Below are 112351 nucleotides of genomic sequence, written 5' to 3'. Positions count from 1 at the left end.
GTCGCTGAACTCGACGTCGACCTTTTGTCGCTGTCGGCCCACAAGTTCGGCGGACCGCAGGGAGTCGGTGCCCTGTATGTACGGCGTGGGTCCCCACTTCCGCACCGGCCGCTCCTCGTGGGCGGCGGACAGGAGCGGGGCTGGCGCGCGGGCACGCTGAACGTGGCAGGGATCATCGGCATGGGAGCAGCGGCCGAGGCTGCGGCGCGCGGCCTCGGCGCGGAGGCCGAGCGGGTCGCAGCCCTGCGTGACCGTCTCGAACGCCTGGTCGCCGGCTACCTTCCCGACTGCCGTATCAACGGCCGACGCGATCAGCGCCTGCCCGGCGTGACGAGCATTACTTTTCCTGGGGTGCCTGCGGACGCGGTCCTGGCGGCCATGCCCGACGTCGCTGCCTCGGAGGGCAGCGCGTGCGCATCAGGCGCTCCGACGCCGAGCCACGTGCTCCTGGCGATGGGGCTGTCCCGGGCGGATGCCGACAGCACGATCCGCTTCTCGCTGGGTTACGCCACCACGGATGCCGAGATCGAGCACGCCGCGCAGGCCGTCAAACGCGCCGTGACGCAGGTTCGGGCCGCGCTGGCCGAAGCCGACGGTGCCCGCTGACCGTTACCCCGATTACCAACCTCGTTAGAGCAATCGCATTGGACACAGAGAGGCCCCGGATGTCAGACAGCCGGCTTGGGGAAGCCGCCCTTTTTTCCTTCGCGCGACACGAAACGTTCGCGCCCCGCTTCGGCTGGCTGCACAAGGCGTACATGCAGGTCAAACGCGATCAGGGTGCGTTCCTCGCGGTCGACGCGCCGGTGCGGTTCGGTGTGGGCAAGAACATGGTCTACTCCATGCGTTATTGGTCGCGGGCGTTCAAGCTGACCCGTGAGCACTCGCCCACGAAGGGCACACAGGCCAAGTTCTCCTATCCCACCTGGGAGGCCCGCTGGCTCCTCGATGAGGACGGCGGTGCGGATCCGTATCTGGAGGAGAACGGCAGCCTGTGGCTGCTGCACTGGTGGCTGGTCTCGTCCCGGCCCGGGGCCAAGAGCTGGGCGCCGGCCTGGTACACGGCCTTCCATCTCGCGCCGTTCTCCCGGTTCACGGTCGCGGACATGACGCAGGTGGTCACCCGGCATGTGAACTTCTCCTATGACAAGAGCCCGGAGGAGGCGTCGATCGTCAAGGACATCGAGTGCCTCACCAAGATGTATGCGCGCAGCGCTCCGGAGAAGGCGGGTTCGCCGGGTAGTTACGAGGACCTGCTCGCCTGCCCCTTCCGTGACCTTGACCTGCTCACCTTTGTCGGGACGCGTGGAAATGCCGAGTGGCAGTTCACCAGCGGGCACCGCACCTCGCTGCCCGCCCGGGTCCTGGCCTACGCCTGCCTCGACTACGCCGCCAAGTTCTCCCGCCAGGCCAACTCGATCTCCGTGGCCCGGCTCGCCAACGAGCCGGGTTCCCCGGGGCGCGCCTTCCGCGTCCGGGAGAACGAGATCGTTATGGCGCTGCAGAAGGTCGCCGCGGACCACCCGCAGCTCGACCTGACCGAGGCCGTGGGACAGCGCAGCCTCGCTTTCACGGCCGACCCCTTCGATCTGGCCTGGGAAGTGCTCGACGAGCAGTACGACTTCGTCACCCGCCGTCCCGGCTTTCCCAGCCGCGAGGAGTGGGCCGCCAAGTTCCCCAAGCTCGCCGAGGCCGAGCAGAAGGAACTCGCGACGAAGGCCACGGACGCCACAGACACGGCCGACACCACCGAGACGCTCTTTGCTGAGGAGACCGCGTGACCACCGCAACCCCCACGCGGACCCCGGGTAGCCCGACGAGCTCCGCCCCGCAGTTCCCCGCCGGCATCGAACTCGTCGGCTCCCAGATGCGCTCGACCAACCTCGAGCGAGACGTCGAGGACGCGCTGCACGACCCCTACGTGGGCGCCCGGGCCGTCGACGTCCTGGAACGCATCGCGAGTGCTCTGGCCGACCAACGCCGCACCCGCGCCTGGTCGTTCACCGGCCCCTACGGCTCCGGCAAGTCCACCCTCTCCAACATCATCGACGCTCTGCTGGGGCGGGATGCCAAGCGGCGCGGCGAGGCCGAGCGCATCCTCGAAGAGGCCAGCCCCGCCCTCGCTCAGCGCCTTGCCGCAGCCCGCGATGCCATCGCCCCCGAGGGGTTCCTCGGTGGCGTGGCCACCGCGCGCCGCGAATCCGTAGTTGCCACCCTCTCCCGCGCTCTGCATACGGCGGCGGCGCGACGCTGGGGCAAGCGCGTCCCGAAGGCCATCGCCGCCGCCCTGGAGGCGTGCGCCGACCCGGACCGGGCCGGGGCCAAAGAGATTCTCGGCGCCGTCACCGCTTTGACGGCGGACGGGCGGCAGCCTCTGCTCCTCGTCATCGACGAGTTCGGCAAGACGCTGGAACATCTGGCCGGCCACAACGAGTTCGCCGACGCCCAGCATGATCTGTTCCTGCTGCAGGAACTCGCCGAGAAGGCGGCTGGCCCTAACGGGTTGCCCGTCTACCTGATGACCTTGCAGCACCTGTCGTTCATGGACTACGCCTCACGGTCCAGCGAACTCAAGACCCGCGAATGGGCCAAGATCCAGGGGCGCTTCGAAGACATCACCTTCGTCCCCCACCACGGCGACTCCCTGCACCTGCTGCGCCGCCGCCTCGACCGCTCGGCCGTCAACTCTGCGGGGCAGGCCCTGATCAACGCCTGCGCCGAGGCATCCGCGGACATCTGGACCCAACACGGTCTCGGCGTTCTCGCCGAACTCGGCCCCGACCACTTCGCCGACCTCTACCCGCTGCACCCCATCACGGCCCTGGCCGCGCCGATCCTTGCCGCCCAGATCGGCCAGCACGACCGCAGCCTGTCGGGCTTCCTCAACAGCGGGGAGCCCAACACCGTCCGCCACTCGCTGGCCCAGCACAGCAACGCGAAGGCGGAGCACGCCAGCACGGTGCGGCTGCCGCAGCTGTGGGACTACTTCCTTAACTCCGGTCGCACCACCCTGCTCGCCTCCGCCAACGCGAGCAAGTGGATCGAGGTCGACTCACGCATCCGGGACGCCAATGGCCTCCCCGATGCCGACCAGGACGTACTGAAGACCATCGGCGTCCTCAATCTGATCGACTCCGACGGGGCCCTCAGCGCCACCGCGCCGATGATCCACTTCGCTCTCCACGACCCCACAGACGTCGCCGACTCCGACGCCTTCACAGCACTCGAAGAGCGGCTCGCCGACCTCGTGCGCCGGGGGTTCGTGGTCCACCGTGAGTTCAGCGGGGAATACCGGGTCTGGCAGGGCACGGACGTCGACATCGACGGCCGACTCAAGGAAACCATCAGCCACCTGAATGACGCTGCGGTCATCAACCGGCTCGGCAGCCTCGTACCGCAGGCATTCGTGGCCAGCCGCCACAGCCAGGTCACCGGCATGATGCGCGTGTTCTATACCGCGGTCAGCGGCCCGGAGACCAAGACCGTCGCCGCCCCGGACGAGCTGAGGGAGCCCGCCGACGGCCTCGTCGTCTTCCACTTCGGCACTGACGCAGACCGGCCCAACGTCCACTCACCTCTGCCGGTACTCGTGGGCACCACCCCCGACCCCGACGTGGTGCTGGCCACGGCCACCTACCTCGTCGCGCTGAAGGAACTCAGCGTCCAGCAGGACATCGACCATGTCGCCCGGCGGGAAGTCATGGAGCGGCTCGTGCAGGCCGAGGCCGAGCTGCTGGAACTGCTGCAGGACGCCTTCTATCCGCCGTCCTCTGACGCGTCCTGGAGCCTGTGGCACACCGGGATCGCCCCTGGCGAAGAACCTGCCGCTTCCGGCCTGACGGCCCGCAGCCTGAGCGGCCTGGTCTCCCTCGCCTGTAAATCGGTGTACCCGGACACCCCGCACATCCGCAACGAGATGCTCGGTCGGCACGTCTTGACCAGCCAGGCTGCCCAGGCCCGCGGCATACTGCTGACGGCCATGCTCTCCGCCTCAGGCGAGGAGAACCTCGGCCTCACCGGGTACAAGGCCGAACGGGCCATCTATCACGGTGTCCTGGCGTACCTCGGTCTGCACCGCGAGAACGGGGTGGTCCAGGCCGAGAGCCAACAGGAGAGCCTGCTCCCATACGGTTTCTCCCCGCCTGGCGAGGGCCACGAGCACGCTCAGCCCGCCTGGAACGCCCTCAACGAGGTACTGACCGGAGCCACCGAGCGGGTCAGCATGGAAGAGGTCATCCGGACCCTTATGAGCCCGCCGTTCGGGCTCAAGGCCGGCGTGGTGCCGGTCTTCCTGATTCCGGCCCTGCTCATCCGTCGCCACGACGTCGCCCTGTTCGAGGAAGGCACCTACCTGCCTCGGCTGACCATCGACGTCGTTGAGCGACTCGTCAAGGGCCCGGGACGCTTCTCAGCGAAGTACACGCCGGCCGGAGACGGCCAGCGTGGCAGCATCATCAAGAAGCTGATGGTCTCGCTCGGCGTGGAGGCACCACGCTCCAAGGCCCTGCGTAACCCCGACCTCCTTTCCGTGGCCAGCGCCTTGATCATGCGCGTGGCCGACCTGCACAAGTACGCCCGCACCACCAAGAACATCTCTGCCGACGCCCGCACTGTGCGGACCACGATCGCCCGGTCCCTGGACCCCGACGACTTGATCTTCCACGCGCTGCCGAAGGCCCTCGGGCTGCCGGAGATCCCGGCCCGCACGCGCGCCAATGCGGAAGCGGCGAACACCTACGTCGAACGGCTCACCGCGGCGGCGGACGAACTCGTTGCCATCGACAGCAAGCTGCGTGCCCAGGTCGTGCGCGTTCTCGCCAAGGAGTTCCGCCTGCCGCCCGAACTGCCGGAGCTGCGCGCACAGCTCGCGGCCCGGCTGCGCGGCTTCGCTGATGCGGTGCTGACCCCGGAACTGCGCGGCTTCGTCGACTTCGTTCTCAGCGACGACCTTGAGGACGACGACTGGCTGGAACCCATCGTCGTACGGCTGACTAACTCCGCCCTCGGCGACTGGGACGACCACGAGGCCAAGGTCTTCCCGCAGAAGGCCCGGTCGATGGCCTCCGCTCTCGACCGCGTCGGGCACCTGCATCACGCCGGGAACGAGGACCGTGGCCGGGAAGAGAAACTCGATGCCCAGTTGTTGACCTTGACAGACAGCGCCGGCGTGGAGCAACGCACCCTGATCTACGTGCCGGAACAGGCCCGCACCGAGGCCAACAGCCTCGCCGCCGACGTCCTGAAGCAGGCCGAAAAGGCACTCGGGCCGGACGGAGCGAGGATCCTGCTCGCGGCCCTCGCCCAGCGTGTGACCGATGCCGCGGCAGCAGCGAGTGAAAGGAAGGCACAGGGATGACCGACGGAGCCGACACCCAGAAGGTCCGGCACGTGCTCGGTATCTCCGGCGGAAAGGACTCCTCGGCGCTCGCCGTCTACATGCGCAACCGAGTCCCGGAGATGGAGTACTTCTTCTGCGATACGGGCGCCGAACTGCCCGAGACCTACGAGTACCTCAACCGCTTGGAGGCCGCCCTCGGCAAGTCCATCGTGCGGCTCAACGCCGACCGGGACTTCGACCACTGGATGGAGGTCTACCAGGGCACCCTGCCCAGTCCGCAGATGCGCTGGTGCACCAAGAACCTCAAGATCAAGCCCCTGGAAGACTGGGTCGGCGATGACAAGGTCATCTCCTACGTTGCCATCCGGGCCGACGAGAACCGCATCGGCTACGTCAGCACCAAGCCGAACATCGATGCCGTCTTTCCCTTCCGTGAAGACGGCATCGACAAGGACGGCGTCATGCGCATCCTCGACGAGGCTGGCATCGGCCTGCCCGACTACTACGAGTGGCGCACACGCTCCGGCTGCTACTTCTGCTTCTTCCAGCGCAAGCACGAATGGGTTGGCCTCAAGGAACGCCACCCCGACCTCTTCGACCGCGCCGTCCAGTACGAAGAGAAGGTCCGCTACCGGCACACCGCCATGAAGGGCCGCAACTACACCTGGTCACAGGGCGAGTCGCTGCCGGAGCTGATAGAGCGAAAGGACGAGATCGAGGCCAAGCATGAGGCGGCCCTTGAGCGCGCAGCCAAGCGCATCAAGCCCAACCGCCCCTTGCTAGAGGTTCTTTCCGACGCACTCGACTCAGACGACGACGAGGCTGGCTGCTCCGTCTGCCACCTCTGACGCGGGACCGGTACGGGGAGGAACTACACGCAGCGGCCCCAGCAACCTGAGGGGCTGCTGGGGCGTTTCCGAGTTTTCCAAGCAAGCTTGTCCGACTTGCGGTTGTGATCGCGCCCAGACTGTGTCTCGACGCATGCAGCTGGAGCTGCCAGCGGGCAGCGCCCGATGCTTATCGACGCGAACGGCTGGCGGGTCGGCCGGCCGTGACCGCCGGAGCGGCCGGCGCACTGGCCGCGAGGCGGGTCCTGTGCTCGAGGCTCAGCTGGGTCTGGCGCGTGCTGGTCTCATGGGCGAGGGACTCAGAGAGACCCGCCAGCAGTGAACTCGGGGTGTTCGGGGACGCGGTGATGGCCCAGGTGGGCCGGTCCGGACCAGGGCCGGCCCAGATGGTCCAGGTGGCCAGGTTCTGACTCGCGTGTTGTGCGGCGAAGGCGTCGAACTGGATGCCCGCGTCCCCGCCGGGGGACGTCCAGCGGATCCATCGCCCGTCCACGGTGTGCTTCCATCCGGCGTCGGAGAGCGGCTGAGTGGCCGAGGTGACCATCTTCTCGTCTACCGGGGCGCCGATGACCGTGTCCCAGCCGTCGCCGTCGGCGAGGTAGCTCAGCAGATCCTGCAGCACCGGGGCGGGGGTGGTGCCGGTTGCAGTGAGGACCCACATGCGGTCGGAGACGGGTGTCTCGTAGGCGGCCACGGTCCAGGCGGTCTCGCGGGGGTGGGTTTCGTGGACGCGCTCGATGCGCAGGGTCTGGGACTCGTGGATCGCGTGGGTCGTCTCGTCCGACCAGGTCCGCCACTTCTCGAACTCGCCGTGCGTGTCGAGGAAGGTGTCGAGGAGCGCGTCGTGGTCGCCGGCATCGGCCAGGTAGACGGGGACAGTCTCCAGCTGGGGGCGGGGCGGTTCGGGCTTGGCTGTGGTGACGTCGAAGACGGAACGCGCTGCAATGGCGGCGCGTTCCGTGTCGGTCAAGGGCGCCGGGCCGGGGCGCATCTCGGCCGCGTGGACCTTCTCGAAGGCCACCAGTGCCTCCGCCGGTGAGTCGAACGTATCGGCGATCTGACGCAGATGATCCTCACCGTGCAGGTAGACGGACTTGCCGCCTGGGTGGAGGTATGTGCCGACTGCGACGGTGGTGTGGACGTCGCGGGCGTGTGCGTGGATCAGGAGGTGGCCGTTGCGGATGTCGTCGTGGATCTTCTGCGCCTGGTTGGAGATCTCGCGGATTTCGCTGCGGGTGCACCAGGGCATCGGGTAGTTCGGCCAGGTCCATTCCTCGTCGATGGCCTCCTGGAGGCGTGGGGTGATCTCGAGGGTGATGCCTTCGGCGGTCAGGTGCTGGGCGGCGTCGGCGGCCCAGTAGGGCTCCTCGTGATCGATGCGGGCCAGGACCAGGACGCCTGTGGCGGCGACGCTCCAGCCGGCAGCCTCCATGGCCGTGAGAGCGACGGTGGCCTGGCCACCGGTGACGTGAGCCTGCACGGCGCTCGGGTGAGTGGGGTGGGTGTCGAGGCGGACATGGGCGTCGATGGCGGGAGTCACGTGGGGGTCTCATCTGTTCTGCCGGTGTCCGGGGTATTCGGGTCCGGCCACCGGCGTACTCGGGAGTTATCGGGTTGCTCGTGTCGATCGGGCGGCGTGTGCGGCCGTGGTGGTCGGCGGGCCGGCGCGGATGGCAGGCGCCGGTCGCCGCTGCTGTGGCGGGGTGGTTCCGGTGGCGTTCTGCCAGCGGGTGCGGACGGCGGCGATGTCAGCGAGGGCGCGGCGAGCGCCGACGACGAGCTGGAAGGGGGTGTTCGCCGGGTCGCCGGCGTACGCCTCGATGTGCCGTCCGGTGTGCTCGGCCGTGGCCAGGAGGGAGCGCTGCAGGGCGCGTTCGCCCCAATGCCCGACGGATCCGGCCGGTTCGGCCAGCATGCGCAGGACCTCGCCTGGTTCACTGCCGCCGTCCAGCAGGCCGCGCTGCTGGGCTTCCCACAGGACGGTGACGGGGTCGACGGGCTCGTTGCGGCGGGCGAGGGTGGTCAGGCACTGCCACAGGCCGACGTGCAGCGGCAGGGTGAGGTCGTCGGGGACCAGCCACCGCACGGCGTCGATCTCGTCAGGGCGGGCGATGGCGGTGGCGAGCAGCAGTTGCTCCTCCTCGACCGCCGCGGTGTGGTCAGGGGCTGCGGGGGGCGGTGCCAGGGTGCGGGGGAGGACGCCAGAGCGCGGGGGAAAGCGGTTCGCGATGTCGTCCACGACCGCGGCGAGTGAGTCGGCCTCGGTGAGCACCGTCTGGACGGGGTGGGGGAGAGAGACGTCGTGGACGGTGTGGATGAGGCGTTCGGCGGCCGTCAGCAGGCGGCGGCGGGCGTGCTCGGCCTCGACCATGCGGGCGTAGGCGGGGGCGTGGTTGGGCCAGGGGCAGACCTGGACGAGGGTGTGCAGGTAGGTGGCGGTCAGACCGCGCGCCTGCTCCCGGCCCGCGGTGAGCACGCGGTCGAGCCACTTGGTGTTCTTCGCGTGCTCGGCGGGGTCGGGCCGCGGCAGGGTGCTGATCGCGGCGTACAGGGCGGCGTGCGCGGCGGTGGAGAAGGAGTCGGCGGTGATGCCGCTCACGTCGTCCAGGCGGTGCGGGTCGAGGAGGAGGGCCCCCAGGAGGGCCTGCTCGACGTGGAACACTGGCTGGGGCGGTGCGATGGCGGCGAGGTCGTCTTCGTCGGGGTTGGGGGTGTGGGGCATCAGGCGGCGAGGGTGAAGTCGTCGGGGTCGAGGGGGAGGCCGAGGTGCGGGGCGAGGAGGTGGCCGGCGAGCAGCGGGGGTACGGCGTTGCCGATCTGGGAGAACTGTTGGCCCTTGTTGCCGGCCCAGGGGTAGTCGGCGGGGAAGGTCTGTAGGAGGCCCGCCTCGCGGGCGGTGATCCGGATCGGCTCGGGAACGGCCGGCGCAGCGGCTTCTTCGGCTGGCGGTGTGGCGGGTTCGGCGACCCAGGTGCACTCGTTGGCGCGGTGCCCGAAGAACAGCGTGCCAGCCGGCTCCTGGATGGACCGGACGGTGGCGTTGGCCTGGTTGTTGCTGCGCAGGGACCAAGACCAGCGGTGGGCCTCGGCGGTGAACGTGGGCGCCGGAGCGTCGGCCGCACGGTTGTCTCGGGTGCCGTGCCGGGCCGCCCACCCCGTGCCTTCGCGGCGGGACTGCAGAACCACCCCGTCCGGCCGGGGCATCCAAGTGCCGCGCTCCCGGGCATCGGACAGCGTCTTGCGGGAGCCCGACGGGAACGGTTCGGGTCCGCCTCCGGGCCCACCTCCTGCGCAGACGGTGGGGACGGGCCGGTCAGTCGCGCCCCATCCCAGAGCTTCGGCCATGCTGACCCAGCGGGCACGGCCCGGACCGAACAGCGATTCCGGCTCGGCGAGCTGGGCGTGCGTGGGCGTGGGCGGCTGCGCCGTACGGACGCGGGAGGCCAGGAGGATCGCTCGCTTCCTGGTCTGTGGGACGCCGAAGTCGGCGGCGTTGAGGATCCCGCACCAGACGGAGAACCCCCACCCCCGCAGGATGGCCGCGTACTGCTTCCACAAGGGCAGCACGTCCGGTACTTCCTCCATGACGACCCAGTCGGGCTCGCCGACCGTATTCAGCGCGTACAAGTAGCGCATCGGCTCGGCGGCGAGCAGGGAGCGCTCGTCACGGCACGCGGCGAGGAGGCGCTCGCGGGTGTCCCGCCCGGCCGCTAGGTCCTCGACTGCTGCGTGCACCAGCGGCTGGTCGAGCAGGCCGAGGCGCTTGCCGGCCATGCTCCACGCCTGACATGGCGGCGAAGCGATCACGCCGCGGGTGTGGCCGATGAACGGCCAGGTCGGATACCTCGCCACGTCGCACCGGATGGTCAACTGGTCCGCCGCAGCGCGGGTCTTGCACGCCCACTGGTCCCATTCCAGGCCGACCTCGCGCGCGCCCAGGACGTGCAGCGCTCTGCTCCAGCCGCCCGGCCCCGCGAAGAGGTCGAGTATCACGTGGCCAGCCCGAAGTCGTCCTGCGTCAGCGCGTCGGCGTCGCCGCGGCACGCCCAGGGCGAGCAGCCGTCCTCGACACCGTTCTCCAGGGCGTCGGCGTCGTCCGCGCTAATCCGCAGGGCGGCCCGCTCAGCAGCCGTGACGTGATCGATGGGGGCTTCGCTGAGCGGGACGCGGGAGCGGTGCAGGAAAGCCGCGCCGACCAGTCGGCTGCCCGACGCATTGGCGCGGGCGTTGCCCTGCCGGATGGCCGCGTCGAATTCGACGACGTCCGCCCACTCGGACGGAGAAGTGTCCCTGATATGCCGCCACTGCGCATTCCCGTGGAACGGGCGCCCCAGGCAACTCGACTTCGGGGTATCGGCGAGACCGAGCGAGGTCAGGTAGCGCACGCAGTCGGCCCTGCTCCAGGACATGTCCAGAAGGGGATGCCGGTTACGCATGTACTTGACGTCCGCGTCCTTCGCGCGGTGGAATTCATCCCTGGATATTCCTACCCACTGCTCGACGAAAACGCCCTTCGGGATGCGGGCCGGGTAGGGGTAGCCGAGTAGTTCGCGAACCTTCTGCTTGATCGGCTTAACCATATATTCCCCGGTGCACTGTCGTCGGGTCATTCCAGGTCGCCCGTCCTGATTGAGGATGTGGAGCGGCATAGAGGCGAAACGGTGTTCCGGGCTCAGTGCGTCGTCGCGGATATTTCCGGCCGACACGCGGAGTACGGGTATCCCGGCGGGCGCGGCTATCTCTTCTTCCAGGCGGTCAAGGTGTGCGTAAACCGCTTCGGGTTCCCATCCGGTGTCGGCGAAAATTGCGTAGTCGAGCCTGGGGAGAATGCCCTCGGCTGACAGGGCGAGAAGCGTGCTGGACTGAACTCCCGCACCGAGGGAGAGGGCGCGGAATCGGGGCTGATCTGAAATGGTCTGTCCTGGGTGTAGGGAAAAGGGAGGGCGCGCTCGCATCGCGGCTGTCGCGTCAGCGGCAGGGGGATTCCGGTCGGTCGCGGGATGCGGCGTCGCAGAGGGCGGAGATGCGGTCGAGGAGGTCGGCGGCCGACTCGATGAACTGCTGCGGTGTTGGCCCGATCAGGACGACCCGCCGTGATGTGGCGGCGGCCTGGCGGCGCTGGTTCTCCACGGCGCGGGCAAGAGCAGCCGTCAGTTCGGCGGCGGCGTCCTGGACGGCCTTGGCGATCTGCGCGACGCGGTGAAGGAGCAGCAGGTCCGTAGGGGAGGGCCGCGACGCCTGGCGGCTGAGGGTGAGAAACAGCCGCAAAGCCGTGCCGGCGAGGTCCTGGGCCGTCAGTGAGGTGCGCGGCCAGTGTGGATGCGCCCCGTTCGGCGGGCAGGGCACGCAGGGCCTGGTGCAGACAGGAAGCGTCGGACGAGACGCGGGCCAGGACCGGGGCCGGGTTGGTGGGGTCAGGCGCGGGTCTCCGTGGTGGCGTACGGGTTCAGGGCTTGGGCGAACGCGGCGGTGAGTGCCGGGGCCTGCTCGGGGGCGGTCATCAGGGCGCGGACGACGGGGGTGCCGATGACGACGGCGTCCACCAGTGGCGCGACGCGTTCCGCGAGGGCTGGGGTGGAGATGCCTACGCCCGATACGACGGGCAGGGGGCTCGTGGTACGCAGGCGTGTTGTGAAGTCGGCGAGCGCGGGGACGTCGAGTGGGCCGCGGTAGCCGGTGGGGGCGGTGCTGGCGGGTGCGTAGAGCCATCCCGACGCGCCGGCGGCAACGGTGGCGAGGCCGGTGTCGGCGAGGTGGCGCGGGACGAGGCGTGGGGCGGAGAGGTTCGCGGCCTTCGCTGCGGCCTGCCAGCGCTCTGCCTGGTCGTCGGGCAGGTCGACGACCATGGCGCCGACGGCACCCGCGTCAGCGAGCAGCCGGGCCAGGCGTTCGGGGCCGTGCCGGCTGACGGGATCCCAGTAGGTCATGACGACGGTCGGCCGAAGGCCAGCGGCGTGCTCGACCGCGCGCAGGGCGCGGGCGAGGACGTTTCCGCGGCTCAGGGCGCGGCGGTAGGCGGCTTGGATGACGGGCCCATCGAGGCTGGCGTCATGGTGGGCGAGGCCGATCTCGAACAGGTCGGCGCCGGCTCGTGCGATCTGGGCGAGCTGGTGGCGCTCGGCGCGGGCCGGATGCAGTCCGGCGGGGACGAACACGCCGAGCGCGCAGCGGGGTTGAGCGAGGAGGGCCTGGAGGGAGTCGGTGGTGGTGGCCAGGAGATGCCTTTCTCGGAGGGCGGGCTGTCGCGGCAGGTCAGCGGTGGTGTGGGGCTCGGCGACATCGGTGGGGAGTCGGTCCCACTGGGCCCGGCACTGGTAGCGCTGGATGATCTCGGCGGCGTTGCGCAGTTGCTCGGCGACCTGCCGCAGGACGGCGGTCTTCTGTTCCGGGGCGGTCGCGGTGTGTGTGGCTTGCAGAAGCGCGTCCAGGGCGGTGGGCAGTGACTCGTCGTGCGTGGGAAGGCCGTAGAGGGCGGCGTGCAGTGCCTGGGCGTAGACCGTTACGGGGCCGCCCCGACCGCGGCTGCGGTACTCGACGGGGGCTTGCCGGCGGGCGCCGAAACAGACGGTCACGTCCCGGGGAGCGGTCCCGGGGTGGAGCTGGTCGGCGAGGGCACGGGCGAGATCATGCACGGTGGGGGTGTCGGAGGACGTGGAAGCTCCTCGGATGGCGGTGCCGGATGCGGCGGGGTGGTCAGCGGGCGCGGCGAGGAGCCGACGGTGTGGTTCGCGGACCGGTCGCGGGAGCTGAACGGCGGCGGGTACTGGCGGGGATGTCGGAGGGTGTGGGGATGCCCAGGTGGACACGTGCACTGAGACCGTGGGTGTACGCGTGTGCCTCGGCAGCGGTGACGGCGCCGAGCAATCCGCGCTCGTCAAGCCCGTCCCGCGGGCGGTAGGACTCGCAGTCTGCTGTGGAGACAAAGCCGTGTTGCTCCAGAAGCAACCGGGCGGCGGCGGTCGAGGCGGTCACGGCAACCGTGCCGTCACCGAACTGGAAGCGCAGGTCCGGTCTACCGGCCGGCTGGTCGGGACTCCAGCGGGTGGTCCAGGAAAGGTCGACGAGCTCGTGGGTGTGGGCCAAGAGCCCGTACATCGCGACGCCAGCGCGCTCGTGGACGTCCTGCACGGTACCCGGAGGCAGCAGGTAGAGCCTGCGGCCGTGGTGTTCACGTGGGTGGAAGCCGGCTTCGGTGAGCAGCCGGTCGGCGTCGCTGATGCGGCGGTTGAGGATGACGAAGGTGTGCCCGTCGTCGGTGGACCCGATGAAGACGTCGGGGATGTCCAGAAGTGACACGGTGGTGGTCCAGGGAATTCGGCGGCCCTTCGCCTGACGGGAGCGGACCGGCACCAGGTGCAGCGGTGTGTCGCTCACGCGGCCTTCCCGAAGTCGGACTGTGTCGGCGCGTGTTTCGCGATGGCGCGAGCCGTGATCGCCTTCGACGCGCGGGCGGAGGCTGCGGACAACTCCTCTGCTCCTGGCTCCTGGTACCACGGTCGAAGGTCGAGCATGGCGGCGCGCATGCCGGTGGCGAAGCAGAGCGCGGTTCCCTTGGGCAGGGCGCGGATCGCGTCGGCGGGCAAGATCCGCTCCTGCCGCATTGACACCGACGTGCTCTTTCCGGACTCTGAGTGCGAGGTGGACGTGGTCTCCACGTCGTGGTCGCCAATCAAGCGGCTGAGCTTGTCCGCGAAGTCGGGGTCGTCGATGCCGGAGCCGATGACCTTGACGGTCGAGGCGGACCACATGGCGTCCATGCCCGCGTCTCCCCAGACCTTCTGGCCCTGGCGGTAAGACTGCAGGATGGTGATCGGGATGATTCCGCGGCTGCCGAGGTGGGAGTACAGGTCCGGCAGGTCGCTGATCTTGCACACGTTGGCGGCCTCGTCGAGGATCGCCAGCATGGGCGGGTCCAGGCGTCCCCCGGCGCGTTCGGCCTGGGCGGTGGCCGCGCGCATGACGGAGTCCGCGCACGCGGCGATCAGTGCCGAGGCCCCGCCTCCGCCGTCCTTGCTCAGCAGGAACAGTGTGTCGGTGGAGGTGACGAACTCCGACGGGCGGAACTCGGGAACGTCCTTTTGCGGGGTGACCCAGGCGGCGATCTCGTTGTTCAGCAGTGCGGCGGCGTACTGGCGGGCGGTCTCGTAGATGCCGTCGCGCGTCTCCGGGGGGCCCTCGACGGTGCCCTTGAGCTGTGCTGCGACGGCGGCGAAGTCGTGGTCGCGGAGGATGTCGAGCGGGGTGCGGTCGGCGGGGAAGGCGAGCCACTGCATGATGTCGGTGATGGGCCGCTCGTCGAGCGCTGCGGCCAGCAGCAGTTGGGACAGGATGTTGCTGCCGGCCTTGGACCAGAAGTCGCCCTGCTGGGAGGCGTCCACCGAGGCGGCGAGGAAGTGTCCGGCGAGCCGGTTCGCCCCGTCCAGGGTTTTCGCGCTGGCGAGGGGGTTCCACCACATTTCGCGTGCGGCGTGCGCGATCTGCTGTGGGTCCATGGTCCACACCTGCCCGACGCGGGAGCGGGCCTCGTATGTGGCGGTGAATGCGTCGCCTGCGGCCTTGTTCGAGGTCAGCAGGACGGGGCCAGGCGCGGCGAGCATCGAGGGGATGGCGAGCGAGGTGGTCTTGCCCGAGCGGGGCGCCATGATGGCGACGGCCACATCTTCGTAGCCCATGCGCACCTCGTGCCGGGTGTTCTGCAGGTTGCCCAGGAGGATGCCGGTGTCGCGGGCTTCGATGTGCTTGGCGTCTTTCAGGCTCGGACGCAGCGAGCGGGCCTTGTCGGTGATCGCCTTGGCCATCAAGGGCTCGATGTCCCTGGCCTTGGCCATGCCGGTGATCTTCTTCCGGCCGCCGCCGCGGTTCTTGTGCCGGAGCCACAGGGCGACCGCCGTCACCCCGAGAGCCAGGAGGAGCAGAACGGGAATCATGCGTGCCCCGATGAGCAGGGCGTTCTCCCCGGCCTCGGGCCAGACCTGCTCGGGGTGGAGCAAGGCGTTGGTCGGCTGGTAGCGGGCCCAGCTGCCTCCGGTGAGGTAGGCGGTGAGGTTGCCGCACAGCCAGGCCAGGTGGGACAGGGGGACGACGACGGCGAGCACGCCGAGCAGGAGGCGCAGGACGAGGTCGTATCCGTCGGTGTTGCTGCTGGAGGAGGAGGGGGGCAAGGGCTAGGTGCTTCCAGGCGGGGACGGAGGGATCAGCGCAGGCGGTGGCGCTCGGCCTGCGGCCGTTGCGGAGGATGCGTACTCGTCGCCGGCGGGCCGGATCGGCGTGCGGCGAGGGAGCGGATGCGTTCTTCCAGGGCGCCGGCGACCTGCGTGGCCGGTACTTCCCGGTGCGAGAGGGTGATGAGGTCCGGGTTGCGAGTCGGGAGGCTGGAGGGTCCTGCGCTGCGCGGCACCGGTCGGGGGTCGGTGAGCGCGGCGGTGAACGCGGTGATCAGGTGGGGTGGGGTGTGCTCGCTGAAATGGGCTTGCCACAGGAGAGTCCGGAAGTCGCGGAGGGCGGTGTCGACCCACCAGGCCCGGGTTGTCTCGTCGGCCTCGACGCGGACGGTGCCGTCGGGTGAGACGAGCCGGTGGTGGCTGTAGGCCGGAGACCAACCCGCTGTCAGAAGCGGCTCCTGCGGATCCCAGTTGTCTGCTCGATCGGCAGTGGGATCGGTCAGTGCATCGGTGAACGCAGCGATCATTTCGACGGGGGTGAGGGCATCGAAGCTGGCGAACCAGGCGGGCCGGTCCGGCGCGGGGGCGTGCTGCAGAGTCCACCACCGTCCGTCGGGGTCGGGCTCCAGCCGCAGGAGGGCCTTCTGGTCGGGGCTGGAAAGCAGGACGCGGGGCATCAGGGGGTCGTGACCGTAACTCCAGCCGCAGGCACGGTGGAGGGGGACGGTGATCCAGGCTGGATCGCCGCCGCCGGCCAGGTGGCGTGGGGCGATGTAGTCGATGTCGACGTTGGCGGGGGCGTCGGGCATGGTCACCGTCCCCTCGCGCCGTGTCCGCTGCGCCGGGACGTCAGGGCGGGGAGCTGCGGGCGCTTCGGCCGGGACGGTGCTCGGCGTGTGGCGGCCTGGATGTCGAGGATGGCGCGGCCGTGGCAGGCCCAGTCGTCCAGATAGCTCCAGGATTCCGCGTGGTGCGCGTCCAGCGCGTCGACGTACGCTTCGCTGCCCGGTCCGGCGTCTTCGGGAAGCTGGGCCCGGGTCTGGTGCCACTGTGCGTCCAGGGTGTCGAGGTGGCTCAGTGCTTCCTCCAGGATGGTCAGTTGCCCGGGCCAGCTGTCCCGCGTGAAGTGTGCGGGCAGGTGCTGGAGCTGGAGCCGGGCGGTGGCCAGCAATTGGCGGGCGCCAGGACGGATGCTGGCGAACGCTGCGGCGGTGTCTGCGTCGCGGACGGCGGCCCGTCGGCCGTAGGCGTCCTGGTCGAAGGGCCAGCCCTCCAGGTCCGTGTTGAACTCGGTGAAGGCGTCCCAGGAGGCCAGGATCCGTTCGCTGTGGCGCAGGTAGCGGTTGAGGCGCCGCAGTGAGGCGCGGCGGTGAGAGTGGGAGATAGGAAGTTCCTGTCGGTTCAGCGGCGGGCGACCGGCTGGGCAGTGCGGGCGTTCGCCGGGGACGGTGCGGGCTTCGTCTGACGTCGGCGGGCTGCGCGGGCGCGTGCCGTGATGGCCTTGAGCCGGTTGGTGTGGGCGTCGACTACCTGCTGAGGGGAGAGTGGACTCGGCTCCTGAACGGCCCTGTAGTGGGCGGCCGGCTCGTACATGCCGCGTTGGAGTGGATCGGTGTCGGTCAGCGCGGTGACAAAGGCGTTGACCAAGTGGGCGGAGACGTTCTGGTGGAAGTGCGCGTGCCAGATGCGTCGGCCGCCAAGCTCGTGAAGGCTGGTCTCGTGGGTTTCGATGTGCCAGTCCGGCGTGTCGTGGAGTTCGCTGACCGGGCGGTGCTCGATGGTGCACATGCCGTCGGTGGAGCGAGCCGCGCCGCTGTCGTCGCGAGCCCAGCCTGCTGCGTCGAGCGTCCGCCATGGGTCTGGCTGTGCGGCCGGTGGCGGGGCGATCAGGGCGTCGGTTACGGCGGCGAGGACTTCGGCGGGGACGAGTTCACCGAAGGCGGCGTACCAGTAGGGCTCGGCACCGAAGGGTTCGCTCGCCAGGTGCCACCACGCGGACACGTACCCGGACTCCGGGGTGAAGTGCAGGTTGTAGCGGTGGTCGGGGCTGGTCATGACCATGCGCGGGCTCAACGGATCGGAGGTGCGAGTCCATCCGGCGGCGGCGAGACCGTGTGTGACGTGCCGGGCGTCACCGGGGCCGGCGAGGTGGCGAGGGCTGGTGTCGAAGGGGATCTGCCAAGCGTGTTTGTCGGCGAACTCCGAAAGCTGCCGTTCGCTCACCGGCACCGGCTGCACCCCTGCTCGCTCTCGGCGTCATCGTGGAGCGCGCGCAGCTCGTCGAGGACGTAGTGGAGGGTGTGCTGGTCGGTCTGCTCCCAGGCGGCGCTGCGCAGCTCGGCGATCAGGAGGTCGAGGTGCGCGGAGCGCGGGATGGCGTGGTGTTCCTGCACGGTGCGGGCGAGGGCGCGCAGGGTGTCGGCGAGCTGGACGGGCAGGCCCGTGTACTCGTCGAGGAGCGGCTCGACGAGGGCGAGGGCTTCGGCGGGGTCGGGGCCCTCGCGCAGGTACTCGGTGACGTCCGACAGCGTTTCGGTCAGGGCGCGCAGGGTTTCCGGGGTGGGGGCAGGCATCGGGCTCCTTGAAGTGAGGGTGGAAGTCAGCGGCGGGTCCGGGCACCGCCGGCCGGGGTGAAGGGACGGGCGGCGGTGCGTGGCCGGGCGCTTCGGGCGCTGTTGCGGGCCCAGGTGGCGGCGCGGGCGGCTGTGATCCGAGCCTGTTGCCACGCGCTGAGCTGGGAGGGCTTGACGGAGACCGACCAGGTCCGGATCTGGGCGCTGTGCGGGACGCGTCCGCGGGGGCGCATCACGGGGTCCGGGCCGGCAAGTTCGGTTGAGAAGGCTTGGACCAGGTGCATCGGCGTGTTCGGCGTGAATTGGGCCGTCCAGCCGTTGCCCTGCTTGTCCTGCGCTCCGGTCCACCATATCGCCGCGCCGTCGGCGCCCTGGCGGTACTGCATCCACGCAGTACCATCAGGGCTCGTGGCCGTGTAACCCTGGCTCTCGAAACGCGTGTGCCAGTTCTGCTCCTGCAGCGGTGCCCAGACGTTGGGGGCGTGGGCGGCGCGGGAACGGGTGAGGGCGTCGGTCAGACCGGCGACGATCTCCACCGGAGTCTGCCGGCCCAGGTGCGCCGACCACTCGCCGTTCGCGCCGCCTGTCCGGCCGTGGATGGTCCACCCGCCCGGCAGGATGTAGGGATCGTAGGCGACGCGGACGGTGCGGTCCGGGCTCTCCATGAGCAGCGGGCCGTCCTTCTTGGACTTCTCCCGCCAGCCCGAGGCGCGCAGGAACTCCGAGACGTGCCGGACGTCACCGCCGCCGGCCAGGGCACGGGGCTGGACGAGGTAGTGCTGCTCTGCTTGCTCGCCCGGCCCCCAGCCCTGCCACTGCTTCTTCTTCACCGGCGCCGCCGTACGACGAGCGGGGCGGGAGCCGGAGGCTTCGCCGCGGTGGTGGCCGGTCGAGTGCCGAGGTGCTGGAGGAGGTCCTGGTGCTCGTCCAGGTCCAGGCTGATGTCGTGCAGTTCGTTGGCGGCACGGCCCAAGGCGAGCCATACCTCCGCTGGCAGGGCGCCTCGTTCCGCCTCGCTCTTGGCGAAGTGGCTGCCGGTGATGACGAGGTGAGTGACGCCGCCGAGGACTCCGTTGTCTGGGTCGAGGACACGGGCGATGACCTGCGCTGCCTGGGGCGGGGGAAGCTGAGAGAGGTGGTCGGAGAGCCGGCCGAGCTGGCGAGTGATCTCGTCGGCCAGTCTCACCGGGTAGGGCGCGGGGTGGGACATGCTCCTCCGGGGCGTGGACGGTCAGTGGTGGTGGCGCTGCCCGACGGGTTGCGCTTCGGTGGGGACGGCTTCCGGGCGGGCGCCGGCCATTGGGGAGGCTCGGTCGGGGCCGGCCGTGATGCAGGCGCGTAGATAGCGGCGGAACAGGGCGGTTGCGAGCCGGGGTTTGAGCCGATGGCTGATCGGTGCGGGTGTGCGTTGTGCTACGGGTTTCTCCGTGGAGTTGGGCGGCGGGGAGGTGGGCGGCCCCAGCGTGGTGCCGGGGCCGCCCGGGCTTACGGGGTGCGGCGGGCCGGTGCGGGGCGCGAGGGGGAACTGGCGGGCGCCGGTTGCTGCGGGTCGGGTCGGGCCGCGCGCGGCTGGAGGCGGTGCACGGCCTGCTGGTAGAGGGCCTCGTCGAAGACCTCGGGGTCGCAGTTGACCGTGTATCCGGCCAGGAGCAGGGCGGGGATGGCGCGGTTCGCCAGGTGTTTCTGCTCCTCGGCACCGAGGTGGTCGGGCACGGTGTGCCAGATGTAGAGCGGCTCGCCTGTGGGGTATTCGTGGCGTTCGAGGCCGAGCTGTTCCAGCAGGTCGTGGAGGCCGGCGGGGGCGCCGGTGGGGGTGTCGGCGTGGATGGTGGTCGTCAGGGCCTTGATGTAGATCTCTACGTCTGTGCCGTACTCGTCGGCCAGATTGGCCATACGTTTCTTCTCCGGGGTCAGCGGCGGCGGGAAACCGGGGACTGTGCACGGCCCGCTGCCGGTGTCGGGGCCGGTGCGGTCGCTGGCGGCTGCGTCGGGCGGGCGGCGTGGTTGCGGGCGCGCAGGATGACGCGGGCGGCCTCGCTCAGGGAGTTGGCGGTGCTACCGAGCCGTGCGATGGGCTCAGGTTCCTCGCCGGGCGCGGCGCCGTGGAGATCACTGGCGGCGATCCAGGCGCGGACGATCACTTCTCTGGTCAGGGGCAGCAGCCCGTGCACGGGGGCCGCGACCTCGGTCAGGACTTCGGCCACCTCGCTGCTGGTCTCGGCGGCCGAGGCCCGCTCGGCGAGTTGGGTGAGGTAGCGCAGGGCGGCGTCACGGTCGCCGTCGGGGGCGGCCAGCATGTTCAGGGCGGGGTCGAGGTGGACGCTGTGGCCGTCGGCGAGCAGGGCGTGCGAGGCGCCGGTCGCCTTCAGGCGCTGCTGCTCGATGGGCAGGCCGTGCGGAAGACGGTGGTAGTCACCGCGGGGTCCGGGAGAGGTGAGGAAGCCGCCGGTCCGCTGGAGGATGTCCGCTGCCTGCTCGGTGCCGCCGATGGCCACGACCAGGCCGGTACGGGGGTCCTTGGTGATGGTGACGTACTCCAGGACCCAGAAGTCGGGCTCCGTCTGGTTCATCGCGTCCTGGCGGTGGGTGTGCGGGCGCCGGCGGGGGCCGGCGGAATGGAGGCCGGGGCGGAGGTGGGCGCGTGACGTCCGGCGGGGTGCTGGAGGGCGGTGCCGATGCCGAGCGCGTCGAGCTGCGGGCCGATCTCGCGCAGCGCGCGGGCCTGGGCCTGGGTGTCGTCGCCACTCAGGCGGTAGATGCCGCTGTGCGGGTCCTGGATGAAGCCGTGGGCGGCGAGGATGGTGCCGGCCCGGTCGTCGGCGGGGGCGGTGGCGACGCTGCCGTCCGGCTGCCAAGTCAGGACGACCCGGTCCGGCTGGGAGGGCTGGATGCCGTCCAGGGCGTTGTGCCTCACCTGGGCGAGCGCACGGTCGTAGCGGACGAGGAGATCGCCGGAGACCTGCTCGGCGCCGAGGAACGGGTCGTCGGTCAGGGCGATGCCGTTGGGCTCGGGGACGCCGCGGTACGCCTCGTCCGGCAGGGCGTGCGGGGCGACGGCGGCGAGGAGGAAGCCGTCGCGTTCGTCGTGCCGGTCGATCAGGACGAGCTGGGCGCCGTCGGGGCGGCTGAGGACGGCTGCCTGCTGCGGGGGCTGTTCGGCGAGGGAGGCGGCGACCAGGTCCAGGTCCCAGATGCGGTCGGTGAGGTCGGCGAGGTCGCCCTTGGCGTCGCCCGTCAGGTGGGTGCTGGTCCAGGTGTCGGGGAGTTCGCCGGCGAGGACGTCGGCGTAGGAGGCGAGGCGCTCGGAGGCGCTGTGGTCGTGCATGGTGTCCTTGGGCAGTTGCAGGGGCGTTAGCGGCGCAGGCGGGTGGCACCGACGGGTGGCGGTGCCGGGGCTGGCAGGGCACGCGGCGGGGGCGGGCAGGCGCACACCGCGGAGCGTTCGGGCTCATGGTCGGGAACCTGCTCTGTGCAGGCGCGGCGGCCGGGGTGAGGGGCGTGCCGGTCGGCCAGCCGTCCGCGGGTGTGCGCGAGGTCGGAGCGGATGACGCGGACGTATGCGTCGGCGAGGTAGCGCAGGCGCCCGGCGGTGTACGGATCGCTTGCGTCGCCGAGGCCGTCGAAGAACTCCGCCAGGGCGCCGAGGGTTTCCTCGAACCCGGCGAGGATGCCGTCGTGGGGCGCGGTGAGTTCGGTGAGGATGTCGGCTGCCTCGGCGGTGTCGGTGGCCTCGCGGAGACGTTCTGCGAGGTGGGAGACCGAGGCGCCGAGCGTGGGATAGGCCGCGGGGCGGGCTTCGGTGTCGAAGCGCTCGTCGCAGTCGGCGTGGTACCCGACGGCCCGCAGGCGCCCTACGGCATCGATGGCGAGACGGGACTCCTCGTCCTCAGTCAGGCCGACGGGGGCGCGGTGGTAGCTCTCGTGGAGGCGGACGACCGCGACGAATCCCGCGCGCTGGAGAAGGCTGTGCGCCTCAGCGTCGCCCCCGCGGGCGAGGAGTTCGCCGGAGTGCGGGTCACGGCGGATGTCCAGGAAGCGGCCGGTGGTGCGGGGCAAAGAGACGTTTCTCCTACGGAGATCGGTGGGTGGTGCGCCGGGCCGCGGCCGGTGCGGCGGCGGTCCGGGGCTGGGCCAGATGGGCCGCAGTGGCGTCCAGGTCCTGCTGAATCGCGTGGAGGCGGCGGGCGATCAGCTCCAGACGGTGCGCCGTGTCCGTGCCGGCAGCCCCCGGTTGGCGGGCGATCCGGTAAGCGGTGTGCTCGACCAGTCCGCGGACCGTGGCCAGCGGGCCGGCCTGTTCGTCGGCGAGCTGCGTGAGGACGCCAGCGAGCTGCGCCGATGCGGTCGGGACCGTACGGGCAGCGGACCACTGCGTGGTGCCGGTGCGGACGGGGATCAGGTGCAGGTCCTGCTCGATGCGGCGCGCTTCGTCCGCAAGCCGTCGCAGGATGTCGGCGGGAGGGGTGCGCCAGGTGCCGTCGAGGTGGATCAGGTTGGCGATCAGATCCAGACGTCCGGGCTGGCCCTGGACAGCGATCCACCGCCAGCCGTGCTCTGCGGCGCCGGGTACCTCGATACCAGCGGCCCGCGCGAACCGGTGGGCGGTTTCGGACCACTCGGGACCTGTCAGCTCCCGGTCGTCCGGATGGAGCCGGACGTCGAGATGGAGGATCGCGTGCCGGTCGTCGTCCGGGCTGGCAGCGAACGGATGCTCCAGGTACGGATCTTCGAGGTGCTCGGCCCACTCAACGGACGTCCAGGTCCTCTGCTCGTCGTCCGGGGTGTAGTAGTCCAGGCCCGGCCAGTGGGCGACCACGGTGTACTCCGTCAGGCCCTCGTTCGGGGAAAGGGGCCGCCCGAGCGCCTCGGCCAGCGGCTCGCGCGGCGAGTGGGCCCTTGCATGCAGGCGGGGGATCACGACGGCACCCCGCTCGACACGCGGGTGGGTGACCGGTGCTGATGAAGGTCGCGGGCTGCACAGAGCAGCGAGCGCTCGCGCACCAGGTCGGCGTGGACCGAGATGTCTCCTGGCGGAAGGCAGTCGATCGCCCTGTCGATGGCGCTCAGCCCCTCGTCGTACCGGCCCAGCCGGCGCAGGGCACCCGCCACGCGGAAGAGGACGATCGGGTCGGTGCCGGTGGCGAGGGCGGGCCGGGAGCTGAGGGCCAGGAGACGCTCCGCACCCTGGTTCAGGTCCTGGCCGAGCCACAGTCCGTGCAGCAGGACGTGCAGTGTCTTGGGGTGCTCCTCGGCCTCGGTGAGGACTTCGTCCAGGACCGTCAGGCCCTCGGGGCGGGACTGGCCAAGCAGCGCGAAGGCGTACAGGGCGCGGGTGTAGCAGTCCAGCGGCTGACGTGCGGTCTGCGCGAGCTGTTCGACGAGGCGCTGGAGGGTGGGGCAGCGGAAGTCGAACCGCAGGGCGCTCAGGTACAGATGCGCCAAGGTGCGGGTGGTGATCGGATCACGGTGCGTCGCGAGGACATCCTCCGGGGACAGCAGGCCCAGGACGCTGCGGCCGGCTGACCGTGCTGCCCAGGCGGCGTCCGCGCACACCTCGGCTGAGGTTTTCCAGTCGGCCCGGATGCCGTGGAGGTCTTCGGCCAGGTGCAGCGGCCAGGAAGGATCGTCCGCAGTTGCGGTGGCTCGGGCCCTGGCCTTGTGGAGCGCAGCGGCACGGTCGGGGCGGTTCGTGGGGGGAGTCACCGGCCGCCCCTGGTGTCTGCGGTGTGCACGAGCTGGCCCAGGGCGGTGGTGGTGTACCAGCCGCAGTCGATCAGCTCGTCGCGACCGGCGAACCGCGTAAGGAGGGCGTCTTCCATGGCCCGCAGGTAGATCAGGCAGTCCGGGCAGCGGCGCGAGAGGTGCACGAGGTAGCGGGGGTGAGCGGTGACGTAGGACTGGGCACCCCCGGTGGGGTCACGCAGGCGCCATCCGTCCTCGTCGGTGGGGGTGTGCCAGGAGGGGGCGACGATGCGCATGGAGTCTCCCCACAGTTCTCCGCCGGCCACCCCCTTGAGGACGACGACGGTGTCTCCGGCCTGAAAGTGGGCGTGAGTGATATCTCGGGTGGGAGTGAGCGGGTCGGGGGTGCGGGCGGTGACGGGGGTGGGCTGATGGTCCCAGGACGGAGGGAGCACGCGGTTCCTTCCACGCGATGGCTGTCGGGGTGGGAGCATCAATAGTCCGGAGGAACGCCGGTTTGGCTAACCGGCGTTTCCCGGCTATGTTGCCCCGCCGTCAGCGGAACGGATTCTCCGTCCCGCGGTCCGCCTCGGTGGCTGCGTCGAGGAGTTCGAGCAGGTCAGTGCCTTCGGCGTCACGCTGGTCGATCCACCAACCGGCACGAGTTATGGAGCGGGCCTTCTCCTCCAGCTCCGCCCAGTCCGTCTCGTCCCAACTGCCCTCGACGACCAGGGCGGTGTGCGCGGCCATCATCAGCTGATGGCGGGAGCGCTCACCCCAGTCCAGGGCCTTGGCCGGGCCCTCCAGCTGCGGCATGTCGAACTGCTTGGCCCAGGTGGCGGCTGCCTCCTGCTCCTCGGCGCGCTTCTCCGCGAGCCACTTCTCCTTGGACGCGGAGTCGGCGTCGCGCGCCGCCTTCCAGCAGTCGGTGCAGTCCTTCGACGCGAGCCAACGGGCGAAGCCGGCCCGCTTGTCGGCGGGGCGGTTGGACAGGTCGTGATCTACCCGGTGGGAGCAGGCGTGCTCCACGGTCCAGTGCGTACTTACCCCCGGGGAATTCCGTTTGATGGGCGTTACGTTCGAGGTCGGGCTGCTGCTCTGGGGCTTCAAATCGAGTGCCTTTCGTTGACGGTTGGGGTTGCACGAGTCATGCGACGGACGGGGGCGGTCTGGAGTGCTTGGCGGTGGTCCTGGGGACGCTTCCGCCTTCTGCGTCGTCTCAGCGGGTCCTGCGGATGGCGTCTGTGGCCGCCTTGGCGATGGCGGCGGGAGCGCTGGAGGGCTGGGGCAGGTGCAGCAAGGTGGTCCCCGGCAAGTGGCGGGATTCCGCGGTGAGGGTGAGCTGGAGTACGGCGCAGCCGGCGGTCGTGAGCTGCTTGACGCGGGTGACGGCTTGAGCGGTTTCGTCGCTGCCGTAGTGGGCGTCGGTGACGATCACGAGGAGGCGGCCGGCGCCGGGGCGGCTGAGTTCGAGGCCGTGGTCGAGTGCGTCGATGGCGTTGGCGAGGTTGTGGTGGCCGCCGGTGGCATCGAACGTCGTCACGCGCTCGGGTGCTCGGTGGGTGGGCCGGGTCAGTGCGGTCAGGTGCCTGTCGTAGGCGATGGTGGCGGTACGGGAGTCGGGGTCGGTCAGGGCTGCTGCGCGTGCCACGATCCAGGCAGCGGAGGCGACGGGCTTGCAGGCGGCGCGCATGGAGCCGGAGACGTCGACGGCGATCCCCACACGCAGTGGTGGGGTGGGGGAGTTCCGGCGGCGGGTGTGGGTGAACGGTTCCGCTGTGGGGACCGACCCGGTCGCGCGCTGAGCGTCGCGGGCGAGGGCCGCGCGCATGTTGAGGCGGCCGGGCGGGGTGGGGCTGGTGGTCCGTTCCTCGGTCCGCTCGCGGTAGGCGGCGGCACGCAGGGCGCGGCTCAGGCGCGCGGCGGCACTCTGCTCGGCGGCGGTGGGCCTGCGGGTGCCGGTGACCGGGTTGCCGGAGGGTGCCGGTGTGCCGTCGGGGTGGACGGTGGTGCTACGGGCGTTGAATACCGACTTGGCGGTGGCGGCGGCTTTGCGTCGCTGGCGGGCTCGCTGGGCGCGGTCCTGAGCCTGCGCCTTGGAGCGCGACGCCATGGCGTTGGCCGCTGCGGCCTGTGCCGCGAGGTCGGCCGCGTCGGTGGCTGCCGCGTGGTCCATGACGACCCCCACGGCGCCGGTCAGCAGATCGGAGAGGCCCTCCGGCACGGGCAGGGCGGGGGCCGCGGCGTCCAGAGCGTCGCACCATTCTTGACCGTGCGCGAGCATGGTCGTGGCGTCGTGGTCGGCGCACTGGTGAGCTGCGGTCCAGATGCGGGTGAGGGTGGTCAGCAGGTTGGCGCCCAGCACCTTTTCGCACAGATCGGCGACGGCCCGGGTCTCGCCGGCGTCCAGGATGCCGACGTCCCGGCGGCCGAGGATCAGGGCTGCCGCGGCGGCGGCCTGCTCGATGCCCTGGAGGGTGGGGTGGGCGATGTCGGGCATGACCAGGGTTCGGGCGCTGGTGCGCAGGTACGTGCGGTCCGTGGGCCGCGTGATCAGGTGCGCGCCTTCGACGCGGCTCTCCTCCAGCAGGAGCGCGGCCTCGACGACGCGGGGGTTGGCCTCGGCAGGCTGTGTCCAGACGGAGTGGGCCGCGTGCGCGGCCTCGTGGACGAACACTCCCCAGGCGGCGGGATACCGCTCCTCGTCGCCCACGATCCGCGGATGGATCTCGTGGGGCTGGAGGGGTGCGAACAGGCGGGCGTCGAACTCGACCTCGCCCAGCGTGGGGAAGAACGCGGCCGGGGCGCCGCTGCGCGTGCCGGGGCTGCAGGTGACGAGGAGGTCCTGGCGGCCGGAGAGGGCGACCAGCCGGTCGCCGAGTTCGGCTCCAACCCGCAGCCACGCGGCCGGGGAGGAGCGGGGTTGCGCGGGCGGGGCGCCGTCGTCGTCCCAGCGCGCGAGGTCGGCGTCGTCTTCCGGCGTGGACTGGATGTGGTGGTGGGCGCTCATCGCGGGCGGCCCCGGTGTGCGGAGCCGGTGCTGCCCGGAGGCTGCCGGGCGGCTGAGGCGGGGAGCTGCTTGCCGAGGGTGAGAGGTGCGATCTTCTTGATGCCGACAGCCTTCGTGACGGCGTCGGCGACGGCGTCGCGATCCTCCACAGGAGCGATGCCGACGAGGTTCGCGAGCGCGGCTTTGGTGCCGAGGACGGCCTCGGTCTTCTGGTAGCTGAGCAGTTCCCGCAGTTGGGGGGCCCAGCCCAGCTCGCCGAGTTCGACCTGCTGGGCGAGGTGTCGGGCGACCCGGACCACCCGGGCATCGATCCTCAAGGCCAGGGCGAGGTCGTAGTCCGTGCCGATCTGGATCTGCACGCTGAACCGGCTCGCGAGCGCCTCCGTCAACACCGCCCCGTGGACGCCGGGATTGTGGCCCGCCACCACGTAGAAGCCCGGCTCGGCCTTGATGGTCTCGCCCTTGTGGGCCTTGACCTGGATCTGCCGGCGTCCGTCCATCGCGGGATACAGCGCCGCCAGGACCTTCGGTGAGATCAAGGTGGCATCGTCGATCAGCAGGGCGCGGCCCTCGGTCATCGCGGTGACCAGCGGACCGTACTGGAAGACGTAGGCTCCCGCGTCGTCCTGTGTGTACTCGCCGATCAAGTCGCCGACCGTGGTGTCGCCGTCACCGGCGACGGTGAGCAGGTCCGGGAACGCCGCCTCGACCAGACTCGTCTTGCCGGTGCCCGGAGGGCCGTAGAGCAGCACGGGCACGTCGGCGTCGCGCAAGCGGTTCAACGCCTCGACGTCGGGCAGATCGGCCAGCTCCCGGGGGTGGTAGAGCTGGCCCCCCGCGCGGCGGATCGGGCCGGTCTGCTTGGGCGCGGCTGCTGCGGTGTAGGTCGTACGGGTCGTGGCCGCCTGGGCGCGGGGAGAGTGGGTGCCCGGTGGGCTGATCACAGCCCTCTGCGCGGCTGCGGCGGTTTTCGCGTTCGCGCGGAACTGCGGTTGTCCGGTCCCGCTTTGGTCGGCCTCGCCGCGTCGCACCAGGGTGAGGGCGGCGTTGCGGACGGCGCCGTGGGAGTGGCCCAGCTGCCTGGCCATGTCCCCTATGGTGAGCTTGTCCGCCGGCCGGTCGGCCAGCAGTCGGGCCACCTTGGCCCGTAGTTCGCCGCCCTTGGTGCGCGCTGGTCTGGTAGGCCCGGGTGTGGTCAAAACGAGAACCCTTCAACAGGTGTGGGTGGGGGCGGGGTGGGCGATGCGCTGGAGAGGCCGGCCGCTCTCGGAGGGGATCACGGGCTGTGCCGACATCGGCGACCGGGCCAATCGGGGCGTACCGTCGGCGCTCACCGGCCGGCCGAGGGCTCGGTCCAGGGGCACGGGACGGCCGGCGACGAGCAGCTGGCTGGTTGCCGGGCAGCCCCGTGCGCCTGCTCCGTACCGGGTTCCGTCGCTCGGCAGGCGCAGCCGGGCGTTTCTTCGAAGCCGTCCTGGAGCAGGATCCGCCGGGCGGCGGCGTTGTAGCCGGTGGTGGTGATTTCGCCGGTGATGGTGTGCCGGATCGGCATGAACGGCTCTGCTGGTGCTTCGGGCAAAGCGGATCTCCTATCGGTGGCGGGCCGTCGTGCTGGCGCGGGGCGGCGGCGCGGGCGGTGTGGTGTCCACGGCCGGGCGCGGGCGGGTGCGCAGCACGGGGGTGCGGTGCGGGGGCAGGACGGCGACGGTCGCACCGAGGTCCTCGGCTGCCTCTTCGACTTCGCGGGTGAGGAACTCGATTTGCCGGCCCAGCGCTGAGAGGCGGGCGGCGATCTGGCGGCCCTGCACGGTCTCCAGGGCGCTGGCGAACTGGCTGGTCGTCTCCAGAAGTTCTTGCAGGCGGACCATCGGGCCGGCGGCGTAGCCGCGCTGGACAGCTCCCAGGAGAGCGTTCGAGGCGTCACCGGCACTGTGGCCTTCGACGACGTCGCGGATGAGGTCCTGCAGGGACAGCTCCGGGGCCGGAGCCGGACGGTTGAACCGGGAGATGTCCGAGCACAGCACGCCGGGCGGAACCGGAGCGGGCAGGGCCTTGCCCGCCTCGTACTCGTGGGCGAAGTGCCCGATCACCTGCCAGCCCGGTACGCCCGGGTCGCCGCGCAGCGCGACCACTGTGGAGTCGTCGTCCTCGACCAGGTAAGCGAGGGTGATCGGCTGTCCGTCGGCGGCGTACCACGACTCGGTCAGCTCCAGCGCACCACGTATCTGTGCGGCCTGGGCCCTGTCGGTCCACAGCTGCTGTTCCTCGTCGGTCAGCGGAGCCTGGTGGTGCCGGCCGTCGCGCTGGTCGGCGAGGTTGCTGGCGATCGGGCTGTGGTCCGCCCAGGCAGTGAGGTGCGGCCACAGAGCCGCGTGCTGAGCACGTTCGGCTGGAGAGCCGGGCGCGGCCGGCCGGGCGAGGGCCCGGCGGATCTCGGCGGCGGACGATGCCAGGCCGTCCAGGACGGCCCGCCACCCGGTCAGGTGCCGGGCGGGCGGCAAATCGTCGAGCGCGAGTCGGGCGGCATCGAGGAGAGCCTCGGCGTGCGGGGCGAGGTGGGTGACGTACGCCTCCACCGCCGCCTTGTCACGGTGGGCTCGTGCGGCTGCGGCGGCGTCTGCGTGGACGGTGCGGCCGTGGCGGTCCCGTGTCCTGTCGAGGGCGGCATCGGTCTCGCAGTCGATGACGGCCATCCGCAGCCGGAAGTCGCGTGCCTTGCTGGCCAGTTCGGACGCCGTCGGCAAAGGACTGTCGGGGGCTGGGCTGTTCGTGGGTGTCATCGGGACCGCCCGCCGGCTGCGGCCGTCAGGTGGACGGTGGGAGCGTAGGTGGGCTTCGGCGGGATCGGCCGGGCCGACGGAGGGTAGGTGGTGGGCGGGCTGGAGCGCTGCGTCGTTCGGCCGGCGGCGGCCTGGGCGAGCCTGCTGCGGCGCTCCTGGAGCCCGTGGGGCCGGACAGGGCGCGGCGGACCGGCGGAGAGGGCCGGATTGAGGCGGATGTCGGCCTGCACGGTGTAACCGTGGCGGCGCAGGTCATGGACAGCCTGGCGGGTGCGGCGGACTCCGTCGCGCTCGGGCTCGCTGAGGCGATACAGCCCGGGTTCACCGGGAACGGGCTCGAACTGCTCGCGCTCCAGGAACCAGTGGGCGAGGTGCTGGGGAATCGAGGAAGTGAAGGAGGCGACGAAGCCGTGTTCCTTGTGGTCGCCGAAGGAGAAGTGGGTGCCGGGTTGCAAAGGGGCGGGAATCTCCAGACTTGTCGTGGGGAACGGTCAGTGGCTGCGGTACGCCGGCCGGGCCGCAGCGAGGGGGCGGGCTGGGGCTGTGACGGGGAGGGCCGGGCGGCGGTGGGGTGCGCTCAGGCGGGCCTGGCGCAAGAACGCGTCGCCGTCGGTGAGCCACGTCTCGATCGCCGGCCACGCGCGTGCTCGGCGCTCATGCTCCGGTACGGCATCACCGTGGACGATCTCGTCGAGCAGGGCTTCGGCATCGCTCACGGCGTCGGCCAGACGGGAGAGGGCTGAGGCGTCGTCGGGCCACGGGCTGTTCGCGGGCCGGCACCGGTCGAGCAGCGTCGGGGCGTGGTCGACGACGGTCAGGAAACGGCGCCAGGCGTGGTCGAGGAACAGCTCCGTCGAGGCGCCGAGGGCAGCGGCGCTCAGCGGGGTGGCGTCGCTGTAGCTGCCGGAGGCGTTCATGGCCTGCCAGGCGTCGTGCTCGGAGCGGATGTCTGCGAGCACGCCGGCGATGGCCGCCGTCTGGCGGGCATGGACGGCCTGCTCGTAGGCGGGAAGGTACCGGTCGGTGAGGGCCTGGGCAGCCCGCCCGGGAAACGGCGGCAGGACGATGCTGGGCGGAGCGTGGGGATCGCCATAGCCTCCTTCGAGCCCTTCCGGCGAGAAGGCGCCCACCAGGTAGCCGAGATGATGGCCGGGCCGCTCGACGAACAACAGAGTGGTGCCCTGCGCCGCGTCGGTGAGGACCGCGGCGTAAGGGATCCGCTCGCTCTGGACGGCGCGGCCGAGGTCGCCGCTGTCCCAGATCCACGGGACCAGGTCCTCCTGCCAGGCCGGGTGCGCATAGATCTCGACCGAGGCGTGCCACTGGCCGGGCAGCAGGCGCGCGAGGTCACGGGCGGCGTCGCCGATGTACCGCCGGCTGCTCATGTGCACGCTGGCGCGGTGCCGCTTCGCGCGCGTGACCAGATCGACCACGGTGGTCTGGGTGCCGTCCGCGGGCAGGTGCCAGACGCCGTCGTCGGCTCGCTGGAAGCCGCTCTCGGTGAGGGCGGTGTGCGCCCACGGATACTGCTCGCCCGAGGCGATGGCGACGATCCCCGACTCCCGGCTGTGCGACAGGATGATCTGCGCCTCAGCCACGGACCAGGTCCTCGCCACCGCGCAGGACGGCGCGCAGGCTGCGGCCGTACGCCCAGGCGTGCTCCCGGGCCGCCGCCTCCAGCTGGTCATATCCGACCTGGGCCGTCATCTGCCCGGGGTGCTTGCGGTAGCGGTACACGGGCACCGGAAGCAGGATTCCGGGCGCGAGCGTGGTGACGCCGAGGGCCGCGCAGTAGTCCTCGCCCTGGACGAGGCCGCCCATCGGCGCTGCGCGCACGAGATCGGTGCGGGCGAGGATCGTGGTCGGCCCGATGGGGATCGTGTCCGTCGGCGTCTTCCAATAGGTCCACACGTCGCCGGCCTCGTGCCGGCCGGGCGGGGTCGGGCAGCGCCACAGACGGGTCGAGCCATCGGGGTGCTGGTCCTCGCTCCAGCCCGCGCACCAGCCGACTCCGGTGGATTCCAGGATGTCCAGCCGTACGGACATGGCGTCATCGGTGAACTGGTCGTCATCATCGGCCCAGTTGACGTAGGGGGTGCGCACGTGAGTGAGGGCCAGATTCCTGGCGCAGGCGGCGCCGACCGGCCGGGGCAGCTTCAGTGTGCGGATGCGAGAGTCCTGCGCGAGCGCGGTCGGCAGGCGCTCGGGTGTGGTGCCGTCGAGCGCGATCACGGCCTCCCACGGCACGGACTGCCGGGTGAGGCTGGCGTGCATGGCGGTCAGGTAGTCGAGGCGGTCGTCGCGCAGGCGGGTGGCGATGACGACCGTAATCAGGGGAGCGGGCAGGGAAGTCTCCGGCAATGAGGGGCGGTGCGGGTCAGCGGCGGGCAGCCGTGCGAGGCCCGGTCGGCGCTGCACCGGCAGCGGGCCGCGGTGGGCGCGCGGTGCGCGAGGTGGTGGGCGTCCGGCGTGTGGTGATGGCGGGCCAGTGCGCCGGGTGGTCGCTGAAGGGGGTGCTGGGGTCGCTGTCCCAGGCCACGAGGGGGCCCGTGCCTGTGTGAGCCATGCTGATCACTTCGATGCCCTGCGGATGCAGGATGTAGCCCCACGGCATGCCCAGGTCGCTGGCGGTGGTGTCGGTGACCGTCATGCGCACCGGGGGCGAGCCGTCCGGAGTGATCAGGCGATCGAGGGTCCGGCTGGGCCAGTGTTCGCCGCCGGTCAGCGTGGCCACGAGCGTGGGCGGGGCGTCGTCGAGGAGATCGGTGCCGAGTTCGTCCCAGCCGACGGCGATGTCGTCGATGAAGTGCTGGGCCATGGCCTCGACGTCGCGTCCGAACTTGTACTGGTAGGCGGCCAGGAGGAGCGGGAGGTGGTTGCTGGGCACGCCGTCGAGCTGGACGTGGATGCCGCTGTACCCCGTGCCGGCGGTGGGGCGGGCGATGAAGGAGTGTGTGGACAGGGAGTTCTCCGGAGCGAGCAGGGGGCGGGGGATGTCCTCGGTGGCCGTCGAAGTGGCGGGCGGGTGCGGCTACGCGCGGTGTGACCAGGAGGGGACCGGGGGGCCGGAGGCGTCGGTGCGGGCGCAGGTGTAGCCGATCAGGCGGGAGGGCTCGGCCTTCGCGGGGACGGTGGCGGCGTCGTTGCACACGAACGTGTACTGGATGGACATGCGGGGCACGTCGTGGAGCCAGGCCCGGTCTTCCTTGCCGGGGTTGATCTGCAGGCCGGAGTGCGCGACGGCGTCGGTCTGGGTGTGCGTGTGGGAGAAGAGGACCAGCGCGCCGCCGTCTTCCGTCTTGAGGGCGTAGGCGTCCGTGAAGCGGTTGTCGGCTTCGTCGAAGACGCTGGTTCCCTTGTCGCCGAAGCGTGTTGCGGCATCGCTGTGGACCTTGACCTGCCGCTTGCTGGCCTTGGTCGGCGCGAACACCTTGCTTCCGGTGTTCGTGCCTCCGGTGGTGAAGTTGTCCAGCACGGCAGTACGCAGCAGGTCGGCGACGTCGGGCAGCTTCTGGCTGTCGAGGTCGACGACGGACACCATCTCCCAGCGGTTGTGCTGGGGCTGTTCGGCGAACACGGCCAGGCGGGAGGGGGCCTTGCCCTTCTCGCTGGAGAGGGCGGCAGCGAACCAGCGGTCCTGTCCGTCGGCCAGGCGGGGGATGTACAGCTTGGCGCTGGCGAGGTCGTAGGACCAGCGCTCGTACGGCTCGCGGTCCTTGGCGGGGAGTCCTTCGGTCTCGGTGTAGTCCGAGACGGACATCGCGTACAGGGGCCCGTCCTCGACGGTGTCGAGGAGGCGCCGGTCGCGGTCCGCATTGGCCTCGTTGTTGATCTTGGAATAGCGGGTGATGACGTCGCGGGCCTGGGCGGTGCTGAGAGCGGGCGCGGGCTTCGGGGCGGTGCTGGCGCTGGGCGTCTGCCGGGCCTGGGCTGGGCCGTCTTCGTCGGAGCAGCCAGTGAGGGCCAGGGTGAGGCAGGCGGCGCCGATGATCAGCGGCAGAGTACGGCGGGCGGTGCGGATGGAGGCTCCAAGGGTTCGCAAGGGGAAGAAGTCAGGGCGTGCGTCTGGCCGGTGGGGCGGCTTTCGGCGATGCCGGCGGGAGGACACCTGGCGGGAGGGGTGACGGCTGGGCTGGGGGAACGTGTGAGTTTTCGTGGGGCAACACGGGGTGCGGTAGCAGCCCCAGCTGGGCGAGGCGGTGGTCGATCGCCTCGATCAGAGGTTGGGCGCTGCCGCCGTGGCGGGCTTCGGGCCGTTGGGGAGCACTGGGGTCGTTGGAGGGTGCCGAGTCGTAGATGACCTCGAACAGCGTCTGGTCGTCGGGGTGCTCGCGAGTGGCGATCCAGCCCTCCGGCTCTCCGGGCGGTCGCTCGGAGGGCGGGTCGTGCGGCGGACTGATGACCAGGTAGCTGTCGTCGGGGAGCGAGACGCGCACGTTGTAGGTGCTGAGGCCGAACTCGATGTCGCACTGCAGCCCGCGTGCCCGAAGCGGCGTGATGACGTGTGCGTGGCGACGCCACAGCTCCTGCCACCACGGCGTATGCACGTTGCGGTGGTCGGGCAGCGGTGCGAGCGGTACCTGGCCGGGTTCTGGAGTGGTCGTTTCGTCAGCGGCCATGGCTCCTCCTGCGGCTGCCGCCGCTTGCGGCCCGGAGGTAGGCGTGCGGGTCGTCGGGGCGTGGGGGAGAGGTCAAAGGGTGTGCTCCTTCCTGCCGACGGGCAGAGCGGCGACGGCTGTGGCGTCGGGGTGATCCGGAGTGCAGTGGGTCAGGGCGCGCACGGGCACGGCCGATGGAGAAGAGCTAACGGCGAGGCCCGCGGCCGGTGGAGGGGGGAGCGGGCGGCAAGCTCGCGGTAGCTCCACGCGAGGCGTCGGCCGACGCTGTGGGGGCGGGGGCCGGGTCATATTCAGCGCGCAGCCTCTTCAGGCCGGCTTCGTCGGCGAGAGCGAGGGCGGACAGCGCCCGGCTGGCCGCTGTCATCAGCAGGTGCGAAGGCGATCCCTTGGCCGCGTCGCGGTTTTCCTGCTTCCACCGTGCTGCGGCGACGAGGTAGTCACTCAGGGCGCGCAGTGCGGGTTCGGCGGCGTCCAGGACGTGGTCGGTGACCGCGTCGATCTCCGCCGGGGTCCGGGCTGCGGCGAGGGCGTCCAGGTACGGGGTGAGGTCGGGCGCCGGCCAGGGCTGGTCGGGTAGGGGGTACGCGGCGCGGAAGGGCTGTGCGTCGCGTTGTGCCCACCGCTTCAAGTCGCCGCGGGTGGCGAGGTTGTACCGGGCGGCTTGGATCTGGTCGGCGTCGCGGCCGACGTTGTCGTAGAGCTCGAAGTCTGGGTCGCGGGGGATGATGCAGGAGTCCTTCGGGGCTGGTGCGGGCTGCGGGTCGTTGCGGGCGGACTGCACCGGGGTGGCGATCTGTTGCACGAGCAGCTCACGGCTCCGGCGCGGTCAGCGGTGGAGACCGCCAGGCCGGGACGGCGGTGGTTCCGGCGGTCCCTCCCGGCGGGTCAGAGGCGCAAGGAAGCGCTGGACGCCGAGGTGGTCGTCGAGTTCCTTGGCTGCGTCGCGGAGGGATTCCGAGGCACGCCGCAGAAAGGCTCGCGCTGAGGCGTGGTCGATGACCATGCGATTCGTGAGGTAGTGCCGGTCGGTGGGGTTGGTGGTCCGGGGCAGGGTCAGGGCGGCCTCCGCAGTCTCGGTGAAGTGCGGGGCTGCGTGGCTGGAGATGGTCGCGGCCGTGGCGAGTTGCTTCAGGACGGTCCGGCCGGTCCGGGTGGTGTGGTGAGGGCTCCGGGCGAAGGCGTCGGCCAGGCGGAGGACCTCGCGTGAGAGGTCCTGCGCATCGGTGGCGTGCTGGAGCAGCGCGGTGTAGGACGGCGCGACCGGAACGTGCCCGTTCTCGTCGAGCAGCTCCCACCGCTGGGCGGCGTCGTGCAGTTTGTCCTTCATGGCGTTGAGCGCGCCGATAAGGTGGAGCGCGTCGTCGCGCGGTATCAGGTCGCGTTGAAAATCGGGCTTCACGGGCCTTTTGCTCCTCAGTGCATACGGGCGTCGGTGTCGAAGAGCGCCAGTTCGTGGCTGTGCAGGAGGTGCTGCACGATGAAGCTCCGACCTGCGACTTTCCACAATCCGCGCCCTCGGTTGAGGTGGGCGATGGCGTCCATCTCGACGGAGGTCAGGCCGAGCAGGGAGGCTGCGGCGTGGAGCTGGTCGGTCTCCTGGCGGTAGATGATCCGGGTGGAGCAGTCCGCCAGTAGGCCCTCGGCCAGGGCGCGCCCCTGTGATCCGGCGTCGCCAGCGGTGAGCAGGTCGGACAGCCGGTGGATCACCATGAGGTTGGCGATGCCGAGGCCGCGGGAGAGCTTCCACTGGGCCTGCATGCGCTGGAGCAGGCCAACGTGCCGCATCAACCGCCATGCCTCGTCGTACACGATCCAGCGCCGGCCGCCGCCGGGGTCGGAGAGGGCGGATTCCATCCAGGCGCTCGCGCAGGTCATCGCGAGGACGAGGGCGGTGTCGTCCCCGGAGCCGCCGAGGCGGGACAGGTCGATGGTGAGCATCGGCGCATTCGGATCGAAGGCGACGGTGGAGGGGGCGTCGAACATGCCGGCCAGGTCGCCGTGGACCAGGCGCCGCATGGCGTGGGCCAGGTCGCGGGCTGCTTCGCCGAGCTGGCCCGACATCATCCCGGCGGCCTCATCGAGGTCGGTCGGGTTGTTGAGGGTGGCGGCGATGTCGCCGAGGAGCGGGGTGCGGTGGGTGTCGGCGGCGCGGGTGACGACGGCGTCGAGGGCGACGTCCAGGGCGGTGTGCTCCATGGGCATCAGGTCCCGGCCCAGTACGGTCCGGGCCAGGGAGCCGAGCAGGAGCAGGCGACGCTTGCGGATCTCGCCGACCCAGTCGGCCTCGGCCACGCTGTCCGGGCGCGGGGCTGCGTCCAGGGGGTTCAGGCGTCCGGGCAATCCGGGCCCGAGGGCGACGGACCGGCCGCCGAGGGCTTCGGCCACCGGCGTCCACTCGCCCTTCGGGTCGCACGGGACGTAGACGCGGTACCCGAAGGCGACCGACCGCAGCGCGAAAGACTTGGCCAGCGCGCTCTTGCCCTGGCCGATCACGCCGGCGAGCAGCAGGTTCGGGTTGGTGAACCCCTCGACCTTGCCGTACAGAGCGAACGGGTCGAAGACGAATGACGCCTCGGCGTGGACGTCGCGGCCGATGTAGATGCCCTCGGCGCCGAGTCCGCCTTCGGCGAGGAAGGGATAGGCGCCGGCCGCGACGGCGGTGGTCATGCGGTGGGCCGGAAGTTTCAGCCGGTTCCCGCGGGCGGAGGCGGGACCGGGGCGTCCGCTCGGTGGGTAGAGCGGGACGGGCATCTGCTGCTCGGGGAGGGTGCTTTCGCTCTGGTGGGCGCTGGCTTCGGCACGGGCTTTGGCGGCGGCCTCGGCGAGCTGGCGGCGTGCGGCCTTGCGGCTGGCGCGGTCGGTGCCGTGGGGGGTGAACAGCGGGCTGGCGGACGCGCGGCGGGCGCGACGGGCGGGCCGGTGGCTCATCGGGTGCCCTCGATTCTGCGGGTGGTGCTCATCGCACGCAGGCCGTGGCATGCGGGCGGAGGTCGGTGGGGGTGGTCTTGCGGCGGACGACGCGTCCGGCGGCGAGGTGGCGTTGGCAGATCGTCAGCACGGGCGGGCCCTCGGGGAGCCGTTCCGGATGACAGGCGCTCGTCGCGGTGGTGACCTCGGTCGTGCCGGGCAGCAGATGGAAGGCGGCGTGGACTTCGGTGGTGACCTGCCAGAGCCTGGTGTGGGCGGCGGCCAGGTGGCGTCCGGCGGCCGGGTGCGGGGGCCGGGTGTGGTCGGCGAGCAGGTCCAGAAGCTGGAGCAGAGCGGTGAGGTGGGCGTGCAGTACGTCGAGGTGCAGACGGTCCACGGGCCGGGGCGGGTCTGCGTCCGACGGCGCCAGGGCTCGTGCGTGGTGGCGGATGCCGGCGCTCGCGGCGCGGAGGTAGGGGTGCGCGTCGTCGGGGCGCGGGGGAGAGGTCAAAGGTGGTGGTCCTTCCTGCCGGTCGGCAGGGCGGCGACGGGCGTCCCGTCGCGGGTGATCCGGAGTGCAGTGGGCCAGGGCACGCTCTGGTTCACAGGGCGGTGCGGGCGAGCGGGAGCGCGGAGAGGGCGAAGGCGTCCGGCTGCTGGTAGTTGAGCCTGCGGAGATCGACTCCGGAGGTGACGGCGTGGGTCTCGATCTGTGCGCAGGCGGCGTCCAGGAGTGCGTCGGTCTCGGCGGTGACGGTGACCAGGCCGGTCAGTGCCACGTCCGCGTGCCCGGCGATGAGCTGGCGTTCGCGGGTCTTGACGTCGGCGTACTCGACGGAATCCTCTTCGGAGTCGACCTGCCCGCGGCGGGCGCGTTCGTTGGCGTCGGCGATGATCGCGGCCTTCTTGCGCTGGACGTCCCGCAGTGCCGACTCGAGCCCCTGCGGCACGTAGATAAGGGAGAGGCTGCGGCGCACACCGGCCGTGAACATGATCCCGTGCAGGAACCCTGCCCCCATCTCGGTCCTCGGCCAGTTCTCCACCCAGTACGTCGCGTGCCGCGCGCTGTCGGTGGCGAGGCGGTCGTACTCCTCGAACTGCACGACGGGCCCGGCGGCTGCGGGGTCGGCCTCGGCACGGCCGGTCTCGGACCAATGCTGGAGCGCGGCGAGCGCCTTGGGGTCGTAGGCGGTGCGGATGACGGCGGCGATCTCCCGCGCGCTCAGCCAGCCGGTGACCATCAGGCCGGCGTTGCGGGCGGCCTGGGCGATGGAGGCGGTGGTCTGCTGCATGACGGTGAACGCACCGGGCAGCCCTCCGCCGGCCTGATTGATCAGGCGCCGGGCGGCCTTGAGGTCGAGGGAGATGGCGAGGTAGGTCTCGTGCGGAGCGGCGGCCGGGCCGGCCGAGGCGACCAGTTCGGAGTAGACCTGCCCAGCGACGGGAGCTTGGGGTTGCCCGTTCTGGGTCCAGTGGCGGGTGAGCGTGTCACCGCTGTCGGGCACGGTGCGCTCCAGTACCTGGACGGTGGCGACGTGCCCAGTGCGGGCGATGCCGGCGAGGGCGCGTCCCCAGCTGGTGACGTTGTGGTTCTGGGTGGCGGGGTCGAGGAGGGCGAAGGCGCGGCTGGTGACGCGGGCGATGGCGGTCAGGGTTTGCTGGTGCGGGTCGTGGACGGCCGCAGCCTGGTTGGAGGAGTCGCCGGGGGTGACCACCTTCAGGGAGGCGGCGGTGCCGGGAAGGTGGAGGACGCCGTCCTGCCTTGGTCGGGTGACGGGCCGGGCGAGCCAGAGGGTCTGGCCGGTGCGGCGGCGGTGCGTGTACCGGGTGACGATCGGTGCCCAGTCGATGAGGGAGCGGCCGTGGCGGCGGATGGCGACGAGTGCGCCGGATGCCGCCCACAGCGGTGCCAGGGCAACGGCGCCGAGTAGCCCGGTGGAGATCACCGTCATTAGCAGCAGGGCCAGTGAACAGGAGACGAGAACGAGTTGGGGCAGGGAGAGGCCGAGGAGGATGCCGCGGCGGCTCCGGTGGGGGAACTTCACCGTGACCGGAGCAACAGAGAGGTCAGTCATGGGGGCGGGTCCTGGAGGCGCGGGTGGAGGCCGGGGGCGGGAGGTGGTGTGCACGTCCCGCCCCCGGGCGTCGGGCAGGGGTCAGAGGCCGGTCGGAGGCGGCGGCGGTGCCGACCCGCTCGACGCGGCGTCCTGTGAGCCGGAGGACGGGGGTGCGCCCTGTGGAGGCGGTGTCGTTGTCGGCGGAGTGGTTTGCCATCCGCCGCCCTGGCCGGACGCGGCATTCGCGCCGGATCCGCCAGAACCTGGGGTGCCTCCCACCTGGCCGCTGGTGTCGTCGGACACGCTGGTCGGCGCGGGCTGGACGGCTTTCTCCAGGCCGGACTTGACGGCATCGCCGCCGGGCGAGCCTCCCGTACCACCGCCCTGCGAACCGTCCTTGCCTTCGCCGCCGGTCGGGTCGGTGGCGACGTCGCCGGGGAATCCGCCGCCGTCGGGGCCTTGCGGTGCGGCACTTCCCATGGCGGCAGCGCCACCTGCTCCGGCTGCGGCGCCACCGGTTCCGGCGGTGGCTGCGGCTGCGGCGGCCTTGCGGGCGGCCTTCTCGGCGTGGGCCTTGGCGATCTGGGCCCCGGCGCCACCGGCACGGTGGATGGACTCGCCGTCGGTGCCGTCGGCTGCCCAGTGCACGAATTTGAAGACGGCGTACGGGCACAACAGCACCAGGACCATGATCACGATGCCGGACATGACGTCGGCGAGCGCGGCGATGCCGTCATTGGCTTCGGTCTTGCCCATGGCGGCGATACCGAGGACGAAGATGACGGTCATCAGGAGCTTGGAGACGACGAGGGTGGCGGTGGCTTCGATCCAGCCCTTGCGCCAGCGCCGGGCGACTTCCCAGCCGCCGCCGGCGGAGGCGAAGACCGCGAGGGTGACCATGACGAGGATGCCGACCTTGCGGACCATCATCACGCACCAGTAGAGGAAGGCGCCGATGGCGGCGCCGAGCCCGGTGACGACCGGGACGAGCCAGCCGAGACCGGACAGCGCCCCGATTTGGCTGACCTTCACGACGCGGCGCACGGCCGATTCGATGTTCAGGTGTGCGGCTTTGAACAGGCCGTCGCTGACGGCGTCCACGACCTCGATGGCGACTGTGGTCAGGGCGATGGCGCAGAAGGCGAACAGGACTCCGGACGCGGTGCCCGTGAATGCTTGGGTAAGGGCTTGCCCGTCGCGTCTGATGGCGGCCCGGACCAGTTGCGCGCAGAAGGTGGCGACCAGCAGGACCAGGCCCAGCGGCAACAGCATTTCGTAGTTGTCGCGGAACCACCCGGCGTTCAGATCGACCTTGGTGGTGGTGTTGACGGCTTCGGCGGCCAGGTCGGCTGCGGCGGCTGCCAGTTCACCGGCGGACTTCGCCATCCAGCCACCGATGGCTTTGCCCGGGTCCGAGGCGAAGTCCACCGCGTCGCCGACGGCGCACAGTTTGTCCGCCAGGGGGAAATCACAGAAACCCACGAGGAGTTACTCCTCCTTTCGTGTCTCAGGCGCGGGTCACTGCGTGACGCTCGGTGCGATGGCGGCCAGGGTGCAGTCGTGGTTCGGGCGGCACTGGACGGCCAGGGTCACGGCGCGTTCCTCGGCTCCGCCGCCGCCCTTCTTCCAGCTGAGGGTCTGCTTGCCGTTGACGGTGACGACGTAGATGTACGCCTCGGTGATCGCGGACGGATCCTCGGCCAGCGCCTGTTTGAACGCGCCGGGGTAGTGGCCTTCGGTGATGTGGGCGGTGGCGTGCTGGTCCTGGTCGGCCATCCGTGACCACAGCACGGGGTCGGGGACCTGGCCAGCGACCGAGGTCCAGTCGGCGTACTTGGTCTCGGTGGTCATCCAGGCGCGCATGCCGGCGAGTTGCTGGTCGCGGCTGGTGTCGCGGGTGTCGTAGGACCAGAGCATCTGGGCCGCTGCCTTGGCGTAGGCGACCGGCTCGGCGATCTGCGGCGGCTTGGGCACCGACCCGGACCCGGAGGAAGGCTTGGGAGCAGCCTCGGAGTGGGACGGGCCGCCCGTGGGAGCCGGTGGCGCGGCATCGGGAGTCTGCTGGCCGTTGCCACCGCCGGTCAGCAGGGCAACGACCCCGGCGAGGGCAAGCAAAACGGCGACAACGGTGGCGCCGATCGCGATGCGCTGGTTCGTCGACCAGCCCGAGCCGTACGAGGACAGCGAAGAGGAAGGGAAGCGTTTCCGCATCAGTGGACCTGCGATCCCAGGCCGGAGAAGAAGGCCACGATGCCGTTCGCTGCACCCAGACCGAGGGCGGCGCCGGCGGCGACGACGGCGCCCTTCTTCCCGTTGGCCTCGGCCTGGTGTCCACCGGTGTGGTGGCCCCAGGCCCATACGCCGAGCGAGACGGCGAGGGCGCCGACGACGGCGATGATCCCGAACATGTTGATGCTGTTGACCACGTTCTTCAGCACGGCGAGGCCAGGCAACCCGCCGCCTTTGGGCGTGATTCCTGGGTCGTAGGCGAGCTGGATGACGCGGTCTGCGAGAGGGACGGACATAGGTGGTGCGAGGCTCCTTGCATACGCGGGCCCGGCGAGGCCCAACGGGAAGGTGAAAGCGGAGGGAGAGGCGAGCGAAGGGCACGGAAGTGGCCGCGTCAGCCCGGCCCGCCCGGGCTGACACCGGGCGGGGCGGCGTCAGAGGACGCGGCGGACGGCGAGAATGTCCCAGTCCTTGATCGGGGTGATCCGCACCGGCTTGGTGGTGCGCGGCGCCTCGATCACGAGGCCCTCGCCCATGTACATGCCGACGTGCTCAGGCCGTGCGGCGGTACCGCGGCTGAAGATCAGGTCGCCGGGCTTGAGGTGAGCGGGCGAGACAGCCTTGCCTTCGTTGACCTGCGTGTACGTGGTGCGGGTGAGCGTGATGCCAGCATGGGCGTACGCCTGCTGCATCAGGCTGGAGCAGTCGCAGCGGCCCATGGGGTCGGGGCCGTGCGCGTTGGTGCAGGATCCGCCCCACTGGTAGAGCGTGCCGAGCTGGTGCATCGCCCACTCGATGGCCTTACGGGCCTTCGGGTCGGCGTCCTTGGGGATCGAGTAGCCCTTGGGGACGCTCCCTTCGGGGATGCGGCCGAAGCCGGAACCGTCCTGGCCCGGCGCGCAGCCGGTCGTACTGGTCGACGGCTTCTCGTCCTTGTCATCCGTGGCATCCCCGGCGCCGGGGAAGGTCTTGACGATGGCGGCCTGCAGCGCGGTGGCCAGGTTCTCCCACTGCGCGTACGCGTCCGGCAGGCCGGATTTCTGCACGGCTTGCGCGGCCTGGGTGACGGTCATCTGCTGCCAGCCGTCCACCTTGAGCAGGTGCTTGTAGAACTGCTCGCTCGCGTAGGTGGGGTCGCGGATCTGCTGGGCGCTGCCCCACCCCTGGGACGGACGCTGCTGGAAGAGACCGAGGGAGTCGCGGTCCCCGTAGCCCAGGTTGCGCAGCCGGCTCTCCTGCATCGCAGTGGCGAGCGCGATGATCTGTCCCTTCTTGGGAACGTCGAGCGATAGGCCGGCGGCCACGATCGTCGCCGCGTTGGGGACCTGCTCGGCGGGCAGGTCCAGGCCCTCAATGTCAACGTCCTTGCCGGACGCGCCGTCGAGGATCTTGATGACCTGCTCGGCGACCTTGTCGCTGTCGATGTCGGTCAGGCAGTTGCTGAAGGAGCTGCTGCTCTGTACGGCTTCGGCGGAGGAGGCGAGCATCATGCCGGTGCCGGCGAGCAGGATCGGGGAGAGGAAGACGACGCCGATGCCGGCGGCGAGTGCCTTCAACCCGAGCGGACCGCTCGCCGGTCAGCGGGTTCGGGCATGGATGGGTGGTCAGACGTCATGAACGAGTCCTTCGGGATGTGGTGTCCGGCGTGTCGCGTGCGCGAGGCGTGGTGGAAGGGCGCGGCAGCCGGGGTGGGCGATCGGAGGCGGGCCGGTGCGGGGGAGTTGCCGCTCGCTCCGCGCGGCCGTGCTGTGAGCTAGGTGTGCCGGGGCAGGGGTATCTCCGTGAGGTGTGGCGAGGATGTAGCCAGCGGCGGTGTGCGCCGGGCGGTTCAAAAACAGTAGGTGCAGATCGGCGGTTGACCAAAAAGCTCGGCGTGAGGTGCCGGAAACCGGTACATCGGTAAGGGTTTCTTGGTCGTCGGCGGATTCGCCTCTACAGTTTTCTGACTCCCCCTCGCCCTCCTCGGTCTGCGGCCACGGACTTCTGCATGCCTGCTTTCGGCCCGCGAGGACGCTTGTGCGAGGCGGTGTTTCCCTCCGCGATTCCGCACCCGAATAGGGGTTCCTCTTTGCCTTTTTCCCTGCACCAGGGCGACGCTCTGGCCGTTCTCTCCGGCCTACCGGACGGCTGCGTCGACTCCGTCATCACCGACCCGCCGTACAACAGCGGCGGCCGGACCGCGAAGGAGCGCACCACCCGCTCCGCGAAGCAGAAGTACACCTCCGCCGATGCCAAGAACGACCTTGCCGACTTCACCGGCGAGAACATGGACCAACGGTCCTACTCGTTCTGGCTGACGCAGATCATGACTGAGGCCCACCGGCTGACGAAGACCGGCGGGACCGCGCTGCTGTTCACCGACTGGCGCCAACTCCCCACGACGACAGACGCCATCCAGGCCGCCGGATGGCTGTGGCGCGGTGTGCTGGCCTGGCACAAGCCGCAGGCCAGGCCCCAGAAGGGCCGGTTCACCCAGAACTGCGAATTCATCGTCTGGGCGTCCAAGGGGCCGATCGACGGCTCCCGGAACCCGGTCTACCTGCCGGGTATGTACTCGGCTTCGCAGCCCTCCGGCGCGAAGCGCCAGCACATCACTCAGAAGCCCGTCGAGGTGATGCGCGAGCTGGTCAAGATCAGCCCCGAGGGCGGCACGGTCCTCGACTTCTGCGCCGGCTCCGGCTCCACGGGCGTCGCCGCCCTGCTCGAAGGCAGGGACTTCATCGGCGTAGAGAAGACCGAGCACTACGCGTCGATCGCGGCCGACCGGCTCACCGAGACGATCCGCGCAACCCTCACGCAGGACGACGTGGTTCTCGCCGTCTGATCCGGGTCCTCTCCTGCCGCCAACGCAACCGGCTCCCAGCTGAGCCGCTGGCGGAGCACCGCCGGAGCGGACGTGCGATTTCGCTGTCCGGTCCGTGCAAGGACGCTTTCGCCCTTCTCTTATCCCGTGTCTCGTAGGAGGCTGAACTTCCAATGTCCGAATCCGCAAGGCCGTCTGACGATGGGGAGCTGGAGCCGGTTCGTATTCCGGATCCGCAGTTGGAGGGAATCGAGGCGAGCGTGCGGCGGCTCATGGAGCAGTCGGCGCAACAGGCTCAGCAGCTCGACCACCTCGCATCCGCGCCGGCGCCGAGCGGGTCATCGTTCGCCGCGTTCGGTATGCCGGGACTCGGCGGGCCTCCGGCCGCCGTTCCGCCGGAGCCTCGCCCGATCCTGGAACTCGACGGGGAGGAACGGGAAGACGAACTCGACGCCCTCTCGGACTGGGTCGACGACTTCTTCCTCCCGGTCTACGGAGCGGAGGTCACCACCGCGGCACCTTGGTGCCTGCAGTGGCAGGAGCACGACGACGTCGTGGCCTGGCTACACGCCCTGTGGCTCGCCTACCAGCAGCACAAGGACCCCGAAGCCGGGCTCTCCGGCCTGTTCGTGTGGCACCGCGACTTCCTCACCCACGCCGTCGCCGCGATCCGCGCGCCGGGCGGACCGCTGTCGGCCTGCATGACCTCCCCCGACCGGCCCGCTCACCGTCTCCTGCCCGGCCCGCCGCCGTCCGTGCGCACCGAGACCGCGGCCACGGCGGATGGCGCCGGCACTGCCGAGCCGGGCGAGCCGACGCCATGACCGCGGGAGCGGGACAGCCCGTCTTCGGACTGAGCTTCGACCCTCGCGCGCTGACCGATCTCCTTCAGGCCCCCAGCGATATCCGCGACCTCACCCTCGCCTACCTGCAGGAAGTCGTGAACGCCCAGCGCTTCGGACAGCGCCTCGACGGCGACCTGGAGGGATTCCGGAAGCTGTTCGTGGACCGCCGCAAGGACTGGCGCGTCGTCTACGGCGTCCGCCCGGCGCCCGCGGAATCCGCCCACCCCAAGGAGATCCACGTCGTCGCGGTACGGCCGCGTGCGGGCAACGACGTCTACGACGAGGTCGGCCGCCGCCTGGGGATGACCCGCCGGCCGCTGAGCGCTCGGACGCACGCGGCCCGCTCGCGTTCCCCGCAGCTGACCACCCGTCCTCCCAAGCCCCGGCCCGGTCCGCCGCCTGCCGCACTGCCTGGCCTGCCCCGTCCCGCACCCAACCCCGCGCACCATCCCATCCGCTGAACGCACGGAGCGCCGCCCATGCCCCCTCAACCCGCGCCGACACCCACCCGGCGTGCGGTCACGCAGCTCGACCACCGCCTCGAAGCGGTCACCGGCCACGACATCGACACCCTGTGGACCTACCGCGACCGCGGCGCCCTCGACGAGCCACACACCCAGCTGGTCGACCGGCACCGCACCCTGGCCAACGCCCAGATCGGCGTCACCTTCTACCTCAAGCTGCTCAACCGTCTCACGAGCGGTGAGTTCCCCGTCGACGGTGCCCTCTTCGTACGCATCGACCGCACCGTGGACCAGCTGGAGGAAGCCGCCAACGCGCGCGACGCCGCCGCCCAAGAGGTGCTCGCCGCCCTGGAGCCCATCGAGGCCGCCGCCGCAGCGTCGACGCCCGACGAAGGACGACTCTCGACCGACGACCGGGCGGCACTGCTCGCCATCGCCGGCGGTGCCAAGCTCCACGAACACCTGCTGACAGGCCGACTGTCCGTGACCGCCTCCTCCGGCACCCGCATCCCCTATCCCCAGATGCAGCAGCTGGAACGCGCCGGCCTCACCGTCCGGGACACCAGCCACCCTGTGCACGCCGGCCAGCCCGTCTCCCTCACCGACGCCGGACGAGCCGCACTGCTGGACGCCCGCCGGACTCCTGCAACGCATGCGCCGACGAGCCCGGCTCGCCCCGGGGCCCCGCCGTCCACTCCAGCGAAGCGGCGCTGAACTGCACCGATCCACCGAAAGGCTCTTGTTGTCCCCCACCGAACCGGCGCCGGCCCGGAAGACCATCCCCCACGTCGACTTCGAGCTGGACGACCTCGACTCCGACGAGGAGAGGTACCTCGACTTCTACCGCAAGGTCGCTGTCCACGAGGACATGCTCGTCCCCCTCGCCGAACACCACGACGGCCCGAACAGCTACTACGTACTGTTCGACCGCACCGCCACCTGGGGACGCCCCGGCATGCCCCAGGTGCTCGCCGTGCATCTGCAACGGGACCACGAAAAAGGCATGTTCAGCTTCGAGCACGCTCAGCTGCCGCTGCCTGCGATGGCGCAGTCCTGGCTCATCCACCGCGGCTGCCCGCCCGACGCCATCGGCCTCCACCCCGAACTGGGCCCGCCACCGGCGGACGAGGCCACGCGAGCACTGGAGCGACGCCTCGTCGGCGACGGCGACCACTACGCCATGGGCTACTCCTACACCAGCGACGACCCGGACGACATGGTCATCGTCGTGGTACTGCGTGCACAGGACGAGCAAGTCCCCAGCCCGTTCCGCGTGGTGGTCGAGGAGGTCGATACCGAGACGTGGACGCACACCCTGCGGGAGGGCGGCTTCGACACGGCCGGTGAGGCCCTGCAGTGGTGCGACGACCGCCTCACCGGCAAGGCCGGGCCGCTCCCGCCGATCCGCCCGGCAGCCACCCCCAGCCGCCCGGCAGGTGTAGCGAAGGCCCCTGCCCCACACCCGCCCGGCCGCTCTCGCTGAGCGCAGTTCCAGTCGCGGGCGGCGCAACATAGCCGACGATCGCCGGTTAGCCAAACCGCCGATTCTCCGGACTCTTATACAGCCGCCGGGACAACTCCTGCGGCCACTTCCCCGCATTCCCTGTGCCTTCACGGAGGTTTCTTCCGCATGCGCTCCACCCGAATCGCCATATCCGCGGCGATGCTCGGCACGCTCGCGCTGCCGGCGCTGTCCGCCACGCCCGCCAGCGCCGCGACCGTACCCACCGCAGCAACCGCCACCCCTGCCGTGAGCTGCCACAACCTGCCGCCGCTCCCGTACGCGGTGCACACCAAGGCCGTGACCATCCGGTCCAAGGCCAGCTCGAAGTCCACCGCGCTCGGTGTGCTCTACAAGAGCCACAAGTTCAGCGTGTCCAAGAAGAGCGGCAACTGGCTCTACATCACGGACAAGACGACCGGCGTCAAGGGCTGGGTCTCCGGCACCTACGTCTACCGCGACGTCCGCATGTGTCTGGACTGACTGACCGGATCCAGCACGTCCCGCCCAGCGGCGGGGGCACCGAGTACAGCCACCCCTCACATTCCGCAGGCACCGGCCCATCCAGAACAGGAGATCCCTTTTGACCGACGGCATATCCGATGAGTCTGCGGATGTCGTGGGCGTACTCACCGAACGGATCGAGGCCCGCTTCGACATGGGCATGGACCAGTTGAAGGCCGCGGTCGCCGCCGCTCCGACCGCGAACCCCAACGCCACCGACGTCGTCAAGTGGCACGGCCTTCTCGTCGAGGCCCAGTCCGTGCTGGAGCGCGCAGAGGAAGACCTCCTCGCCGCCCTTGAGACCCAGCCCAGCGAGGTCGACGACCCGACGATGGGCCTCGCCCATCGGGTGAACGCCGCCGTCACCACCCGCGACGGCCGGGCCATGGTCGTGCGGTGGCTCCTCGACCCGGACGCCCCGGGAAAGAAGGACCTCGCCGCAGAGCGCCTGGCCCGCCTCCGGCCCCGAAGCGGCCCGGCGGTGCAGACCAGCGCCCCCAACCGGCCGGCAGGGACACTCGCACCGGCGTCGGCGTGGCGGCCGGCAAGGTCCGCCCGATGAGCCGGGACAAGGCCAGCACCATGGACACCGACCTGCAGAAGGTCTTCGGGAACCCGGTACCCGAGCTGCACGAGGCTGCTGCCGGCCACGATGCTTCACCCGAGCTAGCCCGCGCCCTGGAGCTGCGCTCGTTCCTGGCGCTCACCGAGGAGCAGGTCGCCCGCGTCCGCGACCGCGTCCACGCCGACATGGACCCCGAGCGGGACATGGGCGAACTGTCGGCGGACAAGCTCCGCTTCGACACGCAGTGGCTGGAAGCAGCACTGGAGGCCCGCGACGGCTACCGCGCAGCCCTCGGCGAGCTGCTGCGCACCATGCCCCCGCCTGCAAAGCAAACCCGGCCCGCTCGCACGGCACAGCTCAAGGCCACCGCCACCCTGCCCCCGTCTGCCGCCCCGGCACCCCAGCGTGCCGGGGCGGCCCGGGCCCGCCGACCGTGAAAGCCCCCGATTGCCCCACCTCACGTCCACCGACATAGCCGACCGGATCGAGGACCTGTACGGCGCACCGCTCACCGACCTCGAAGCCCATGCCCAGGAACAGCCACCCGGCATGCTTTCCGCCCTGCTCGGCATGCACGGCGCCCTCGCCCTGGCCGAGCGCAGCATCGACTTCCACCGCGACCAGCTGGCCCGGCTCGTCCACCCCGAGCGGCAGATCGGCCCGCACGAGGTGTCCCACCTCCTCGACGGCACCCGCCGGCTCGCCGAAGCCGTCGCCGTCCGCGAGGCCCAGGCCACATCGGTCGCCGCCGTCCTGCAGAGCCTGGCCCGCGTCCCGGCCCCGACGTCTGCCTCTCCGACTCCCTCGCCGCCTGCTCCGGCCGCGCCCCTTATGGCGCAGAGCGCGGCGCACAGCCGCTGACCCGACCCCCAGGCGATTCCCCCTTCTTTCACCCAGGAGTTCCTCCCTTGGCCATCACCGCTCTGCCCCCCGATGCCGACGCCGACATCGCTAGGGTCACCGAGGCCCTCGCCATGATCACCCCGCGCTGGAACGTGAGGATCCTGCTGGCCCTCTCCGGCCCGCCGCTGCGCTACAGCGAGCTGGCGACCAAGGTGTCCTGGCTGCAGAACGGACAGCTCCACCCCAAGCTCACGGCGCTGTGCGACGCCGGACTCGTCGAGCGCACCGAACACACCGCACGGCACGTCACCTACGGCCACACCGAGCGAGCCACTGCCCTGCTGCCGATCCTGCCGATGATCGTCACCTGGGCCGAAGAGCACCTGGAGAAGGCCGATCGCCCGCTGGCCGCGATCGAGCAGATCGAAGACAGCCTCACCCTGCTCACCCGGCGCCACGCCGCCGCCATCCTGTGGGTGCTCAAGTCGCGTAAGGAGGTCAGCGGCCGGGTTCTGGCCCGGATCGTGATGCCCAGCAGCGACTGGACCAACATCTATCCGCCGTTGCGCCAGCTCGTTGCCGACGGTCTGGCCGATACCGAGGGAAACGGCCGGCCCTACCGGCTGTCCGCCGCCGGCGACGCCCTGGGCCCCGTCCTCGGCACGCTGTCCGCCTGGTCCGCCGGGCAACCCCTCGACCAGGCAGCCAGCCACCCCGTCTGGGGGCAGCCGCAGGCCAAGAGCGCGCCGAGGCCGTGGGTCAGCAGCCCGTCATGGCCGGCGCCCGTGGCGCTTCCACCTGCTCGGGCGGTTGGGTCGTCCCCCGTGTGGCACCACCGCGACCTCTTCTCGCACGCTGCCACCGGCCGCCCGACGGCAGCCATCCCGGCGGGAGGCCCGCGCCGATGAGCACTTCCTTCACCCCTGCCGAAGCGCGCCAGGTCATCGACCTGCTGGCCTCACGCTCCTTGATCCGTCTGGTCACCGAGATCGACGACAACGGCGCCATACCGCCGCGACGGCTCGCCGGCACCCTGCCCGACCTTTCCGCGCACCAACTGCGCAGTACATCCGACACGGCCCGCGCCCACGGCCTCGTCCGGGTCGCGCCCGGCGCCGGTCTGGAACTCACGGACTCCGGGATGGAACTGGCCGACCTGTACGACGCGCTAGCCCGGTGGGCGCGCCGTCACTCGGCCCCCGCCGCCGTCTGCGAGTTCAGCAGCCGCATCCAGCACGTTCTCGGCCTGCTGGCACCCTCACTCACCCCCGGGAACGCCGACCGCCCCGCACCCCTGCCCGACGCGCACCCGATCAGCGCGGAGGCTGAGGCGGACCTAGCGCGCGTCCGCACGCACCTGATCCAGTGGCTGGCCGGCAACCCCCAGGTGACCCGGGCCGAGCCCGAGCGGGCCGCGTGAGCGCAGCGGTCACACCCCGGCACGCACGCCACACTGCCGGGCTGATGAGCAGCATTTACCTGCCGCGCACGGCGGACGCGTTGGCGTTCGCGATGTCCACCTACGGCATCCCGTTGCTCGTTCTGGCCACGACCGGATCCGCCGTACTGACAGGGGCCGCCTTCGCCCTGGAGTGGATCCCGCGCCTGGCAGCGTTCGGGTGGGCCGGATCGATCGTCGACCGACGCGGCGCCTCGGTGGTCTTCCACCTCGCCTCCCTAGGGCGGGCGCTGGCTCTCGCCACCGGCGCTGTCCTGCTGTACCTCTACCCGTCCGGTGCTGCGGCGAGCGTGACGGTGATGGTGCTGGCGGCGGCGACCGGTGTGCTCACTGAGTTCAGCTACATCGCCGTCGAGACTGCAGGTGCCGCCGCCGGCCGCCGAGCGGGACCTCGGGCTCACCGTGTCCAGGCTGCCCTGCTCGGCATCGACCAGACCGCGACCCTGGCCGGACCGGCGCTCGCCGGCGTGCTGCTGCTCGCCGGGCCACCGTCGATGCTCGCAGTGGTCACCGTGCTCTCGCTGTTCGCCGCGCTGCTAGCCCTGCGCACACCGCCCTCACCCGTGGCCCCGGCCCGCGCGCCGAAGGGGCGGCCCGGCGCCGGGCTCGTCACCGGGTGGCGCACCATCCGCGCGCTCCCCGCGCTCGGCTGGTTGGTGGCCGGGCTGACCCTGTCCAACCTGTCTATCGGCCTTCTCCAGGCAGCCGGTCCGGTGATCGTCGTCCAGCACTTCGGGCAGTCCACCACGGCTGTCGGCCTGGTGTGGTCCGCCGCAGCGGCGGCCACTTTGGTGGCCGTCACCGTCTGTCGGTTCGCGTTGGACCGCCTGGGCCTGTGGCCGGTGGGAGTCGCCTGCTCCGTCATCGCTTCGCTCGCCTGTCTCGCAGCCGCCCTGGCCCCCGACTACCTGTCCTACCTGGTCATGGTCGCGGTCCTGATGGCAGCCGATGGCGGCTTGGCGGTCGTCCTGCGCACCCTGCGCTCCCGCCTGATCCCCCCGGAGGCATTCGGCAGCACCCTGTCGGCCACCATCCTCATCCTCCTGCTGCCCTTCCCCCTCGCCGGCGTGCTCACCGCGCTCACCCCGCCCGACGCGCTGGGCCACGTCATCACCGCCTGTGCCGCCCTGCAAACCCTCGGCCTGTTCTGCGCCTTCGCCCGCCTGCGCACCGACCCTGCCCTGCGCGCCTGACCCGGCTGTCCCGCCCGTGGAGGACCCCTATGACCATCGCCGCCCTCGGGTCGCACCGAGCGACCGGCCGCACCATCAGCGAGCAGTTCCACGCCTTCGATGCCCGCAACCCGCACGTGTACCGATCCCTCGAACGCATGGCCGCACGCCGCCTGGCCGCCGGCGCCACCCGGATCAGCCTCAAGGATCTCTTCGAAGACCTTCGCCGCCAACTTCCGTACGGCGTCGCCGGACTGAACAACAACTTCACCGCTCTCTACGCCCGCCGTCTGATCGACGAACACCCCCACTGGGTCGATGCGTTCGAGCTGCGCCGTCGCCGCGCCGCCTGAGACACCTCCTTTTCCCTGCCCTGCCGTCCCTCGATACGGAGAATTCCCTCTTGCCCGCTCGCCCTGTTGTACTTGTCGTCGCTCCCGGAGATGAGAACTACCGCGGCTACTGCCTTGAGCAGGTCGCCGACGCCTACAGAGTCGTGCTGCTCACCGGCACCGAACCCTCGTGGGAGAAGCCGCACATCACCGATCACGCCGTCGTGGACCTCAGCGATCCTGCCGCGCTGCTGGCAGGGGGCCGGGCCCTGGCCGGACGCCACAACCTCGCCGGTGTCATGACCTGGGACGAGTGGAGCGTGGTCCCGACCGCCCGCCTCGCCCGCCAGCTCGGCTTGTCCACCACCGCACCCGAAGTGATGCAGGGGTGCCGCAACAAGGCCACCGCTCGGTCGCTGTTCGCCCGCCACGGCGTGCCCTCGGCCGCTTCGGTGAGCGTGCGTACCCGCAAGGAGGCCGAAGCCGCCGCCGACCGGATCGGCTATCCCGTGGTGCTGAAGCCTGCCTCACACGCGGGTGCCATCGGCGTGCTCCGCGTCGATGACCGCGACCAGCTCACGGCCGCCTACCGGGCAGCCGAACGGACGGCCGGTCAGGGCACCGAGAGCACGAACGTCCTCGTCGAGGAGTTCCTCGACGGGCCGGAGATCTCCGTGGAGTGTGTCACCTACCGCGGCGCCACCACGGTGGTGGCGGTCAACCGCAAGACCATCAGCCCTCCGCCGCACTTCGAGCAGCTGGCCCACAGTGTGGACGCCGACGACCCGCTCCGGGAGACCGTCGCGCCGGCCGCCCGGGCGGCGATCAACGCCCTCGGCATCACCGACGGCGTCAGCCACATAGAAATGCGCCTCGTCGACGGTAGGCCCCGCCTCATCGAGGTCAACGCTCGCCTGGCCGGAGACATGATCGGCCACCTCGTGCGTCTCGCCACCGGCATCGACCTGGTCCGTGCCGCCGCCGACATCGCCTGCGACCGTGCCCCCGACCTCACGCCCACCAGGTCCTCGGCCGCCGCCATCCGGCTCCTCTATCCGGACACCTCCGGCACCCTCACCCACCTCACCTACGACGGGCCCCGCCCGACGTGGCTGGACCGGCTGCACTACCAGTGCCGCCCCGGTGACCAGCTCCTCCTCCCCGCCGACGGAGGAGACCTGTACACCGGCCGGATCGGCTACCTCATCACCACCGCCACCACCGGCCAGCAGGCGCGTGCACGCGCCGACCAGGCTGCTCGTGCCGTCACCGCGGTCCTCGACTGGACCTCCGGCCCCCGTAGCGCTGCGGCGTGAGCGCGGTGTCTGCGGCCGACCGGCGCAGCCGGGCGTTGCTGACCGGCTATTTCCTCGGCCTGGGGGCCATCATGGCGGTGTGGGGCGCCCGGATGCCCGCCGTGCAGCAGGCTGCCCACCTCGGCACTGCAGGGCTGGCCCTGGTCCTGCTGGCCGCCGCCGTCGGCATGGTCGCTGGACTGCAGCTCGGAGGCCGCTACGCCCGCCCGGCGCGGCTACCAGCCCAGCTCACCAGTGGGTCCATCGCCCTGGCCGGGTGCCTCGTCCTGGTGGGGCAAGGCGAGAGCCTGTCCGCGTTGCTGGCGGCGGCTCTCGCGTTCGGTCTCGCGCACGGCGTCCTTGACGTAGCCGCCAACACTGCGGCCGTCCGCTGCCAGAACGCCTTCGGCCGGCCCATCATGTCTGGTCTTCACGCCGCATACTCCCTCGGCGCCCTCGCCGGCGCCGCCCTGGCCGCCCTCACCGCCCAGGCCCCGCACAGCACACTCTTCACCGCAACAGGCGCCCTCCTGGCCGGCGTCGCGGTCGCAGCGGTGCCGGTCACCCGAAGCCTGAGCGGCGCAGACCGCCCCGCAATGCGCGCTGGCGCCGGGAAGCTGCCCCTGCTTCCGTCGCCGGGGAAGCTCTGGCTTCTGGCCGCGCTGGCCGCTGCGAGCCTGCTGGGCGAGGGAGCCGCCGCTGACTGGGCCGCCGTGCACCTGCACACCCTGGGCGCCCCGACGGCCGCGAGCGCCACCGCGTTCGCGCTGTACAGCGCGGCCATGGCGGCCGGACGGCTGACCGGTGACCGGCTCACCGCTGCCTTCGGCGCCCCGACAGTCGTACGGGCCGGAGCCTTTCTCGCCACGGCCGGACTCACCCTCGGCGTCATCGGGAACAGCACCCCACTGGCGCTGACGGGCTGGGCGGTCTTCGGACTCGGCCTGTCCACCACCGTCCCCTCGCTCATCACCGCGGCCGGCGCGGGAGGCGCCAAGGCCGTGGCCACGGTCACCGCCACCGGCTACCTCGGCCTCCTCGCCGGCCCGGCCCTCATCGGAGCCCTGGCCAGCGCCACCACCCTGCCCACGGCCCTGCTGCTGCCCGCCCTCCTCGCAGCCGCCGTCGCCGCCCTCGCCCACCGCGCCCTGGAGAACACCACCCCTTGACACCCACCACTGCCCACGCGGGCCTGGACGCCGTCATCCTCGACTACAACGGCGTCATCGGCCTGCAACCCACCACCGACCAGTGGCTCCGCCTGGCCCGCACCGCCCTGTGGCCCGAGGACGACCTCCCCGCCTTCCAGCACGCCTTCTGGACCGCCCGCACCGCCTACGACGCCGGCCAGCTCAGCGATCTCGCGTACTGGGCCACGGTCCTCGGCCACCACCCCGGCGCCCGCAGACTGCGTGAACTCCGCGACGCCGATACCGACATGTGGACGTCCATCGACGATCACGTCATCGATGTTCTCCACCAGGCCCACGAGTCCGGGCTGCCGCTGGTCTTGCTGTCGAACGCACCCCGCCACCTCAGCGATGTCCTCGACCGCCGCCCGTGGCGCCGCCTGATGGCCCACGCCTTCTACTCGGCCCGGCTCCAGGTCTGCAAACCCGACCCGGCCGCCTACCAGCACGCGATGAACGCCACCGGCGCCGCAGACCCCGACCGCGTCCTGTTCGTGGACGACCGAGACGACAACTGCTATGCAGCCCGCCACCTGGGCCTGCGCACCCTGCACTACACCGGCCACCCCACCGACCTCGCAGCCGCCCTGCAGCCCCCGAACTGACCCGCTTCCTCTTCCCCCCAGGATTCAGTGCCCCACGACGACCACGACACCATCGACGGCGACGTCTACGTCTCCCCACGCCACCTGGCCCGCTCCACCGCGGTCAGCGACACCGGCCTCGACCCGCTGCGCGACCTCGGCTGGGATCTGTACCACGACCACCTCGGCAACGCCTACCTCACGGCCCCCGACGGCAAGGTCCGCCTCGGATACCTCCCCGAAGGCGACGACGACGGACTGTGGCGCATCAACGCCTACAAGGACGCCTTCGGCCCACCGGCCTGGGGCGTCTGCTTCAACGACAGCGCGCCCACGGAGTTCGTCACTGCCTTCACCACCGCCCTCGCCGAGGCGTACCGGCAGGGCCCAGACCGCTACCTTGCCCGCCCGCTTGCCGGAAGCACCGACCGTGACCCGTTCCAGGCCGTTGACCCGCTCATCAACCGAGGCTGGTGCTTCGACCGCCCGGATCTGAGGACCTTCGCCATCACCTCACCCGACGGGCTCGCCACGCTGGAATACACCACCGGCGACCTCGACCCGGCGATCGAGCTGGAAACCCGCGACGCGCGCTGGCACCTGTGGGCCGGCACCTCCTCAGCTCGGCCCTACTGGTACGCCACGGCCAGCACCGACACCCCCGCAGCCCTTCTGCGAGCTGTGACCGAGGCCGTGGCCGACCCCGCACCCCTTCCTCGATGGCGGGACGACACTTCCAGCTACGTCAAGGACCACGCCCAGACTTCCCCGATCCACCCGCCCTCTCCGCCGACGCCCACCCCGCTCGACGTCCGGCGGGCCGCAGCGTCCCGCCGCCCGGCCGCGCTTCCCGCGGCCAGCGTTCCGCGCTGGAGCACCACCAGCCGACATGCCCTGCCCGGCCAACGCCGCTGACTCCACTCAACTCCGACCGGAGACCCTCGTGTCCCTGCAGGCTCCCGAGTTCTTCACCGAGCTGTGCCTTCCTTTCCACGAGCACGCCGTCGTGGGCAACACCTACTACGCCGCCCCCGTGCCGGGCACGCCGCTGCGTTTGCGGATTGACTTCACCCGCACCATCCACGCGGACACCTACGGCGGGCTGCGTGTCGCAGTCGTCCACCCGGAACGCGGGGAGATCGACGCGGTGGCACTCAGCTTCGTGGACCACGGAACCTTTCACCGCCGCGACGAAGCCACCAACACCCCTCCGAACACCAAGCAGTACGGCACCTTCGGCACCTACCACCGCCCCGGCCGCCCCCCGTGGGACGGAGCCGTCACCACCGGGCTGCGCGACGCCATCGAGCAGTACACGGCCGTCTGGTTCCCCGGCGCCTGGGCTGCCTCCGCGCCCAAGCGTGCGGCCGGCCCCACGCCGCGCAGCACTCCAGCTCCGCCGACCGTCCCCGCCGGGGCCCGCACCCGCTGAGCCTCGTCCCGATCCCCGCGCCACCTACTCAGCAGGAGCATCTCCTCGTGTTGCCCGACCCACCACGCGACCCCTTCAACAATCTCGACCCTGCCCAGACCGTGAGAGTTCTCCCGCGTCACCTCGCCGGTCCCGGCCAGGCAGACCTGGAGACGATCTGGGCCTTCCCCTTCGACGACGGATGGCACCTTCACCAGGGACTCGAAGGGATGGTGTTCGCCATCAGCCCCTGCGCCCGGCTGTGGACCCGCTTCGCTCCCAAGCCCGAGGAGCGAGGCCCAGACACGTGGACCATCGGCATGGACCGTGCCCCCTTCGGCCCGCGGGCCTGGGAGATCACCTTCGACGCCACCACCCCCGCCGAACTCCTGCGCGACGTCCACACCGAACTGCTCGACCTGTACCTCGAAGACCGCCACAGCGACAAGAACCACCTGGTCGAGGATCCGACGGCCCCGCACGAGGTGTACACGCCGCTCCTCACCCACGGCTGGAGCCACAGCGTCAAAACGGACGGTACGCAGACCTTTCTGCCACCAGAGGGCCTTGGCGGTGTGCGTCACCGGTACGCCACCACTGGGGCCGACGGTCCCGTCTGGCGGGCCTGGGGCGGCTACCCGAGCGCACCGCACTGGCAGGCCCAGTTCTCTGCCGGCGCGCCCACCACCCTCGCCGCGGCTTTCACCGCCTCGCTGATCTCCACCGAACCGCTGCACCGGGCAGTGAAGCAGATCCCCTTCCACACTCGTCGTCACCTCTACGTCGCACCGGCTGCAGCCCCGCAGCTGCCCAGCCATCTGCCGCCCGCTCTGTCGTCCGCACCCCACCCCGTCGACCGCGCCCGCTGACCTCCCCCGACCGATCAAGGAGTCCTCTTCCTCGTGCACGCACATCTCGTCCGATCCGCCGCCGCCATCGCCGTCGCCGCGGCCGGCACCCTCACCTGGGCACCGGCCGCGAGTGCCGAGCCCACCGAACCGACCTCCTCAGCCTCCGCCGCCGCCGAGACTCCGGCCGCGGACGCGGGCAGCGTCGAAATCACCACCAGGGACACGGCCGGAGACGCCCTGCCCGGCGCCGTGTTCCTGCTGCTTGACTCCGTCGGACAGGAAGCCGGAAACGGGAAGACCGACGCACAGGGAAAGCTGACCTTCTCCGACCTCGCGCCCGGCGTCTACCGGCTCAAGGAGACGGCCTCCGGCAGCCCGCTGCACGAGGTCGTCGCCGACCAGGACGTCATCGTCACCCCGGGTGCGACCACCCGGCTGACGATCACCGATCCGTTCAAGGCCGCCAAGGTCCTCCTGCAGGCCAAGGACGACAAGACCGGCAAGCTCCTGCCCGGCGCGACCGTGAACATCGGCACCGGCAGCTCGACGCTGCTCACTCTGACCACGGGAGCTAAGGGCACGGCCTCCGGAGAGCTGCCCATGTCGAGCCGGAAGGCCCAGTTCTGGGTCAAGGAGATCAAAGCCCCTGCCGGCTACGACCTGTACAAGCCCACCAAGACGTTCACCGCTGGTCCCGGCGACCCGGTGACCGTGACCGTCACCAACGCCAAGACCACCACGACCCCGAAGCCCGAACCCTCGGGTAAGCCCACGCACACGCCCACCGACACCCCCTCCTCCAGCCCAGGCAAGCCGAACAGCGGTACGGACAGGGCCACGCCGTCCGCGTCGGATAGCGACACACCGGAAACCGACTCCTCCGCCATCGCCGCCACCCCGGTCGGCGACTCCACACCGAAGACGCCGACGGGCTCTCTCGCTCACACCGGTGCTGACGCCACGCTATGGCTGATCGGCGGCGCGGCCGTTCTGATCGCGGCCGGTGGAGGCGCCCTCGCCGTGGCACGCCGCAGTCGCACCGACAGCCACACAGAAGACAACACCGGGAGCTGACCGCACCCACCCTTCTTCACTACACGGAGCCCCCGCAGCCCCAGCTGGACACGCGGGAATACGTCGGCTCAGCGCTGCTCGTCATGAGATCCGCCATGGCGCGGGCACGGCCTGGCGGCCGTGCTTGCCTGCGAGGTGATCACCCGGCTCATGGCCGGCTGCCGGGCCGTAGCCTGTTCGCCCGGCATCACCGATCTCAGCAGCCATCGGCTGACGGCCAGAGCCGAGTGGGACCGCGTGAACGCCAAAATCGCCCAGGGGTGGGAGAGCCTGGGTTTCCGTCCCTACCGGGACAATGTCTATCTTCTGTCTCCCGCCTCGCAGGATCTTGAGGAGCAGCGCGGCGCATTGCGCAGGCATCTTGCCGAACTCGGTGGTTCCTGGCGGGCGGGCGCTTCCTGACCAGCCCGCCAGTGCGTGAGGCGAGCTGCCTGCTAACCCAGCGCCCCTCTCGATCCGCGGGCAGCCGCGACGGCTGGCATCCGCTCAGTGGGTAAACGCGTGGTCGCAGCCCGCAGGATTACTCGGCTGCTGGAACATGAGAACCAGTAGTCGACCTCATGGGAACTTGTGTTTCGCGGGCAACGATTTCGAGGAACTCGGTGACGGACTCGGGTCGCATGGCGGGGTCGTCTCTCGTGGCGGCTTCTACGACCGCACGCCATGCGCCGCTCTCCGGTAGGAGGGGAATATTCGCGCGGGGGCGCTTTCCTGTGATTGCCCACCCGACGAATTGGCCCAGGCTGTATATGTCGGCCTGCGGCCCTGCGCTGTGAGCGTCGTCTTCCAGTTCGGGGGCGGCAAACCCAGCCGATCCCAAAGCTACGCCCATCCTCGTCCTCTGAGGGTCGGTCGTCATCCCTCGGGGACGCCTAACGATGCCCCAGTCAGCAACCACCCACCGGCCGTCCAGCAGAAGAACGTTGGCCGGTTTGATGTCACGGTGCACATAGCCTTTTTCGTGTGCTACCTCAAGGGCCGAACATACAGATTGCAGGAGAAGGGCCAGCGCGTCGTCGTTCCGTAGGTCATCACGGTAGTCCAGGGCCGTTCCCTGCGCGTACGGCATGACGAACCAGCTATGATCTGGCGCGTGGTCCAGGATGGGCATGGCATGAGGATGACCGCTCAGGAACAGTCCGACTTCAATCTCCCGCCTCATTCTGGCGACGCGGCGCTCTAGCCGTGTGCGGAGCTTCTTCAGGGCTACCACGGATCCCGTGGACTTGTCTCTCGCCCTGAAAACCTGAGCTTGGCCGCCATCTATAGGGATGGGATCGCATGCGTAATTTTTGCGCACGCCAGCCATATGGCGGGCAGTGAATTTCGGCTTCTTGTCGTACTCTGAATGCTCGGAGCAGACTTTCAGGAAGGCCATAAGTGCCAACTTGCATTCCTGCGGGTCTTGCCGATCGAGAAATCTCAGCGCCTTATCGACCCTGTCGAAATGCGTTCCCTTTTCCGCTTCAGGTCGCGGTATCTCGTCCCAATGGTCGTAACGGAAAAAGGGCTGGTTGTTTAAAGGTTCCCTTCCTGCGGTGTTCAGGTTGAACCCGAGTTCCACGGAAGCGGGTACAAGTACGCGGTGGCATAGGGTTCGAGCCGAATAGGATCGAGCATTGTGTGTCTGCTGCTTGATGGAGCGAGGGTCAACGGTCTCGTCGAGTGTTCGGGCGAGGAGTGCGGTACCCAGCGCGGGGGTGTAAGTGCGTGGCGCTTCTTCCTGGCGCAGTGAGCGCGAAAGGTGCACCCACGCCTCTGGTAGCGAAGTTGCTTCCATCGCTTGCCTAAACGCCTCATCCAATGTCTGGCGGGCGATATGCGGGTCGAACCTGACTGCCATCTTTTCCCCCGGGTCGATCAGTCCTAATCCTTCAAGCGTTGGGTTCGCCGCTACCGAATCCCGCGGGCCATGTTATCCATCTGCCAGCATCGGGCCGCATCGCGCTGGTGGTGCCGAAGACCGTCGCCGCCCGGTGGCTTTGCTATCGATGGACGGCAGTTCGCCGGGGGCAGACAGGAAAGATCTCGGAAAGACTGGCCAACGTGCGCGAGAGCATGTCAACGTAGACGACCTTGCTAGAAACCCCAGGTCAGAGAGGTGATTGCTCGTGACCGTAGCCCCTGCGGGCCCCGGTTTCTCCACCACTGTCGAGGCCCTGCGACCGCGGGAGTGGCAGCTCGGCCCCGGTCAGCCGACTCTGGTCATAGACCAGTTCTCGGCCGAGGACTTCCACCTGATCGTTGATGATCGCGCGGACGTGCACGTCAGCTCCAAGGACGGCCGGTTCTACCTCGGTTGGTTTCCGCAGGGCCGACCCGGCACGGACGGCGAGGGGTGGAAGATCGCTGTCACCGGCACCGCCCAGGTCCGCGGCTACCACATGTCGTTCGACACCGAGACGCCGGCCGACATCGTCACCGCCACCGTGGCGAGGGTGCTGCAGACCTCACGCCGCCTCTGACAGCGCGGCCACCGATACATAGCGCCCGTCCTATGAGCGCTGGCGGTGCCGTAGGCCGGCCCGGCTCCACCGCCCCCGTTTCCCTCGAACCCCAGGAGGCTGTCCGTGACGTCCCCGGAGATGACCGTCGGCGATCTCATCGATCTGTTGTCCGGCTGCGACCGGAGCGCTCCGGTCCGCCAGGCCATGAACCCGTTCTTCCCGATGGCGCACCGCTTGGCGCAGGTCCTGCAGTCGGTCGACGAGACCGGCCGGACCGTTGTCTACCTCGCCGAAGGGCGGGACGAGGACGCACAGCTCGGCCACCTTCCGCCGGAGGTCGCCATCGCCCTGACGTGGCAGGGCCCCGTCCAGGCGCCCCCGCGCCGCCCTCGCCGCCGTGCCGGCGGCAACTAGACACGCACCGAGCCCTTGGAGGCGCCCCTGTACCCCGACCTTCCGCCCGACCCGTCCGCCCCGCGCGGCGGCCAGCCCGCGTTCTGGGTCGGCCCCCGGCACCTAGCCGGTGACGATGGACGCCTCTACGACGTCGTCGCCGACGCGCTCGCGGGCCTGGGCTGGACGAGCCTGACGATCGTCCGCGGACGGCACGAGCCGGACGAGGAACCGGAGGACCGCCAGGTCCTGCGCAGCACCGTCCTGCACATCAGCCCTGACGCCTTGCGCTGGGCCCAGTGGGGGCTGGCGGACGAGCCGTTCCACCTGGGTGGGCTGCCGATCGCCTGGCAGATCTCCGCCCGAGCTGAGGCGAGCAGCCCGCTTGCGCAGTGGTCGGCCTACTTCACCCGTGACGTCCCCGGCGAGGCGGTGGTCGACTTCCTCGTCGCGCTCGACGCAAGCAACCAGCCTGCTTCGACGCTCGCCGGATCCGGGCTGGTCCTTGACGCTGTCGCCGCCCACGGATGGTTCCGAGACATCGACCAACCCCAGGCGTCGGCGACGGACCCGACGTTCACCTCGCACATCAGCCTGGGAGAGGTGCCGCCCCTCATCCAGGACGGCGACCTGCGGGCCTTGTCCGCCGAGGACGACGAGACGGGACCGGCCGGGTGGCAGGCGTGGGCCGAGCCTGTGCTCGGCGCCCCGCTTCTGTGGGTGGCCTCGTTCGCCGCCAGCGTCCCGCACGACCTCGTCGCCGCTTTCGCCGCCTCCCTCAGCTCGACCGCACCGGTCCTGCGGCGGGTACTGCCCGAGGCCACCCAGGAGCGCCTCCTGCGCGCGCCGGCCATCTAACGTCCCGCGCACCCCTCTCGACGATCGCAGTCCGGCATCCTCCCAGTGGGGGGTGCCGGACTTCCTTGTTTCCCGGGCGAAGTGGCCGGTCGGGTCGTTAGTGCTTAGCCCATAACGCACTGCTGCCCCCGACCGCGACGGTCGGAGGCAGCAGCGTGACGCGCGCGCAGGTCAGCTCGTTGCCGTGGCCTTGGCGAGGGCCTTGTCGAGGTGGCGGTCGACGAGGGCCGGGGAGCCGGAGAGGACCAGCAGCAGGCTGCCGTCGCGGATCGCGGTCTGCTTGACCACGGTGCTCCGGCCCCCGGCGATGTACGTCAGAAGCAGGCTCCACTGCTCATCACCGCCGACGCTGGGCGCGGGCAGCTTCTGCGAGGTCACGTCGACCTGGGTGCCACCGGCGACGACCTGATAGGCCGGGCAGCCTGTCATGGCATCGAAGATCCGGCCGGTGCCGTCGGAGAGCTTCTTCACGCTGTCGCTGTACAGCTCCTCGGAGATCTCCGAGGAGCTGTAGCCGTAGGTGAAGTCCGCCTTCGCCTTGTGCGGGAAGGCGAGTGTGCCGCCAGTCGCCGCGTCACCGCCCAGCTCGCTCAGGGCCGGGCAGCCGAGGACGGTGACGTCATCGTGCTGGGCCGGACGCTCCGGCTGGGGAAGGTAGCCGCTGCCGAGGTCGCGCGGGTCGAGCAGGCGGGACTCGAGCGCGGCCGAGGAGAGCGCGGCCGGCTCCTGGGCGACCTCGGTCGGCTTTCCCGTATGGGAGGAGGCGGTCCGGTGCTTGGACCCGGGGGTGTCGGTGGAGCAGGCGGGCACGGCGAGGAGGGCGGCGGTGATGCCGAGTGCGGTGGTGGCGACGCGAACGCGCATGACGGAACTGACCCCTTGGTGCTAGGCGACGGGTGGTCAGTGCGGGCCCGCGGGCCCGGTGGGGTCGTAGGAGTGGTGGTCAGTGCCCGAGGTGGCGCAGGCAGTCCTCGAACGTGGCGTGCGTCGAGTCCGCCGGCCCGGAGTGCCGGTTGTACCAGGCGGTGTCGATGCGCGTCTCCAGCTGCTGGTGTCCGGCCCTGCAGCGCAGCCAGATCTCACCGCGGGTGGAGAGGATGAGCCAGTCCCGGTACGCGCCGCACTCGGCGCAGGTGGCCATCTCGCCGTCGAGGACCAGGGGCTGCTTCCACGGCATCATCTTGCCTTCGACCTGGTTGTGGCTCGGCACCCGCAGCTCCGGCGGGAGGAAGTCGTCCACGATGGCGGTCGGCTCGGCGGGCTGCGGCTCGGGCGCCGGCACTCCGATGCCGGGCGGGACCTGTCCCTGCATCTGCGCGTGCAGCTCGGCGAACCGTTTCCGAGCTTCGCTCGGCCCCTTGGCCCTGCGGCGTATTCGGTGAAACACCCTGGCGTCCTCCTCTACCTCGGCACCTCGTCCTGCGCGCTTCATGATCGTGCCCCACGCCGTCGGCGGTTTCAATTCACAACGTCCACAGTCCCTTCGGCCAGGTCAGCACGGGTGTGGCCTCTCGGCTGCCCGGGTGACGAGGAGGCCACGACGCATGTCTCGGTACGGCACAGCGGCGATCCGGGGAGCCTGCGTGCCGTCTGGTGTACTTATCGGGCCTGACGCGGTGACTCCTCTCCGCTGCGCCGCCTGCCGGGCGCGGAGGGCCTGGTCATCGCCCTGCGCGTCGCGGACCGGTTCGCTGCGGTGCTGGTCTCGGGAAGCTGGGAGGCATCGGCGGGCAGGTCGGCTGTCCGCCGCATCCGCCATACGAGCACGTCGCTGATGGAGTCCGCGGTGCCCAGTTCGCGCCGAGCGGCAACGTCGGACAGGAGGGCGGCCGGGTCGTGGCCGGCGGCTTCGGCTTCTGTGATGGTCGCGGCCAGGGCGTACCAGCCGGGTTCGGCGAGGATCTGCTCAGCCAGTTCCGGGAGCGCCTCGCGCAGCAGCGCGGTCTGCCGCTGGAGCACCGGCCGGCTCAGACGTCGGCCGCGCTGGTATAGCACACCGAGCGGCTGGGCCGAGGCGGCCTGGTAAGCGATGCGCAGGTGTTCGGCAGCTCGGGTGGCGGCCTCGGCCTGCTGGGCGTGGCCCTTCCGGGCGTGCCAGTGCGCGGTGGCGATGATCAGGAAGAACAGCATGTCGATCGCCATCGCCGTGGTGGCTCCGTCCTCACCGCGGCCGAGGGCCGGGCCGCCCTGGACGAGGTCGCGGGCGGCCTGCCGCAGGGCTCGATCGTGCCCGCGTACGGCGCGGACGTGAGAACGCGAGGCCCGTTCGAAGGCCGTTGCGGCGTCGTGCAGTTCGCGACGGGTGTGAGCGGCGGACGTCTTCGCGAGGGCGTCCAGGACCTCGCCGACCGCGGCGATGTGGGCGGCGGCGACCCCGTCCTCGCCGTGGTCGACGACGAGCACGGCCTGCCACACGGCCGATGCCGTGCCGCGGCGCGCGGAGGCCGGACTGCCCGGCCCCGTACGAATCGCTTCCTCCCGCCGGGCCGCAGGGACATCCTGCGCATCACCGGACCACCGCTCGCGGATGCGAGGCAAGGACAGGTCGGGAGCGAGGCGCGCGCCGGGGTAGAACACCGGCTCGCCGTCCTTGTTCAGGTCGTCGGGCAGGGCGACCTTGTATCCGAGCAGGTCACCGGAGGGCGCGGCGCGCTTGCGGATGAGGAGGCCGGCGGCGGCGAGGCGGTCGAAGAACTCCTCGTCGCTTCTCGCGCCGGCCACCGCACGCCGCACGGATTCCCGCAGTTCCTCGCGGGCGGTGCGCTCGCGGCCCTGGCGCTGGGCCTTGTGGCGCTCGGCGCTGGTCGGTCGTTGCGCCGCGGTCCCGTCCCCGGTGCTGAGCTGCTTGAGCCCGTACTCGGCTTCGATCAGGCGGGCTTCGGCCTGGGATCGCTTGGCGTCGTTGTTGAGTCGGGGGCGCCGGCCGTCTTCGCGGACGAGCGTGGCGATGATGTGGATGTGGTCGTCGGCGTGGCGCACGGCTGCCCAGCGGCATCCCGCCTCGTCGGCGGCCGGAGCGATGCCGGTCGCGGCGACCATGCGTCGGGCGATCTCCCCCCATTGCTCGTCGGAGAGAACCGGGTCGTCGGGTGTGGCCCGGACGGATAGGTGCCAGACGTGCTTGGCCGGGCGGCGCGACTCCGCGAGCGTCTGGACGGGCTGGTCCAGGAGCTGCTGCAACTGTCTCTTCGTAGCTTGAGGATCGCGACCGGGGTCGGGAGCGAAGCTGTCCCATGCCGCCACGAGATGCGGATCGACGTGCTCCTCATGGGTCCCTTTGCCGTAGAGGTAGATGAGCAGGCCAAACGTGTTCGAGCCACGCTTGTGGACGCGAGGGATCAACCGGTTCGCCTTTCGGTGTCGAGGTAGTGCTGGATGAAGGCGTCCACGCGCTGGGTGGCGCGCTGGACGGCGCCGAGTACGGCTTCGGCGTAGGGGACGTCGGCACCGGAGTTGGCGGCCTTAGCTACCTGGTTGACGTTGTTGCCGATGTGGCCGAGGTGCCGGCGCACAGCGAAGAGCTCGTTGTGGACTTCTCGTTGGGCGGCGATTTCCGCCGCCGTACGGTCGAGATCGTGGGCGGCTGCGAGAGCGGCGTGGGCGAGGAAACTGGCGACGCTCATGTGGCACACGGCGGCTGCACGAGCTAGGAGTTGGTACTCGTCGTCGTTCATGCGGCAGCTGGGCTGGCGCATGCGCTTGTTCTCGTCGCGCAGGCGCTCACGCTGTTGCACATGCGGCTTTGAAGGGGCGGTGTGCGTGCAGTGCGCACTGTGGCAGGCGTGCTGGTCCTGCCCCTCGGGATGCGAGCCGCCCTCGGTCGCATCCTCACGGATCGGCGCCCCCCGGTGCCGTTCCGCTCCCGCCACTCCAGGGGCGGGGGACGCAAGAGCATTGCTCCCCTCGGGAGCAATGCTCTTGCGATAACTTGCTCGCCCCGAGACCGAGTTGGAGCCGGAATCAGGTTCCGGGGTGGTGCCGTTCTTGGGCGCGTTCGTCATCGGGATTCGGGCCTCGTAGAGCGGGTGCGTTGCTGGATGGTTGCGGCCAGCGCGAGGACATCGGCTGGGCTGGCAAGGACGCGAACCGGTCTGTTGGGACGGTCCTGGACGAGCCACTGCCCGGTCGGCGTGAGGACGACGGCGTGGAGGAGTTGCCGGCGGACCAAGACGTCCGCCCAGGCACCGGCTTCGGCGGTGGTGGGCCCGGAAAAGCGAGGGGGACGAGGAATCATGGCGTACCTCCTAAGCGGGGCGGTGGCCCGGCGTGGAGCCGGGCCACCTTTACGGATACGGGCTTTGAGCTGGGATTTGCCGGCTCAGCCGCACTCGGGGCAGCGCCCGACGTGGCTGTTGAGCGCGCGAGCCATCCGCTGTTTCGCCGAGGCAGCCTGCTTCGCACTGGACTTCGCCGCCGGCCTGCCCGCATGCCGCTCGGAGTGAGCGAGCATGAATCCGATCTCGCGCTCGTACTCCGCGCGGACCGTCTTGAACTGGTGGCAGGTCTTCATCGGGCGGTGCTCCTCGTCGTCTTGATGTCCGCGTTCCGCAGCTCCTGGAGGACCAGGCCGAGTCGGTCGTTACCGACACCCGTCAGGCCCTGGCGGCGGATGATTTCGCGCAGCTGCACTCGGGTGATCGCGCCGTTGCCGTCCCGTTCGAGCAGAGCCGGCACATGGGGACGCACCTCACGGACAAGCTGGCGCTCGGATTCACCCAGCTCGCGTGCCTGGCGCTCCGTCTGCGAGCGGGACCGTGCACGCCGGTCCTTGTTCTTCGACCGGGTCGTCCTGGCCGGCTTCCGGCGAAGCGGGACCTTGTGACCTCGGTCCTGGGTGGTGTCGGTCCCGGACTGTGGGGCGGTCGGTCCTCGGTCCTGGGTGGTGTCGGTCCCGGACTGTGGGGCGGTCGGTCCTCGGTCCTGGGTGGTGTCGGTCCCGGACTGTGGGGCGGTCGGTCCTCGGTCCTGGGTGGTGTCGGTCCCGGACTGCGGGGTTGCCGGTCCCCGGCCCTCGGGGGTCGCGGTCCTCGTCTGCGCGATGCCCGGTCCCCGATGATCCGGGTCCTGAGCTGCTACTTCTCGCGTGCTGTGGCCGGTCCTCATGGCCGCTGCGTCCCGAGCTGCGGCTTCCGGTCCGGCGAGTTCGGTCCCTGGGACCGCACCGTCTTCAGAGGGCTTGGTCCCCGCGGGCGTTCCCGATTCGTCGCCCCCGGTCCTTACGCCGACCTCGGCTTCCGGGTCGGCCTTCTCGGGGACCGGTCCCCGAGGAGCCCTCGGTCCTCGGTCCCGGACCGGCTCGTCGGAACCGTCGGAAGTGGGGACGAGGACCGGCACAGTCGACGTCGGCTGTGCGGGGACCGTGGCCGTCGATGCGCTGCTGTGCGCCGGGGACCAGGGAGAGGGGAGCGGGACCGTGGCGAGCGCCAGCGCGTGTCGCCGGGCGGCGAGCTGGTCGAGCAGCTGCGCCCGCTGGAGAGGGTCGGTGCCGACCGAAGCCCTGCCGACCGCCTTTGACAGGCGTCGCGTCAGCCGCCGGCCGCGACGGCTCTGCTGCTGCTCGGGTGTGCGCTCGGCGAGGCGGGCGGCGAGGGTGACCGCACGGGCGGTGGCCCGGTCCCGGGTGATCTGCGCGGCGTCACGGTCCCGTGCGGCGATGCCCAGGCGGGACAGCAGCCGCTCGCGTGCCTCCCGGCCCAGGACGGCGAGCAGTCCGTTGGAGGCTGCACCCGGGGTGCGCAGGCGCAGCTCGATGCCCATGGCCAGGTGCCACAGCATCGCCGCCATGACCGGGCCGACGAAGGCGCGGACCGTGCCTCCGACGGGGCCGCTCTCGGCATAGGCGGGGATCACCTGCACCGTGGTGATCACCCAGACCAGCGTGCCCGGCAGGCCGGGAGCGCCCTGGACGGCCAGATTCTGCCGTGCCATCAGCGCGGTGGCGAACAGGGCGAGTTCGGCGGCGGCGAACATGCCGGCACGCTCGGCGGTGCCGGCCATGTCGAGGTAGTCGGCCGCGAAGCGCCAGCTGGTGTCGGCGCTGTAGGCGGTGCAGCCCAGGGCGGCGACGGCGGCGACCTTGACCGCCGGGCCGCCGAGACGTTTCTGCGAGCGGGCCCCCCGGCGCCGGATGGCCCAGGCGGTCAGCACGAGCGCGAGGGCGGCGGGCACGACGGCGGCGAGGAGGAGAGGGAGGTCCGAGGTAGCACCGAAGGCGAGGACAGGGTGGGTCATGCTGCCTTTCCGAGAGGGGCGCGCGCCGGGGTCGACGCCGCCGGGCGGCCTGTCGGCTGCTGAGTGCCGGGAGCTGTGGGCGCGGTGGTGCCCTTGGCCTTGGAGGTCTTCTTCCGCTTCTTCTTGGAGCGGGGCACGCCGTAGTTGCGGTCGCGGTCGAAGACCTTGTTGGCCGCTTGCCGGAGCAGGTCGCGGGCGTGCTTGTGGCTGATCTGCAGGGCGGCGGCGAGCCGGTCGGGCTGCCAGCCCCGGACGTATGCGTGGTCGATGGCCACCTGCCGCTCGGCTTCCGTCAGGTGCACGTCGCGTCCCTGGAAGAAGGCGGTCACACGTCGGTAGTCCAGGCGCCGGTGCAGGTTGTCGTGCAGCGGGCGCCGCTCGGCTTCGGTGAGCCCGCCCCAGACGCCCTCCTTGAGGACGTTCTCCAGGGCGAAGTCCAGGCACGCGCGGCGTACGGGGCACCAGCCGCACAGCTCCTTCGCCTCCGCGATCTCCTCGTGATCCCGAGGGCCGGGGAAGAACACGGCGTCGGCGTCCTCGACGTCCATGCCGTGGCAGGCTCCGCGAACGTGCCAGCTGGTGTCTCCGATGCCGCGCAGGCCGGTGGCCGGCGCGTCATGGGTGGTGATGTGGCGCAAGGCGAGTCTCCGATGTGCTGCCACACCGGCCGGCTAGCGCAGTGCTCGGCGGGTGCGGCGTCGGGTGCCGGCTGCGGCGCGTGGGCGTGCGCCGCAGCCGGTGCGGGACGGTGAGGTTGCGGCGGTGCAGCGGACGGGATGCACGCGCCGGAGGCGCCGGTCAGGCCAGGGCGGGCTGCTGGGCCTGCTGGGCGGCGAGGTCCACACGGCCGGGGTGCGGGGTGGCGCGCGGCGTGATGGCGCGTACTCCGTCGTTGGGGCCGATCCGGCGGCGCCGGCATGGCTCGCCGACCGGGGCCAGGCACCACTCGCACCGCACGCTCAGTGCGTCAGGCAGCCCCTGCGCGACGGCGGCTTCGCGTGCTGCCCGGGCAGGCCGGAACGGTGCGAGAGCGGCTCGGGCGGCGGGTGGTATGCAGGAGCCGATCTGCTCCAGTCGAGCCTGCAGCCTCGGGTTGATCTCCTCCTGGCCGCTGGTGATGGCCCGGGCCTGTGCGGGTTGCGCTATGCCGTTGGCGACGGCGCGGCGGGTGCCGACCAGCTCGGCGGTCCAGGCGGCCTGGTCGTCCGGGTCCGCGGACGGTGTGGGGTCGGAGTGGAGGGCCAGGCGGTTGCGCCGGTAGCTCTCCCAGGGGCGGACCACGTCCGCGGGCTGGATCTGGTACGGCGAGGCGCGGTAGTGCTGGCGGACGGCGACGCGGGCGTCCCAGCCATGCGGGGTGGCCATCGGCACGTCACCGAGCAGCTCGTTCCACTGCGCGAGCTGGTCGCGGGCCTCGCCCTCGTCGGTGCGGATGCTGCGGGGGTCGAGCCTGCCGATGTAGGCCAGCAGGGCAGCGATTTCACGGCGGTCCACGGTCAGCCCTCCGTTCCGGTCGGCTCGTCCAGGGCGGCGAGAAGGGCAGCGGTGTGCTTCTCGGCCCGCGTCATGCCACCGGGCGCGGCGGAGTTCTGGCCGGGCACGGCGTAGAGGTTCGGGCGGCTGGGGGCGTGCTCCCGGGTGATCCAGGCTCGCCAGTCGGCCGCCCAGGCTTCCGCCGGCCTCGGAGCATGGCCTGCTCGATGTGCACGCCACTTCGCGTCGGCGGCCTGCAGGCCCTGCTCGCCGAGGCGGTCGAGGTGTCCCTGCTGGCGGGCCCAGGTGTGGGTGGCGGGGTCGACCTGCCACTCGGCAGCCGAGGTGACAGCAGCACCACCACTGCTGTACCTCCGGTTCAAATCAGGTTCACTACGGTTCTGTGTGCCGGTGGCCGGTACATCGCTGTGCCGGTGGCCGGTACGCCGCTGTGCCGGTTTCCGCCTGGGCCTGCCGGTTTCCGGTACTGCCGGTTTCCGGACCCTCGCGGGGGATTCCGGCACCTCACGCGGGCGGATTCCGTACCGCCGCAGGGCCGACAGCCGGAGCTTGGCAGGGCCGACGGGCTCGTCCGGCACCGCCGTGCCGCCCGCTTCCTCCCGCTGCTCGCGCAGCGCCTGGGCGACCGCTTCGGCGGCGAGCGGCAGGCGGTAGACCGTGCTGCGTTGCGGGCCCACCAGGTCGTCGAGCTGTTCCAGCTCGCCGGCGAGGACGAGGCGCTCGACGGCTTCGCGCACCGTGGAGACCGAGGCGTTCGTGCGCTTGGCCAGGCTGGACAGCGAGGCCCAGGAGATGCACTGCTCGTCGGCCACCCGGTCGGCGATCGACAGCAGGACCAGCCGTGCGGCCCCTCGGCTGGTGCTGTGCTCCCACACCCATTCGCGGGCTTCGCTGCTCATCGGCCGCTCCCGGCAAGCGGGCGGGCGGGGCGGCTCGCGGGGGCCAGGGTGGTGTTGTCCGGCTCGGGGGGCTGAGGCGCCGAGGCGGAGCTAGCTGCCGTGCAGGCCGGACGGTAGGGCCTTTTGCGCAGGGCGGAGCGCATGCAAGAATCTCCTTTGGTGTTGCCACGCTGAGACGCCCCGTGGAAGGGATCAGCGTGGTGATGGTGGCGATCTCCGCCCTTGCCGGGGCGGTACAGCCGTTAGGCGTCCGGCGTCCGGGAGTTGCAGCTCTCGGGCGCCGTCGCTGTGTCCTGGGGCCTATGAGGTCCGGAGGTTGTGCACGTCATTGCTCCTGTGCTCGTCCGTGCGGGCGCTCTGCCCGGCGGGGGACGACGAACATACGCACGGCTCCGCGTCAAGGTCCAGAGTTGGTTCTTAAACCCTGTAGAAGTCGCGTGAGCTGCTGCGACGGGGGTGGAGCGAGCATGGGCGAGTCCTAGCGCGTACGTAGGTCACGACGGCCGGGCAAGGAGCGCGTACCGCACCCTGCTGGCGTCGCAACACTTCAGTGAAGCTGTGATCGAGAACCTACGCCAGAGTGATCCCAGTCTGTCAACACTGAAGTGAAGCGTCTCGGTCTTTGGCCCTGGGAACTACACTGCAGTACAGTCCGGAGTCGGCGTCTAGATGAGAGGAGTCGGTGATGGTGGAGTCCAGCGGGCCGGCGGAGGCGCCCGGCGGCGCGGCCGACGCTCGGCGCTCATTCGCCGACAAGCTCAACCACCTATTCGAGACCAAGAAGAACCCGGAGACCGGCAAGCGCTACACCAACGCCGAGGTCGCCCGGGCGATCTCCGTGTCTGAGAGCGCGATCTCACAGCTGCGGACCGGCGCGAAGCCCAACCCCACCTACACGACGGTGGAACGACTTGCCGGCCACTTCCACGTCAAGGAGCAGTACTTCTTCTCGGACTATGACGCCGAGGAGGCCGAGAGGGTGCGTGCTTCCTTGGAACTCATCGAGGCCGTAGCCGACAGCGACGTGCGCGGCCTTGCGCTTAGAGCCAACGGCCTCTCGGCGGACAGCTTGCGGGTGATCACGGATGTGATCAATCAGGCGCGACGGTGGGAAGGGCTCGACAAGCCCGGGCAGTGATGTGACCTCTCTCACTCGCTGGGCGGATTTGACTGGTATGCCGTGCATGGTCCTTCAAGATCGCCTTGGGCAACCATCAGGACGTATGTAAAGCTCCGCACGAACCACGCGGAATGGTGGGTTCCGGTTAGCGCAGGCCGGGTCAGCGCTCATTCGGGGGCTACAGCAAGGATCTCGTCCATGTTCAAGCGGCATTTCGCGCGCAGAGAGGCGCAGCTGAGGCGACTGTGTGAGGAGCAGTTGCGGGGGATCGAGATATCCGATCCCTACGCGGTGGATGAAATATGCCGGCAGCTCGCCATCAGGCGTGGCCGCCCCCTGCACCTCCACGAATTGCCTGAGACCGGAGGGGCCAACGCTCCCTGCGGAATGGTTCTCTCGTTCGACCACGGGGATTACGTCTTTCACGTCGCGGCTACCAGCGAGCGGCATCGTGCGCAAATCGTGCGCCACGAGCTAGCGCACCTGCTGCTCGGGCACGCCGGGAACAACGAGAGCGTCGTCACGTCTCTACTGGGAGTCCTCCCTGACGGGGTCGACCCCTCTGCCGTGCTCTCCGCTCTCGGCCGGACGAGCTACGACAGCGAGACCGAGTACGACGCCGAAATGGCCGCCTCCTGCCTGGGAGAACTCTTTCACGATCTTGCCCACTCGGGCCGGGAACGCGGTCGGTCCGGTGCCGTGGCGCGGCTCGACGACGCCCTGGTCCACCCACGGAGGAACCGCCGCTCATGAGTACATCCACCTTCATCGCCGGCGTCCTCTGGCTGGTGGCGCTGTGGCGACTGCCGTCCCTCCGGCACTCTCGCAAGCAGCGAAGCCTGGCGCTGACCCTGGTGGCTCTCGCGGCTGCCATGACGTTCGAGGTTCCGCAGGTCAAAGAGGCAGTCGATGCCGCCGTCGGCCCAGACGCCAGGCTGTCGCCGCTGCTGAAGCACCTGCTCGGCGTTACCTCGGCGGCATATCTGCTCGACTTCGTCATCGCAGTCGTTCGACCGCAGGGCCTGGCAAGTCGCACCCGGCTGGTGGCCGCCGGCGTGACGTTGCCCCTCATGCTCGCCTTCTACGCCCTGGCCAACTGGACGTCAGGAGGGCCCGTCAGGCTTGGGGAGGGCCGTGGCGCCCTCTTTCCCGTCCTCTACATGACGGTCTTCACGCTGTACATCGGCATCGCCATGGTCGTCGCTACATGGCTGTTCCTCGGCGGCGTACGCCACAGCCGGACTCTCCTGGGGAAGGCCGGCCTCGGATTTCTGGGCTTGGGAACCCTGCTCGGAAGCCTGTACGCCCTCCAGCGCATCGTCTTCGTGACGGTTCAGCTCGCCTCCGGCACCAGCTATCCAGCCTTGGAGAACCTTCTCTCCACAACGCTCAAGCAAGCCACCGTCCTGTCGGTCGCAGTCGGCGTCTGCTTGCCTCCTCTCTCCGTCGCCGTGGAATACGTCGCCGCGTGGAGCACCCTGCGGAAACTGCGTCCGCTCTGGGTGCAGCTCACGGAAGCAGCCCCGTATGTGGTGCTGGCGACATCTGTAGGCAGGTGGCGTGTCCGCTTCCGGCTGGAGCGGTGCGTCATCGAGATCGAGGATGCCTGCCTGGCGCTTCGCGAGTACGTGTCAGTCGACATGCACACAAAGGCCCGGAGATTCGTCCGTCAGGAAGGGGTCGCTGCGCAACTCTCTGACGCAGTGGCGGAAGCCTGCTGGTTGCGTGCAGCCGTCCAGAGCGCACGAAATGGGGAACGGCTGCGGGGAGTTGAATATCCACCCCTCGGCGTCACTGGCCGAGACAGAGCGAGCGAACTGTCATGGTTGCGCACCGTTGCCCGCGCGTACCTCTCCTCGCCAGTCGTTTCCGAGTTCGTCCGGCAAGAACATTCGTCCATTTCCCGCGAGCAGGGCGCTTCGGAAAGGATCTCCTCAAATGACAACTGATGTCCGCCCCAGCGAGTCGCGGCTGGCCCGCCGCATAACAGACTGGCTTGAGCCGAAGAACTGGATCATCGCTGTCACGCTGCTGGTCGGCTGGCACACCGCACAATGGACAGGTGTTGCCTGGGGTGTGGTCGGCGCCCTCTTCGCGGCCGTCATCCCGATCACCTTCATCAAGTACGGCATTCGCAAGGGTCACTGGGGCGACAGACACGTCGGAGCGAAGCCAGCACGGCTAGTCGTGATGGCCGTCATCCTGCTCTCAGTAGCCACCGGCATCGTCCTGATGCTTGTCGCGGGGGCGCCGCGCACCATGGTTGCCCTCATCGTCTCGATGCTCGTGACGCTCGCGATTCTCACCGCGATCACCTTCGCCTGGAAGATCTCCGTCCACCAGGCCGTGTCCGCAGGTGCCTGCGCAATGCTCGTGCAGACCTACGGCCCGTGGATGGCCCTTGGCTTCCTGTTGGTCGTCGTCGTCGGCTGGTCCCGCGTCGAGCTGCGGGACCACACACGCAACCAAGTGATCGCAGGCACCATCCTCGGCACCATCGTGGCCGCAGCCGTCTTCCACCTGGCACGCTGATCCGAGGGAGGGGCGTGGTAGAGGGCGACAGCTACGCCTCTCAGGTATCTCACACCCGACTTCCGGGCCCCCGCATCCCCGAGCGCGGGGGGCCGGCAGGATCGGGTTTCAGTGCTCGTAGGACCAGGCCCGTCCGGTCTGCCGGTACTCGGTCACGGAGATGGGCTGCACTCCGGGGCGCATCCGGGCGGTGTACAGGTGGCCGTCGAGGTGGTCGATCTCGTGTTGGACCAGACGGGCGAGGCCGCGTTCGTAGTCAGTGGTCACGGTCGTCCCGTCGAGTGTCGTGGTCTCGACCGTGATCCGGAGGGGGCGAGGGACGAGGCCGCGTACGTCGAAGAAGCTCAGGCATCCCTCGTACTGGTCGTCGGTCTCCTGTGAGGCGGCGATGACCTGGGGGTTGAGCAGTACGATCGCGCCCGCTCCTGGCTCGGCGGGCTGGACGACGGCCGCGGCCCGGCCGATGCCGATCTGTGGGGCTGCGATGCCCATGCCCTTGGCGAACGTGTGGACGCCTGCGATGCGCTCCATGGAGGTGAACAGGCTCTCCACGGCTTGCTCGGCGGCCTCACGTTCGGCAGGGAGTGAGAAGGGGCGTGCTGGCTCGGCAAGGACGGAGGCGCCTTCCTGGACTACGCCGAGGTTGCGCATCTGCTCGCTGGGCTGCACCTCGTTCACGAGAACTCCTGTTGATTCGCGTCGTGTTCGCACGGCCAACCGCGGTTGCAGCGGACATACGACGGGGTGCGCCGCTCGGGGTGCCGGTCATGCGGGCCAGGCGTTAGCTCGGCAGCTATCGTGGCGTTGCCAGACATCCGCTGCGACTGTTGAAGCGTCCCGTATGGCCTGAGCCAGAGGGTCGGGGATGCTGCCTCGTCCGAGGCCGGCGGAGGCGACTGCAGTGGAGAGCGTTCTGAGCTCGTCCTGGCTCAGCCCTTCGCGGCACACAGGGTGGGCCAGGACGTCTCGGGCGATGTACCCGTCGGGATGCGTCGTCGCTTCGCTGGTGAGGCGGCGCATCATTTCGGCTTGTCGGGGCCCCGGGGAGAGGTCGAGCACAACTAGTCCTACACGAGAGCGGAAGACGGCAAGGTCGGGGGCCGAGTCGAGAGCCAGGTAGTGCTGCACCATCTTGTTGATCGGCTCGACTGGCTGCTCGTCGGCTGCCCTGTGGCAGAGGACGGCAAGGGCTGCCGCGACGGCGTGCTCCCATGGCTCCACCAGGGTGCTCTCGTGTAGGAACTTCAACGCATCGCTGGGCTGCTCGCCGAGGCAGCGGACGAGCACCTCGACTTGGCGCCCGTCGAAGAGGCGCTGTCCCACGCCCCGGTGTTGCCTACTGTGCGCCCGGGCGTAGTCCCATTCACCTGCTGCGACGAGGGCACGGGTTCCGTCGCCGAGGAGTACGGCCCACAGCCATTGGCATACCTGTTGATGGTCGGAAGCCGACTTCGTGAGGCGCTGGAAGGACGTGGCGCGGCCGTCGATGACCGCTTCCGACTTCGATCTGACTGCTCGGTTCAGGGAATCGAGCAGATGATACGCGCCAGTCCCGTCACCGTCGCGGATGCGCAGTCGGGCCAGGTTGACCAGGGGTTCCAGGGCGTACCGGGCGTCCTGCGCGCCCAAGGGCTGGGCGCGCAGGACGGCCTCGGCGTGACGCCAGCACAGAGAGCGTGCCAGGTCCGGCATGCCGCAGTCGCTCGCGATCAACGCCGCCTTGTTCAGGGCAACGGTCGCGGAGGTCACGTTGCCGTCGCGCTCGGCGGCGGCAGCGAGGTCGGTGATCTCGCGGACCCGTTCAGCAAGGGGCGGGCACGCTGGACGTGGACGGGCAACGAGCGGGAACCGCTTCGCTATCTGGCTGACGTCCATGTCACTGCCATTCGATGACGATGCGGTTCAGCGGGTTGTCGAAGGCGAAGCGGCCGGGCTTCGGGGCGAGCGGGGTCGCGTCGAGTGGTTGGATTTCGAACCCGACGTCGAGCGCCCGGAAGCCCTGGTTCCAGGTGCGGACCTGGTCCGCGACGTCCGAGGCGAGGGCTTCGGCGTCAGGGCCGTGGCCGATGACGCCGAACTCGTACAGGCTGGCGCCATCGGGGGCCTTCTTCGCGTAGGGGCGCCGGGTGAGGTAGGTGAGCGTGCCACCCTCGAAGACCGCGGTCGAGGACGGGTAGGGCGCGGTGACCAGGCCCTTCTCGATGGCCTCGTTGTTGGCGGGCATCCGGCTCAGGCCGTTCGGCATGGCGCAGGCGAGCCACAGCTCCAGGTACTCCGCCGATTCCGGGCCCCGGAAGGTGACGTCCGTCCACGCCTCGGCGCGCGGCTGGCGGAAGATGTCGCGCAGGGCGTCCGCGTCGACCTTCTGGTCTCCGTTGGTGACGAGCGTGACGGTGTTGTCGGTGTCCAGGGGAACGAAGACGCGCGGGTCGTCGGCGATGCCCCTGCGCAGCGGCATGAACGTGTTCATCTGGCTGCCGACGCTGCGCCAGGCTCCGTCCTGGTTCTCGAAGGCGATCGAGCGGGAGACGCTGCCGCGCAGGCGTAGTGGCGTGAGGAGTCGTCCGCCGGGGGCGAGCTGGTCGAGCCAGGCGTGCGGAACGCCGTGGGCGCCGACGGTGGCTTCGATCCGGTCGTACGGCGCGTTGGAGGCGTGGCCCACGGCTCCGTCTCCGAGGACCACTTCGACGTTGTGGATGCCGGCGGCGGCCAGCCCGCCGCGCGCTCCGTCCACGATGTCCTCGTCCACGTCGATCGTGGTGACGTGTCCCGTCTCGCCGACGAGGTAGCCGAGGAGTCCGGCGTTGAAGCCGGTGCCGGCCCCCAGCTCCAGGATCTTCTGGCCGGGCTGGACGTCGAGTTGTTCCAGCATCATGGCGACGATGTCGGGCTGGGAGGCGCAGCTGATGGAGCGGCCGGATCCGTCGAACTTCGTGTCCACGGGTGTGTTGCCGTACGCCTTTTCCAGGGGGGCGTTGGGGACGAAGAGGTGGCGGGGTACGGTCCGCATGGCCTCCTCCACCCGGGGCGTGCGCACGCACCCGGTCTCGACCAGGTGGTCGATCAGCTGGGCGCGCAGACGGTCTGCGGAGGGGGCTTCGATGGTGTCACTGTTCACCCCGTTGACCGTAGTGCTCGCCGTCCCCTCAGCTCGGGTGGACGCGGTGTTGTCGCTCGTTCCCATGACTACCTCTTTCGCGAGTGTTGACAAGGTGCGCTGGTCCTGGGCGGGGAGGCCCAGGCGGTTGAAGTGGAAGATGCCGTGGTGGGCGATCACGGCCCGCAACCCTCGTTCCAGGCGGCCCTGACGGTTGAGGTCTGCGAGCTGCTGGCCAAACCACTCGAACGTGGCTATCCACTCGGCCAGCGGCGCGAGTCGGCCCTGGGTGACGCTGCGGCTGGTGGTGCTGACGTCGACGGTCATCAACCGGTGGACAGCGGCCCGGTGACGTTGCGGACTGCAGACCTCGTCGCCGGGGCGCTCGGCCGCGATCCTCGCCCAGACGTCGCCCTGCTCGTACCAGTCGAGACCCGCCGCGCGCATCGCCACGCTGAGCAGGAGCACCGCCAGCTCGCGGCGGCCGAGCTGGGGACCGGTGACTGCCTGCTGGCGGGCCGCCTCCTCCAGCAGGTGACGGCTGTCGTAGTGGAACAGGGTGTGGGCGATCTTCATCGCGGCGGGGCCGCCGAAGGCTGTCTCTTCCGGCTCGTAGATGCCTCGCGTCCAGGAAGCGAGGACGCCGGCGTCGACCAGCTCGTCCAGGGCAGCGTCCAGGGCCTTCGCCGTGTCCGGGCCCGCGGCCCGGTATCGCAACCGCCACCAGGGGAACTTTCGCAGGAATGACCACTGGGCCAGTTCCGACTCCCGGGCGATCAGCACTGGGAGCAGATGCTCCACGGCGGTGGCCTCCGCGCGGCTCCAGTCGGTGAACCGGATGAGGCGTTGCGGCCATTCGTCCGCTGCCATGTTTCCTCTTCTCGTCGGCTAGTTGATCAGGAAGCAGGTGTCCCACCCGGACGCGGACGGCGTTCCGGTGTGGAAGGAGTGCAGGGCGAGGGCGGTGCCGGCGGCGCCTTCGAGGAGTCCGATGTCGCCGCCGCCGGGAGGGTTGATCAGGGAGTCCGCCAGGGCGCCGGGCGTGGTGTCGGTGATTGGTGCCAGGAGCCGGGGCAGGCATTCGGTGAGGCCGGGAGTGAGGGCGTCGGTGGCAGCGAGTTGTGTGATGTGCGCCAGGCCGGCGAAGCCGTGGCACAGGGAGACGTCCACGGTCGCGTCGAGTTGTCCGGGGTCGGTCATGGCGCGCAGGAGGGCGAATTCGGCGGCGTGTTGGCGCGCCGGGTCCTTGAGGGCGAGGGCGGCGAGCTGCTGGGCGCGGGCGAATCCGGCGGTGCCGTAGCACCAGGACGGCCGGGATGGTCCGGGGCCGATCGTGCCGGAGCGTAGTTGCTCACGGGTGATCCAGTACGGCCACCACGGGCCGGCGGGGCCGTCCTGCTGCCAGTGGTCGAGCCAGGCCAGGATGCGGGTGATCGCGTCGAGGTGGCCCTCGACGGTGACGCTGCGGCGGGCTGCGAGGGAGAGCACAGCGAGGGGGCCGCCGATGCCGTGGGCGACGCCGTTGTTGGCGTGCCCTTCCGGATACTCCGGGGAGGTCGTGCCGGAGGGAGCTAGGGAGCTCCACCAGCCGGGCAGAACTTCCCCGTCGTGCTTGACCGGCTCGGTCAGGCGGACCAGGTAGGTCAGGATCTCGCGGACGACGTCGGTATGGACGTCGCGGTGCAGCAGGAGCCCGCCCAGCCCGCTCAGGCCGCGGATCGCGTCGAACTCCGCCAGCGCGGGCATCTCGCCGCGGTCCATGCGTGCGTGGGCGTCCGCGAGCCGGTCCCGGATCGCCTTCGTGACGTACCGGTCGAGGGTGTCCAGGGCGCGGGCGTAGCGTCCGGGGCGGTCGGCGGCGGCGTGCAGGGCGAAGGCGAGCGCGGGCGCCCCGTAGTAGAGGTGGCTGTCCGGGCCGCCGACAGCGGGTTCGGCTGCGGCGCAGGCGAGCCAGTCGTGGGCGCGCTGCCACGGCCCCTGGTCGGTGCGGGCCCGCTCGATGTGCAGCAGGGCGACACCGGCTGCGCCGTGCGCGAGCGACTGCGGCCACCAGCCCTGGCGGTGATGCAGCTCCCGTACGTCCTGCGGCGAGGCAAGCCGCTCGGCGATCGTGTCGGCGGCTGCCCGCGCGCTTTCACGCAGATTCATGGTGATCTCCTCGGTGAGTCCAGGCCATGGCGGCGGCGTGGGCCAGCCGTACGCACATCCGCTCGTCGTCCTTGTCGATGCCGGCGGCGCGGATGTGGTGGGCGTGCAGGAGCGAGTCGAGAACGAGGTCTAGGTCTATGCCACCGAACGCGTCCAGCTTCTGCCGGTAGCGGGCCAGGGCCGCGTCGCGCTCGCTCCAGGCGCTGGCGATGGCGTCGCCGCCGGGAGCCGCGCGCAGGGCCGCCCAGCCGTCGGCTGGGTCGGCTAGGCGCAGCGCCTGACCGCGCACGGTCCGGTCCATAGGGCGCGGGTCGGTGATCCGGCTGTGGGCGATCAGCCAGTTCATGCCGGCTGCGGTGCTGCCGGTGAAGGCGGCGGCGACGGAGACGAAGTTCGCTGCGGCGAGGACCTGTTGGTGCGGACGGGAGCTTTGGGCGAACTGGACGGCCAGGGCTCGGGAGTCAGCGGCGAAGACGTCCTCGGCCAGGCTCATCAGCGGCCCGGGGCCCCACCGGCCGGTCTCCGGGTAGGAGGTCGCGAACTGCATGTCGGTGAGGAGCCCGGCACGGCGCAGTCCGTTCGCCCAGGCGCTCACGCGTTGTGCGGTGAGGGCGAAGTCCTGCTCGCTGGGGACCGCGATGCGCAGGCGCAGGTGCCAGCGGGGATCGCGGTAGCGCATGTACCACCAGGTCGGCGGCTCGTTCCACTGGCCGAGCAGCGCGGGCAGGTGGTCGGCAAGGATCTCGGGCTGCCGTTCGACGTGCCCGTACAGCTTGACCAGCAGCCGGGAGGCGGTGCCCGGAAGGTGGCCGTGGTCGCGGGTGACGAGTCGGTCGGCGGTGACGGGAGGGACGGCCGGCCACTGCGGCGGGTGGACAGCCGTCATCGGGGCGATGATCTCGTGGGCCCGTCCGTCGAACCAGCCCCTGTCGGATTCCGCTTCCGTCAAGATCACAGATTCGTGGGTGTCCAGGTGGGCGCGCAGCAGCGCGAGGTGCGCGCGCTCGGAGAGGTCCAGCGGCAGAAGCTGGTCGCCCTCGGCCAGCGCGACTTCGTCCGGAACTCGGCGGCGTGCGCGCCACTCGTCGGCCGCCTTGTGCCATTCCCCCCAGGAGGCGCGGCGGTCGGGCAGCTCCGACCGGTTCAGTCGCCACCTCGCCGGAGAGAGGATCGCGCGGCCGTAGCGCACCCGCGGCAGGTACGGCAGTGCGGTAGCGGACGCCCAGGGGAAGACGGTCAGGACGGCGGTCTGGGCCCGGCTGATCTCGGTGAGGAAGCGTGCGAGCGGCGGCGTGTGGCCGCGCAGGTCCAGCGCGTGCAGCGTCATGGGGTCCAGCAGGCAGGCGCGGGAGAGGGAGACGAGGTAGAGCCTGCGGCGGTCGCAGCCCACGGCGAGGTCGTCGAGCGGGATGGTGCGCGCGTCGACCGGACGGTGCTCCGCCAGGCTGATGACGGCCGGCAGGAGTTCTGTAACGCGGGTGACGTTGGTGTCGCCCCGGTCGAGTGGGGTGAAGGAGACCTGCGTGGGCACCGCGCCGGGCGTGTTGACCGGCAGCTCTTCCAGCATGACGGCCACGCGGGCCTGATCGTCTGATGCGAGCAGCCCCAGGCTGCGGCCGATCGTGGTGCCGATCCCGCGGGACGGGGCGATGCCGTGGAGGACGAAGTCTCCGCTCTCCAGGGCCTCTTGCGAAGCGGCACGGATTCGAAAGCGCAGCTCCGTGTGGGCCGGTACCTGCGGGGCGTTGCGATCTCCGACCGTCAACGTGCGGATCAGGTCCTCGTCCAGGCGGATCTCGTTGCGGCCGTCGAGGACGGCCGCTTGGGCGAGGGAGAGCAGCCGCTGTTCACGGGCGGTCAGGGCCTCACCCTGTTCAGGTTGCGCATCGCGGTATCCGACCGGGAACCCGAGGCCGACATCGGGGTCCACCAGGTCCCGGACCGGGACGAGTGAGTTGATGCCGTACCGCTCGAAGAATCGGTTGTGGAAGTCCTTCCATGCCGGAGTGCCGAAGGGGTACGCGCTCAGCCGGGCCAGCACCGTGGCGGCCTGCTCCGCCTCGCGGGCAACCTGTGGGGGCAGAGTGAGGGAGCAGTCCATGCGAAGGTCCAGCGTGAACGGCTGAGCCTTGACGCTACTCAAGGCGGTCATTTTCCGACGTAAGGCGGTACGCAGGCGCCGGCCGTCCGCCGGGGCCAGTACCTGGTTGTGCCGGGCGATGGCGTCGCGGACCGTCCGCAGGTCGGCCACGAGGTCCGTGGCTGATGAGGCGGCGGCTGCTTCGGCCTGCTCGACCAGGTGGTCCAGGGCGTCGAGGGTGGCAGAGGGCGCGTGCAGGCTGCTGATGAGCACACCGCGTTCGACGAGGCTGCTGACGAGCCCTTCCACCCGGTCCGCGGGAACGTCGGGGAACTCGCTCCTCATCAGTGCGACCACCGCATGGACGGGGACGGGCGAAACGGTGGCATCAACGGCGATACGTACGGCGCTGGTGTACCGGAGGGACACTTCGGCCGCTGGGCTGCCGTCGGTACGGCATGAACGGGGCGGGTAGGGCACGATCAGCCGATCGCCCCGTACGAAGATGGTGTTGTTGGCCATCACATGCAGGTGCCGCAGGAGTTCAGGATCTGCTTCCAGACGGGCGACCAGGTCCGCGATCCAGTCGCCGTCGGCACGGATGACGGGTCGATGCCACTCACCCCAGGACCATCCCGGTCGTTCCCCGAACGAGGCGGAGGCGATACCGGCGAACAGACCGTTCGGGGTCGCCCGGCCCGTCATACGCAGCAGGTACCGCATGACCGACACCACTGCGCGGCGCAACTGACGGGTCTCGGGACTGGCCACCGAGCACAGGGTCTGAACCTGCTGCGCGAGCAGAGGGCTGGCCTGCTCGATGGAGTCAGCGGCCTCGGACAGCGACCAGACGTCGCGCAGCCACGTCTGCCACCGCACCTCGCAGTCCGGGGTGTCGTCGGTGAGGTCCGGCCACGCGGGAAGCCGCAGTCTCGAGGAACGGGCGGCGCGCACCAGCGCAGTATCCGCGCACCGGTACAGCGGGCCGTCCTTTCGGGAACCCATGCACCCTCCCTGGTTGTGGTGTGTTGGGGTGGGTGCCAGCCCGCGCGGCGCAAGGCCGCGCGGGCTGGCAGATCAACGCGCCGAGGTCAGGCCACGTTGGTGGCGCAGGACCCCTGGCAGCTCGGCTTGCAGCCGTCGTCCGTCAGGTTGATCACCGTGGCGGAGCCGTCGCCGGACTCCAGGACGCTGATGTCCAGGTCGAACGCGTCACCGCCCGCCGTGGCGGCCGGGGACTGTGCCTGGCCCTTGATCGTGTTCGCGTTCATGCGGGTTTCTCCCTACTCGTCGTGCGGTGGAAGATGATCAGGCCACGTTGGTGGCGCACGGGCTGGAGCAGGTGCTGCCGCAGCCGTCGTCGGTGAGGTTGATCAGCGTGGCGGAGCCGTCGTCGGACTCCAGGACGCTGATGTCGAGGTCGAATTCGTCGTTCTGCATGTGGTGATTCCTCCGTTGTCGTGCGCGGCTCTGATCGAGCCGCGAGGGACGTGCCGCGTGGGCGGCGCCGACAGGACATGGGCGTCGTGCCGGTGGTCTGGTTCGGTCAGGAGCCGCTGGAGATACAGGCGTTGCCACCGCAGGTTGAGCCGCAGCCGCCGTCGGAGGCGATACTCGCCCCGACCGTGCCACCCGATTCGATGACGCTGATGTCGAGGTCGAACGGGTCCTGCGCGGCAGAGGCCGAGGCGGTCCTCATGCCCTGGTCGGTCACCCTGGGAGTCACGGGAATCCTCCTGATTGGTCCGGTGGAACACTTCGATTCGGTGTGTTGCGGTACGGCCGACCCCGGTGGGCAGCAGCTGTGTGGCCTGCGCCAGTCGGGTCCTCGCCGGCCACCTCTTCAGACACGAGAACCGCTGTCCGGAAGAGGAGTTGGGGACGGGACACGGAAGTCCGAAAGGTGAACCGAGATACGCCGTCAGGCTGCCGCGGGCTGCGCTTGAGGATGGTTCTTCGCGGCCTGGTCCAGCACCCGGGTGAAGTGCTCGGCCCGCTTGTCGCCCTCGGCCTCCTGAGCGCGGAGGTCGCCGAAGCGCTGCCAGTAGCGCCGGCAGACGTCACTGCTCATGACCATCTCGGCGTAGAACGGCAGCTGTCCGTCGCGGACGCGGCCGAGGCAGTGTCGGAGGCTGAGGGCGCAGATGAGTCGGTTGGCCGACATGAGCTGCATGTACTCCTCGGCCTTCATGTCCTCGGGCTTCCACAGCTCGGCGAGGTCGGCGTTGGTGGACACCCGGTTCAGCCAGTCGAGCTGGTTGCCCGCGAGGAGCGCCTCGTGCCGCTCGGCCTGGTGCCGTGCGTTCTGCCTGAGCCGGGCGGCTCCGACCACGGCGGTCGTGAGGGACAGGGCAACACCGGCAGCGAGGACGGCGGTAGGGAGCTTCATCGATCAACAACCCTTTCGCAGAGCGGATGTGCGGCATGAAGGCCGAATGGTGGGGACCGCGGTGTTCCGCTTGTTCACGCGGCCTCCGCGAGGACGACGCTCGGGACTTCATCGGTAGAGCCGTTAGGCATGTACCGGCTACGCACCGTCTCCAGTGCGACAGCGATCGGCAGCAGACCGACCGTGGCCCTTCGTTTGTCGACGGATCCCGGCGCGCGCAGTGGGCACAGCTCGATGCGGTCGGAGCTCAGCAGGAGCTGGGTGCCGTACTCCTGGTCCTGGCCGGTGTTGATGAGGGTGCGGTCGTGCAGGTGTGCCCAGTGGTGGACGAGCGCGTCACCGGCCTCGACCGCACGCCCGAGCAGGATGGTGGCGGCGCGCTGGAAGACGAGATCGTGGTCGCTGTGCAGGGCGATGCTCCAGGCGGCTCGGGCAGCAGCAGGGCCGACGAGGCGGTGGCCGGGCCACTCGTATTCGCCCAGGACGCGGTGCAGAAACTTGGCGTTGGCGTAGTCGGTGTGCCGACCACGGCCGAGTTGGACGCCGTCGAGCTGGTTGCGCACGCGTGTGGCCCGGTGCGCGGCCGATTCCGTGGCGCGGGCGATCAGCTCGCGGGCGATGTCGGGCCGCTGCGGCTTTTCGGTTGTCACGTGCTGCTCCCTTCTTCCGCGGCAAGATGGGGAGCTTGGGTTTGGCAGCTGATTAGTGTGCTGAGTCGGGGGCGGTGCTCGGCGGCCAGTTCGAGGCGGGCGACCCGGTCCCCCTCCCGTCCCGGACCGGAACCCCGCACGTCCCAGCCCATGTCCGTGAGCCGACGCAGCAGGGCGGCGATGGGTTCGGCTTGCAGGGTGTGGCCTGCCAGGATTTCGGCCCGTACGAGCGGGAGGCTCTGCCGGGCGGCGAAGTCGGAGGCCCACAGGGTGATCAGCCGGGTGATGTCGTCGGGCTGCTCGGGCAGGGTGTGGACGTGGCCCAGGCGGAGGCAGGGGCCTTCGCCCCAGCTGAGTCCGGGGTCGCGCGCGGGGACCATGCAGGCGAGCAGCTTTCCGTCCTCGAACAGACCGACCGACGTCGTGTGCGGGTCGCGGAACAGGGCCGGCACGTCGGCTTGGGCGGGCACGGGGAGACCGCTCAGGGTGAGCCAGCGCTGCCGGTCCTGCGCGAGGGCAGCGGCTTCCGCGCGCTCGGCGTCCGTACGTAACCTGCGCACCGCGTACACAGCGCCCGGGTACTTCGCTGCGAACGAGGTGGAAGCCGGAGCCTCCTCGTTGGCCAGGGGAGTGGGGGGCCTTCTCACTGGCTCGCTCCGCTCCGCGCCGCCGGGTCGGTCGGCAGCAGCTTCCAGCCGTGGGCAAGGATCACCAGGTGGGTGGTGTCCCGCGCGCCCGTGTCGGCGAGGAGTTGGTCGAGTGCGGCGCGCTGGTCGGCGGGGGCGAGCTTGGCGGCGACGGCGATGTCACGGGGGTCGCTGTGCTCGGCGACGGCTCGGAGCAGCAGCCGCTGCTCCGGGGTGAGGGATGGCGCTGGCCGGCCCGCCGTGGGCGAGGCCACCTGCTGGGTGGTGAACAGGCGGTGCACGATCACCGGGGGCTTGCAGCGGGGCGGGCAGTGCAAGCTCTCACGGATGTCGCGAAGGTACTGGCGGACGGTCACGGCCGACAGGCTGGTCTCTGCCGCAATCTCCTTGGCCGTGAGGCCGTTCGCGAGGTGCTGGGCGACGCGCTGCAGGGTCGGCGTCAGGGGCGTGATCGGTGCGCTGGTCGTCACGGGCGGGGTCACGGTGTCTCTCTCGGCTGAGTGGATGGTCACTGGGAGGGGTGCCGCCGGCCCCGGGGGGGGCGGGGGGCCGGCGGCACGGGCCCGTGCGCGGCGGTGGGGAGTCACGGGGTGCCGCGCACGGGGGCTCATGCGGCGGTCGGGTCGGGTCGTGCCCAGGCGGCTTCGGCGGCGAGGCGCTCGGACCACTGGATGTGGTCCTCTGCGAAGGCGGCGTCGGCCAGGCGTATGCGCTGGACTTCGCCGGTCCCGGCCGGTGGGTAGGTGTGCTGGATGTCGCGCCACAGGCGCTGGACGATGTAGTCGCCATCGAGGGCGTTGGCGCCATGCAGTTCCATGGCGTCCTGGGCGGACTGGACGGCCCACTGGTGGCCGAGGTATTTCGAATTGATCAGGTCGGCGTCGCAGGGCAGGCCCTGGTCGAGGAGGTGCACGGCCTGGTAGGCGAGTATCCGGGCGGCGCGCAGGCGGGCTTCCATGCCGCCGACGCGGTCCCGCAGGACCGGCAGGTCGGACAGGGCGCCCTGGTAGCGGGGGCGGGTCTTGAGCCGGGCGGTGGTGGTGTCCACGACGGCTTCGTGGATGCCGAGGCTGACGGCGGCCAGGTTGGGGCGACCGTAGAGGATGCTGCTGCTCTGGGCCACGGCCAGTCCCTGGCCGATCTCCCCGACCACGTTGTCCTCGGGGACGCGGACGTGATCGAGGTCGAGGCGGCCGGCGGAGAAGCCATGCAGACCGAGCCCGGCACGGTGGTCGGAGACGGAAAGTCCGGGGCGGTCGGCTTCGACCATGAACGCGGTCAGCGCCTGTGAGGTGCTTACTCCCGGCCCGGCGGTGCGGGCGACGACGAGGTGGGCTCCGGCGAGGTGGCTGTTGCCGATATGGATCTTGCTGCCGGTGATCACCCATTGGTTGCCGATGTGTTCGGCGGTGGTCTCGATGCCGCCGATGTGTCCGCCGGCAAGCGGTTCGGTCACGGCGATCGACAGCAGCATGGACCCGTCCGCGACCCGGGGAAGCCAGCGGCCCTTCTGCTCGTAGGTGGCGAAGTGCAGCAGAGCGCCCACAGGGATCAATGTGGCCTGCAGGATGGCCGCGGCAGCCGCCGAGACCCGCGCGATGCGGTGGACCAAGACGGTCCTGGCCACGTGTCCGGCGCCCAGCCCGCCGAAGACCGCCGGGACGGTGACGGCGAACCAGCCCTGTGCGGCCATCAGGTCGGCGACCTTGCGCTCCACCCTGCCCGGAGCGGCCTCCATCCGCGCGGCGCGCGGCGCGACGTGCTCGGCCGCGAAGGCGTCCGCCTCCTGCCACAGCAGATCGTGGCGGGCGGTGAGGTAGGGACGCAGCGCCGGTGGAGGCGTGGTGGGTGTGGCGGACATGGTCTCCCTCTCCCTGGATGAAGGTCGCAACGCGTGGAGCGGCCGGGGAACGCCTACGGCTCCCGGGTGGGAAGTTGTGGAACGGCCTAGCGGACGGGGGCGCGGGCGATGTGGTCCATCACCTGTGCACTGGCGTTGATGACGATGTCCCGCAGACGACGTGCCTCGGACAGGGGCCGCTTCTCGGGGTCGATCACACACACCGTGCCCAGCACCGTGCCGCTGTCGTGGATCAACGGAGCGCCGAAGTAGGAGCGGATCCCGACGGCGTCGACCACCGCGTTGCCGCTGAAGCGCGGGGACGCGTGCACGTCGTGCAGCGGGAGGGCCTTCCTGCGGGCCATGACCTCCGGGCACCAGCCGTGGTCCCGGCTCATGGTGCGGCCGACGATTACGAACCCGCTGTCCGCCGGCGGCTGGTGCAGCCCGACGAAAGTCTGCTCCTCCAGGAACAGGTTGACGAACCCGTACAAGAACCCGGCCTGTGTGGCCATGTCGCGGGCCAGCTCGTCGAAGTCCTCGTTGGCCACCGGGGGCACGCCCAGGCGGTTGAGTAGCTCGTAACGCTGAGCCAGCTCCAGCGACTGCTGAGGTCGCTGGCTGGTGAGGGCGGTGCCGGGCGGGGTGAACGGGCCGGGGGTGGTGTCCCGCATGTCGCGCCGAGGCAAGGACCGGGCGGGCGGGGCAGTCTGCGGCGTGCGGTAGGGGTCGCGGGGGTGCTGTGACATCAGACGTCCTGGAGGGTGGTAGAAGGGGCGTGACCAGCGCGATTGGTGGTGGCGGCGCAATTCACGGCGTGGTCGACGAGGGCCAGCAGAACGCCGGCGACGTGATTCGTGTCGCGGGCGTCGCAGGTGACCACCGGCACGGCAGCGGGGAGTTCGAGAGCGGCGCGGACCTGCTCGGGGTGGTAGCGGTGCGCCCCGTCGAACTGGTTGACCGCGACGACGAAGGGCAGGCCGATGTCCTCGAAGAAGCTGACGGGCGTGAAGCTGCTCTCCAAGCGGCGGGTATCGACCAGGACGACCGCGCCGACGGCGCCGCGGGAGAGGTCGTACCAGAGGTCGACGAACCGGTCCTGGCCCGGCGTGCCGAACAGAAACAGTTCCAGCGGCACGGGCGCATCGGGCAGGCTCAATCGGCCGAAGTCGAAGGCGACCGTGGTGGTCCGCTTGGACGCCAGGCCAGCCAGGCTGTCGACGTCCGCGCTCGCCTCGGTCAGGTACTCCTCCGTACTCAGCGGCGTGATCTCGCTGACGGCGCCCACTGCGGTGGTCTTGCCCGCGCCGAAACCGCCGGCAATCACGATCTTCAGCACAGTCGGCGCACCGGCCTGCGAGTGCGGCGAAACCGTGGACGGGTCATCCGGCCTGGGGATAGGCGACGGCATCAGGCCACTTCCTCTTCAAGCTGGCGGAAACCGCTGCCAGCAGTTGGACAGACGGACCGGACCCTGCGCCGGTATCGGCATAGGACTGGGTCAGGGGGACGACGAGGGCGCCGGCGTCCAGGAGGTCGGAGACGAGCACTTTGACGGCGGTCACGGGCCGGCCGAGGCGACCCGCCAGCTCGACCACCGACCGCCGGCGCTCCCGGCACAGGGCGAGAATCTCCCCGCACTCCTCGGCCTGTGCCGGGCCCGGCCGTCCCTGCCCGGCCTCCAGGACGGTTTCCAGAGCGAGCAGGTGCCGCGGCTTGGTACGCCCGCGCGTCACGGCGTAGGTCCGCACGAACGCCGACTCCTCGGCCGCGCGGCCGTACGTGGTCACCGGACCTCTCCGCCCGTGCCAACGCGGACGGGGATCAGCATGTACGGGGCGAACTTCTGGACCAGGCGCCCCATCTCGAAGCCGACGGTGCCCACATCGGCGTCCCTGGTGGCGATGACAGCGAGGATCGTGTCCACCTCACCGCGTTCGGCACCGGGGTGGGTGTCGAAGGCCGCGCTGCGCCCGGCGCTCTGGACGAAGAACAGGCAGTCGTCTCGCTCGATGATGACCTGCCGGGCCGACCTCTTCTTGTGGCTGGGGCCGGTGATGTTCGCCGCGAGGGAGGCGACCCCGCTGAAGGCGGCCGACAGTTCGTCCGCCCAGTCCTTGTCGACGTCGCTGTCCAGCAGCCGCAGTCCGTCGCGCGAGAGCAGGACGGCGTGCGTGACGCCCGGCGTCTCGGAGGCGAACTGACGCAGCAGCCAGGCCATGCTGTCCCGCTGTCCGCTTGTCGTCGCGGATGCGGGCGTGCCGTCGGTCACGTTGTTCATCGCGGGGTGGGTGCTCATGGGGATCGCTCCAGAAGGGGGAAGGGCCAGTGGGTGTACTGGGCCGCCGGGAACGCGGAAGAAGCGGGTCAGGGGGTGGGGTCTTCTGTCGAGGCTGGAGGGGGACTGGCGGTGCCGCCGGCCTGGAGGCCGCTGCGGAAGGCGGCTGCCAGCCCGGGCGTCGCCGCGGACACGGGGGCTTGCTCCCGCTCCTGTGGCGGACGGAAAGGTTCCGACCGACGCGTGCGCGTGGGAAGAGCGGGCGCGTCGGCCGAATGACCCGCCGAGGTCGATGCCCCAGCGGCGCCGGGGCGTGCGACCTGCCCCACCCCTGGGGCGGCAGGAGCCGCGGCCACCTGATGCGGCTGCTGCCCGGACATGCGAGCTTCCTCGGGCTGCGGCGCACCCGCGTCCTCGATCGATGGAATGGCTACCAGGAGCCGTGCCGGTATGACGACCAGGGCGGTGGTGCCTCCCGTCGCGTTCTCCTGCAGGAGGACGGACAACCCGTGTGACTGGGCGATCTTCGCGGCGACCAGCAGGCCGAGCTGTCCAGCCCGGACCTGGCCGCTGACGTCGACCTCGTCCGGGGCTTTGAGCAGGTCGTTCATCTGTGCCCGCGTCTGCGGGTGCATGGGAATGGCGCGGTCCTCGACCTCGATGGCCAGCCCGTGTGGCACCCGCTGCGCGCGCACCATCACCCGCGTCGCTGGATCCGAGCACTCGCAGGCGTTCTCGATCAGCTCGGCCAGCAGGTGCGTCAGGTCCGGCCCCACATGGCCGGGCAACCCCAGCTCGGCGCCCACGGATCCGGCCGCGACGGCCACCCGCGGATACTGCACAACCTCGGAGACAGCGCCACGCAGGGCCGTCGTGACGGGAACGGGCCGGCGCACGCTGCGCAGGGACTGCCCGCCCAGGACCGCCGTGCTCTCGACCTGGCGGCGCATCCGCGTCACGAGGTGATCGATCTCGAAGATCTTGGCCAGCAGCTCCGGGTCGTCGGTCAGCATCTCCAGCTGGCTCAGTGCCTGGAGTGCCTTGCTGACCAGGGCGTGCTCGCGCATGGCCAGGCGGCGAAGCACTTCCAGGAGGACCACGGACTGGGACTCGTCATGCACCCGGATCAGCGACATGATGGCCTGCGCCTGGAGGGCACTCAGCGCGTTGTCGATCCCGGCGTTCGCAGTGGGCGACTGCGCGGTGTGCGGGTCCGGCAACGCTGGACGTTTTCCGCGGCACAGCTCGTCCGCCGACCACTGCACCGACTTCTCAACGGCTGCCGCTGCCCCTGTGACCGCTGTCAGCGCTGCTGACTGGGACTCCTCCACTGCCGACTGCACGGCACTGGCCACGGTGCGCGTTCCGTGTGCCGCCACCGCGACGACCGCCGCCAGTCCGCAGACCAGGCCGGCCAGGACCCAGCCGGGGCCTACGACGGACCCCGACCGGAGAGCGAAGGCGGCGAGCAGCAGCGCGGCAAGGAGTGCCAGGGGCAGTGCCACGGCGCGACGGGCGAGGTACAGCGTGGTCGCGTCGACCGGGGGCCGCCGTCTGCGGTGGCCGGTCGCGGCCGGCCGTGCCGGGAAGGCGCTGTCAGGCATGGGAATCCTCGTCAGGGGTGGGGTGGCTATGCGTGCTGCGGCGTCAGGTCGGCGGTGGACTGGCGCGTGCTGCGGGAGGTTGAGCGGGGTGCGGGGACCGCGAGCGCGGCGTGGCGGGGGGAGGACTGCGCCGCCCTCTGCTGAAGGAGCAGGGCGCTTTGGATCAGGCCCATGTGGCTGAACGCCTGCGGGAAGTTGCCGAGCTGGCGCTGCTGGACGGGGTCGTACTCCTCCGCCAGGAGCCCGAGGTCGTTGCGCAGAGCCAGGAGGCGTTCGAACAAGGCACGGGCCTCGTCGGGGCGGCCGGTCAGGGCGAGGCCGTCGACGAGCCAGAAGTTGCACAGGAAGAAGGCGCCCTCGTCGCCGGTCAAGCCGTCCACCCCGACGTCCTCACCGCAGGTCGGGTACCGGTACACGAGCCCGTCCTCCGTGGAGAGTTCACGACGGACCGCATCCACGGTGCCGATGACGCGCGGGTCGTCGGGCGGCAGAAAGCCGGTGCGGGGGATGAGTAGCGTGGCAGCGTCCAGCTCCTGCGAGCCGTAGGACTGCGTGAAGGTGTTGCGCACCGGGTCGAAGCCCTTGTCACAGACCTCCCGGTGGATCGCCGCCCGCAGCTCGACCAGCGGGGCCACGTCCATGTCGAGCGCGCCGGCCTCGGCCAGGCGGATAGTGCGGTCGACCGCCACCCATGCCATCACCTTGGAATGGACGAAGTGCCGGCGGGCCCCGCGGATCTCCCAGATGCCCTCGTCGGGCTCCCGCCAGCGCTGGACCAGGTGCTCGATGAGCCGCTGGTGCAGGACCGCGGTGTCGGCGCAGTGGGCGACTCCGCTCTGGTGCGCGAGGTACAGGGTGTCGATGACCTCGCCGTACACGTCGAGCTGCAGCTGGTTCGCCGCCCCGTTCCCGACCCGTACCGGAGCCGATCCCTCGTACCCGGGAAGCCAGGGAAGCTCCCGCTCCCGCAGGTCACGCTCCCCGGTGATCCCGTACATGATCTGCAGGTTCTCCGGGTCCCCGGCCACAGCGCGCAGCAGCCACCGCCGCCATGCCTGTGCCTCCTGCCGGTATCCGGTCCCCAGCAGCGCGGCAAGCGTCGTGGCGGCGTCGCGCAGCCAGGTGAAGCGGTAGTCCCAGTTCCGGTCGCCGCCGATCTCCTCGGGAAGCGACGTGGTCGGAGCCGCGACGATCCCGCCGCTCGGCCCGTAGGTCATGGCCTTCAGCGTGATCGAGGACCGGACCACGGCCTCGCGGTAGGGCCCGTCGTAGGTGCTCTCCTGCACCCAGTCCTGCCAGAAGGCGAGCGTCTCGGCGAGCGCGGCCTCCGGGTCAGGAACGTCCGGTGCGGGGGCGTGGGACGGGCACCAGCTGAGCACAAACGCCACGCTCTGCCCGGCGCTGATGGCGAAGGCGCTGACGACCACACCGTCCTTCTCCAACTGCGGGACGCAGGTGTCGAGCCACAGAGCGTCCGCGCCGGCCTCCGCGACCATGCGCCCACCGACCTCGTGGTTCCACGGGCTGACGCTGCCGTACCCCGGCCGAGGACGCATGGCCGAGACCATCTCCACTTCGCCAGTCAGGCCCTCAGCGATCCGGATCACCTGTGGGGCCCCGTCGCGCGGCGGCATGAAATCCAGGACCCGGACCGAACCAGTCGGGGTGCGCCACAGCGATTCGAGAACGAGCGAGTCACCTCGGTACCGGCGTTCAGCCACTCTTCCGGAGCCGGACCCGCCTGCGGACGAAGCCGGAGCGATCTGCCAGGTGCCGTGCTTCTGTGTGCCGAGCAGACCGGCAAACACGGCCGGTGAGTCGAAGCGGGGCAGGCAAAGCCAGTCGATCGTGCCGTCGTCGCAGACGTGGGCGCTGGTCTGCGTGTCGCCGATCAGGCCGTACTGCTCGATACGCGGAAGGCGTTTCATCGTGTGTGGATCTCCGTTAGGCCCCGCTGGTCTGGGGGTGTTATCGGGGCCGCCGAAGCGGCCGGGGACAGGCCGGGAGTCAAGGAGTCAGCGGTCAGCGCGGGGACGCAGGCTCGCTCGGAGGTGGTGTAGAGGCCCTGTCTGCGGGATCGAGGCCAGTCGCACGAGTGCCTCGGCACACCAGCCACGCCATCGCGACGAGGATCAGTCCGATGAGGAGCGCTCCGGTGAGGGTCATGTCCGGGGCACCGAAGCGGCCCACACCAGGCAGGTGAGGGCGACGGCGAAGACCGCACCGCGCAGCACGTTGATCTGCGGCGTCCATCGAGCCAACCTCCGTGCCGGTCGACTCGCTCCGAAGTCGTCCAGCCGGATCTTCGCGATGAGTTCCTGCGTGGCCTCGGCGAGTCTGACGAGGTGCACCCGGCTGGGCAGATAGCCCTCCGGGAGCCCGACCGAGCAGAGTTGCTGCGCACGGAGCAAGGCCGGCTCCTGCGAAGGCATCAGGGTTCCGAGCTGGTTGACGTGCCCTCGCAGCCGCAGGACGAGGTCCTCCACATCGGCGGCGGTCTCGGGCACCGGGGAGTCCTCGCCCAGCACGAGCGTCACCGTCTCCGTCGCGGACACCGCTTGGTCACGCCCGGCACCCGGATCACCGAGACTCCGGCCCTGACCACTGCGCTGGCAGAACGCCCGGCGAGGGGCCAGCGAGAGACGCATGACACAACTCCTATGTGAATCAAGCCAAATTGAGTGAGAGACGCCGTGCACCACAGTCGGTCGGCGTGCATGGTGAGTGATCCGGCCGCTACGTTGAGCGAACCGCGAATCCCCGCTGGGGGGTATGCCTGTGCGGCCCGCAAGGCCGTCAAAGGCGTCAAAGATCATTTCGGACCCGAGGGGCAGCCCATGGCCCGTGAGCGAAACGTCGCCCTCGCCGCACTCCTGCGCGAAGCGGGCTGGTCCCAGCCCCAAGCAGCCGCCGCGGTGGCTCGTGTCGCCGCGGAGAGCGGTGCTCGCGAATTGGAGGCCATCTCGCGCTCGCACATCGCCATGTGGGTCCAGGGCACCAAGCCCAGCGGACGAGCGCCTCATATCCTGCGTGAGACGCTGTCCCGCAGGCTCAGTCGCCCCCTCACCCTCGCTGACCTCGGGCTGGAAGACGGGCCGACAGGCTCGCCCGACAGCAGTTCCGACTGGAGCGTCGACCCTCTGACCGTGCTGGCCGAGCTGGGAAGCGACGACCTGGACATGCACCGACGCAAGCTGCTGGCGACCGCCGCGTACTCGGCCGCCGGCCTCACTCTGCCCGCGAGTTCGTGGTGGACAACCGCCCCAGCCGCTGCAGCATCGCGCCCAGCAGTCTCCCCACGGTTGGTGACCCAGGCCGACATCGATGACGTCCGCAACCTGACAGCCTTCTACTCCGCACGGGACCAGCAGCGTGGTGGAGCCTCTGGGCGCTCGGCTCTGGCCGGCCACCTTCGCGACGAAGCGGTGCCCCTGCTGGGCAGCAGGTTTCGAACGGAACGGCACCGACGGGACACGTACTCGGCCGTGGCAGAGATGACCTACATCGCCGGCTGGATGGCGTTCGACGCCTCGGAGCACCGCACCGCCCAGCGCTACCTCACCCTCGCCGCCCGCATAGCGGCCGAAGCCGGAGACGGACCACTGGGCGGCCACATCCTGCGCGCCCTCGCCCACCAGGCAGTCGACCTCGGACACCCACGCAGGGCCCTCGACCTGGCCGATGCCTCCATGGCCCGCACTCACTACGGCCAGGCCAGCTCGCGCGAGAAGGCCCTGCTCTCCATCGTCCACGCCCGCGCCCTGGCCGCCGACGGCGACAGGCCCGGCACCCTCGCGGCCATCAGCCGAGCAGAGCGGGACCTCGCCCGCGCCGACAACGAGGACGCCCCCGACCGCGTCGGCTTCTTCCAGGAAGCCTCTCTCGCCCACGAAACTGCCTGCGCCCTGCGCGACCTGGGCAACCCCGTCGAGGCGGAGATCCATTTCCAGCGCAGCGTCCGCACCCGCCGCCGGCAGCAGTACGCCCGCACCCACAGCGTGACACTCGGCTACCTGGGCGCCGTCCAGGTCCAGCAAGGACGTCTCGACGAGGCATGCGGCACCTGGGGACAAGCCCTCGATGCCATGGTCGGCGTCCAGTCCGGCCGCGCCCGCGACGTCATCGTCCGCATGCAGAGCGACCTGTCGCCCGTGAGGCAACGCGGAGGCCGCCACGTTGTTGAATTGGACCGCCGGGCACGGGAAATGCTGCGCGCCATAGGCTGACCACAGGGCAGGTTCGCAGGTGCGGCCGGCGGTTGCTGCACACGCGACTTCATGGGAGAGGAACGAGCGCCGATGGCGACGTACGAGGTCGAACCGATCGCAACGGTCATTGGGGGCCACACCCGCGTCCAAGACGACTACCAGGGCGGGGTGGAATCGATCATCCGGCTGGACGACGCCTTCCCGCTCGAAACGCTGCAGGGCATCGAGGAGTTCTCCCACCTCACAGTGACCTGGCACTTCCACCTGGCGCGGCCCGAAGACGTGCAGCTCCACGCCCGCAGCCCAAGGGGAAACCCGATCTGGCCGGCAACCGGAACCTTCGTCCACCGCAACCACCGACGCCCCAACCAACTGGCGATCAGCTATCCGCGACTGCTCAAGACAGACGGCCGGGACCTCGTCGTCACCGACCTGGACGCTGTGGACGGCACTCCCGTCCTCGACATAGCGCCGTACTTCACCCAGATGGGGCCCCGAGGACCGGTTCATCAGCCAGCCTGGCCGGCCGAAATGCTTGCCACGTACTGGCTGGATGTCTCGGAGCGTCCGTAAGCCGACCTGCCGTAGTGATCTGTCGCTCGCGGCAGCGCTCATGAGGGCCCAGCTCGCAGAGATGAGAGGGGCGCACCAAGTAGTCGGCCGTCCTCGCTGATACTCCGCTCCCCGAACGGGAATTCGGTCAAAGCCTCCGGCCGGTACCGGCAGAACGGACCAGGCGGCTGTGCGAGCGCCGCGGCTGAGGAGGTTCACGACGTAGTCCCTTCACCGGGGACGTCCAGCTCCATCCAGACCGTCTTGCCCCCGCCCGGGCCAGGTCGGACTCCCCAGTTCGCGGCCAACGCGTCGACCAGGAGCAGGCCCCGGCCTCCCTCACACTCGTCGCTCGGTAGGCTCTGGAAAGGCTGTCTGCCGGAGGGGTCCTGCACTTCGGTCCGGAGACGTCCGCTGGAGTGGGTGACCTTCAGCGTGAATGCCTTCACCGCCTGGTGACGGCACCCGTGGGTCACTGCATTCGCCATCAGCTCATGGGCTCCCAGAGCAACTGCGTCCGCGATGGCCGCCAGTCCCGTTACCAGCATCAATTCGTGAAGTTCGCGCCGGCCCCGCGAGACTGCTGCCACCTCCGCCGGGTACACCGCCACAATCTCGAAGGCACGCCTCCGATCCGCGATCGGCACGGTTTCGACGGGGGCACTGGGATGGGGACCCACGAGGTTGTGAACCGCCACGTCAAGAACTTCGTCCGGCCGCTGAAGAGCGGCGTCGGAGAAATGCACGTTCATCAGCTCCCCTAAGCGGTCCCGACAAGGCACAAATCCGGTCACCATCTGTGCGTGAAGGCGTTTCTCGACCGGCACCGGGTGAGCTGGTCGACGTCGAAAGTCACGTCGCGCTCCTCCGGGCGGTTTTGGACTGAGCAGGGGCGGCCGGGGACTGCACCTGCGGCGAGACCGTGTCGTGCGGGTCGCTCCACGGCAGCGTTCGGCCGTTAGGCGCCGACGGGCCCGTTAGTCACGGCGCGGGCCAGTGGATCTGAGACGGGAAGCCTGGGGGTATCGGGGTGCGGGGGTCGCCCAGGGCCCGCAGACACACACGGTCGTCGGAGAAGCCGGTGCGGGCGTGGAGCCAGCGGCTGTTGTCGATCAGATAGCCCTGGCCGGCGTCGAGAGTGACGCGCTGCTGGAGCGCTTCGATCGCCGTGCGGAGGTGGGGCAGGTGGGGGGTGAGGAGGGGGCTGAACGCGGCGAGGGCGTCCTGGCGCAAGCGGATGGAGACCCGCTCGCCTCGGTGGCGGGTGAAGATCCGAGAGGGGTGTCCGCCGCCGTCGCCGTAGAAGGCGGTACCGGGCGCGGCCATCACTTCCAAAGCCCGGGGCGCGCGTTCCATGAGGAGGGCGTGCAGGGCGCGGCCGTCGGTCAGGAGCACGTCTCCACCGGACGCGGCGGGCTGCTGGCAGACCAGGAGCATCAGACGGGGCGGACGGGGAAGACTGGAGCGCTCGGTATGCGCGAGGAGTTCCCCGGTGCCCAGCCCCGCCAGCCCGGGGCGTCGGGAGGCGGCGCCTCTGTCACGGATAGTGGTCAGCGCATCCGGGTCGCTGTCGGGGTGCGGTACCAGCGTCATCACCCGCTGGGCGAAGGCGAGAACCTTGGCCCGGGTGTCCAGTCCCTCGACGGTGGCGACACCCCGCGCCCGCAGGAGTTCCATCACGGCGGAGGTTCGGCCGAAACCGCCGACGAGGGGCGTGACGTGTGCCTCGAACAGGGTGAGCGAACGGGTCGTCATCGACGTGCTCCTCTGAAATCGGGCTGGACGTCCAGCGTCCGGACGAATAGCGGGCGGCGTAAAGCGACAAACTGTCGACCCGGACAAAGGCGGCAAGCCCGACTTCGTCTTGCGGACGGGTGCTACGTTCCGGAGGACATGCCCGCCCTCACGACTCAGGGACAGCCCATGTACAAGCCGTCGTTGTGGCCGGTGTCCGTCAAGGGTGTTGCTCTCGATGCCCGCGAACGCGTGTTGCTGCTGCACAACGAGCGCGGCGAGTGGGAACTGCCGGGCGGCCGGCTGGAGATCGGTCCCGCAGGTAATGGGTCGGCGCCGGCCGACGTGAGTCCCGGTGCGGCGCTGGAGCGCGAGGTGGCGGAGGAGAGCGGCTGGATGGTGAAGGCCGGGCCTCTGCTCGGCGGCGGGACCTGGATTTACGAGCCGATCCCCGACCGTCGGGTCCTGATCGTCACCTACGGCTGCACGGTCCTGTCTCCAGACCGTGTGCCGGTCCTGAGCCACGAGCACAAGGAGATCGGGCTCTTCGACCGGCACGAGGTCGATGGCCTGCCCATGCCCGAGGGCTACAAGCAGTCGATCGCGGCCTGGTACGACCACCCCGGAAGGTGACCCGGCATGGACGCCTTCACTTCTGTTTCCGGGCCGGCCACGCGCCGGTCGGCGCGGCTGGTCTCCTGGCGCTGGGCGACGCCGGAGGCTCAGGCCGTCCTCGCTACGCGCGACCTTGCTTCGATCCTGAAGTACTACCGGCACGTCCACGGCACCAGCCAGTTGGAGACCGGTGAGCTCCTGGGCTATGACAAGACCTACATCTCGGCCCTGGAACTGGGCAAACGGCATCTGAGCGATGTCGGGAGCTTGCGTCACGTCGCCGAGCGACTCGCTTTGCCCGCGCATGTCCTGGGCGTCACCGATCCGGCCGACACCGACCACCGGGCGATGATCCAGTTCGGCACCTCCACCGTGCGGCTCGCCGAAGTCGCCCGCCAGTGCGGGCGAGCGGCCGAGACCGTCGCCGAACTGTGGCCGCTTGTGGCTCGCTTGGAAGCCCGCGCCCGGGACGGGAGCACCGAACGAGATGTCCTTCGGCTCCTTGCGCACGCCCGGCTGAGTCTCGGGACGGCTCTGGGAAACGTGCTGCCCGAGGAACGGCTGGCCACCGCCGCGCACTGGACCGCCAAGAGCCTGGACGTGGTGCGCGCCTTCGATGACCGGGCTTTGACTACCACCGCTCTGCGCATGCACGGCAACGAGCTGCGCAAGGCCGGCCTGCTCGGTGCGGCCGTCGACCGGCTCAACCAGGCCGCGGTCACCGCACCCGGCACCGAGCAGCGAGCCGCGGTGCTGCCGCTCTTGGCCCGTGCTGCCGGTGCCCTCGGCAACGCGGTGCTGTTCGACCAAGCCGCCCGTGAGGCCCACCAGCTCCTTGACACGGTCGAGCACACCAGCCTCGTCAACCCCAGTGCTCTCTACGAAATCCATCTTCGGGGCCTTATCTCCACCGGCCGCATCCGCGATGCGATACGGCATACCGAGGCGGCTCCGCCCGCCCCGACCATCGCGGTCGCACCCCGGTGGCGTGTCATCGAACTCATCACCACGGGCCGCGTCCGCCTTCTCGCCGGCGACAGCCACGGTGCTACCCAGCTCCTGGCCGCGGCTGTACGGGAAGCACAGGCCCAGCGCCTTCCGCACCAGCTCCAGCGCGTCCAGCGCACCACTGTTGGCAGGCTCCCCGATATCCATGACGCCGCCACCCGTGCCCTGGCCCAGCTCCGCACGGAGATCGTCGCATAGCCGAGGGCAGGTGCCATGCGACGGGGACACAGCCAGGTGTCCTGTTCCCACCAGGCATCTCCTCTCTGAGTCGGCGCTTCAAAACGGCCTGCCACCAGCGCAGTTGGACGCTGAGCGGCCGGTGCAGTGCCATGAGTCTGGAGCCGCGTCGGCTTCGAGGGCATCGCTGTGGCGATATCGCTGCAGCGATATCGATCTCCACCTAGCCTGGTTCTCACGGCTGGGGCGAGCTGGATCGCGAGAAGGAGAGCCGAGGTGACCATGCCAGGGGGACCAGGGCGCACGTGCGTGCGGTGCGGACTGCCGATCAGCCGGTACAACCCGGATACCCGCTGTTCCACCTGCGCCCGGACCGATGCGACACCGACGATCCCGGACCGGGCCTGGCGCGACGAGGAAGTGCACAGGGCCCTTGCTGCCTGGGATTTCGGAACGGTTGTACGTCTGGTCCGCCGCCGCTCCGGGCTTTCGCAGAAGGCCGTACGGGAGCTGACCGGACTCACTCAGGGCTTCATCTCGGACCTGGAGCGCGGCCTCAAACAGGTCAACGGCCGCGAGACGATCATCGACCTCCTGACCGGACTGGGGCTTCCCGCCGACCTTCGCCCGCTCCTCCTCGCCCCTTTCGCGCAGGCCGAATCGCAGCGACTTGTCGAGGTCATCGACCCGGCTCTGCCATGGACGGCGGCTCGTATGGTGACGTCACTGGAAGCAGCAGTCGGAGGAGCCATGACCGGATTGAACCGTCGCAGCGTGATTGCCCTGGGCGGGGCCGGCCTCACGCAGTACATCCTGCAAGCAGCCGTCGCCCCTCCCGAGGCCGTCGCCTCCACCGCCCGAAACGGAATCAGCGTCTCCGACCAGCTCCTCACCAGCCTGCAATCCACCACCGACGCTCTGCGCCAAGCCGACGCCAGCCATGGCAGCGGTAACCTCGCCCGAGCCGCCACAGCGCACCTCAAGGTCCTCCTCCGGTTCCTGAAAGAAGGGGACTTCAGCGAGGCGACCGGGAAGCGCCTCGCAGCGGTGACTGCGGACACCGCCATCCAGACCGGCTGGTACCACTTCGACAGCGGCGCCCACACCGTCGCCCACAACCTCCTCGTGGGAGCCCTCCGCGCCGCTCATGCCAGCGGCGACAGCAGGCTCCGGGCTGGGGCGCTGTCCTTCATCGCCATCCACGGCTACTCCGCCGGCGACCCCCGCGACGCGGTCACCGCCGCGCGCACCGCCCGCCAGGTGATTGCCGACCAGGACGCGCCCGCCCTGCACGCGATGCTCCTCACCCGTCAGGCCCGCGGGCACGCCCGTCTACGCGAGGACCGCCAGGCTCGCACTGCCCTGGAAGAAGCACAGGCACTGTGCGCCCGCGGACGCGGAGAGGACGACCCTCACTGGCTCTACTGGATCAACCCCGGCGAGATCATGGGCCAGACCGGCAGCTGCTTGCTCGACCTCGGCCGCCCCGACCAGGCCGCCCAGGCGTTCGCCGACGCCCGCAATGCCTTCAGCCCGGACGAGATCCGCACCCGTGCCCAGTTCCTCTCCCGCGCCGCCACCGCCCAGATGCGCGCTGGCGACGTCGACGCCGGATCTGCCACCGGACACGAAGTCCTCGCTCTCGTCTCCGGAGTCCGCTCCGCACGCTTGGACGACAACCTGGACACGATGCTCGCCGAAGCCCGCCGCTACTCCTCGGCGGCTCCCGCCCAGGAGCTCTTGGAACGCGGTCAGGCCGTCATGGAAGAACGCGCCGCATGAAGCGCATGATCCTGGTCCTGTGGGACATCGACCGCACCCTCCTCTACACGGGTGACATCGACCGGCGCGTCTACAAGGAGACCTTCACCAGCGTCGTCGGCCGTCCCCCGGCAGCCCTGCCGGCCCGGGGAACCGGAGTCACCATGCCCCTGGCCGTCCGTGAACTCCTGCGCGTCAACCAGGTACCCGAACAGGACGTGGAGACGTTCGCAGCCCGCATCGTCGACGAACTTCCCGAACGCCTCGCCGGCCACCGGGAGCTGCTGTTCAACGACGGGGTCATCATGCCGGGCGCCATGGACGCGCTCGCCGCGGTCCAGCAGGCAGAGCACCTGATCCCGACCGTCGTCACCGGAAACCTACGGGGTAGCGCCGAGACCAAGCTGTCCGCGCTGGGCCTCATCGGCTACCTCGACACCACCATCGGCGGCTACGCGTCCGACGACCCTCACCGCCCGGCTCTCGTACGCATCGCACAAAAGCGGGCAGCCGCGAAGCATGGAGGCCCGTTCAATCGCGACAACACAGTGATCGTGGGTGACTCCCTGGAAGACGTGCGCACCGGCCTGGAGGGGGGCGCCAGGGTGATCGCGGTGGCTTCGGGCACCACCCCCGAGCAGCAACTACGCGCTGCAGGTGCACAACACGTTCTGGCCGACCTCACCTCCACCACGACCCTGCTCCGCCTCATCGACCAGGACGAGGCTCTCTAGGTCTCATCTGACCGGGGTGGTTCCCTGCGGACCGTGTTGTCGCGCCAGTCGAGCCACGGTCCTTCCTTCGTGACCGGCCAATCATTGGTGAGGCAAGCAGCACGCTTCCTCATCGCTGTGACCGGCACACGCGTCCACACAGCGGAAACTCGCTGCGGCGTTGAGGAGCTCGCGAGCAGTGATGTCGCGCCGCCGGGAACACCGAGTATTCCGGGGGCCAAGTAGAGCGCAGCCGCTTCGGTTTCGCACATTCTGGCTTTTCGGACGGTCTGTTCAGGCAGAAGGATTTGCCGGGGGATCACGATCGTCTGGCGGACCCGGTCGAGGCGCAGTCCCCGTCGGGAGCGCTGCGCGGCAGGCGGTTAACGGAATTGAACCGGGGTCTTCGTAGTACGCCGAGCCCGGCTTGACGCCCCGTGTCCAGCACGGGAAGTGCTTGTTCTTGTAACCGAAGCGGGCTTCGTGGGCGGCCTGGCAGACAGTCATAGCTGGTGATGTCGTGCACGGACATCCGTCTGGCTCGGCCGAAAGCGAGGGCGGCCTCCGCGTGCTCGAAGAACACCCGGGAGGGTTTCCAGCCGAGCCGGGAGTGACATTCGCCCACGGCAGACAGCTCCTCACTGCCCGGCGCTGGTGAAGCTGGCAGTATCCCAACGCGGTGCTTGATTGTGCTGATTCGCCGACGGCAGACACATTGAGGGCGCATTTGACTGGAATAACGCGTCGAAGCAAGCAAACCTAGAACAGTCCGCAGTAGCGCGACTACGCGCCGCTTTCACGCGTGTGCGTCAGGGGGGGCGAGGGCATCGAGCCGGGCGCAACATAGCCGACGATCGCCGGTTAGCCAAACCGGCGTTTCTCCAGACCATTGAACTACCCGCTGATCTGCCGGGCGTGTTCCGTCGTTCCCGCAAGGAGTTCAAAAGTATGTCGGTCGAAGTCATGGAAGAAGAGTGGCTGTATTCCGAGGAGCAGGTTCGAGCTCTGCTTGCCCTGACAGGGTTGACTGACCGCGCCTTACACCGGCCGACGTTCTGATAGCCGTCTCGCCGGATGCCCAGCCCTTCCCCCAGTACTTCGAGGCCCCCGCTATGCCCGCACGCCTGCTGTCCATACCCACCGTCGCCGCTGCCCTGGACGTCGACCGTCGGACCGTCTATCGCTTCATCGCAGCCGGCGACCTGCCTGTCATCGACCTCCGCACCGGGCCAGGCCGCTCCCGTGTGCGGGTCCCAGCGGCCAGCTTGGACGAGTTCCTCAGCCGTCGCGCCGTTGTCATGCCGACGACACGCCGCTGATCCCGATCACGGCAGCCCCGTAGTCGAGCAAGGAGTAGAACCTGTACCTCCGCAAGTTGAAGTCCGGCAACTGGCAAGTAACCGTACGCAACCGGGCAGGAGGCCGGTACAGCGAGTCGTTCCCCCTCAAGGCGCAAGCCCGCGCCTGGGGCACCGAGATGGAGACACAGTCCGCTCGCGGAGGCATGCGCGACCCACGCGCCGGCGAAATCACCTTCCGTGAGTGGCACGATCGCTGGTGGGATGCCCGCATCGTTGAGCCCCGCACCCTGCGCGGCGACGCCTCCACCATCAAAAACCACGTCATGCCCCACTGGGCGGACTGGGAGATGCGGGCCGTTACTCGCATGGACGTCCAGAGCTGGATCCGCTCCCTGGTGGAGAAGGGCGTGGGCGCCGCCGCGATCAAGCGGGCGTACAACCTGACCTCGTCCATCATGCGGGCGGCCGTGGATGACGATGTGATCGCGTTGAGCCCGTGCCGCCGCATCGACCTGCCTCAGATCGCCGTCAAGCCGCCGCAGTGGTTTACGACCGACCAGGCGCAGAGCATCCTCGACGAGCTTGCCGCCCCCTGGAAGACGATGTGCCTACTGGGCGTCTATACAGGACTGCGATGGGGCGAACTTTCCGGCCTTCACCGTCACCGCATCGACCAGCGTCGCTCGCGCCTCTTCGTGGTCGAGGTCAACACGAAGCGGGGCATCAAGGAGTATCCCAAGAGCTCCAGGAGCCGCCGGGAGGTCCCACTCCCGGCCCATGTCCTTGAAGCACTTGAACGTCACATATACCGGCTCGACCGGGACTCCGTGGTGTTCACCACCGTCACCAAGGGCCGGTCCGGACGGCTTCTCGACGACGGTAACTGGCGCCGACAGACCTGGTGGCCAGCCATCGAGGGAGCCCGCTACTTCGATGACGACGGCGAGCAGCAACTCGTCCCGCACTACCCGCCCCACTCCATGCGCCACACCTGCGCCTCATGGCTGGTCCAGAAAGGGGTCTCCCTCTACGAGGTCCAACACCTCCTTGGCCATGAGAGCTTCCAGACGACCCAGCGCTACGCCCACCTGCAGCCGGATGCGCACAAGGCCGTCCTCGGGGCTTGGGAACGGATGGAAACCCCGCTCACGATCGCCGCATAAACGGTACCTTCGCCCCTGTCCTGCTTGGACAGGGGCGAAGCCGGTTGCGAGCGGAACATGGACACGATCACGCTCACGATCGCGACTTCGAGTCGGGCGGCTCATCGTGGGGAGCACCCTGCGGCCGACAGCGCCGAACGGCCACGGATAGGCGTAGGCATCGACGTCGTCTCTATGCCCCGCACCCGCAACCGAGACGCGCCGCTCAGGCGCGGCAGCGAGCGACCCGGCCGAGCGGGAGAGCAGGGGCCGAAGGCGACGTTCGTCTCCCGCGGAGTCATCTATGCTCGCGCCCAGTCGGTATGACCAGTTCGCTTCAGGGGGCAGAGAGCCGCATGGCCGATGAGATCAAGTACGAGTACAAGGCCGTGCAGACCGTTCGGGGCACCGACGGTTTGGTGATCTCGAAGATGCAGAAGGACGGATGGGAGCTCGTGGAACAGCTCCCAGGCAGACTTCGCACCACCCTCAACTTTCGTCGGCCGAAGAGGCCACTGCCTTGGCGTCTGATCGGGGCGGGGGCCGCCGCCCTCGTGGTCTTGGCCGCCATCATCGGCACAGGCGTTGCACTTGGCGACGGCGACGAGGAGAAGGGCGCGTCAGCCAGTTCGCCGGCCGCCAGTGAGAAGTCTTCCGCTACGCCGCCCGCAGACGCCCCGACCACCGCTGAGGTGATCACGGCGCAGAACAGCCCCGAGTTCGCGACGTTGTTGAAGGCGGATCCGTGTGGCGGAGCGAACGTGAACTTCGCCACCAAGCACGCGGGGCAAACGGTCGCCTTCGACGGGTCAATCAGGCACATGGCGGCCCACGCGGATGACCGGACCCGCTACGACTTCCTTCTCGGCCCGGGCGACAAGGGGCCGCAGACGACGGACGGCCCGAACTTTAAGTATGAGGACGTCAACACCGGCAATCTGCACCTGACCGGCAAGCAGGTCCCTGCCACTGTTGCCGTTGGCGACAAGTTCCGCTTCGTCGCCGAGGTGATCGAGTTCAACACGGTCCAGTGTGTCTTCCGCCTCGCCCCGGTCTCGACGGAGACCCGGTAGCCTCGCTCCCACCGCCGGAGTCGTGACCCTGGACAGACGTCCGCTCGCCGAGGTCGGACGCCGGGCCACCGCCCGCCGCATCGGACCGTCGAACAACACGCCGACACCCAGACCGAACTGACCGTCCGGGATGTCGTCGCCCTCGGACGCATTCCGCACCGGTGCACCTGAACGCCCGCTACGGCTGGCGACGCGGAAGCCGTCACTGAGGCCCTCGCGCGCACCGACCGGGTCGACCAGTTATGGCACACCCTGTCCGGTGGCGAACGCCAGTGCACCCAGATAGCTGGCGCCCTCGCCCAGCAACCCCGAGAGCTCCTCCTGGACGAACCCACCAACCACTTCGACATTCAGCACCAGCTTGACCTGCTGGACCTCGTTGCGAGCCTGTCGGCCACCAACGTGATCGCCCTGCACGACCTCAACCTCGCCGTGACGTACTGCGACCACCTGCTGGTCCTGCGCGACGGCCAGGCTGTTGCGAAAGGTACCCGACCGAGGTCCTAACGCCCGCCCTCATCGAGCAGGTCTACCGGGTTCGTGCTGAGGTCACCCACGACCCCGGCCACCGCGCGATCCGCCTCCTGCGTCCCGCAGCCCGCGAGGGATCACTCCGCAAGAGGAACACGACGAGCGATGCCCCGACGGCAACCTGAAGAACGACGTTCCGCGCACGCCCCGGCGGCACCGGCACCCTTCCGCATCGTTGTCTGCCGGGACTGCTGCTGGGGAACCTCCAGCGTGCCCGAAGCCGATCACGACTGGCAGATCGCGTGCCTGGCCAACGCCCCCGTGCGCGTCTCGGACTGCCTCGACGTGTGCGAATAAGCCAACGTGATCGTCGTCCAGCCTCCGCCGCCGCACACGCCGCTGGCGCCCGCCCTGTTTGGCTCGGCCTCGGCAACGACCTCGACGCCACCGAGGACATCGCTGCCTGGGTCCAGGATGTCGGCCCCGGGTAGCGCCCCTGCCCCGACATCCTCGACCTATACGTCTTTACGCCGCCCCGGAGGGCGCGTTGAGCGTGGAAGCCGGACCGGTACCGACCTACAGAAGCCTGGCTTGGCGTGCCGCGCCGCGAAAGCGCTGTTGAGGATGCTCGGGCTGTTGAGGGCGCCCTTGCCTACATGTAGTAGGCGTAACGGGTGGCGATGCGGGCATTGGGCGGGACGTGCTTGAGGATCGAACCGACTCGGTAAGCGGTGCGCAAGGTGAGGGGGTCACGTTCGTCGAGTTGGGCGTTGTTCCAGTTCATCTTAGTCAGGGCGAGGATGTCCATGCCGGCGGTCAGTAGATCCGTGCCGTGTGTTGCGGGCCGGATCAGCAGTGGCTGGGGGACGTACAGGCCGGGGTAGGTCCGGAAGTACGGCACTGAGCCGCGGGTGTACAGGAGCAGGGAACGAGCGTCCAGTTGGACGCTGGTGCCGCGCAACGGGGGGAGTTGGCCGGTGCGGTACAGGTGTGGGGCGCCGCGCCGCTGAATCCACAGCAGGTCGACATGGTCGATCTCACGCAGGTCGGCGGCTTCGTGGAATCCGTCGACCTCACTGGCGGTGAAGTTCGAGGTCTTGTGAACGACGATGCGTGCGGGCTGGTGGCCGTGGGTGGTGCGGTACTCGGCTAGGGCGTCCAGCAGCAACTGCCGGGCGTCTGAGAGCGTCAGGTGGGGCTGGCGGTCGGTCTTGGAGATCTGCGCGGTTCCGCCGCGGACGACGACGCCGTCGCCGCGTTCGTTGAACACCTGGGCGACGGCCGTGTGCAGCTCGTTTCCACTCGCGCTGCGGTAGAAGCTGACCCCGACGTAGCAGGTGGCCAGGTCGGAGCTGTGGCGCTGCATGCGCCAGGGGGTCCCACCGGCCTTGTAGTACAGGGCGGTATGCAGGTTCCAGGCCCGTGTTGCCTCGTCCTGCAGCGGGCGGACGGTTTGACCGTTGGTCTTGGCCGGGATCCCGGTCCAAGTCTCCTTGCGCATCAGTTGCAAGGGGGCCGGCAGCGTTAGTGCGGCGGCCTTGAGCAGGTCGTGGAAATCACCTCCGGCCCCTTGCTCGCCCTGTTCCTCCTGGCGGTCGGTCAAGACCTCCTCCGAGGGAAGATGGTCTTCTCTGTCCCGCAGTTCTTCAGGGCGAGCGCAGATGATGACCCGGCAGCGCCCGGTCTCGGCCAGCGACCGGGCGGCGTCGGCGTAGAGCTCGACCGCATCGGCGGTGGCGGAGGCAATGTCGACGCGGGCAAGGCGGCGCAGCTGGCGTTCGGGGATCTCGCGGACGAGGGCGTCGTCGAAGACGAGCTGGGCGCCGAACGGGGAGTCGCCGCTGAAACCGGGGAACGGTTGGTGAAGATTCTCCTGCCCGGGCTTCGTCTCCTTCGCTTCGATTGGGTCCTGGCAGCGCTGCAGCCAACTCCGGATGCCGTCGACCGCATGGGCGGGGCCGACCAAGGCGATGGGGATCTGACGGGGTCCGGTAGGGGAGTCGGCGTCGGCCGGGCCGAACACGCTGATGCCGTAGCGGGGATCGATGTGACGGTTTCCGGCGCGGAACTCTAGTTCCGGCTCATGAAGCACTGGTGCTTTCATTGCGGCAGCTCCCACAGTCCCTCGGCCAGCCCGTTCACGCTCGGCTTCGGCGCTGGTTCTTGCGGAATCCAGACGCTTTCGTCGATGGCGGCATCGCAGTCGAGCTGTAGGAGCTGGCCGAATCGGATGCGCTCATCCCGGCTCCTGAACAGGGTGTCATCGCCTTGCAGATAGTCGGCCCAGGCGCGTACGAGCTGGTAGACGGCATTGTTGCGTTCCAGCCGCTTGATCTTCTGGACGTACTCGGCGTCGAACAGGGAGTCGCGGTGACCGTCGATGGTGAAGTGGTAGGTGGGGTTGATCTCCAAGAACCACTGCTCACTCCAGCGGCGGAAGTACAGGCTGGCAGCGTAGTGACGGCAGAAGCTGATCTTGGTCTGGTCGTCCTTGCCGAAATACGGGGTGAAGAAGGTGCGTCCGCGGCTGCCTCGGTAGCGGCCTTTGATCTTCCGGCGGGACCGGTCGGGCGGGGCCTGCATATAGACGACCTTCTTGGTGGGATGCCAGACCAACTCGGGATGGTGGGCGGAGCGCAGCGTGAAGTTCAACAGGGACACGAAGCGCCGCTGCAGGTCGGGGTCCTCGGTGGTCGCCCATTCCTCAGTGAGGACGGAGGTGACCGGCCCGTCGCAGAGCACGGCCAGCGGGCCCTCGTCCAGTCGGCACAGCGAGAAGATCCGTCCGGCAGCCAGGACGAAGCCGCTCTCGAACTGGTTGCCGTTCGATCGCATCCGCTCCCAGGCATCGCCGCGGTCACGACAGGGCGTGGACGCCTCGTAGATGAGTGGGGCGAAGCCCTCAACCTTGAGGAGGTTCGAGACCAGCTGTTCGCTTCCCTCGAGCCGCGGCAACGGCTCCCCCACGGGTACGCCCAGGGCCGACAGCCGGCTGAAGGCGTCGGGGTCGAAGCGGTCTGCGGCCTTGTCGAACTGAACGACCCGCCGGGCTTTGCGTTCAGGGTCGGCGAACCAGGTGTCGACGCGCTTCCACCATGCTTGTTGGATACGCAGGTCGACGCAGATGAGCACGACTGGTCGCCTCAGCCGAAGCCAGTAGGCGATGTGGTCGGCCTTGCACGTGAACTTGAATCCCGTCGCCGTCTCGCCCCGAAATCCGACTTCTGTGCCTTTCACTTGAGCCAGGACGGCGACACCGGTGACTTCCCGGTCGACATCCACGAACTCGATCTGCCCGTCGACGGCGAAGTCACGTTTGGTGTCGTTCCACACATGGCCGGCATCGGAGACGGCCTTGTCGACGAATGCTTCACCCCGGTACCCAGCCCGCTGCTGGACACTGCGCTTCGGCATCCGATCAGTGCTCCGAGAAACGCACACATGTGTGCTCCGCAGCCCTGCTGAATCTGGGCGGCCGACGGCGCGCTTTGTTGTCCCACCCCATGCAGTGATCCTCCGTCGTTCGCGCGTGGTCCGAGTCAACTCAGGATAAGAGGGACCACTGACAATGACCTGTGCACGTCCTTCGGGAAGAGTGAACCCGGAGGCTGGGTACCTGAGAGTTTCGGGGTCCACACGGCAGCGGGGCCTGCTGAATGATCAACCTTTGTTTGGCTTGGGGCGAAGCGGCCGCGGGCGCGGCGACGGCCGAACTCCTCGAGTTCGGCCGTGGTCAAGAGGCGGCACGCAGCGAACACGTCGATCAGATCACGCGGCACTCCGCAGTCGGCGAGAGCGCGGATCTTCGTCCCGATCACGTCCTCCTCCGCGAGGACAAGCCTGTACGGGTTCTGGGGGACGGCCGCCAGAAGATCTCCTTGAGAATGCCGACCTCACGTCCTGCCCGGTGGCTGGGCCGGTTACGGTTAAACGGGGGGCCAGCGGGGCGGTCTCGAGCGTCTGCACCTTCCAGTCCCGGCTTCCAGACCCCTACGGAGGGGCTGCGATGGCGGCCGCGGGCGCCGGGTTGTCGGTGGCGACATCGAGGTCCTGGCGGGGGCGGTTTACAAGGTGGTGCGCCCGCACGGTGTATCCGCCAGTGAGGACCAGGGGTGTACGGGGAGCCGAGCGCAGTCACATCCGCCAGCAGCCACGTGTGGAGCCCCGGCATGTCCGTCACGTGGCTGCCCGAGTGCGGGAGGCGAGCTCGGGGAAAGTGTCCTCCCAGACAGTGCGCACGGTGCGACCGACGAGTGTGCACAGCATCGGCCACAGCTGGAGGAGCAGGTCCTGGTTGAGATAGAGGGGCAGATCATCGTGCAGGCCCTCGTGTAGGGCGGTGCGCTGCAGGCCCATGCGCTGGCGTGGCTTGCTGAGGTCGTGCGAAGTCATCCCGGACCAAGCCATGTGCGGCGGCAGCGCCACGCCCCCTGAGTGGGTCCCTGCAGCTCGGCCAGCGACTCCGGTAGGCGCCGCCGCAACTTCTCCCGGTACAACGCGAGATCCTCGGCGTTCGCTCCCGAGAGGGCCCTCGGCGCGGGTGCGGGGCGCTGTGGGCTGGAAGGCATGACTCCATTGTCGTGGCCGGCCAAGTGGTGCGGATCATGATGTGCGAGCCGGTGTCCGCAGTGAACGCAGTCGAGCTCACGCAGGGGGAGCTGGTCGTGCCAGCCAGTTCCGCCCCCAGGAGAGATGGCTAGGTCGTCATGACGCTCGTTTGACGCTCTGGGCGTCCGTACGCAGGACAGCGAGCCGAGAAAGAGGCTTTGACCTGGCCTTTTCCGAGACTCGCTCAGGCCGACATCTTTCCGATGACTTCGCACGTGGAGTGCGTGGCGATTCTTGAGCCTGCCCAGAAGGGGCTCTGACCTGCGGTTTTATCGGGTTCTTCAGGTGTGCTCGACGGTGCTCGACCTGTTTTCCGAAGTGGAACGGTTTCAGTGACGGATCGATTTTTGTAGATCGCTGACCTGCGAGTTCGTGAGTGAGGTCTCTGCATGGGCGACGCCCTCAGAAGGGCTTTCGGAGATTCTTGACGCTCGGATGACGCTCGAAGCGGAAGTCTCTGCTGTGCCTCCGCAGGCGCTGCGAGCCGCTATCTTTGGCCCACGCTTTTGGAGCACGGGACTCGACCGCGCCACGTGATACCGGTCATAGGGGCGTCGATGTCCGCTCGGAGCCGCGCGCGGCCTTTGCTGTCGGCTGTTCCGCACGCATGGCCAGCAGAAGCAAGCCGGCCGCGCAGAACACAGCACCCGTCGTGACGTACAGGGCCAGTGGTGTCCAGCCCGCGTCCAGCAGCCAGCCCGCCGTGGTGGGTGCGATGATGGCACCCACGCGGCCGACACTGATCGCCGCTCCCACACCTGTCGCCCGCAGCGGTGCCGGGTAGACGCTCGGCGTCAGGGCGTAGAGGCCGGCGATGCAGCCGTTGACCGCGACTCCGATGGCGGCGCCGATGCAGAAGGCCAGGACGAGTGTGTCGGTGGACGACGCGAAGGCCACGACGAGTGCTGCCGACACGAAGAGGTAGGTACGCAGGACGCTGCCGAGCGCGTACCGCGCGGCGAGTGCGCCCAGGAGTGCGGTGCCGAAGACGCCGCCCAGGTTGAGCAGCGTTCCGCCGGTCAGGCTCTGTGTCGCGGACATCCCGGCCTCCACGAGCAGGGTTGGCGTCCAGCTCGTGACGAAGTAGAAGGCCGCCATGACGAGGAAGAAGGCACCCCACAGCACCAGGGTGGCGCGGCGGAGATCCGGCGCCAGAAGGCGGCGGAACCCGCCTGCGGAGGTGAGCTTCGTCGGCTCCCTGTCCGGGAGCGTGGGCAGGTCTGGCTGCCCCATACGGCGGGCCAGCTCGTTGACACGGGTCAGGGCGTTGGCGGGTCTCCTGCTGAGGAGGAAGTCGAGCGATTCCGGCAGGAGACGGAAGGCAAGGGGAATGACGGCCAGGGTGGCGAGTCCGCCGGCCAGGAACACCGAGCGCCAGCCGTAGCGGTCGATGAGGGCGACCGAAGAGACGCCGCCGATCGTCGCTCCCACGGCGTACCCGGTGGAGTTGAGGCTCACGGCCAGACCGCGCCAGCGGCGGGACGCGAACTCACCGGCGATGACGTTGCTGCAGGCGAGAACGGCGCCGATGCCGACACCGGTGAGCAGGCGCAGCGCCCCCAGCTGCTGCCAGTTCTGACTGACCGAGGACAGCAGCATGCCCGCGGCTGCGAGGGCCAGGCCGGCCAGGATGACTGGCCGCCGGCCGATCCGGTCGGCCTGGGGAGCGATGAGCAGGGCGCCCAACGCCATGCCCGCCAGCCCGCTGCTCAGCAGCAGCCCGAGGGTACCGGAGTCGAGGTGCCACTCCCCGGAGATCGTCTTCCCGGTGAAGGACATGACCAGCACGTCGAAGCCGTCAAGGGTGTTGAGCAGCACGCAGATGGCGATCGCACCCCACTGGAAGCGGCTCATGGGCCCGTCGTCCAGGGCCTGCGTGAGGCGGGCGGTCACCAGGCGGCCTGCGGCGCGGTGGGGCGGTGGGGACACTTCTCCATGGCAGCACTCCGTTGTCGACTGCGGGATGGCCGAACCGGCTCGTCGGCGCGCCGTGGGCGGCAGCCTCGGATTCGGCAGTGGGAGCAGCCATGGTGCGAGCGGCGGTCTCGCGCGGCCAGGTGGTTTCCCGGATGCCGGGAAACAAGTGTTGCGGGCCGATGTCCTTCAGAGGTCGGGCGTGTCCAAAGCTCGCGAAATGGCGCGGCCGCATGAGCGGACCAGATCGGCGAGCGCTCCGACGGACGT

Annotated in this window: 119 protein-coding genes and 3 pseudogenes (2 of these 122 only partly in view); 43 read left to right on the top strand and 79 right to left on the bottom strand. The window is 69.9% G+C overall.

Annotation, left to right across the window (positions count from 1 at the left end):
• The 4 genes in view from ORI94_RS08470 to ORI94_RS08455 are tightly spaced (at most 59 nt apart) and all read left to right on the top strand, a layout consistent with a single transcriptional unit that may run on beyond the window.
• On the top strand, positions 1-606 hold the 3' portion of the coding sequence (locus ORI94_RS08470) for a cysteine desulfurase family protein (protein WP_266073743.1). Its footprint begins 570 nt before the window's first position; the window shows 606 of its 1176 coding nt (coding positions 571-1176); its start codon lies beyond the left edge, outside the window; the stop codon is at positions 604-606.
• 59 nt (positions 607-665) lie between these two features.
• On the top strand, positions 666-1781 hold the full coding sequence (locus tag ORI94_RS08465) for a DUF4007 family protein (protein WP_266073742.1): 1116 nt from the start codon (positions 666-668) through the stop codon (positions 1779-1781).
• Positions 1778-5356 carry an ATP-binding protein gene (locus ORI94_RS08460; protein ID WP_266073741.1) on the top strand — a complete coding sequence of 1193 codons (3579 nt, stop codon included), beginning with the start codon at positions 1778-1780 and terminating at the stop codon, positions 5354-5356. Before ORI94_RS08465 ends, ORI94_RS08460 begins: the two co-directional genes overlap by 4 nt.
• Complete coding sequence (locus ORI94_RS08455; protein ID WP_266073740.1) at positions 5353-6186, top strand: phosphoadenosine phosphosulfate reductase family protein; 834 nt, start codon at positions 5353-5355, stop codon at positions 6184-6186. Before ORI94_RS08460 ends, ORI94_RS08455 begins: the two co-directional genes overlap by 4 nt.
• A gap of 169 nt (positions 6187-6355) precedes the next feature.
• On the opposite strand, the gene ORI94_RS08450 is transcribed toward ORI94_RS08455, so the two are convergent.
• The 41 genes from ORI94_RS08450 to ORI94_RS08250 form a co-directional block, all read right to left on the bottom strand.
• The gene (locus ORI94_RS08450) at positions 6356-7726 is read right to left on the bottom strand and encodes a DUF317 domain-containing protein (protein ID WP_266073739.1); all 1371 of its coding nucleotides are present in this window, start codon (positions 7724-7726) and stop codon (positions 6356-6358) included.
• A gap of 66 nt (positions 7727-7792) precedes the next feature.
• The gene (locus tag ORI94_RS08445; protein ID WP_266073738.1) at positions 7793-8908 is read right to left on the bottom strand and encodes a DnaB-like helicase N-terminal domain-containing protein; all 1116 of its coding nucleotides are present in this window, start codon (positions 8906-8908) and stop codon (positions 7793-7795) included.
• Positions 8908-10179: a DNA cytosine methyltransferase gene (locus ORI94_RS08440; RefSeq protein ID WP_266073737.1), complete on the bottom strand. Its 1272-nt coding sequence runs from the start codon at positions 10177-10179 to the stop codon at positions 8908-8910. The genes ORI94_RS08445 and ORI94_RS08440 overlap by 1 nt, the downstream gene beginning before the upstream one ends.
• Positions 10176-11141, bottom strand: coding sequence for a hypothetical protein (locus tag ORI94_RS08435; RefSeq protein ID WP_266073736.1), 966 nt, complete (start codon positions 11139-11141; stop codon positions 10176-10178). Before ORI94_RS08435 ends, ORI94_RS08440 begins: the two co-directional genes overlap by 4 nt.
• Before the next feature lie 13 nt (positions 11142-11154).
• Entirely contained in the window at positions 11155-11532 is a 378-nt protein-coding gene (locus ORI94_RS08430; RefSeq protein WP_266073735.1) for a hypothetical protein, read from the bottom strand.
• A gap of 68 nt (positions 11533-11600) precedes the next feature.
• Entirely contained in the window at positions 11601-12818 is a 1218-nt protein-coding gene (gene trpA / locus ORI94_RS08425; RefSeq protein WP_266073734.1) for a tryptophan synthase subunit alpha, read from the bottom strand.
• 61 nt (positions 12819-12879) lie between these two features.
• Positions 12880-13560, bottom strand: coding sequence for a hypothetical protein (locus ORI94_RS08420; RefSeq protein ID WP_266073733.1), 681 nt, complete (start codon positions 13558-13560; stop codon positions 12880-12882).
• Positions 13557-15347, bottom strand: coding sequence for a type IV secretory system conjugative DNA transfer family protein (locus tag ORI94_RS08415; RefSeq protein ID WP_266073732.1), 1791 nt, complete (start codon positions 15345-15347; stop codon positions 13557-13559). The genes ORI94_RS08420 and ORI94_RS08415 overlap by 4 nt, the downstream gene beginning before the upstream one ends.
• A 32-nt stretch (positions 15348-15379) precedes the next feature.
• Positions 15380-16156: a DUF317 domain-containing protein gene (locus ORI94_RS08410; RefSeq protein ID WP_266073731.1), complete on the bottom strand. Its 777-nt coding sequence runs from the start codon at positions 16154-16156 to the stop codon at positions 15380-15382.
• Between the two features lie 2 nt (positions 16157-16158).
• The gene (locus tag ORI94_RS08405) at positions 16159-16518 is read right to left on the bottom strand and encodes a hypothetical protein (RefSeq protein ID WP_266073729.1); all 360 of its coding nucleotides are present in this window, start codon (positions 16516-16518) and stop codon (positions 16159-16161) included.
• A 230-nt stretch (positions 16519-16748) separates the two neighbouring features.
• Positions 16749-17570, bottom strand: a complete 822-nt coding sequence (locus ORI94_RS08400) for a DUF317 domain-containing protein (protein WP_323056031.1) — start codon at positions 17568-17570, stop codon at positions 16749-16751.
• On the bottom strand, positions 17567-17920 hold the full coding sequence (locus tag ORI94_RS08395) for a hypothetical protein (protein ID WP_266073726.1): 354 nt from the start codon (positions 17918-17920) through the stop codon (positions 17567-17569). Before ORI94_RS08395 ends, ORI94_RS08400 begins: the two co-directional genes overlap by 4 nt.
• A 26-nt stretch (positions 17921-17946) precedes the next feature.
• Positions 17947-18750 carry a DUF317 domain-containing protein gene (locus ORI94_RS08390; RefSeq protein WP_266073725.1) on the bottom strand — a complete coding sequence of 268 codons (804 nt, stop codon included), beginning with the start codon at positions 18748-18750 and terminating at the stop codon, positions 17947-17949.
• Positions 18747-19130 (bottom strand): hypothetical protein, encoded by a 384-nt coding sequence (locus ORI94_RS08385; RefSeq protein WP_266073724.1) that lies wholly within the window; start codon positions 19128-19130, stop codon positions 18747-18749. Before ORI94_RS08385 ends, ORI94_RS08390 begins: the two co-directional genes overlap by 4 nt.
• Positions 19131-19405: 275 nt before the next feature.
• A complete protein-coding gene (locus ORI94_RS08380; RefSeq protein WP_266073723.1) occupies positions 19406-19813 on the bottom strand; it encodes a hypothetical protein in 408 nt (135 codons plus the stop codon).
• Between the two features lie 17 nt (positions 19814-19830).
• Positions 19831-20490 carry a hypothetical protein gene (locus ORI94_RS08375; RefSeq protein ID WP_266073722.1) on the bottom strand — a complete coding sequence of 220 codons (660 nt, stop codon included), beginning with the start codon at positions 20488-20490 and terminating at the stop codon, positions 19831-19833.
• The gene (locus tag ORI94_RS08370) at positions 20487-21245 is read right to left on the bottom strand and encodes a hypothetical protein (protein WP_266073721.1); all 759 of its coding nucleotides are present in this window, start codon (positions 21243-21245) and stop codon (positions 20487-20489) included. The genes ORI94_RS08375 and ORI94_RS08370 overlap by 4 nt, the downstream gene beginning before the upstream one ends.
• 26 nt (positions 21246-21271) lie before the next feature.
• On the bottom strand, positions 21272-21976 hold the full coding sequence (locus tag ORI94_RS08365; RefSeq protein WP_266073720.1) for a hypothetical protein: 705 nt from the start codon (positions 21974-21976) through the stop codon (positions 21272-21274).
• 13 nt (positions 21977-21989) lie between these two features.
• Entirely contained in the window at positions 21990-22838 is an 849-nt protein-coding gene (locus tag ORI94_RS08360; protein ID WP_266073719.1) for a relaxase/mobilization nuclease, read from the bottom strand.
• Positions 22835-23623 carry a hypothetical protein gene (locus ORI94_RS08355; protein WP_266073718.1) on the bottom strand — a complete coding sequence of 263 codons (789 nt, stop codon included), beginning with the start codon at positions 23621-23623 and terminating at the stop codon, positions 22835-22837. Before ORI94_RS08355 ends, ORI94_RS08360 begins: the two co-directional genes overlap by 4 nt.
• Positions 23620-24057, bottom strand: a complete 438-nt coding sequence (locus ORI94_RS08350) for a hypothetical protein (RefSeq protein WP_164379527.1) — start codon at positions 24055-24057, stop codon at positions 23620-23622. Before ORI94_RS08350 ends, ORI94_RS08355 begins: the two co-directional genes overlap by 4 nt.
• Before the next feature lie 100 nt (positions 24058-24157).
• A complete protein-coding gene (locus tag ORI94_RS08345; protein WP_266073717.1) occupies positions 24158-24631 on the bottom strand; it encodes a hypothetical protein in 474 nt (157 codons plus the stop codon).
• Between the two features lie 190 nt (positions 24632-24821).
• On the bottom strand, positions 24822-26612 hold the full coding sequence (locus ORI94_RS08340; RefSeq protein ID WP_266073716.1) for a hypothetical protein: 1791 nt from the start codon (positions 26610-26612) through the stop codon (positions 24822-24824).
• Entirely contained in the window at positions 26609-27751 is a 1143-nt protein-coding gene (locus tag ORI94_RS08335) for an AAA family ATPase (protein ID WP_185906786.1), read from the bottom strand. The genes ORI94_RS08340 and ORI94_RS08335 overlap by 4 nt, the downstream gene beginning before the upstream one ends.
• A gap of 191 nt (positions 27752-27942) precedes the next feature.
• On the bottom strand, positions 27943-28164 hold the full coding sequence (locus tag ORI94_RS08330) for a hypothetical protein (RefSeq protein WP_054100348.1): 222 nt from the start codon (positions 28162-28164) through the stop codon (positions 27943-27945).
• A gap of 37 nt (positions 28165-28201) precedes the next feature.
• Complete coding sequence (locus ORI94_RS08325) at positions 28202-29392, bottom strand: hypothetical protein (RefSeq protein ID WP_266073714.1); 1191 nt, start codon at positions 29390-29392, stop codon at positions 28202-28204.
• Complete coding sequence (locus ORI94_RS08320; protein WP_266073713.1) at positions 29389-29847, bottom strand: hypothetical protein; 459 nt, start codon at positions 29845-29847, stop codon at positions 29389-29391. The genes ORI94_RS08325 and ORI94_RS08320 overlap by 4 nt, the downstream gene beginning before the upstream one ends.
• A 36-nt stretch (positions 29848-29883) precedes the next feature.
• On the bottom strand, positions 29884-30990 hold the full coding sequence (locus ORI94_RS08315; protein WP_266073712.1) for a hypothetical protein: 1107 nt from the start codon (positions 30988-30990) through the stop codon (positions 29884-29886).
• Positions 30983-31726 carry a glycosyltransferase family 2 protein gene (locus tag ORI94_RS08310; RefSeq protein ID WP_266073859.1) on the bottom strand — a complete coding sequence of 248 codons (744 nt, stop codon included), beginning with the start codon at positions 31724-31726 and terminating at the stop codon, positions 30983-30985. Before ORI94_RS08310 ends, ORI94_RS08315 begins: the two co-directional genes overlap by 8 nt.
• 43 nt (positions 31727-31769) lie before the next feature.
• Entirely contained in the window at positions 31770-32279 is a 510-nt protein-coding gene (locus ORI94_RS08305) for a hypothetical protein (protein WP_266073711.1), read from the bottom strand.
• 144 nt (positions 32280-32423) lie between these two features.
• Positions 32424-33434 (bottom strand): hypothetical protein, encoded by a 1011-nt coding sequence (locus ORI94_RS08300; RefSeq protein WP_266073710.1) that lies wholly within the window; start codon positions 33432-33434, stop codon positions 32424-32426.
• Between the two features lie 10 nt (positions 33435-33444).
• Positions 33445-34011, bottom strand: a complete 567-nt coding sequence (locus ORI94_RS08295; protein ID WP_266073709.1) for a hypothetical protein — start codon at positions 34009-34011, stop codon at positions 33445-33447.
• A gap of 184 nt (positions 34012-34195) precedes the next feature.
• Positions 34196-34813, bottom strand: coding sequence for a hypothetical protein (locus ORI94_RS08290; protein ID WP_266073708.1), 618 nt, complete (start codon positions 34811-34813; stop codon positions 34196-34198).
• Positions 34814-34837: 24 nt separating this feature from the next.
• A complete protein-coding gene (locus ORI94_RS08285) occupies positions 34838-35410 on the bottom strand; it encodes a hypothetical protein (RefSeq protein ID WP_266073707.1) in 573 nt (190 codons plus the stop codon).
• Between the two features lie 14 nt (positions 35411-35424).
• A complete protein-coding gene (locus tag ORI94_RS08280; protein ID WP_266073706.1) occupies positions 35425-36939 on the bottom strand; it encodes a VirB4 family type IV secretion system protein in 1515 nt (504 codons plus the stop codon).
• A 28-nt stretch (positions 36940-36967) separates the two neighbouring features.
• On the bottom strand, positions 36968-37429 hold the full coding sequence (locus ORI94_RS08275; RefSeq protein WP_266073705.1) for a DUF6238 family protein: 462 nt from the start codon (positions 37427-37429) through the stop codon (positions 36968-36970).
• Between the two features lie 91 nt (positions 37430-37520).
• Entirely contained in the window at positions 37521-38993 is a 1473-nt protein-coding gene (locus ORI94_RS08270) for an SCO6880 family protein (protein WP_266073704.1), read from the bottom strand.
• An 81-nt stretch (positions 38994-39074) separates the two neighbouring features.
• Positions 39075-40457 carry an SCO6881 family protein gene (locus tag ORI94_RS08265; RefSeq protein ID WP_266073703.1) on the bottom strand — a complete coding sequence of 461 codons (1383 nt, stop codon included), beginning with the start codon at positions 40455-40457 and terminating at the stop codon, positions 39075-39077.
• A gap of 36 nt (positions 40458-40493) precedes the next feature.
• Positions 40494-41186: a hypothetical protein gene (locus ORI94_RS08260; protein ID WP_127433486.1), complete on the bottom strand. Its 693-nt coding sequence runs from the start codon at positions 41184-41186 to the stop codon at positions 40494-40496.
• Positions 41186-41500 carry a DUF6112 family protein gene (locus ORI94_RS08255; protein WP_054100372.1) on the bottom strand — a complete coding sequence of 105 codons (315 nt, stop codon included), beginning with the start codon at positions 41498-41500 and terminating at the stop codon, positions 41186-41188. Before ORI94_RS08255 ends, ORI94_RS08260 begins: the two co-directional genes overlap by 1 nt.
• A gap of 138 nt (positions 41501-41638) precedes the next feature.
• Positions 41639-42760, bottom strand: a complete 1122-nt coding sequence (locus ORI94_RS08250; RefSeq protein ID WP_164379538.1) for a C40 family peptidase — start codon at positions 42758-42760, stop codon at positions 41639-41641.
• Between the two features lie 512 nt (positions 42761-43272).
• On the opposite strand from ORI94_RS08250, the gene ORI94_RS08245 reads away from it, so the two are divergent.
• The 21 genes from ORI94_RS08245 to ORI94_RS08145 all read left to right on the top strand — a co-directional run bounded on the left by ORI94_RS08245 (position 43273) and on the right by ORI94_RS08145 (position 58499).
• A complete protein-coding gene (locus ORI94_RS08245) occupies positions 43273-44028 on the top strand; it encodes a DNA-methyltransferase (protein ID WP_266073702.1) in 756 nt (251 codons plus the stop codon).
• 251 nt (positions 44029-44279) lie between these two features.
• Positions 44280-44831, top strand: a complete 552-nt coding sequence (locus tag ORI94_RS08240) for a DUF4913 domain-containing protein (protein WP_266073857.1) — start codon at positions 44280-44282, stop codon at positions 44829-44831.
• Positions 44828-45313, top strand: coding sequence for a hypothetical protein (locus ORI94_RS08235; protein WP_266073701.1), 486 nt, complete (start codon positions 44828-44830; stop codon positions 45311-45313). The genes ORI94_RS08240 and ORI94_RS08235 overlap by 4 nt, the downstream gene beginning before the upstream one ends.
• Before the next feature lie 18 nt (positions 45314-45331).
• The gene (locus ORI94_RS08230) at positions 45332-46030 is read left to right on the top strand and encodes a hypothetical protein (protein ID WP_054100376.1); all 699 of its coding nucleotides are present in this window, start codon (positions 45332-45334) and stop codon (positions 46028-46030) included.
• Positions 46031-46055: 25 nt separating this feature from the next.
• A complete protein-coding gene (locus ORI94_RS08225) occupies positions 46056-46799 on the top strand; it encodes a hypothetical protein (RefSeq protein WP_137209291.1) in 744 nt (247 codons plus the stop codon).
• A 180-nt stretch (positions 46800-46979) separates the two neighbouring features.
• Complete coding sequence (locus ORI94_RS08220; RefSeq protein WP_179342577.1) at positions 46980-47300, top strand: SH3 domain-containing protein; 321 nt, start codon at positions 46980-46982, stop codon at positions 47298-47300.
• A 100-nt stretch (positions 47301-47400) separates the two neighbouring features.
• A complete protein-coding gene (locus ORI94_RS08215) occupies positions 47401-47883 on the top strand; it encodes a hypothetical protein (protein WP_136236450.1) in 483 nt (160 codons plus the stop codon).
• Positions 47880-48323, top strand: a complete 444-nt coding sequence (locus ORI94_RS08210) for a hypothetical protein (protein ID WP_266073700.1) — start codon at positions 47880-47882, stop codon at positions 48321-48323. The genes ORI94_RS08215 and ORI94_RS08210 overlap by 4 nt, the downstream gene beginning before the upstream one ends.
• A 10-nt stretch (positions 48324-48333) precedes the next feature.
• Positions 48334-48747 carry a hypothetical protein gene (locus ORI94_RS08205; RefSeq protein ID WP_266073699.1) on the top strand — a complete coding sequence of 138 codons (414 nt, stop codon included), beginning with the start codon at positions 48334-48336 and terminating at the stop codon, positions 48745-48747.
• A gap of 47 nt (positions 48748-48794) precedes the next feature.
• Positions 48795-49637 (top strand): winged helix-turn-helix transcriptional regulator, encoded by an 843-nt coding sequence (locus ORI94_RS08200; RefSeq protein WP_266073698.1) that lies wholly within the window; start codon positions 48795-48797, stop codon positions 49635-49637.
• Positions 49634-50149: a regulator gene (locus ORI94_RS08195; RefSeq protein WP_266073697.1), complete on the top strand. Its 516-nt coding sequence runs from the start codon at positions 49634-49636 to the stop codon at positions 50147-50149. The genes ORI94_RS08200 and ORI94_RS08195 overlap by 4 nt, the downstream gene beginning before the upstream one ends.
• A 44-nt stretch (positions 50150-50193) precedes the next feature.
• Positions 50194-51381, top strand: coding sequence for an MFS transporter (locus ORI94_RS08190; RefSeq protein WP_416237792.1), 1188 nt, complete (start codon positions 50194-50196; stop codon positions 51379-51381).
• A gap of 29 nt (positions 51382-51410) precedes the next feature.
• On the top strand, positions 51411-51713 hold the full coding sequence (locus ORI94_RS08185) for a hypothetical protein (protein WP_076683695.1): 303 nt from the start codon (positions 51411-51413) through the stop codon (positions 51711-51713).
• A 50-nt stretch (positions 51714-51763) separates the two neighbouring features.
• Positions 51764-53008, top strand: a complete 1245-nt coding sequence (locus ORI94_RS08180; protein ID WP_266073695.1) for an ATP-grasp domain-containing protein — start codon at positions 51764-51766, stop codon at positions 53006-53008.
• The gene (locus ORI94_RS08175) at positions 53005-54156 is read left to right on the top strand and encodes an MFS transporter (protein ID WP_266073694.1); all 1152 of its coding nucleotides are present in this window, start codon (positions 53005-53007) and stop codon (positions 54154-54156) included. The genes ORI94_RS08180 and ORI94_RS08175 overlap by 4 nt, the downstream gene beginning before the upstream one ends.
• On the top strand, positions 54153-54782 hold the full coding sequence (locus ORI94_RS08170; protein ID WP_266073693.1) for an HAD family hydrolase: 630 nt from the start codon (positions 54153-54155) through the stop codon (positions 54780-54782). Before ORI94_RS08175 ends, ORI94_RS08170 begins: the two co-directional genes overlap by 4 nt.
• Before the next feature lie 27 nt (positions 54783-54809).
• Positions 54810-55676 (top strand): DUF317 domain-containing protein, encoded by an 867-nt coding sequence (locus tag ORI94_RS08165; RefSeq protein ID WP_266073691.1) that lies wholly within the window; start codon positions 54810-54812, stop codon positions 55674-55676.
• A 28-nt stretch (positions 55677-55704) separates the two neighbouring features.
• Entirely contained in the window at positions 55705-56193 is a 489-nt protein-coding gene (locus ORI94_RS08160; protein WP_266073690.1) for a hypothetical protein, read from the top strand.
• A 47-nt stretch (positions 56194-56240) separates the two neighbouring features.
• A complete protein-coding gene (locus ORI94_RS08155) occupies positions 56241-57041 on the top strand; it encodes a DUF317 domain-containing protein (RefSeq protein ID WP_266073689.1) in 801 nt (266 codons plus the stop codon).
• Positions 57042-57074: 33 nt separating this feature from the next.
• A complete protein-coding gene (locus ORI94_RS08150; protein ID WP_266073688.1) occupies positions 57075-58097 on the top strand; it encodes an MSCRAMM family protein in 1023 nt (340 codons plus the stop codon).
• Between the two features lie 120 nt (positions 58098-58217).
• Positions 58218-58499 (top strand): hypothetical protein, encoded by a 282-nt coding sequence (locus ORI94_RS08145; protein ID WP_266073687.1) that lies wholly within the window; start codon positions 58218-58220, stop codon positions 58497-58499.
• A 118-nt stretch (positions 58500-58617) separates the two neighbouring features.
• Here the strand turns inward: ORI94_RS08145 and ORI94_RS08140 are convergent, their stop codons facing one another.
• Complete coding sequence (locus ORI94_RS08140) at positions 58618-59940, bottom strand: restriction endonuclease, SacI family (protein WP_266073686.1); 1323 nt, start codon at positions 59938-59940, stop codon at positions 58618-58620.
• A gap of 268 nt (positions 59941-60208) precedes the next feature.
• Between ORI94_RS08140 and ORI94_RS08135 the strand changes: the two genes are divergently transcribed.
• The 3 genes from ORI94_RS08135 (at position 60209) to ORI94_RS08125 (ending at position 61795) form a co-directional block, all read left to right on the top strand.
• Positions 60209-60562, top strand: coding sequence for a DUF317 domain-containing protein (locus ORI94_RS08135; RefSeq protein WP_266073685.1), 354 nt, complete (start codon positions 60209-60211; stop codon positions 60560-60562).
• Positions 60563-60667: 105 nt separating this feature from the next.
• Complete coding sequence (locus tag ORI94_RS08130) at positions 60668-60958, top strand: hypothetical protein (protein ID WP_054100434.1); 291 nt, start codon at positions 60668-60670, stop codon at positions 60956-60958.
• Between the two features lie 15 nt (positions 60959-60973).
• The gene (locus ORI94_RS08125) at positions 60974-61795 is read left to right on the top strand and encodes a DUF317 domain-containing protein (protein WP_266073684.1); all 822 of its coding nucleotides are present in this window, start codon (positions 60974-60976) and stop codon (positions 61793-61795) included.
• 171 nt (positions 61796-61966) lie between these two features.
• Here the strand turns inward: ORI94_RS08125 and ORI94_RS08120 are convergent, their stop codons facing one another.
• The 9 genes from ORI94_RS08120 to ORI94_RS08075 form a co-directional block, all read right to left on the bottom strand.
• Positions 61967-62659: a hypothetical protein gene (locus tag ORI94_RS08120; RefSeq protein WP_266073683.1), complete on the bottom strand. Its 693-nt coding sequence runs from the start codon at positions 62657-62659 to the stop codon at positions 61967-61969.
• 79 nt (positions 62660-62738) lie between these two features.
• Positions 62739-63182: a hypothetical protein gene (locus ORI94_RS08115; RefSeq protein ID WP_266073682.1), complete on the bottom strand. Its 444-nt coding sequence runs from the start codon at positions 63180-63182 to the stop codon at positions 62739-62741.
• A 212-nt stretch (positions 63183-63394) separates the two neighbouring features.
• On the bottom strand, positions 63395-65137 hold the full coding sequence (locus ORI94_RS08110) for a relaxase/mobilization nuclease domain-containing protein (protein ID WP_266073681.1): 1743 nt from the start codon (positions 65135-65137) through the stop codon (positions 63395-63397).
• On the bottom strand, positions 65134-65529 hold the full coding sequence (locus ORI94_RS08105) for a plasmid mobilization protein (protein ID WP_266073680.1): 396 nt from the start codon (positions 65527-65529) through the stop codon (positions 65134-65136). Before ORI94_RS08105 ends, ORI94_RS08110 begins: the two co-directional genes overlap by 4 nt.
• A 584-nt stretch (positions 65530-66113) precedes the next feature.
• Positions 66114-66305, bottom strand: coding sequence for a hypothetical protein (locus tag ORI94_RS08095; RefSeq protein ID WP_007491133.1), 192 nt, complete (start codon positions 66303-66305; stop codon positions 66114-66116).
• Positions 66302-68026 carry a hypothetical protein gene (locus ORI94_RS08090; protein ID WP_266073679.1) on the bottom strand — a complete coding sequence of 575 codons (1725 nt, stop codon included), beginning with the start codon at positions 68024-68026 and terminating at the stop codon, positions 66302-66304. The genes ORI94_RS08095 and ORI94_RS08090 overlap by 4 nt, the downstream gene beginning before the upstream one ends.
• The gene (locus ORI94_RS08085) at positions 68023-68664 is read right to left on the bottom strand and encodes a WhiB family transcriptional regulator (RefSeq protein WP_210962016.1); all 642 of its coding nucleotides are present in this window, start codon (positions 68662-68664) and stop codon (positions 68023-68025) included. The genes ORI94_RS08090 and ORI94_RS08085 overlap by 4 nt, the downstream gene beginning before the upstream one ends.
• Before the next feature lie 160 nt (positions 68665-68824).
• Positions 68825-69520, bottom strand: a complete 696-nt coding sequence (locus tag ORI94_RS08080) for a hypothetical protein (protein ID WP_054100443.1) — start codon at positions 69518-69520, stop codon at positions 68825-68827.
• 2 nt (positions 69521-69522) lie between these two features.
• Positions 69523-70419, bottom strand: a complete 897-nt coding sequence (locus ORI94_RS08075) for a helix-turn-helix domain-containing protein (RefSeq protein WP_266073678.1) — start codon at positions 70417-70419, stop codon at positions 69523-69525.
• A 685-nt stretch (positions 70420-71104) separates the two neighbouring features.
• On the opposite strand from ORI94_RS08075, the gene ORI94_RS08070 reads away from it, so the two are divergent.
• The 4 genes from ORI94_RS08070 (at position 71105) to ORI94_RS08055 (ending at position 74071) form a co-directional block, all read left to right on the top strand.
• Entirely contained in the window at positions 71105-71557 is a 453-nt protein-coding gene (locus tag ORI94_RS08070; RefSeq protein WP_266073677.1) for a helix-turn-helix domain-containing protein, read from the top strand.
• Positions 71558-71737: 180 nt separating this feature from the next.
• Complete coding sequence (locus ORI94_RS08065; RefSeq protein ID WP_109296516.1) at positions 71738-72292, top strand: secondary metabolite protein; 555 nt, start codon at positions 71738-71740, stop codon at positions 72290-72292.
• Positions 72289-73488 (top strand): MAB_1171c family putative transporter, encoded by a 1200-nt coding sequence (locus ORI94_RS08060; RefSeq protein WP_266073676.1) that lies wholly within the window; start codon positions 72289-72291, stop codon positions 73486-73488. The genes ORI94_RS08065 and ORI94_RS08060 overlap by 4 nt, the downstream gene beginning before the upstream one ends.
• Entirely contained in the window at positions 73478-74071 is a 594-nt protein-coding gene (locus ORI94_RS08055; protein WP_266073675.1) for a hypothetical protein, read from the top strand. Before ORI94_RS08060 ends, ORI94_RS08055 begins: the two co-directional genes overlap by 11 nt.
• A gap of 108 nt (positions 74072-74179) precedes the next feature.
• Here the strand turns inward: ORI94_RS08055 and ORI94_RS08050 are convergent, their stop codons facing one another.
• The 20 genes from ORI94_RS08050 to ORI94_RS07955 form a co-directional block, all read right to left on the bottom strand.
• Positions 74180-74749 (bottom strand): peptide deformylase, encoded by a 570-nt coding sequence (locus tag ORI94_RS08050; RefSeq protein ID WP_109297936.1) that lies wholly within the window; start codon positions 74747-74749, stop codon positions 74180-74182.
• Positions 74750-74836: 87 nt separating this feature from the next.
• The gene (locus ORI94_RS08045; protein ID WP_266073674.1) at positions 74837-75946 is read right to left on the bottom strand and encodes a hypothetical protein; all 1110 of its coding nucleotides are present in this window, start codon (positions 75944-75946) and stop codon (positions 74837-74839) included.
• Position 75947: 1 nt separating this feature from the next.
• Positions 75948-78038 (bottom strand): methyltransferase, FxLD system, encoded by a 2091-nt coding sequence (gene fxlM / locus ORI94_RS08040; RefSeq protein WP_266073673.1) that lies wholly within the window; start codon positions 78036-78038, stop codon positions 75948-75950.
• Between the two features lie 18 nt (positions 78039-78056).
• Complete coding sequence (locus tag ORI94_RS08035; RefSeq protein WP_266073672.1) at positions 78057-79316, bottom strand: lanthionine synthetase C family protein; 1260 nt, start codon at positions 79314-79316, stop codon at positions 78057-78059.
• Positions 79303-82401: a lantibiotic dehydratase gene (locus ORI94_RS08030; RefSeq protein WP_266073671.1), complete on the bottom strand. Its 3099-nt coding sequence runs from the start codon at positions 82399-82401 to the stop codon at positions 79303-79305. The genes ORI94_RS08035 and ORI94_RS08030 overlap by 14 nt, the downstream gene beginning before the upstream one ends.
• Before the next feature lie 86 nt (positions 82402-82487).
• On the bottom strand, positions 82488-82667 hold the full coding sequence (locus ORI94_RS08025) for an FxLD family lanthipeptide (protein ID WP_054100455.1): 180 nt from the start codon (positions 82665-82667) through the stop codon (positions 82488-82490).
• 37 nt (positions 82668-82704) lie between these two features.
• Positions 82705-82836, bottom strand: a complete 132-nt coding sequence (locus tag ORI94_RS08020) for an FxLD family lanthipeptide (RefSeq protein WP_011031314.1) — start codon at positions 82834-82836, stop codon at positions 82705-82707.
• 106 nt (positions 82837-82942) lie between these two features.
• Entirely contained in the window at positions 82943-83122 is a 180-nt protein-coding gene (locus ORI94_RS08015) for an FxLD family lanthipeptide (protein WP_007491159.1), read from the bottom strand.
• A 195-nt stretch (positions 83123-83317) separates the two neighbouring features.
• A complete protein-coding gene (locus ORI94_RS08010; RefSeq protein ID WP_054100456.1) occupies positions 83318-83785 on the bottom strand; it encodes a DUF6082 family protein in 468 nt (155 codons plus the stop codon).
• 74 nt (positions 83786-83859) lie between these two features.
• Positions 83860-84435 (bottom strand): DUF6624 domain-containing protein, encoded by a 576-nt coding sequence (locus tag ORI94_RS08005; protein WP_109296522.1) that lies wholly within the window; start codon positions 84433-84435, stop codon positions 83860-83862.
• Positions 84432-85082: a hypothetical protein gene (locus ORI94_RS08000; protein ID WP_266073670.1), complete on the bottom strand. Its 651-nt coding sequence runs from the start codon at positions 85080-85082 to the stop codon at positions 84432-84434. Before ORI94_RS08000 ends, ORI94_RS08005 begins: the two co-directional genes overlap by 4 nt.
• Positions 85079-85552 carry a LuxR C-terminal-related transcriptional regulator gene (locus ORI94_RS07995; RefSeq protein ID WP_266073669.1) on the bottom strand — a complete coding sequence of 158 codons (474 nt, stop codon included), beginning with the start codon at positions 85550-85552 and terminating at the stop codon, positions 85079-85081. The genes ORI94_RS08000 and ORI94_RS07995 overlap by 4 nt, the downstream gene beginning before the upstream one ends.
• 137 nt (positions 85553-85689) lie before the next feature.
• Positions 85690-86943 carry an acyl-CoA dehydrogenase family protein gene (locus tag ORI94_RS07990; protein ID WP_109296525.1) on the bottom strand — a complete coding sequence of 418 codons (1254 nt, stop codon included), beginning with the start codon at positions 86941-86943 and terminating at the stop codon, positions 85690-85692.
• 86 nt (positions 86944-87029) lie between these two features.
• A complete protein-coding gene (locus tag ORI94_RS07985; protein ID WP_109296526.1) occupies positions 87030-87671 on the bottom strand; it encodes a GAF domain-containing protein in 642 nt (213 codons plus the stop codon).
• Complete coding sequence (locus ORI94_RS07980) at positions 87671-88261, bottom strand: GTP-binding protein (RefSeq protein WP_266073667.1); 591 nt, start codon at positions 88259-88261, stop codon at positions 87671-87673. Before ORI94_RS07980 ends, ORI94_RS07985 begins: the two co-directional genes overlap by 1 nt.
• Before the next feature lie 43 nt (positions 88262-88304).
• Complete coding sequence (locus tag ORI94_RS07975; RefSeq protein ID WP_109296527.1) at positions 88305-88712, bottom strand: DUF742 domain-containing protein; 408 nt, start codon at positions 88710-88712, stop codon at positions 88305-88307.
• Entirely contained in the window at positions 88709-89221 is a 513-nt protein-coding gene (locus tag ORI94_RS07970) for a roadblock/LC7 domain-containing protein (RefSeq protein ID WP_266073666.1), read from the bottom strand. Before ORI94_RS07970 ends, ORI94_RS07975 begins: the two co-directional genes overlap by 4 nt.
• 68 nt (positions 89222-89289) lie before the next feature.
• Positions 89290-90804, bottom strand: coding sequence for an ATP-binding protein (locus tag ORI94_RS07965; protein WP_266073665.1), 1515 nt, complete (start codon positions 90802-90804; stop codon positions 89290-89292).
• A 26-nt stretch (positions 90805-90830) separates the two neighbouring features.
• On the bottom strand, positions 90831-92732 hold the full coding sequence (locus tag ORI94_RS07960) for a glycoside hydrolase family 15 protein (RefSeq protein ID WP_109296530.1): 1902 nt from the start codon (positions 92730-92732) through the stop codon (positions 90831-90833).
• Between the two features lie 234 nt (positions 92733-92966).
• Positions 92967-93452, bottom strand: a complete 486-nt coding sequence (locus tag ORI94_RS07955; protein WP_262508564.1) for a DUF6415 family natural product biosynthesis protein — start codon at positions 93450-93452, stop codon at positions 92967-92969.
• 189 nt (positions 93453-93641) lie between these two features.
• Between ORI94_RS07955 and ORI94_RS07950 the strand changes: the two genes are divergently transcribed.
• Together ORI94_RS07950 and ORI94_RS07945 are read left to right on the top strand one after the other, a co-directional pair.
• Positions 93642-95030 (top strand): Tat pathway signal protein, encoded by a 1389-nt coding sequence (locus tag ORI94_RS07950; protein ID WP_174720323.1) that lies wholly within the window; start codon positions 93642-93644, stop codon positions 95028-95030.
• A 72-nt stretch (positions 95031-95102) separates the two neighbouring features.
• A complete protein-coding gene (locus ORI94_RS07945) occupies positions 95103-95585 on the top strand; it encodes an SAM-dependent methyltransferase (protein WP_109296532.1) in 483 nt (160 codons plus the stop codon).
• Between the two features lie 194 nt (positions 95586-95779).
• Here ORI94_RS07945 and ORI94_RS07940 read toward each other — a convergent pair whose 3' ends face one another.
• Positions 95780-96316: an ATP-binding protein gene (locus ORI94_RS07940; protein ID WP_266073664.1), complete on the bottom strand. Its 537-nt coding sequence runs from the start codon at positions 96314-96316 to the stop codon at positions 95780-95782.
• A gap of 229 nt (positions 96317-96545) precedes the next feature.
• The gene (locus ORI94_RS07935) at positions 96546-97319 is read right to left on the bottom strand and encodes a TauD/TfdA family dioxygenase (RefSeq protein ID WP_266073663.1); all 774 of its coding nucleotides are present in this window, start codon (positions 97317-97319) and stop codon (positions 96546-96548) included.
• A 168-nt stretch (positions 97320-97487) separates the two neighbouring features.
• Here ORI94_RS07935 and ORI94_RS07930 point away from each other — a divergent pair, with 168 nt between their 5' ends.
• From ORI94_RS07930 to ORI94_RS07890, 9 genes and pseudogenes are all read left to right on the top strand, one after another.
• On the top strand, positions 97488-97931 hold the full coding sequence (locus ORI94_RS07930) for an NUDIX hydrolase (RefSeq protein WP_266073662.1): 444 nt from the start codon (positions 97488-97490) through the stop codon (positions 97929-97931).
• A 6-nt stretch (positions 97932-97937) separates the two neighbouring features.
• Positions 97938-99119 (top strand): helix-turn-helix domain-containing protein, encoded by a 1182-nt coding sequence (locus ORI94_RS07925; RefSeq protein WP_266073661.1) that lies wholly within the window; start codon positions 97938-97940, stop codon positions 99117-99119.
• A 261-nt stretch (positions 99120-99380) separates the two neighbouring features.
• On the top strand, positions 99381-100880 hold the full coding sequence (locus ORI94_RS07920) for a helix-turn-helix domain-containing protein (RefSeq protein ID WP_266073660.1): 1500 nt from the start codon (positions 99381-99383) through the stop codon (positions 100878-100880).
• A complete protein-coding gene (locus ORI94_RS07915) occupies positions 100877-101593 on the top strand; it encodes an HAD family hydrolase (protein ID WP_381310085.1) in 717 nt (238 codons plus the stop codon). Before ORI94_RS07920 ends, ORI94_RS07915 begins: the two co-directional genes overlap by 4 nt.
• Before the next feature lie 1091 nt (positions 101594-102684).
• Positions 102685-102891 (top strand): helix-turn-helix domain-containing protein, encoded by a 207-nt coding sequence (locus ORI94_RS07910; protein WP_266073659.1) that lies wholly within the window; start codon positions 102685-102687, stop codon positions 102889-102891.
• Positions 102892-103076: 185 nt separating this feature from the next.
• Positions 103077-104036: a tyrosine-type recombinase/integrase gene (locus tag ORI94_RS07905; protein WP_234353216.1), complete on the top strand. Its 960-nt coding sequence runs from the start codon at positions 103077-103079 to the stop codon at positions 104034-104036.
• A gap of 335 nt (positions 104037-104371) precedes the next feature.
• The gene (locus ORI94_RS07900; RefSeq protein WP_266073658.1) at positions 104372-105088 is read left to right on the top strand and encodes a DUF4839 domain-containing protein; all 717 of its coding nucleotides are present in this window, start codon (positions 104372-104374) and stop codon (positions 105086-105088) included.
• A pseudogene (locus tag ORI94_RS07895) lies at positions 105081-105744 on the top strand (ABC transporter ATP-binding protein); the annotation flags it as partial. The gene ORI94_RS07900 and the pseudogene ORI94_RS07895, both read left to right, overlap by 8 nt.
• Positions 105725-106047 (top strand): annotated as a pseudogene (locus tag ORI94_RS07890) ((2Fe-2S) ferredoxin domain-containing protein); the annotation flags it as partial. The pseudogenes ORI94_RS07895 and ORI94_RS07890, both read left to right, overlap by 20 nt.
• 164 nt (positions 106048-106211) lie before the next feature.
• Here ORI94_RS07890 and ORI94_RS07885 read toward each other — a convergent pair.
• The 6 genes and pseudogenes from ORI94_RS07885 to ORI94_RS07865 all read right to left on the bottom strand — a co-directional run.
• On the bottom strand, positions 106212-107663 hold the full coding sequence (locus ORI94_RS07885) for an argonaute/piwi family protein (protein ID WP_266073657.1): 1452 nt from the start codon (positions 107661-107663) through the stop codon (positions 106212-106214).
• Entirely contained in the window at positions 107660-108973 is a 1314-nt protein-coding gene (locus ORI94_RS07880) for a DUF4365 domain-containing protein (RefSeq protein WP_266073656.1), read from the bottom strand. The genes ORI94_RS07885 and ORI94_RS07880 overlap by 4 nt, the downstream gene beginning before the upstream one ends.
• Positions 108974-109242: 269 nt before the next feature.
• A pseudogene (locus ORI94_RS35310) lies at positions 109243-109739 on the bottom strand (nucleotidyl transferase AbiEii/AbiGii toxin family protein); the annotation flags it as partial.
• A complete protein-coding gene (locus ORI94_RS35490) occupies positions 109736-109951 on the bottom strand; it encodes a hypothetical protein (RefSeq protein ID WP_416237791.1) in 216 nt (71 codons plus the stop codon). The pseudogene ORI94_RS35310 and the gene ORI94_RS35490, both read right to left, overlap by 4 nt.
• A gap of 759 nt (positions 109952-110710) precedes the next feature.
• Positions 110711-112096, bottom strand: coding sequence for an MFS transporter (locus ORI94_RS07870; RefSeq protein ID WP_266073655.1), 1386 nt, complete (start codon positions 112094-112096; stop codon positions 110711-110713).
• Positions 112097-112270: 174 nt separating this feature from the next.
• Positions 112271-112351, bottom strand: partial view of an IclR family transcriptional regulator gene (locus tag ORI94_RS07865; RefSeq protein ID WP_266073654.1) — the 3' end only. The gene runs 675 nt beyond the window's last position; the window shows 81 of its 756 coding nt (coding positions 676-756); its start codon lies beyond the right edge, outside the window; the stop codon is at positions 112271-112273.

The sequence above is a fragment of the Streptomyces sp. NEAU-W12 genome, assembly GCF_026242095.1.
Classification (GTDB): domain Bacteria; phylum Actinomycetota; class Actinomycetes; order Streptomycetales; family Streptomycetaceae; genus Streptomyces.
This window is presented reverse-complemented; position numbering and strand designations above follow the sequence as displayed.

Coding starts and splice junctions, on each gene's coding strand:
- ORI94_RS08465 (WP_266073742.1), top strand. CDS start 666: ATGTCAGACAGCCGGCTTGGGGAAGCCGCCCTTTTTTCCTTCGCGCGA.
- ORI94_RS08455 (WP_266073740.1), top strand. CDS start 5,353: ATGACCGACGGAGCCGACACCCAGAAGGTCCGGCACGTGCTCGGTATC.
- ORI94_RS08445 (WP_266073738.1), bottom strand. CDS start 8,908: ATGCCCCACACCCCCAACCCCGACGAAGACGACCTCGCCGCCATCGCA.
- ORI94_RS08435 (WP_266073736.1), bottom strand. CDS start 11,141: ATGCGAGCGCGCCCTCCCTTTTCCCTACACCCAGGACAGACCATTTCA.
- ORI94_RS08410 (WP_266073731.1), bottom strand. CDS start 16,156: ATGCCCGACGCCCCCGCCAACGTCGACATCGACTACATCGCCCCACGC.
- ORI94_RS08395 (WP_266073726.1), bottom strand. CDS start 17,920: ATGCCTGCCCCCACCCCGGAAACCCTGCGCGCCCTGACCGAAACGCTG.
- ORI94_RS08385 (WP_266073724.1), bottom strand. CDS start 19,130: ATGTCCCACCCCGCGCCCTACCCGGTGAGACTGGCCGACGAGATCACT.
- ORI94_RS08380 (WP_266073723.1), bottom strand. CDS start 19,813: ATGGCCAATCTGGCCGACGAGTACGGCACAGACGTAGAGATCTACATC.
- ORI94_RS08375 (WP_266073722.1), bottom strand. CDS start 20,490: ATGAACCAGACGGAGCCCGACTTCTGGGTCCTGGAGTACGTCACCATC.
- ORI94_RS08370 (WP_266073721.1), bottom strand. CDS start 21,245: ATGCACGACCACAGCGCCTCCGAGCGCCTCGCCTCCTACGCCGACGTC.
- ORI94_RS08340 (WP_266073716.1), bottom strand. CDS start 26,612: ATGAGCGCCCACCACCACATCCAGTCCACGCCGGAAGACGACGCCGAC.
- ORI94_RS08330 (WP_054100348.1), bottom strand. CDS start 28,164: ATGCCGATCCGGCACACCATCACCGGCGAAATCACCACCACCGGCTAC.
- ORI94_RS08325 (WP_266073714.1), bottom strand. CDS start 29,392: ATGACACCCACGAACAGCCCAGCCCCCGACAGTCCTTTGCCGACGGCG.
- ORI94_RS08295 (WP_266073709.1), bottom strand. CDS start 34,011: ATGGCCGCTGACGAAACGACCACTCCAGAACCCGGCCAGGTACCGCTC.
- ORI94_RS08280 (WP_266073706.1), bottom strand. CDS start 36,939: ATGAGCCACCGGCCCGCCCGTCGCGCCCGCCGCGCGTCCGCCAGCCCG.
- ORI94_RS08270 (WP_266073704.1), bottom strand. CDS start 38,993: ATGACTGACCTCTCTGTTGCTCCGGTCACGGTGAAGTTCCCCCACCGG.
- ORI94_RS08260 (WP_127433486.1), bottom strand. CDS start 41,186: ATGCGGAAACGCTTCCCTTCCTCTTCGCTGTCCTCGTACGGCTCGGGC.
- ORI94_RS08255 (WP_054100372.1), bottom strand. CDS start 41,500: ATGTCCGTCCCTCTCGCAGACCGCGTCATCCAGCTCGCCTACGACCCA.
- ORI94_RS08240 (WP_266073857.1), top strand. CDS start 44,280: ATGGAGCAGTCGGCGCAACAGGCTCAGCAGCTCGACCACCTCGCATCC.
- ORI94_RS08235 (WP_266073701.1), top strand. CDS start 44,828: ATGACCGCGGGAGCGGGACAGCCCGTCTTCGGACTGAGCTTCGACCCT.
- ORI94_RS08230 (WP_054100376.1), top strand. CDS start 45,332: ATGCCCCCTCAACCCGCGCCGACACCCACCCGGCGTGCGGTCACGCAG.
- ORI94_RS08220 (WP_179342577.1), top strand. CDS start 46,980: ATGCTCGGCACGCTCGCGCTGCCGGCGCTGTCCGCCACGCCCGCCAGC.
- ORI94_RS08210 (WP_266073700.1), top strand. CDS start 47,880: ATGAGCCGGGACAAGGCCAGCACCATGGACACCGACCTGCAGAAGGTC.
- ORI94_RS08195 (WP_266073697.1), top strand. CDS start 49,634: ATGAGCACTTCCTTCACCCCTGCCGAAGCGCGCCAGGTCATCGACCTG.
- ORI94_RS08190 (WP_416237792.1), top strand. CDS start 50,194: ATGAGCAGCATTTACCTGCCGCGCACGGCGGACGCGTTGGCGTTCGCG.
- ORI94_RS08185 (WP_076683695.1), top strand. CDS start 51,411: ATGACCATCGCCGCCCTCGGGTCGCACCGAGCGACCGGCCGCACCATC.
- ORI94_RS08140 (WP_266073686.1), bottom strand. CDS start 59,940: ATGGCAGTCAGGTTCGACCCGCATATCGCCCGCCAGACATTGGATGAG.
- ORI94_RS08120 (WP_266073683.1), bottom strand. CDS start 62,659: ATGCGCGTTCGCGTCGCCACCACCGCACTCGGCATCACCGCCGCCCTC.
- ORI94_RS08095 (WP_007491133.1), bottom strand. CDS start 66,305: ATGAAGACCTGCCACCAGTTCAAGACGGTCCGCGCGGAGTACGAGCGC.
- ORI94_RS08090 (WP_266073679.1), bottom strand. CDS start 68,026: ATGACCCACCCTGTCCTCGCCTTCGGTGCTACCTCGGACCTCCCTCTC.
- ORI94_RS08075 (WP_266073678.1), bottom strand. CDS start 70,419: ATGAGCAGCGAAGCCCGCGAATGGGTGTGGGAGCACAGCACCAGCCGA.
- ORI94_RS08070 (WP_266073677.1), top strand. CDS start 71,105: ATGGTGGAGTCCAGCGGGCCGGCGGAGGCGCCCGGCGGCGCGGCCGAC.
- ORI94_RS08065 (WP_109296516.1), top strand. CDS start 71,738: ATGTTCAAGCGGCATTTCGCGCGCAGAGAGGCGCAGCTGAGGCGACTG.
- ORI94_RS08060 (WP_266073676.1), top strand. CDS start 72,289: ATGAGTACATCCACCTTCATCGCCGGCGTCCTCTGGCTGGTGGCGCTG.
- ORI94_RS08055 (WP_266073675.1), top strand. CDS start 73,478: ATGACAACTGATGTCCGCCCCAGCGAGTCGCGGCTGGCCCGCCGCATA.
- ORI94_RS08045 (WP_266073674.1), bottom strand. CDS start 75,946: ATGGACGTCAGCCAGATAGCGAAGCGGTTCCCGCTCGTTGCCCGTCCA.
- fxlM (WP_266073673.1), bottom strand. CDS start 78,038: ATGGCAGCGGACGAATGGCCGCAACGCCTCATCCGGTTCACCGACTGG.
- ORI94_RS08035 (WP_266073672.1), bottom strand. CDS start 79,316: ATGAATCTGCGTGAAAGCGCGCGGGCAGCCGCCGACACGATCGCCGAG.
- ORI94_RS08030 (WP_266073671.1), bottom strand. CDS start 82,401: ATGGGTTCCCGAAAGGACGGCCCGCTGTACCGGTGCGCGGATACTGCG.
- ORI94_RS08025 (WP_054100455.1), bottom strand. CDS start 82,667: ATGAACGCGAACACGATCAAGGGCCAGGCACAGTCCCCGGCCGCCACG.
- ORI94_RS08020 (WP_011031314.1), bottom strand. CDS start 82,836: ATGCAGAACGACGAATTCGACCTCGACATCAGCGTCCTGGAGTCCGAC.
- ORI94_RS08010 (WP_054100456.1), bottom strand. CDS start 83,785: ATGAAGCTCCCTACCGCCGTCCTCGCTGCCGGTGTTGCCCTGTCCCTC.
- ORI94_RS07990 (WP_109296525.1), bottom strand. CDS start 86,943: ATGTCCGCCACACCCACCACGCCTCCACCGGCGCTGCGTCCCTACCTC.
- ORI94_RS07985 (WP_109296526.1), bottom strand. CDS start 87,671: ATGTCACAGCACCCCCGCGACCCCTACCGCACGCCGCAGACTGCCCCG.
- ORI94_RS07970 (WP_266073666.1), bottom strand. CDS start 89,221: ATGAGCACCCACCCCGCGATGAACAACGTGACCGACGGCACGCCCGCA.
- ORI94_RS07965 (WP_266073665.1), bottom strand. CDS start 90,804: ATGCCTGACAGCGCCTTCCCGGCACGGCCGGCCGCGACCGGCCACCGC.
- ORI94_RS07960 (WP_109296530.1), bottom strand. CDS start 92,732: ATGAAACGCCTTCCGCGTATCGAGCAGTACGGCCTGATCGGCGACACG.
- ORI94_RS07955 (WP_262508564.1), bottom strand. CDS start 93,452: ATGCGTCTCTCGCTGGCCCCTCGCCGGGCGTTCTGCCAGCGCAGTGGT.
- ORI94_RS07950 (WP_174720323.1), top strand. CDS start 93,642: ATGGCCCGTGAGCGAAACGTCGCCCTCGCCGCACTCCTGCGCGAAGCG.
- ORI94_RS07945 (WP_109296532.1), top strand. CDS start 95,103: ATGGCGACGTACGAGGTCGAACCGATCGCAACGGTCATTGGGGGCCAC.
- ORI94_RS07940 (WP_266073664.1), bottom strand. CDS start 96,316: ATGAACGTGCATTTCTCCGACGCCGCTCTTCAGCGGCCGGACGAAGTT.
- ORI94_RS07935 (WP_266073663.1), bottom strand. CDS start 97,319: ATGACGACCCGTTCGCTCACCCTGTTCGAGGCACACGTCACGCCCCTC.
- ORI94_RS07930 (WP_266073662.1), top strand. CDS start 97,488: ATGTACAAGCCGTCGTTGTGGCCGGTGTCCGTCAAGGGTGTTGCTCTC.
- ORI94_RS07925 (WP_266073661.1), top strand. CDS start 97,938: ATGGACGCCTTCACTTCTGTTTCCGGGCCGGCCACGCGCCGGTCGGCG.
- ORI94_RS07920 (WP_266073660.1), top strand. CDS start 99,381: ATGCCAGGGGGACCAGGGCGCACGTGCGTGCGGTGCGGACTGCCGATC.
- ORI94_RS07915 (WP_381310085.1), top strand. CDS start 100,877: ATGAAGCGCATGATCCTGGTCCTGTGGGACATCGACCGCACCCTCCTC.
- ORI94_RS07910 (WP_266073659.1), top strand. CDS start 102,685: ATGCCCGCACGCCTGCTGTCCATACCCACCGTCGCCGCTGCCCTGGAC.
- ORI94_RS07905 (WP_234353216.1), top strand. CDS start 103,077: ATGCGCGACCCACGCGCCGGCGAAATCACCTTCCGTGAGTGGCACGAT.
- ORI94_RS07900 (WP_266073658.1), top strand. CDS start 104,372: ATGGCCGATGAGATCAAGTACGAGTACAAGGCCGTGCAGACCGTTCGG.
- ORI94_RS07885 (WP_266073657.1), bottom strand. CDS start 107,663: ATGAAAGCACCAGTGCTTCATGAGCCGGAACTAGAGTTCCGCGCCGGA.
- ORI94_RS07880 (WP_266073656.1), bottom strand. CDS start 108,973: ATGCCGAAGCGCAGTGTCCAGCAGCGGGCTGGGTACCGGGGTGAAGCA.
- ORI94_RS35490 (WP_416237791.1), bottom strand. CDS start 109,951: ATGACTTCGCACGACCTCAGCAAGCCACGCCAGCGCATGGGCCTGCAG.